Source organism: Catenisphaera adipataccumulans, assembly GCF_014202755.1.
Classification (GTDB): Bacteria; Bacillota_I; Bacilli_A; order Erysipelotrichales; family Erysipelotrichaceae; genus Catenisphaera; species Catenisphaera adipataccumulans.
In genome coordinates, this window is sequence record NZ_JACHHK010000001.1 from 170,814 (window position 1) to 285,555 (window position 114,742).

The 114,742-nt window shown below is 48.2% G+C and carries 125 protein-coding genes, 1 tRNA gene and 1 other annotated feature (1 of these 127 running past the window's edge); of the genes, 56 read left to right on the forward strand and 70 right to left on the reverse strand.

Going from position 1 to position 114,742, the window contains the following annotated elements; all coding sequences use genetic code 11:
* The 27 genes from HNQ47_RS00925 to HNQ47_RS01055 form a co-directional block, all read left to right on the forward strand.
* Window positions 1-329 carry the 3' portion of a P27 family phage terminase small subunit gene (locus HNQ47_RS00925; protein WP_425486186.1) on the forward strand. The gene continues 268 nt to the left of window position 1, outside the view, so the window shows 329 of its 597 coding nt (coding positions 269-597); the start codon falls outside the window, past its left edge; the stop codon is at window positions 327-329.
* On the forward strand, window positions 330-1,595 hold the full coding sequence (locus HNQ47_RS00930) for a site-specific DNA-methyltransferase (protein ID WP_183326645.1): 1,266 nt from the start codon (window positions 330-332) through the stop codon (window positions 1,593-1,595). It abuts the gene before it with no gap.
* 145 nt (window positions 1,596-1,740) lie between these two features.
* Window positions 1,741-2,409, forward strand: coding sequence for a virulence protein (locus HNQ47_RS00935; RefSeq protein ID WP_183326647.1), 669 nt, complete (start codon window positions 1,741-1,743; stop codon window positions 2,407-2,409).
* Entirely contained in the window at window positions 2,400-2,624 is a 225-nt protein-coding gene (locus HNQ47_RS00940; RefSeq protein WP_183326649.1) for a DUF4314 domain-containing protein, read from the forward strand. The genes HNQ47_RS00935 and HNQ47_RS00940 overlap by 10 nt, the downstream gene beginning before the upstream one ends.
* A 1-nt stretch (window position 2,625) precedes the next feature.
* Window positions 2,626-2,802, forward strand: a complete 177-nt coding sequence (locus HNQ47_RS00945) for a DUF5049 domain-containing protein (protein WP_183326651.1) — start codon at window positions 2,626-2,628, stop codon at window positions 2,800-2,802.
* 132 nt (window positions 2,803-2,934) lie between these two features.
* Entirely contained in the window at window positions 2,935-3,300 is a 366-nt protein-coding gene (locus HNQ47_RS00950; protein WP_183326653.1) for a DUF7698 family protein, read from the forward strand.
* A gap of 4 nt (window positions 3,301-3,304) precedes the next feature.
* On the forward strand, window positions 3,305-3,553 hold the full coding sequence (locus tag HNQ47_RS00955) for a DUF7678 domain-containing protein (protein ID WP_183326655.1): 249 nt from the start codon (window positions 3,305-3,307) through the stop codon (window positions 3,551-3,553).
* A 121-nt stretch (window positions 3,554-3,674) separates the two neighbouring features.
* Window positions 3,675-5,276, forward strand: coding sequence for a terminase large subunit (locus HNQ47_RS00960; protein ID WP_183326657.1), 1,602 nt, complete (start codon window positions 3,675-3,677; stop codon window positions 5,274-5,276).
* Window positions 5,248-6,621 carry a phage portal protein gene (locus tag HNQ47_RS00965; protein ID WP_246345986.1) on the forward strand — a complete coding sequence of 458 codons (1,374 nt, stop codon included), beginning with the start codon at window positions 5,248-5,250 and terminating at the stop codon, window positions 6,619-6,621. The genes HNQ47_RS00960 and HNQ47_RS00965 overlap by 29 nt, the downstream gene beginning before the upstream one ends.
* On the forward strand, window positions 6,618-7,346 hold the full coding sequence (locus HNQ47_RS00970; RefSeq protein ID WP_022117865.1) for a head maturation protease, ClpP-related: 729 nt from the start codon (window positions 6,618-6,620) through the stop codon (window positions 7,344-7,346). Before HNQ47_RS00965 ends, HNQ47_RS00970 begins: the two co-directional genes overlap by 4 nt.
* Before the next feature lie 15 nt (window positions 7,347-7,361).
* Window positions 7,362-8,597, forward strand: a complete 1,236-nt coding sequence (locus tag HNQ47_RS00975) for a phage major capsid protein (protein ID WP_183326658.1) — start codon at window positions 7,362-7,364, stop codon at window positions 8,595-8,597.
* Between the two features lie 19 nt (window positions 8,598-8,616).
* Window positions 8,617-8,952: a head-tail connector protein gene (locus HNQ47_RS00980; protein WP_009242872.1), complete on the forward strand. Its 336-nt coding sequence runs from the start codon at window positions 8,617-8,619 to the stop codon at window positions 8,950-8,952.
* Window positions 8,949-9,281, forward strand: coding sequence for a phage head closure protein (locus tag HNQ47_RS00985; protein ID WP_009242873.1), 333 nt, complete (start codon window positions 8,949-8,951; stop codon window positions 9,279-9,281). Before HNQ47_RS00980 ends, HNQ47_RS00985 begins: the two co-directional genes overlap by 4 nt.
* Entirely contained in the window at window positions 9,278-9,664 is a 387-nt protein-coding gene (locus HNQ47_RS00990) for an HK97 gp10 family phage protein (RefSeq protein ID WP_099225001.1), read from the forward strand. Before HNQ47_RS00985 ends, HNQ47_RS00990 begins: the two co-directional genes overlap by 4 nt.
* The gene (locus tag HNQ47_RS00995) at window positions 9,661-9,987 is read left to right on the forward strand and encodes a hypothetical protein (RefSeq protein ID WP_099224999.1); all 327 of its coding nucleotides are present in this window, start codon (window positions 9,661-9,663) and stop codon (window positions 9,985-9,987) included. The genes HNQ47_RS00990 and HNQ47_RS00995 overlap by 4 nt, the downstream gene beginning before the upstream one ends.
* Before the next feature lie 5 nt (window positions 9,988-9,992).
* A complete protein-coding gene (locus HNQ47_RS01000) occupies window positions 9,993-10,577 on the forward strand; it encodes a major tail protein (RefSeq protein WP_009242876.1) in 585 nt (194 codons plus the stop codon).
* A gap of 11 nt (window positions 10,578-10,588) precedes the next feature.
* The gene (locus tag HNQ47_RS01005) at window positions 10,589-10,966 is read left to right on the forward strand and encodes a hypothetical protein (protein WP_099224995.1); all 378 of its coding nucleotides are present in this window, start codon (window positions 10,589-10,591) and stop codon (window positions 10,964-10,966) included.
* Window positions 10,967-11,145: 179 nt separating this feature from the next.
* The gene (locus HNQ47_RS01010) at window positions 11,146-13,866 is read left to right on the forward strand and encodes a phage tail tape measure protein (protein WP_183326660.1); all 2,721 of its coding nucleotides are present in this window, start codon (window positions 11,146-11,148) and stop codon (window positions 13,864-13,866) included.
* Between the two features lies 1 nt (window position 13,867).
* Window positions 13,868-14,647: a distal tail protein Dit gene (locus HNQ47_RS01015; RefSeq protein ID WP_183326662.1), complete on the forward strand. Its 780-nt coding sequence runs from the start codon at window positions 13,868-13,870 to the stop codon at window positions 14,645-14,647.
* Window positions 14,648-14,653: 6 nt separating this feature from the next.
* The gene (locus HNQ47_RS01020) at window positions 14,654-17,176 is read left to right on the forward strand and encodes a phage tail spike protein (protein WP_183326664.1); all 2,523 of its coding nucleotides are present in this window, start codon (window positions 14,654-14,656) and stop codon (window positions 17,174-17,176) included.
* Between the two features lie 13 nt (window positions 17,177-17,189).
* Window positions 17,190-17,381: a hypothetical protein gene (locus HNQ47_RS01025; protein WP_022117855.1), complete on the forward strand. Its 192-nt coding sequence runs from the start codon at window positions 17,190-17,192 to the stop codon at window positions 17,379-17,381.
* Entirely contained in the window at window positions 17,382-17,960 is a 579-nt protein-coding gene (locus HNQ47_RS01030; RefSeq protein WP_183326666.1) for a hypothetical protein, read from the forward strand. It abuts the gene before it with no gap.
* Entirely contained in the window at window positions 17,957-20,428 is a 2,472-nt protein-coding gene (locus HNQ47_RS01035) for a glycosyl hydrolase family 18 protein (protein ID WP_320078924.1), read from the forward strand. The genes HNQ47_RS01030 and HNQ47_RS01035 overlap by 4 nt, the downstream gene beginning before the upstream one ends.
* A 79-nt stretch (window positions 20,429-20,507) precedes the next feature.
* Window positions 20,508-20,921 carry a phage holin family protein gene (locus tag HNQ47_RS01040; RefSeq protein ID WP_118475247.1) on the forward strand — a complete coding sequence of 138 codons (414 nt, stop codon included), beginning with the start codon at window positions 20,508-20,510 and terminating at the stop codon, window positions 20,919-20,921.
* Window position 20,922: 1 nt separating this feature from the next.
* On the forward strand, window positions 20,923-21,894 hold the full coding sequence (locus HNQ47_RS01045) for a GH25 family lysozyme (RefSeq protein ID WP_183326668.1): 972 nt from the start codon (window positions 20,923-20,925) through the stop codon (window positions 21,892-21,894).
* 118 nt (window positions 21,895-22,012) lie between these two features.
* On the forward strand, window positions 22,013-22,219 hold the full coding sequence (locus HNQ47_RS01050) for an SHOCT domain-containing protein (RefSeq protein ID WP_006291492.1): 207 nt from the start codon (window positions 22,013-22,015) through the stop codon (window positions 22,217-22,219).
* A gap of 52 nt (window positions 22,220-22,271) precedes the next feature.
* On the forward strand, window positions 22,272-22,670 hold the full coding sequence (locus HNQ47_RS01055; protein ID WP_221247920.1) for a recombinase family protein: 399 nt from the start codon (window positions 22,272-22,274) through the stop codon (window positions 22,668-22,670).
* A gap of 111 nt (window positions 22,671-22,781) precedes the next feature.
* On the opposite strand, the gene HNQ47_RS01060 is transcribed toward HNQ47_RS01055, so the two are convergent.
* The 14 genes from HNQ47_RS01060 to HNQ47_RS01130 all read right to left on the reverse strand — a co-directional run bounded on the left by HNQ47_RS01060 (window position 22,782) and on the right by HNQ47_RS01130 (window position 34,051).
* Window positions 22,782-23,873, reverse strand: coding sequence for a GmrSD restriction endonuclease domain-containing protein (locus HNQ47_RS01060; RefSeq protein WP_183326670.1), 1,092 nt, complete (start codon window positions 23,871-23,873; stop codon window positions 22,782-22,784).
* Between the two features lie 6 nt (window positions 23,874-23,879).
* Entirely contained in the window at window positions 23,880-24,104 is a 225-nt protein-coding gene (locus HNQ47_RS01065; protein WP_183326672.1) for an adenine-specific methyltransferase EcoRI family protein, read from the reverse strand.
* Window positions 24,105-24,111: 7 nt separating this feature from the next.
* Window positions 24,112-25,476: an adenine-specific methyltransferase EcoRI family protein gene (locus HNQ47_RS01075; protein WP_221247921.1), complete on the reverse strand. Its 1,365-nt coding sequence runs from the start codon at window positions 25,474-25,476 to the stop codon at window positions 24,112-24,114.
* Window positions 25,477-25,478: 2 nt separating this feature from the next.
* The gene (locus tag HNQ47_RS01080; protein WP_183326676.1) at window positions 25,479-25,688 is read right to left on the reverse strand and encodes a helix-turn-helix domain-containing protein; all 210 of its coding nucleotides are present in this window, start codon (window positions 25,686-25,688) and stop codon (window positions 25,479-25,481) included.
* A 100-nt stretch (window positions 25,689-25,788) separates the two neighbouring features.
* On the reverse strand, window positions 25,789-26,100 hold the full coding sequence (locus tag HNQ47_RS01085; RefSeq protein WP_183326677.1) for a phage head closure protein: 312 nt from the start codon (window positions 26,098-26,100) through the stop codon (window positions 25,789-25,791).
* Window positions 26,101-26,121: 21 nt separating this feature from the next.
* Window positions 26,122-27,768 (reverse strand): terminase large subunit, encoded by a 1,647-nt coding sequence (locus tag HNQ47_RS01090; protein ID WP_183326683.1) that lies wholly within the window; start codon window positions 27,766-27,768, stop codon window positions 26,122-26,124.
* Window positions 27,765-28,010 carry a hypothetical protein gene (locus HNQ47_RS01095; RefSeq protein ID WP_183326685.1) on the reverse strand — a complete coding sequence of 82 codons (246 nt, stop codon included), beginning with the start codon at window positions 28,008-28,010 and terminating at the stop codon, window positions 27,765-27,767. Before HNQ47_RS01095 ends, HNQ47_RS01090 begins: the two co-directional genes overlap by 4 nt.
* Complete coding sequence (locus HNQ47_RS01100) at window positions 28,007-28,324, reverse strand: HNH endonuclease (protein WP_183326687.1); 318 nt, start codon at window positions 28,322-28,324, stop codon at window positions 28,007-28,009. The genes HNQ47_RS01095 and HNQ47_RS01100 overlap by 4 nt, the downstream gene beginning before the upstream one ends.
* Window positions 28,314-28,595: a head-tail connector protein gene (locus HNQ47_RS01105; protein ID WP_183326689.1), complete on the reverse strand. Its 282-nt coding sequence runs from the start codon at window positions 28,593-28,595 to the stop codon at window positions 28,314-28,316. The genes HNQ47_RS01100 and HNQ47_RS01105 overlap by 11 nt, the downstream gene beginning before the upstream one ends.
* Window positions 28,596-28,657: 62 nt before the next feature.
* Window positions 28,658-30,139: a phage major capsid protein gene (locus tag HNQ47_RS01110; RefSeq protein ID WP_183326690.1), complete on the reverse strand. Its 1,482-nt coding sequence runs from the start codon at window positions 30,137-30,139 to the stop codon at window positions 28,658-28,660.
* Window positions 30,114-31,256, reverse strand: coding sequence for a phage portal protein (locus HNQ47_RS01115; RefSeq protein WP_183326692.1), 1,143 nt, complete (start codon window positions 31,254-31,256; stop codon window positions 30,114-30,116). Before HNQ47_RS01115 ends, HNQ47_RS01110 begins: the two co-directional genes overlap by 26 nt.
* Window positions 31,257-31,536: 280 nt before the next feature.
* Window positions 31,537-33,636 (reverse strand): VapE domain-containing protein, encoded by a 2,100-nt coding sequence (locus HNQ47_RS01120; RefSeq protein ID WP_183326695.1) that lies wholly within the window; start codon window positions 33,634-33,636, stop codon window positions 31,537-31,539.
* Window positions 33,617-33,811, reverse strand: a complete 195-nt coding sequence (locus tag HNQ47_RS01125) for a helix-turn-helix domain-containing protein (protein WP_183326697.1) — start codon at window positions 33,809-33,811, stop codon at window positions 33,617-33,619. The genes HNQ47_RS01120 and HNQ47_RS01125 overlap by 20 nt, the downstream gene beginning before the upstream one ends.
* Window positions 33,812-33,895: 84 nt before the next feature.
* Window positions 33,896-34,051, reverse strand: coding sequence for a hypothetical protein (locus tag HNQ47_RS01130; RefSeq protein ID WP_183326699.1), 156 nt, complete (start codon window positions 34,049-34,051; stop codon window positions 33,896-33,898).
* 231 nt (window positions 34,052-34,282) lie between these two features.
* Between HNQ47_RS01130 and HNQ47_RS01135 the strand changes: the two genes are divergently transcribed.
* The 13 genes from HNQ47_RS01135 (at window position 34,283) to HNQ47_RS01195 (ending at window position 48,117) form a co-directional block, all read left to right on the forward strand.
* The gene (locus tag HNQ47_RS01135) at window positions 34,283-34,819 is read left to right on the forward strand and encodes a helix-turn-helix domain-containing protein (protein ID WP_183326701.1); all 537 of its coding nucleotides are present in this window, start codon (window positions 34,283-34,285) and stop codon (window positions 34,817-34,819) included.
* 13 nt (window positions 34,820-34,832) lie between these two features.
* Complete coding sequence (locus HNQ47_RS01140; protein ID WP_183326702.1) at window positions 34,833-36,248, forward strand: tyrosine-type recombinase/integrase; 1,416 nt, start codon at window positions 34,833-34,835, stop codon at window positions 36,246-36,248.
* 238 nt (window positions 36,249-36,486) lie between these two features.
* Window positions 36,487-37,611 carry a recombinase family protein gene (locus HNQ47_RS01145; RefSeq protein ID WP_246345987.1) on the forward strand — a complete coding sequence of 375 codons (1,125 nt, stop codon included), beginning with the start codon at window positions 36,487-36,489 and terminating at the stop codon, window positions 37,609-37,611.
* A gap of 4 nt (window positions 37,612-37,615) precedes the next feature.
* A complete protein-coding gene (locus HNQ47_RS01150) occupies window positions 37,616-38,032 on the forward strand; it encodes an integrase (protein WP_118475253.1) in 417 nt (138 codons plus the stop codon).
* Window positions 38,032-39,594: a recombinase family protein gene (locus HNQ47_RS01155; RefSeq protein WP_183326704.1), complete on the forward strand. Its 1,563-nt coding sequence runs from the start codon at window positions 38,032-38,034 to the stop codon at window positions 39,592-39,594. The genes HNQ47_RS01150 and HNQ47_RS01155 overlap by 1 nt, the downstream gene beginning before the upstream one ends.
* Window positions 39,595-40,028: 434 nt before the next feature.
* Complete coding sequence (gene mef(A), locus HNQ47_RS01160; RefSeq protein WP_128123316.1) at window positions 40,029-41,246, forward strand: macrolide efflux MFS transporter Mef(A); 1,218 nt, start codon at window positions 40,029-40,031, stop codon at window positions 41,244-41,246.
* Window positions 41,247-41,366: 120 nt separating this feature from the next.
* Window positions 41,367-42,830, forward strand: a complete 1,464-nt coding sequence (msr(D), locus tag HNQ47_RS01165) for an ABC-F type ribosomal protection protein Msr(D) (RefSeq protein ID WP_183326707.1) — start codon at window positions 41,367-41,369, stop codon at window positions 42,828-42,830.
* 135 nt (window positions 42,831-42,965) lie between these two features.
* A complete protein-coding gene (locus HNQ47_RS01170; protein WP_123779057.1) occupies window positions 42,966-43,412 on the forward strand; it encodes a DUF5946 family protein in 447 nt (148 codons plus the stop codon).
* A 34-nt stretch (window positions 43,413-43,446) separates the two neighbouring features.
* Entirely contained in the window at window positions 43,447-44,085 is a 639-nt protein-coding gene (locus HNQ47_RS01175; RefSeq protein ID WP_024411463.1) for a Vat family streptogramin A O-acetyltransferase, read from the forward strand.
* 198 nt (window positions 44,086-44,283) lie between these two features.
* Window positions 44,284-44,778 (forward strand): nucleotidyltransferase domain-containing protein, encoded by a 495-nt coding sequence (locus HNQ47_RS01180; RefSeq protein WP_024411462.1) that lies wholly within the window; start codon window positions 44,284-44,286, stop codon window positions 44,776-44,778.
* A 259-nt stretch (window positions 44,779-45,037) separates the two neighbouring features.
* Window positions 45,038-46,231, forward strand: a complete 1,194-nt coding sequence (locus HNQ47_RS01185) for an IS110 family RNA-guided transposase (RefSeq protein WP_183326708.1) — start codon at window positions 45,038-45,040, stop codon at window positions 46,229-46,231.
* A 478-nt stretch (window positions 46,232-46,709) separates the two neighbouring features.
* Window positions 46,710-47,588, forward strand: a complete 879-nt coding sequence (locus HNQ47_RS01190) for an AraC family transcriptional regulator (protein WP_024411461.1) — start codon at window positions 46,710-46,712, stop codon at window positions 47,586-47,588.
* Between the two features lie 184 nt (window positions 47,589-47,772).
* Entirely contained in the window at window positions 47,773-48,117 is a 345-nt protein-coding gene (locus HNQ47_RS01195; RefSeq protein WP_221247923.1) for a site-specific recombinase, read from the forward strand.
* 55 nt (window positions 48,118-48,172) lie between these two features.
* On the opposite strand, the gene HNQ47_RS01200 is transcribed toward HNQ47_RS01195, so the two are convergent.
* The 11 genes from HNQ47_RS01200 to HNQ47_RS01250 form a co-directional block, all read right to left on the reverse strand.
* Window positions 48,173-48,400, reverse strand: coding sequence for a thioredoxin family protein (locus HNQ47_RS01200; RefSeq protein ID WP_118475257.1), 228 nt, complete (start codon window positions 48,398-48,400; stop codon window positions 48,173-48,175).
* 57 nt (window positions 48,401-48,457) lie between these two features.
* A complete protein-coding gene (locus tag HNQ47_RS01205) occupies window positions 48,458-48,856 on the reverse strand; it encodes an arsenate reductase ArsC (RefSeq protein ID WP_118475259.1) in 399 nt (132 codons plus the stop codon).
* Window positions 48,857-48,870: 14 nt separating this feature from the next.
* Window positions 48,871-49,869: a permease gene (locus tag HNQ47_RS01210; protein ID WP_118475261.1), complete on the reverse strand. Its 999-nt coding sequence runs from the start codon at window positions 49,867-49,869 to the stop codon at window positions 48,871-48,873.
* On the reverse strand, window positions 49,869-50,909 hold the full coding sequence (arsB, locus tag HNQ47_RS01215; protein WP_118475263.1) for an ACR3 family arsenite efflux transporter: 1,041 nt from the start codon (window positions 50,907-50,909) through the stop codon (window positions 49,869-49,871). The genes HNQ47_RS01210 and arsB overlap by 1 nt, the downstream gene beginning before the upstream one ends.
* 100 nt (window positions 50,910-51,009) lie before the next feature.
* A complete protein-coding gene (locus HNQ47_RS01220) occupies window positions 51,010-51,330 on the reverse strand; it encodes an ArsR/SmtB family transcription factor (protein ID WP_183326711.1) in 321 nt (106 codons plus the stop codon).
* 314 nt (window positions 51,331-51,644) lie between these two features.
* Window positions 51,645-52,952: a 23S rRNA (uracil(1939)-C(5))-methyltransferase RlmD gene (rlmD, locus tag HNQ47_RS01225; RefSeq protein WP_183326713.1), complete on the reverse strand. Its 1,308-nt coding sequence runs from the start codon at window positions 52,950-52,952 to the stop codon at window positions 51,645-51,647.
* A 56-nt stretch (window positions 52,953-53,008) separates the two neighbouring features.
* A complete protein-coding gene (locus tag HNQ47_RS01230) occupies window positions 53,009-53,458 on the reverse strand; it encodes a flavodoxin (RefSeq protein ID WP_221247924.1) in 450 nt (149 codons plus the stop codon).
* Window positions 53,459-53,477: 19 nt separating this feature from the next.
* Entirely contained in the window at window positions 53,478-53,672 is a 195-nt protein-coding gene (locus HNQ47_RS01235; protein WP_183326715.1) for a purine biosynthesis protein PurH, read from the reverse strand.
* A gap of 15 nt (window positions 53,673-53,687) precedes the next feature.
* Entirely contained in the window at window positions 53,688-54,269 is a 582-nt protein-coding gene (locus HNQ47_RS01240; RefSeq protein WP_183326717.1) for a manganese efflux pump MntP, read from the reverse strand.
* Window positions 54,270-54,498: 229 nt separating this feature from the next.
* A complete protein-coding gene (locus tag HNQ47_RS01245; RefSeq protein ID WP_183326719.1) occupies window positions 54,499-54,813 on the reverse strand; it encodes a DMT family transporter in 315 nt (104 codons plus the stop codon).
* On the reverse strand, window positions 54,795-54,950 hold the full coding sequence (locus tag HNQ47_RS01250; RefSeq protein WP_183326721.1) for a hypothetical protein: 156 nt from the start codon (window positions 54,948-54,950) through the stop codon (window positions 54,795-54,797). Before HNQ47_RS01250 ends, HNQ47_RS01245 begins: the two co-directional genes overlap by 19 nt.
* A 119-nt stretch (window positions 54,951-55,069) precedes the next feature.
* Here HNQ47_RS01250 and HNQ47_RS01255 point away from each other — a divergent pair, with 119 nt between their 5' ends.
* From HNQ47_RS01255 to HNQ47_RS01265, 3 genes are read left to right on the forward strand one after another with little or no spacing between them, the layout of a single operon-like run.
* A complete protein-coding gene (locus HNQ47_RS01255) occupies window positions 55,070-55,510 on the forward strand; it encodes a MarR family winged helix-turn-helix transcriptional regulator (RefSeq protein ID WP_183326723.1) in 441 nt (146 codons plus the stop codon).
* On the forward strand, window positions 55,507-57,249 hold the full coding sequence (locus HNQ47_RS01260; protein ID WP_183326725.1) for an ABC transporter ATP-binding protein: 1,743 nt from the start codon (window positions 55,507-55,509) through the stop codon (window positions 57,247-57,249). The genes HNQ47_RS01255 and HNQ47_RS01260 overlap by 4 nt, the downstream gene beginning before the upstream one ends.
* Window positions 57,239-59,086, forward strand: a complete 1,848-nt coding sequence (locus HNQ47_RS01265; protein ID WP_246345989.1) for an ABC transporter ATP-binding protein — start codon at window positions 57,239-57,241, stop codon at window positions 59,084-59,086. The genes HNQ47_RS01260 and HNQ47_RS01265 overlap by 11 nt, the downstream gene beginning before the upstream one ends.
* A 40-nt stretch (window positions 59,087-59,126) precedes the next feature.
* Here HNQ47_RS01265 and HNQ47_RS01270 read toward each other — a convergent pair whose 3' ends face one another.
* The 15 genes from HNQ47_RS01270 to HNQ47_RS01340 all read right to left on the reverse strand — a co-directional run bounded on the left by HNQ47_RS01270 (window position 59,127) and on the right by HNQ47_RS01340 (window position 76,868).
* Window positions 59,127-59,888 carry a DeoR/GlpR family DNA-binding transcription regulator gene (locus tag HNQ47_RS01270; RefSeq protein ID WP_183326729.1) on the reverse strand — a complete coding sequence of 254 codons (762 nt, stop codon included), beginning with the start codon at window positions 59,886-59,888 and terminating at the stop codon, window positions 59,127-59,129.
* Window positions 59,889-59,941: 53 nt separating this feature from the next.
* Window positions 59,942-61,297 (reverse strand): dicarboxylate/amino acid:cation symporter, encoded by a 1,356-nt coding sequence (locus HNQ47_RS01275; RefSeq protein WP_183326731.1) that lies wholly within the window; start codon window positions 61,295-61,297, stop codon window positions 59,942-59,944.
* Window positions 61,298-61,336: 39 nt separating this feature from the next.
* The gene (ydjG, locus tag HNQ47_RS01280) at window positions 61,337-62,323 is read right to left on the reverse strand and encodes an NADH-dependent methylglyoxal reductase (RefSeq protein ID WP_183326733.1); all 987 of its coding nucleotides are present in this window, start codon (window positions 62,321-62,323) and stop codon (window positions 61,337-61,339) included.
* Window positions 62,324-62,338: 15 nt separating this feature from the next.
* Window positions 62,339-63,307, reverse strand: a complete 969-nt coding sequence (locus tag HNQ47_RS01285) for a carbohydrate kinase family protein (protein WP_183326735.1) — start codon at window positions 63,305-63,307, stop codon at window positions 62,339-62,341.
* 1 nt (window position 63,308) lies between these two features.
* A complete protein-coding gene (locus HNQ47_RS01290; protein ID WP_183326737.1) occupies window positions 63,309-64,145 on the reverse strand; it encodes a class II fructose-bisphosphate aldolase in 837 nt (278 codons plus the stop codon).
* A gap of 18 nt (window positions 64,146-64,163) precedes the next feature.
* Entirely contained in the window at window positions 64,164-65,219 is a 1,056-nt protein-coding gene (locus HNQ47_RS01295) for an NAD(P)-dependent alcohol dehydrogenase (RefSeq protein WP_183326739.1), read from the reverse strand.
* Window positions 65,220-65,329: 110 nt separating this feature from the next.
* The gene (locus HNQ47_RS01300; protein WP_183326741.1) at window positions 65,330-66,715 is read right to left on the reverse strand and encodes an MFS transporter; all 1,386 of its coding nucleotides are present in this window, start codon (window positions 66,713-66,715) and stop codon (window positions 65,330-65,332) included.
* 18 nt (window positions 66,716-66,733) lie between these two features.
* Window positions 66,734-67,420: a beta/alpha barrel domain-containing protein gene (locus tag HNQ47_RS01305; RefSeq protein WP_183326742.1), complete on the reverse strand. Its 687-nt coding sequence runs from the start codon at window positions 67,418-67,420 to the stop codon at window positions 66,734-66,736.
* 2 nt (window positions 67,421-67,422) lie between these two features.
* Complete coding sequence (locus HNQ47_RS01310; protein WP_183326744.1) at window positions 67,423-68,583, reverse strand: zinc-binding dehydrogenase; 1,161 nt, start codon at window positions 68,581-68,583, stop codon at window positions 67,423-67,425.
* 279 nt (window positions 68,584-68,862) lie between these two features.
* Window positions 68,863-69,435, reverse strand: coding sequence for a hypothetical protein (locus HNQ47_RS01315; protein WP_183326746.1), 573 nt, complete (start codon window positions 69,433-69,435; stop codon window positions 68,863-68,865).
* A 43-nt stretch (window positions 69,436-69,478) separates the two neighbouring features.
* Complete coding sequence (locus tag HNQ47_RS01320) at window positions 69,479-70,546, reverse strand: CamS family sex pheromone protein (protein ID WP_183326748.1); 1,068 nt, start codon at window positions 70,544-70,546, stop codon at window positions 69,479-69,481.
* Entirely contained in the window at window positions 70,533-72,527 is a 1,995-nt protein-coding gene (ligA, locus tag HNQ47_RS01325) for an NAD-dependent DNA ligase LigA (protein ID WP_183326750.1), read from the reverse strand. The genes HNQ47_RS01320 and ligA overlap by 14 nt, the downstream gene beginning before the upstream one ends.
* Before the next feature lie 30 nt (window positions 72,528-72,557).
* Complete coding sequence (locus HNQ47_RS01330) at window positions 72,558-74,699, reverse strand: ATP-dependent helicase (RefSeq protein ID WP_183326752.1); 2,142 nt, start codon at window positions 74,697-74,699, stop codon at window positions 72,558-72,560.
* A gap of 36 nt (window positions 74,700-74,735) precedes the next feature.
* A complete protein-coding gene (locus HNQ47_RS01335; protein WP_183326754.1) occupies window positions 74,736-75,908 on the reverse strand; it encodes a hypothetical protein in 1,173 nt (390 codons plus the stop codon).
* A gap of 12 nt (window positions 75,909-75,920) precedes the next feature.
* Window positions 75,921-76,868: an AEC family transporter gene (locus HNQ47_RS01340; protein ID WP_183326756.1), complete on the reverse strand. Its 948-nt coding sequence runs from the start codon at window positions 76,866-76,868 to the stop codon at window positions 75,921-75,923.
* Between the two features lie 92 nt (window positions 76,869-76,960).
* Between HNQ47_RS01340 and HNQ47_RS01345 the strand changes: the two genes are divergently transcribed.
* Together HNQ47_RS01345 and HNQ47_RS01350 are read left to right on the forward strand one after the other, a co-directional pair.
* Window positions 76,961-77,110 carry a hypothetical protein gene (locus tag HNQ47_RS01345; RefSeq protein WP_183326758.1) on the forward strand — a complete coding sequence of 50 codons (150 nt, stop codon included), beginning with the start codon at window positions 76,961-76,963 and terminating at the stop codon, window positions 77,108-77,110.
* 47 nt (window positions 77,111-77,157) lie between these two features.
* Complete coding sequence (locus HNQ47_RS01350; protein WP_183326760.1) at window positions 77,158-78,027, forward strand: class I SAM-dependent methyltransferase; 870 nt, start codon at window positions 77,158-77,160, stop codon at window positions 78,025-78,027.
* Window positions 78,028-78,076: 49 nt separating this feature from the next.
* Here HNQ47_RS01350 and HNQ47_RS01355 read toward each other — a convergent pair whose 3' ends face one another.
* From HNQ47_RS01355 to HNQ47_RS01375, 5 genes are all read right to left on the reverse strand, one after another.
* Complete coding sequence (locus tag HNQ47_RS01355) at window positions 78,077-78,265, reverse strand: ferredoxin (RefSeq protein ID WP_183326762.1); 189 nt, start codon at window positions 78,263-78,265, stop codon at window positions 78,077-78,079.
* Window positions 78,262-79,104, reverse strand: coding sequence for a MetQ/NlpA family ABC transporter substrate-binding protein (locus HNQ47_RS01360; protein WP_183326764.1), 843 nt, complete (start codon window positions 79,102-79,104; stop codon window positions 78,262-78,264). Before HNQ47_RS01360 ends, HNQ47_RS01355 begins: the two co-directional genes overlap by 4 nt.
* Before the next feature lie 96 nt (window positions 79,105-79,200).
* A complete protein-coding gene (locus HNQ47_RS01365; RefSeq protein WP_343052864.1) occupies window positions 79,201-79,869 on the reverse strand; it encodes a methionine ABC transporter permease in 669 nt (222 codons plus the stop codon).
* A complete protein-coding gene (locus HNQ47_RS01370; RefSeq protein ID WP_183326766.1) occupies window positions 79,850-80,896 on the reverse strand; it encodes a methionine ABC transporter ATP-binding protein in 1,047 nt (348 codons plus the stop codon). The genes HNQ47_RS01365 and HNQ47_RS01370 overlap by 20 nt, the downstream gene beginning before the upstream one ends.
* 34 nt (window positions 80,897-80,930) lie before the next feature.
* Window positions 80,931-81,164 (reverse strand) — a binding site (T-box leader).
* A 29-nt stretch (window positions 81,165-81,193) separates the two neighbouring features.
* Window positions 81,194-81,919 carry an amidohydrolase family protein gene (locus HNQ47_RS01375; RefSeq protein WP_183326768.1) on the reverse strand — a complete coding sequence of 242 codons (726 nt, stop codon included), beginning with the start codon at window positions 81,917-81,919 and terminating at the stop codon, window positions 81,194-81,196.
* Window positions 81,920-82,055: 136 nt separating this feature from the next.
* Between HNQ47_RS01375 and HNQ47_RS01380 the strand changes: the two genes are divergently transcribed.
* Window positions 82,056-82,739 (forward strand): alpha/beta hydrolase, encoded by a 684-nt coding sequence (locus HNQ47_RS01380; RefSeq protein ID WP_183326770.1) that lies wholly within the window; start codon window positions 82,056-82,058, stop codon window positions 82,737-82,739.
* Window positions 82,740-82,760: 21 nt separating this feature from the next.
* On the opposite strand, the gene HNQ47_RS01385 is transcribed toward HNQ47_RS01380, so the two are convergent.
* From HNQ47_RS01385 to HNQ47_RS01410, 6 genes are all read right to left on the reverse strand, one after another.
* Complete coding sequence (locus tag HNQ47_RS01385) at window positions 82,761-83,366, reverse strand: cysteine hydrolase family protein (RefSeq protein ID WP_183326772.1); 606 nt, start codon at window positions 83,364-83,366, stop codon at window positions 82,761-82,763.
* Window position 83,367: 1 nt separating this feature from the next.
* On the reverse strand, window positions 83,368-84,831 hold the full coding sequence (locus HNQ47_RS01390) for a nicotinate phosphoribosyltransferase (protein WP_183326774.1): 1,464 nt from the start codon (window positions 84,829-84,831) through the stop codon (window positions 83,368-83,370).
* A gap of 80 nt (window positions 84,832-84,911) precedes the next feature.
* Complete coding sequence (gene recA, locus HNQ47_RS01395; protein ID WP_183326777.1) at window positions 84,912-85,919, reverse strand: recombinase RecA; 1,008 nt, start codon at window positions 85,917-85,919, stop codon at window positions 84,912-84,914.
* Window positions 85,912-86,388, reverse strand: a complete 477-nt coding sequence (locus HNQ47_RS01400; RefSeq protein WP_183326779.1) for a CinA family protein — start codon at window positions 86,386-86,388, stop codon at window positions 85,912-85,914. The genes recA and HNQ47_RS01400 overlap by 8 nt, the downstream gene beginning before the upstream one ends.
* Entirely contained in the window at window positions 86,389-86,967 is a 579-nt protein-coding gene (pgsA, locus tag HNQ47_RS01405) for a CDP-diacylglycerol--glycerol-3-phosphate 3-phosphatidyltransferase (protein ID WP_183326781.1), read from the reverse strand.
* 11 nt (window positions 86,968-86,978) lie between these two features.
* Window positions 86,979-88,106 carry a helix-turn-helix domain-containing protein gene (locus tag HNQ47_RS01410; protein WP_183326783.1) on the reverse strand — a complete coding sequence of 376 codons (1,128 nt, stop codon included), beginning with the start codon at window positions 88,104-88,106 and terminating at the stop codon, window positions 86,979-86,981.
* 112 nt (window positions 88,107-88,218) lie between these two features.
* Here HNQ47_RS01410 and HNQ47_RS01415 point away from each other — a divergent pair.
* Window positions 88,219-88,292 (forward strand) — tRNA-Thr (locus tag HNQ47_RS01415).
* A 39-nt stretch (window positions 88,293-88,331) separates the two neighbouring features.
* Here the strand turns inward: HNQ47_RS01415 and HNQ47_RS01420 are convergent.
* The 6 genes from HNQ47_RS01420 to HNQ47_RS01445 all read right to left on the reverse strand — a co-directional run bounded on the left by HNQ47_RS01420 (window position 88,332) and on the right by HNQ47_RS01445 (window position 93,324).
* Complete coding sequence (locus tag HNQ47_RS01420; protein WP_183326784.1) at window positions 88,332-89,120, reverse strand: DeoR/GlpR family DNA-binding transcription regulator; 789 nt, start codon at window positions 89,118-89,120, stop codon at window positions 88,332-88,334.
* Complete coding sequence (locus HNQ47_RS01425; protein WP_183326786.1) at window positions 89,104-89,973, reverse strand: SDR family oxidoreductase; 870 nt, start codon at window positions 89,971-89,973, stop codon at window positions 89,104-89,106. Before HNQ47_RS01425 ends, HNQ47_RS01420 begins: the two co-directional genes overlap by 17 nt.
* Window positions 89,970-90,899, reverse strand: coding sequence for a class I mannose-6-phosphate isomerase (locus HNQ47_RS01430; RefSeq protein WP_183326788.1), 930 nt, complete (start codon window positions 90,897-90,899; stop codon window positions 89,970-89,972). Before HNQ47_RS01430 ends, HNQ47_RS01425 begins: the two co-directional genes overlap by 4 nt.
* On the reverse strand, window positions 90,896-91,570 hold the full coding sequence (gene deoC, locus HNQ47_RS01435; protein ID WP_183326790.1) for a deoxyribose-phosphate aldolase: 675 nt from the start codon (window positions 91,568-91,570) through the stop codon (window positions 90,896-90,898). The genes HNQ47_RS01430 and deoC overlap by 4 nt, the downstream gene beginning before the upstream one ends.
* Before the next feature lie 58 nt (window positions 91,571-91,628).
* On the reverse strand, window positions 91,629-92,084 hold the full coding sequence (locus HNQ47_RS01440) for a hypothetical protein (RefSeq protein WP_183326792.1): 456 nt from the start codon (window positions 92,082-92,084) through the stop codon (window positions 91,629-91,631).
* An 82-nt stretch (window positions 92,085-92,166) separates the two neighbouring features.
* On the reverse strand, window positions 92,167-93,324 hold the full coding sequence (locus HNQ47_RS01445; protein ID WP_183326793.1) for a DUF349 domain-containing protein: 1,158 nt from the start codon (window positions 93,322-93,324) through the stop codon (window positions 92,167-92,169).
* 204 nt (window positions 93,325-93,528) lie between these two features.
* On the opposite strand from HNQ47_RS01445, the gene HNQ47_RS01450 reads away from it, so the two are divergent.
* The 4 genes from HNQ47_RS01450 to HNQ47_RS01465 are packed head-to-tail and all read left to right on the forward strand — an operon-like array spanning window position 93,529 to window position 98,200.
* Entirely contained in the window at window positions 93,529-94,839 is a 1,311-nt protein-coding gene (locus HNQ47_RS01450; protein ID WP_183326796.1) for a TrkH family potassium uptake protein, read from the forward strand.
* A 12-nt stretch (window positions 94,840-94,851) separates the two neighbouring features.
* Window positions 94,852-95,499, forward strand: coding sequence for a potassium channel family protein (locus HNQ47_RS01455; protein ID WP_183326797.1), 648 nt, complete (start codon window positions 94,852-94,854; stop codon window positions 95,497-95,499).
* Window positions 95,500-95,541: 42 nt separating this feature from the next.
* Window positions 95,542-97,695 (forward strand): ATP-dependent helicase, encoded by a 2,154-nt coding sequence (locus HNQ47_RS01460; protein WP_183326799.1) that lies wholly within the window; start codon window positions 95,542-95,544, stop codon window positions 97,693-97,695.
* 19 nt (window positions 97,696-97,714) lie between these two features.
* Entirely contained in the window at window positions 97,715-98,200 is a 486-nt protein-coding gene (locus HNQ47_RS01465; RefSeq protein ID WP_183326801.1) for an ECF transporter S component, read from the forward strand.
* 62 nt (window positions 98,201-98,262) lie between these two features.
* Here the strand turns inward: HNQ47_RS01465 and HNQ47_RS01470 are convergent, their stop codons facing one another.
* From HNQ47_RS01470 to HNQ47_RS01520, 11 genes are all read right to left on the reverse strand, one after another.
* Complete coding sequence (locus HNQ47_RS01470) at window positions 98,263-98,436, reverse strand: 4Fe-4S binding protein (protein ID WP_183326803.1); 174 nt, start codon at window positions 98,434-98,436, stop codon at window positions 98,263-98,265.
* Window positions 98,437-98,527: 91 nt separating this feature from the next.
* Entirely contained in the window at window positions 98,528-99,514 is a 987-nt protein-coding gene (locus tag HNQ47_RS01475; RefSeq protein ID WP_183326805.1) for a thioesterase, FlK family, read from the reverse strand.
* 74 nt (window positions 99,515-99,588) lie between these two features.
* Window positions 99,589-100,167 carry a DUF3793 family protein gene (locus tag HNQ47_RS01480; protein ID WP_281378152.1) on the reverse strand — a complete coding sequence of 193 codons (579 nt, stop codon included), beginning with the start codon at window positions 100,165-100,167 and terminating at the stop codon, window positions 99,589-99,591.
* Entirely contained in the window at window positions 100,158-100,514 is a 357-nt protein-coding gene (gene nrdI / locus HNQ47_RS01485; RefSeq protein WP_183326809.1) for a class Ib ribonucleoside-diphosphate reductase assembly flavoprotein NrdI, read from the reverse strand. Before nrdI ends, HNQ47_RS01480 begins: the two co-directional genes overlap by 10 nt.
* 345 nt (window positions 100,515-100,859) lie before the next feature.
* The gene (locus tag HNQ47_RS01490; protein WP_183326811.1) at window positions 100,860-101,696 is read right to left on the reverse strand and encodes a Cof-type HAD-IIB family hydrolase; all 837 of its coding nucleotides are present in this window, start codon (window positions 101,694-101,696) and stop codon (window positions 100,860-100,862) included.
* A 40-nt stretch (window positions 101,697-101,736) separates the two neighbouring features.
* Complete coding sequence (locus tag HNQ47_RS01495; RefSeq protein ID WP_183326813.1) at window positions 101,737-102,645, reverse strand: immunoglobulin-like domain-containing protein; 909 nt, start codon at window positions 102,643-102,645, stop codon at window positions 101,737-101,739.
* A gap of 223 nt (window positions 102,646-102,868) precedes the next feature.
* The gene (gene rlmD / locus HNQ47_RS01500) at window positions 102,869-104,107 is read right to left on the reverse strand and encodes a 23S rRNA (uracil(1939)-C(5))-methyltransferase RlmD (protein ID WP_183326815.1); all 1,239 of its coding nucleotides are present in this window, start codon (window positions 104,105-104,107) and stop codon (window positions 102,869-102,871) included.
* The gene (locus HNQ47_RS01505; RefSeq protein ID WP_183326817.1) at window positions 104,088-104,693 is read right to left on the reverse strand and encodes an HAD family hydrolase; all 606 of its coding nucleotides are present in this window, start codon (window positions 104,691-104,693) and stop codon (window positions 104,088-104,090) included. Before HNQ47_RS01505 ends, rlmD (HNQ47_RS01500) begins: the two co-directional genes overlap by 20 nt.
* Window positions 104,694-104,764: 71 nt before the next feature.
* Window positions 104,765-106,699 (reverse strand): molecular chaperone HtpG, encoded by a 1,935-nt coding sequence (gene htpG / locus HNQ47_RS01510; protein WP_183326819.1) that lies wholly within the window; start codon window positions 106,697-106,699, stop codon window positions 104,765-104,767.
* Between the two features lie 102 nt (window positions 106,700-106,801).
* Window positions 106,802-107,710, reverse strand: a complete 909-nt coding sequence (locus tag HNQ47_RS01515; RefSeq protein WP_183326821.1) for a ketopantoate reductase family protein — start codon at window positions 107,708-107,710, stop codon at window positions 106,802-106,804.
* Window positions 107,711-107,786: 76 nt separating this feature from the next.
* Complete coding sequence (locus HNQ47_RS01520) at window positions 107,787-108,584, reverse strand: ElyC/SanA/YdcF family protein (RefSeq protein WP_183326823.1); 798 nt, start codon at window positions 108,582-108,584, stop codon at window positions 107,787-107,789.
* 134 nt (window positions 108,585-108,718) lie between these two features.
* Here HNQ47_RS01520 and HNQ47_RS01525 point away from each other — a divergent pair, with 134 nt between their 5' ends.
* The 4 genes from HNQ47_RS01525 (at window position 108,719) to HNQ47_RS01540 (ending at window position 112,552) form a co-directional block, all read left to right on the forward strand.
* Window positions 108,719-109,300 (forward strand): glycerol-3-phosphate responsive antiterminator, encoded by a 582-nt coding sequence (locus tag HNQ47_RS01525; RefSeq protein ID WP_221247925.1) that lies wholly within the window; start codon window positions 108,719-108,721, stop codon window positions 109,298-109,300.
* A gap of 175 nt (window positions 109,301-109,475) precedes the next feature.
* Entirely contained in the window at window positions 109,476-110,915 is a 1,440-nt protein-coding gene (locus HNQ47_RS01530; RefSeq protein WP_183326827.1) for an NAD(P)/FAD-dependent oxidoreductase, read from the forward strand.
* Window positions 110,916-110,927: 12 nt separating this feature from the next.
* Window positions 110,928-112,190 (forward strand): NAD(P)/FAD-dependent oxidoreductase, encoded by a 1,263-nt coding sequence (locus HNQ47_RS01535; RefSeq protein ID WP_183326830.1) that lies wholly within the window; start codon window positions 110,928-110,930, stop codon window positions 112,188-112,190.
* A 2-nt stretch (window positions 112,191-112,192) separates the two neighbouring features.
* On the forward strand, window positions 112,193-112,552 hold the full coding sequence (locus HNQ47_RS01540) for a DUF1667 domain-containing protein (RefSeq protein WP_183326832.1): 360 nt from the start codon (window positions 112,193-112,195) through the stop codon (window positions 112,550-112,552).
* Window positions 112,553-112,623: 71 nt separating this feature from the next.
* Here HNQ47_RS01540 and HNQ47_RS01545 read toward each other — a convergent pair whose 3' ends face one another.
* Both HNQ47_RS01545 and HNQ47_RS01550 read right to left on the reverse strand, forming a co-directional pair.
* Window positions 112,624-113,418: an ABC transporter permease gene (locus HNQ47_RS01545; RefSeq protein WP_183326834.1), complete on the reverse strand. Its 795-nt coding sequence runs from the start codon at window positions 113,416-113,418 to the stop codon at window positions 112,624-112,626.
* Between the two features lie 3 nt (window positions 113,419-113,421).
* On the reverse strand, window positions 113,422-114,201 hold the full coding sequence (locus HNQ47_RS01550) for an ABC transporter ATP-binding protein (RefSeq protein ID WP_183326836.1): 780 nt from the start codon (window positions 114,199-114,201) through the stop codon (window positions 113,422-113,424).
* A 133-nt stretch (window positions 114,202-114,334) separates the two neighbouring features.
* Between HNQ47_RS01550 and HNQ47_RS01555 the strand changes: the two genes are divergently transcribed.
* The gene (locus tag HNQ47_RS01555; RefSeq protein ID WP_183326838.1) at window positions 114,335-114,736 is read left to right on the forward strand and encodes a C-GCAxxG-C-C family protein; all 402 of its coding nucleotides are present in this window, start codon (window positions 114,335-114,337) and stop codon (window positions 114,734-114,736) included.
* The last annotated feature ends 6 nt before the right edge of the window (window positions 114,737-114,742 follow it).

Sequence of the window (114,742 nt, forward strand, 5' to 3'; positions counted from 1 at the left end):
TCTATAAGGAAACATGGCTGTGGCTCAAGGAGCGCGGCTGCGAGAGGCTGGTAAACAAGCGCCTGCTTGAAAGCTACTCTGAGGCCTTTGCCCGGTATATCCAGTGCTCCGAAGCTGTCAGCAAATACGGCATGCTCGGAAAGCACCCGACCACCGGCGCTGCAATTGCGAGCCCATTCACACAGCTTTTGATGAATTTTCAGAAGCAGGCCAACCTGCTCTGGTATGAGATTTACGACATTGTGAAGCAAAACTGCACCGAGCCATTTGAAGGTAGTCCGCAGGACAGCGTGATGGAGCAGCTGCTTCGAAGCAGGAGGAATATGTAAATGAACACACAGAAATTAGAACAGGTACCTATTGATAAACTGGTGCCCTACGCCCGGAATGCCCGGACACATAGCAAGGAGCAGATCGCACAGCTCCGGGCTTCTCTCAGGGAGTTCGGCTTTGTGAGTCCTGCTGTCATTGATGCGGACTATAACATCCTCGTCGGCCACGGTCGCATTACGGCTGCCCGCGAGGAAGGATATGAAACCGTGCCCTGCGTCTTTGCAGAAAACCTGACGGAAGCACAAAAGCGTGCGTATATCCTTGCGGATAATCAGCTGGCGCTCAACGCAGGCTGGGATGAGGAAATGCTGTCGGTCGAATTGTCTGATCTGCAGGATCAGTCCTTTGACCTATCTCTCCTCGGCTTTGATGCCGGTGAGCTGGATAAACTGCTCGGCACCGGAAGCGAAAAGGACATCGCCGATGATGATTTTGACCTCACCGCTGCCCTTGAGAAAGCTTCCTTCGTAGAGCCCGGCGACATCTGGACGGTTGGCAAGCATAGAGTCATGTGTGGAGATGCCACCTCTCCGGAAGATGTGGAAAAGCTCATGGACGGCAAGAATGCAAACCTTGTTCTGACCGATCCGCCCTACGGCGTATCCTTCAAAGCCTCGGATGGTCTTACGATCAAGAACGACTCTCTCAAGGGCGAGGAATTTTACAAGTTCCTGCTGGCAGCGTTTAAGAACATGGCTGACCACCTCGAAAAAGGCGGAGCCGCTTACTGCTTCCACGCGGATACTGAAGGGCTCACTTTCCGAAAGGCATTCATTGACGCAGGTTTCCATCTCGCCGGTGTGTGTATCTGGGTAAAGAACAGCCTCGTGCTCGGTCGATCCGATTATCAATGGCAGCATGAACCTGTGCTCTATGGTTTTTTGCAAAACGGCAAGCACCCGTGGTATTCCGACCGCAAGCAGACCACCATCTGGAACTACGATAAACCAAAGCGCAATAAGGATCACCCGACCAGCAAGCCGCTGGATCTTCTGGGCTATCCCATCCAGAACTCCTCTCAGGAAAATTCTGTAGTTATTGATACCTTCGGCGGCTCCGGTTCCACACTGATGGCCTGCGAGCAGCTGAACCGCGTCTGTTACATGATGGAGCTCGATCCGAAATACGCCTCTGTCATCCTTCGCCGTTACGTGGAGGATACCGGCGATGAGGAAAATGTATATGTAATAAGGAACGGCGAAAAGCTCTTCTATTCCGCTCTGGCAAAGGAAGTCGAGACCTCTCCGACGGCGGGTGTATAATACACAATTTCTGCCCGGATTCTTCGGCGATTTTCTACCTTAGAAAATGTCGAAAAATGCTTGATAAATAAGGCTTTCAGAGTGATGTATATACATGCCGAAAGGCACAGCTTAAAACCTTAATTCACAAAGGAGGAACACACTCATGAAAGCAAATTACAACGTAACCGGAAACGACAGAAAAGCATTGGTCGCAGCCATCGAAAACCTCACCGGCGATAAGGCGATCTACATGCGTATGCCGACCTGCGCTTACGAGATCGGCGACATCACGGTCGACAAAGAAGGCGGCGTAACCTGCGAGGACGCAGACAAGCTGGAACGCATCATCCACAGCCTGATCGCGGATGGCTTCACACCGGAGGATACCGAAGAGGTCGAAAGCTACGATGAAGCCACCGGCCTTACAGTCAGCCTCCCGCTCGACAAGGTGGCAGTCGGAAATCTCACCAACCTCCTCACCGCCAAGGAGAGCCTCATCAAAAAGGCACTCGGCATTGACGACCTTGGCATTGAGGTCACGGAGGATGCGGTCAGCTTCCCTTGGTTTACTGAGATGCCTGAGCCGGACGAGGTCAAGGCCTACACCCACTTCATTGCCGCCCTTGGCAAAATGAGCCGGGATTTGAAGCGTATCAGCGCCACTGAAAAGGAAGTCGACAACGAGAAGTACGCATTCCGCTGCTTCCTCCTGCGGCTTGGCTTCATCGGAAACGAATATAAGGCAGAGCGCAAGATTCTCCTTAAGAATCTCTCCGGCAACTCCAGCTGGAAGAACGGCGCACCGGAAAAGGAGGTGGCAGCATGCGAATGATCACGAAAGAGCAGCTTGAAGCGCTCCGCTCCCGCTACCCGGCAGGCACCCGCGTGGAGCTTCTCCAGATGGACGATGTGCAGGCTCCGCCTATCGGCACCAAGGGAACCGTTACGGGAGTCGACGATACCGGCAGCCTCATGGTGAACTGGGACAACTGCTCCGGCCTGAATGTCATCTACGGCATCGACCGTGTGCGGAAGGTGGTGGACTGATATGGATGAAAAGGTAAAGGAACAGATTCTTGCCATCCGGGACACTGGTCTTACCAATATGGTCGATGTAAACATGGTGCAGCGTCTGGCCTACGAGAGAGACTTCTACGAGCTGGTTTTATACCTTGAGGATCACCGGAAAGAATACGTGAATTTCATTCTGACCGGCGAGGCATAAACTACACAATTTAGGCCTCAAAACTTCCTGCAGGATTGTCACATATATTTCGATAAATAGCTTGCTATTACAGGCGTTCAGAGTGATATATGTACATACCAAAAGGGAAAACAACAACAAGGAGGAACCACCATGAAGTACACAATCGAAGCCATAGAAAACGCGAAACCCGGAATGCGCTGGGAAGAGATCGGATGCCATTGGACGCTGGGACAGGCCTACCTTTACAGCAAGGAAGCCGGAAACGACCTGCCGAACTTCGCCGAAGTCATCTGGGATTACGACATCGAAGCGATCCTTGCAGATTGCCGGAAGCTCGGAGTAAAGGAATTCACCATCAGCTCCACCTTCTCAAGTCTCATCGAGACCATTGCAAAGTTTGAGGAGCTCGGCTGCACGCTGGACGGAATTGTAAAGGTCAAGGAGCGCTACACCCGCTTCGGAAGCGACGAGCACGCCCTCATCCCGGCCTTCAAGATGACGGTAAGGGAGGCGTAAGGAAATGTGGAGCGAAGGAGTTATCGGCATCCCGGATGCCAAGGACAAGGAAAAATATACCAAGTGCCACTACTGGGTAAAGCACTACGATGTGCCAAGCGAAACTTACGGCATCAACGGCGGCAGGATCAGCAAGCTCATGATCAAGATTGACGGCGAGACCGTTTGCAACTACGACAGAGGCTGGGACATTCATCCCACCTGTAAGGAAGCAGAGATGGCGCTTTGCATCCTGCTGGAGAACCACAACTAAGCATTAAACCCGAATATGAATATTCCGGGAGACTGAGCCAGAAGGCTCTTTCTCTCGTACTGATACCAGATCGCTATGGCGGTCTTTTATTTTGCTCTGAAAGGAGGCGGCCACCGTGCCAATGCGAAAACTGAAAAACTATAAGCCGACCCGCTTCATGGCAGAGACTTCTCACTACAGCAAGCAGATGGCGGACTTCGCTGTGATGTTCATCGAGCAGCTCACCCACACCAAAGGCACGTGGGCAGGAAAACCCTTCGAGCTCATCGACTGGCAGGAAAGGATCATCCGCGACCTGTTCGGTGTCCTGAAGCCGAACGGTTACCGTCAGTTCAATACGGCCTATATCGAAATTCCTAAGAAAATGGGAAAGTCAGAGCTGGCCGCTGCTGTCGCCCTGCTCCTTTGCTGCGGTGACGGTGAGGAACGCGCCGAAGTCTACGGCTGCGCTGCCGATAGACAGCAGGCCACCATCGTTTTTGATGTTGCTGCGGATATGGTGAGGATGTGTCCGGCACTTAATCGTCGCGTCAAAATACTGGCCTCCCAGAAACGGATCATCTATGAGCCTACCAACAGCTTCTATCAGGTGCTCTCCGCTGAGGCCTACAGTAAGCACGGCTTTAATATCCACGGCGTGGTATTTGATGAGCTGCACACCCAGCCAAACCGGAAACTCTTTGATGTAATGACAAAGGGCTCCGGTGATGCCAGAATGCAGCCGCTGTATTTCCTGATTACCACTGCAGGGAATGACACAAACACCATCTGCTATGAAGTCCACCAGAAAGCGCAGGACATCCTCGACGGCAGGAAGTTCGATCCAACCTTTTATCCGGTCATTTACGGCGCGGAACCTGATGAGGACTGGACTGATCCGGAGGTGTGGAAAAAGGCAAATCCCTCTCTCGGTATCACGGTCGGCATTGACAAGGTAGAAGCGGCCTGCGAATCGGCAAAGCAAAACCCCGGTGAAGAGAATTCCTTCAGGCAGCTGCGCCTTAATCAATGGGTAAAGCAGGCTGTCCGCTGGATGCCAATGGATAAATGGGACGCCTGCGCCTTTCCGGTCAATGAGGATGACCTCGAAGGACGTGTCTGCTATGGCGGTCTTGACCTGTCCTCCACTACGGATATTACATCCTTTGTGCTGGTGTTCCCGCCACGGGATGAAGACGACAAGTATGTGATCCTCCCGTACTTCTGGGTGCCAGAGGATACGCTGGATCTTCGCGTGAGGCGCGATCATGTACCCTACGACACTTGGGAGAAGGAAGGCGTGCTGCAGACCACCGAGGGCAATGTCATCCATTATGGCTATATCGAGAAATTCATCGAACGCCTCGGCGAGCGCTTCAATATCCGCGAAATCGCATTCGATCGCTGGGGAGCAGTCCAGATGGTTCAGAACTTGGAGAACATGGGCTTTACTGTCGTGCCCTTCGGACAGGGCTTTAAGGATATGAGCCCGCCCACAAAGGGACTCATGAAGCTGACACTTGAGCAAAAGCTCGCTCACGGCGGCCACTCGGTGCTCCGCTGGAATATGGATAACATCTTCATCCGTACTGACCCAGCCGGAAATATCAAGGCTGACAAGGAAAAATCTACAGAGAAGATCGACGGTGCTATCGCCACCATCATGGCGCTTGACCGTGCGATCCGCTGCGGCAATGACAACGGTGCTTCTGTCTATGACGACAGAGGCATTTTATTTATCTGAAAGGCAGGTGATCAATATGAGCATTTTTTCAGGACTGTTTCGTTCAAGAGATAAGCCTACCAATTCAACAACCGGAAGCTCCTACCGCTTCTTCTTCGGCGGCACGACCTCCGGCAAGGCTGTAACGGAGCGCTCCGCCATGCAGATGACGGCGGTCTACTCCTGCGTGAGGATTCTGTCCGAGGCGATTGCAGGACTGCCGATTCACCTCTATCGATACGGCGAAGGCGGCAGCAAGGAAAAAGCGATAAATCACCCGCTATACTTCCTGCTTCACGATGAGCCAAATCCGGAAATGACATCCTTTGTATTCCGGGAAACATTGATGACGCACCTACTCCTGTGGGGAAACGCCTACGCGCAGATCATTCGGAACGGCAAAGGCGAAGTAGTCGCACTCTATCCTCTGATGCCAAATCGTATGACGGTCAACCGCGATGAAAACGGTGAGCTTTATTACGAATACCAAACATCACAGGATGAGGCGCACACGATGAATGGAAGCCGTGTAAGACTTCAGCCGTCCGACGTGCTGCACGTTCCCGGTCTTGGCTTTGACGGCCTTGTGGGCTACAGCCCGATTGCAATGGCTAAAAATGCCATCGGCATGGCAATAGCCTGCGAAGAATACGGCGCTAAGTTTTTTGCAAACGGCGCGACTCCCGGCGGCATCTTGGAACATCCCGGTGTGGTAAAAGATCCGGAGCGTGTAAGAGAAAGCTGGAACTCTGCTTTCGGCGGCAGCTCTAATGCAAACAAGGTGGCTGTGCTGGAGGAAGGCATGAAATATACGCCTATCTCCATCTCACCGGAACAGGCGCAGTTTTTGGAGACGAGGAAATTCCAGATCAATGAAATCGCACGTATCTTCCGCATCCCGCCTCACATGATCGGCGACCTTGAGAAATCGAGCTTCTCAAATATCGAGCAACAGTCGCTGGAATTCGTGAAATACACGCTCGACCCGTGGGTATGCCGCTGGGAACAGTCCATGCAGAGAGCCCTGCTCTCTCCGGATGAAAAGAAAAACTACTTCTTCAAATTCAACGTGGACGGTCTGCTCAGAGGCGACTACCAGAGCCGCATGAACGGCTATGCGGTCGGACGCCAAAATGGCTGGATGTCCGCTAACGATATCAGGGAGCTTGAAAACCTCGACCGTATTCCAGAGGAGGAAGGCGGCGACCTGTACCTGATCAATGGCAATATGACCAAGCTCAAGGACGCAGGTATTTTTGCGGCCTCAGCACAGACGCAGGAGGAAGCTGATGAAACGAAGGAAACACAAACCGAACCGGAACCCGAAGACGGGCGCACCCGGTTCAGAAAGAAGGAGGCACTATGACCAGAAAGTTTTGGAACTGGGTGCGAAACGAGGAGCCAGACAGCTTTGGCTCCGACCGAACGCTCTACCTCGACGGGGAAATTTCCGATGAAACGTGGTTCGGCGACGAAGTAACACCCAAGCTATTTAGTGATGAACTGCATGCAGGCGATGGAAACATCACCCTCTGGATCAACTCTCCGGGCGGTGATGTTTTTGCTGCTGCACAGATCTACAACATGCTGATGGATTACCCACATGATGTGACGGTCAAGATTGATGCTCTTGCTGCTTCGGCAGCATCGGTTATCGCTATGGCCGGAACAAAGGTCTGCATGAGTCCTGTGGCCATGATGATGGTACACAACCCTGCGACCATCGCCATCGGTGATACCGAGGAAATGCAGAAAGCCATCGACATGTTAAACGAAGTCAAGGAATCCATTATGAACGCCTACGAAATCAAATCCGGGCTCTCCCGTCACAAGATTTCACAGCTCATGGATGCCGAGACATGGATGAACGCCAAGGAAGCCGTGAAGCTCGGCTTTGCTGACGAGATTCTGTTCAGGGATGGAGAAAAATCCGTCCCGAAGGATACGGCTGACGCAGAGATGCTTTTCTCCCGCAAGGCCGTCACCGATTCGCTGCTTTCCCGCCTGATTCCAAAGAAAAAGCCGGAAGCAAATAAACACATGGTACCAGTAACCGATCTTGAGAAGCGCCTTTCGCTTCTCGCACACTAAAGGAGGATTTTTATTATGACTCAGATTATGGAACTCATGGACAAGAGAGCGAAGGCATGGGAGGCCGCTAAGGCGTTTCTTAATAGCCACTCTCAGAACGGCGGCATGGTTTCTGCGGAGGATGCCACAACCTACGACAAGATGGAAAAGGAAGTCACCGACCTCACCAAGGATATCGAGCGTCTACAGCGTCAGGAGCAGATCGACAAGATGATGAGCGCACCGACATCTACTCCGCTCACCGGAAAGCCCGGTGTAAAGGATGAACCGGAGGATAAGCCCGGCAGAGCTTCTGCAGCCTATAAAAAGGCCTTCTGGGACAACATCCGTCATCCCGGCAATCCCGCAATCCGCGATGTACTTGAGGAAGGAACCGATGCAAACGGCGGATACCTTGTTCCGATTGAATTCGAGCACACCCTTGTTCAGGCGCTCAATGAAAACAACATCATGCGTACTATCGGCTGCAAGGTCATCACCACACAGAACGAACGCAAGATCCCTGTGGCAAATGGCCACACGCAGGCGGCGTGGACTGCCGAGAACGGTGCCTACACCGAGAGCAATCCGACCTTCGCGCAGACCAGCATTGATGCCTTCAAACTGACTGACCTCATCAAGGTGTCCGACGAGCTGCTTTCCGACAGCTTCTTTGATATCGAAGGCTACATCTCTGAGGAATTCGGTCGCGCCTTCGGTGAAGCTGAAGAAGATGCCTTCATCAACGGTGCTGTGCAGACCGGCCAGACGGCTATCGACAGACCTACTGGCCTGTTCATTCCTTCTGCTGCTGGTGGTGCTCCTTCCGGCGTAACCGCAGCTTCCGCTACGGCAATTACCGCCGATGAGCTGATCAGCCTTGTGTACTCTCTCAAGGCACCGTATCGCAGCAAGGCGAAGTTTCTCATGAATGATGCCACTGTCGCAGCTATCAGAAAGCTCAAGGATCTGAACGGCGTCTATGTATGGCAGCCTGCTCTTACTGCCGGAGAGCCTGATAGACTGCTTGGCTATCCGCTCTACACCTCTCCGAAGGTACCTACAATGGCCGCAGGTGCAAGAGCCATCGCATTCGGCGACTTCTCCTGCTACTGGATCGCTGATAGAGCCGGTCGCACAATCAAGCGCCTCAACGAGCTTTACGCTACCAACGGTCAGGTCGGCTTTACCTGCACGGAACGTGTTGACGGCAAGCTGATCCTTTCCGAAGGCATCAAGATTCTTGACATGAAGGCAACTTCCGGTTCTTAAGGCAAGGAGGTGAACGACCGTGGCTTTGATTTCAACTGAAGATGCGAAGGCCTATCTGCGCGTAGATTCGTCGGATGAGGATGCCACGGTCGGTATCCTCTTGGCCTCCGCAATTCGCTTATGTATTGATATTGCAAGACTTACGGATGATCAGTGGGAAGTGATCGACTCCGATGCTGCTTCTTCTGATGAATATACCGAAGCGGAGCTGTCTGCAATCCGGGAAACCATGAAGGTCGCTATCCTCTATACCTGTGCCTATCTCTTTGAGCACAGGGAGGAAGCCGACCACCATGCTCTTACCATGACACTACGCTCACTTCTTTTTGCAATACGGGAAGGAGCGTTTTCATGAATATAGCAGCTATGAGGGTGCGCGTCACTTTCCAGAAAAATACGGTCATCGTCGACAAATACGGAAACCACAAAACCGGCTGGGCGGATTATTTTTCCTGCTGGGCGACTGTCGGCACGAGCTCCGGTTCCGAATCTTCCGGTGTAGTCATCAATCCGGAGGAATCGCTGGACTTCACCTGCCGCTACTGCTCTGAGCTTGCGGATGTGGAATCGACAAAATACCGGATCATCGCGGAAGGCCGCACCTACAACATCACCTATGTGAATCCGATGGGCTATAAGCATAACAGCCTGAAGTTCAACTGCAAGCTGGAGAAGAACGCATGAGTAGAAATGTATCAATAAACGAGATGGGCGACGCCATTATGGAGGAACTCGAAAAATATTCAAAGCTCGCCACAGATGACATGAAGGCCGCTGTGAAAGAAACTGCTGCTTCCGTCCGTAAGGATATTCAGGCAGGCGCTCCGGTTGATACCGGTAAATACAAGAAAAGCTGGTCAGTCAAGAATATGCATGAGGATTCACAGAGCATTGACCTTGTAGTGCATTCGAGGAACCGCTATCAGCTGGCACACCTTCTGGAGCATGGACATGTGAAACGAGGCGGCGGACGTGTTCCGGCACAGCCTCATATCGCCTCAGCCGAGGAGCGCGGAAACGAAAAGCTCGTCAATACCATCAGGCAGAAGCTGGGAGGTGGATCATGACATACGACGATGTAATCACCATGTTAGAGGAAGCCGGTCTGCCGCTTGCCTACGACCATTTTGCCGAAGGCGAGTCACCAGACCCACCCTTCCTCGTTTTTCTTTATCCGGGCTCTGACAATATGTTCGCGGATGACACCGTGTTCAAAAAAATTGATGAACTGAACATCGAATTATACACGGACGTAAAAGACCCGGAAACAGAAACCCAGATCGAGGACATCTTAATCGCCCACGACCTGCCTTATGAGAAATCTGAGGTATGGATCGAGTCGGAGAAGTTGTACGAGGTCTTATATCAAACACAGATCATAGGAGGTTAAAAACTATGCCTAACACGAGTAACAAGGTCAAGTTCGGCCTTAAAAACTGCCACTACGCCATTGCTACGCTTGCCGCTGACGGCACTGTCACCTTTGGTACACCCGTAGCAATGCCCGGTGCCGTATCCCTTTCGCTGGATGCTGAGGGAGATAATGATCCATTCTATGCGGACGACTCCGTATATTACATGGTTTCAAACAACAACGGCTATTCCGGCGACTTTGAACTGGCGCTGATCCCGGAGAGCTTTCTTACGGATGTCATGCACGAGACTGAGGATGCAAACGGCGTCATTGTTGAGAACAAGGATGTAGAGCCGGAGCATTTTGCGCTGCTCTTTGAGTTTTCCGGCGACCAGAGAAAGATCCGTCACTGCATGTATTACTGCAGCGCGACCCGTCCTTCCGTCACCGGCAGCACCAAGGAGGACTCTACCGAGGTGCAGACTGAGACGCTCTCCATCACAGCTTCTCCGCTCCCTTCCGGCATTGTGAAGGTCAAAACTGGTACGAACACTACAAGTGCTGTTTACGACGCTTGGTACAGCTCTGTATATGAGCCGAGTGCTTCAGTAAGTAGCGGTGAATAAGGAGGCGCGATATGGCAGTAACAAAAACAATCGAAGTTGACGGCAAAGAGGTGCAGTTCCGCGCCTCAGCCGCTATTCCTCGCCTTTACAGAAATAAGTTCCACAGGGATATTTACAAGGATTTAAACGAGCTGCAGAAAGGCATCGATGAAAGCGACGCAGAAAGCTCCAATCTGGACACTTTCAGTCTGGAGCTTTTTGAGAATATCGCATGGCTGATGGCAAAGCATCAGAATCCTGATGTCCCGGATACTCCGGAGGACTGGCTCGACCAGTTCAACACCTTCTCCATTTATGAAATCCTGCCTCAGATCATCGAGCTGTGGGGACTCAATGTGGAACAGCAGGTGGAATCTAAAAAAAACATCATCCGACAGAGCGGGAAATGACAACCCCGCTCTTTTTACTCCGGTGTGTGCAGATCGGGCTTTCCATCTCGGAGCTCGACCTGCTCACTATCGGGACTGTCAATGACATGTATGCAGAAATGAGCAACGACGATTACAACTATCCTGCGCTCGCGACACAGGAGCAGATGGATCGATTTTAACAGGAAGGAGGTCACCGCATGGCCGACAGAATAAAAGGCATAACCGTGGAAATCGGCGGCGATACGACCGGCCTTTCCAAAGCCCTCTCCGGCGTAAACAAAGAAATCAAATCAACTCAGTCGCAGCTAAAAGACGTCAACAAACTCCTGAAGCTCGACCCGACAAATACCGCGCTGCTCGAACAGAAACAGAAGCTCCTACAACAGGCAGTCTCCGAAACGAAGGAAAAGCTCACACAGCTGAAGTCCGTGCAAGACCAGATGGATGCTGGACTCAAAAACGGTACCGTCACCCAGCAGCAATATGATGCATGGCAGCGTGAGATCATAGAGACCGAAAACGAGCTCAAAAACCTCGAACAGCAGTGTCGGGAAACAGATACCTCTATCACGGCAACACTCCGGGCGACCGGCTCTAAACTGCAGGAGGTCGGCGGGAAAATATCTGATGTTGGCACGAGCCTGTCTACGCATGTAACGGCTCCCATTGTCGCCATCGGCGCTGCCTCCATTGCTGCCTTTAACGAGGTGGATGCTGGCCTTGACATCGTTGCACAGAAAACTGGTGCTACCGGCGATGAGCTGGAAGATATGTGCCAGATCGTAAAAGACCTCGCCACGGAGATACCGACGGACTTCGAAACTGCCGGTGCTGCTGTCGGCGAGGTCAACACCCGTTTCGGCCTGACCGGGCAGGCGCTGGATGACCTCTCGGCAAAATTCATCAAGTTTGCCCAGCTCAATGATACCGATGTTTCGACATCTATCGACAATGTATCCTCCGTCATGAACGCCTTCGGCATGGACGCTTCCGAGGCAGATAATCTTCTGGATGCCTTAAATGCTACCGGTCAGGCCACCGGCATTGATATGGATACACTGGCAAACGCCCTCTCCTCCAATGCCGCGCAGCTAAAGGAAATGGGACTCACCGCCCAGCAGGCTGCTGGCTTTATGGGCATGGTGGAAATGTCCGGCCTTGATACCTCTGCCGCTATGATGGGCTTAAAGACCGCCATGAAAAATGCAACGGCAGACGGCAAAACGCTGGATCAGGTGCTTGCGGAATTCTCTACTACTATGCAGGGAAGCGGCAGCGATGCAGAAAAGCTGCAAGCGGCTTATGACCTTTTCGGAAGTAAGGCCGGTGCCTCCATTTATAATGCCGTGCAGACCGGAAAGCTCAACCTGTCGGATTTCTCCAGCTTCCTCGGAGATTTTGAAGGCAGTGTCGAGAACACCTTCAATGAGACTCTCGACCCGATTGACCAGTTTCAGATGACGATGAATTCTCTGAAGGAAACCGGTGCAGAGGTCGGCAACTCCCTGATGTCAGTTCTTGCTCCTGTCCTAAAAGAGCTCTCTGACAAGCTAAAATCCCTCGCCGAATGGTGGAACAACCTCGGAGAGCCTATGCAGCAGATGATCGTAAAAATTGCGCTCGTGGCTGCTGCAATCGGGCCGGTACTTATAATCGTCGGCAAAGTTATATCCGCTGTTGGTACCATTATGACGATTATTCCTACTGTTACCACTGCTATGGCCGGAGTAAAGACGGCGATGGCTGGTCTGAATGCTGTCATGGCGGCAAATCCGATAGGCCTGATCATTACGGCCATCGGTCTACTGGTAGCTGCATTTATCTACCTGTGGAACAACTGCGAGGGCTTCAGAGAATTCTGGATCAACCTCTGGGAAAAGGTCAAGGAGATTGCTATTACTGTATGGACGGCGATCAAGGACTTCTTCGTCAGTGTCTGGGAGGCAATAAAGAACACCTTCACAACTGTGGTAAATGCAATCAGCAGTTTTCTTACCACAGCTTGGAATACGATAAAAAGCACGGTCGAAACCGTGATGAATGCCATAAAGACTGTTATCTCTACGATCTGGAATGGCATCAAGAGCTTTTTTGAAACAATATTCAATGCAATCAAAACTGTGGTAACCACCTATTTCAATATCTATAAGACGATCATCGAAACCGTCCTGAACGTGATAAAGACCGTGGTTACTACTGTTTGGAACGCGATAAAAACAGCTGTTGAAACTGTCGTGAATGCCATAAAGACGGTCATCACCACCGCATGGAATGCCATCAAAACTACGACCTCTACGATTTTCAATGCCGTAAAGAGCGTGGTCACTTCCGTTTGGAACGGCATAAAGAGCGCGGTCATGAATGTAGTTAATACCATGAAGTCCGGCATCAGCAATGGCTTCAATGCGATCAAGAGCACGGTGTCCAATATCATAAACGGGATCAAAAATACGATCTCCAATGTGTTCAATACGATCTGGAGCACGGTATCCGGCATCGTAAACAAGCTAAAGAGCGTGTTCAACTTCAGCTGGAGCCTGCCGAAGATCAAGCTGCCGCACTTCTCCATCACAGGCAGCTTTTCGCTGAACCCGCCATCCATACCGCACTTTTCTGTGGACTGGTATAAGAAGGCGATGCCCGGCGGCATGATCTTAAAGGATGCGACCATCTTCGGCCAGAGCGGCGGCACACTTCTTGGCGGCGGTGAAGCTGGTGATGAAGCTGTGGTCGGTGTGAGCTCGCTGCGCTCCATGATTCAGGATGCAGTAGGCAGCGCTACCCTCAGCGTTTCAGGCGACCAGCCTCTCATCAATATCGAGGAAATGAGTGTCAGAAGCGACGACGATATTCGGAAGATTTCTCAGCAGCTCAACACACTGCTGACTGCAGGACGCAGGGCGAAAGGACTGGTGTAATATGGGATTTTCATTTAACGGAACAACCTCCCAGTCTATGGGACTTGCGACAAGGATTACAAACGAATACAGGATGCCGGAGCTTAGAAACAACACGATCACCATGCCCGGACGGCACGGCGTATTTGATTTCGGAGAAACGGTATCCGAGCGAAAGATACTGATTTCCTGCTTCATTCCTCCGGGAAGTACAGATGCACAGTTTCTTTCAAAGAAGGACGATATTATCGAATGGCTGAATCCGGACAACGGCCTCCGCCAGCTCATTCTGGACAAGGAACCGGGACGAGTGTATGAAGCAAGGCTTACGTCCGGATTCTCCTTTGACCGGGCAGTACGTAATTCCTGCACCTTCGATCTGGAATTTTTCTGCCCAGACCCTTATGGCTATGCCATATCAGATGAAACCTTCGATTTTGCGAAAACCGGAACCTTTACCGCTTCACGCGCTCTTGGAAATATCGAGTCCTACCCGGTCTACTCCTTGAAGGGTGTAATTCCTTCCGGGACGGACTCGTATATCTCCATAACCACAAACGGCAGCGAGCTTCAGATTATTGGACGGCTTGCCTCCGGAGAAACATTGATTATTGACTCCGACCTTATGACAGCAAAAGTAGTTGATTCCAACGGAGAAACACTTCGAAACGGTCTCCCGCTTCTGTCGGAGCTGAACTTCCCGGTCTTAAATACGGGAGATAACACCATCGTGATTGCTGCGGTCGGTACAAATACAACATTTACGGAACTGAACATTCAAGCCAGAAGCCGCTGGAGGTGATTTTGCATGGCTCTTAAAAATATATTGAATACCCAAGATGCCTTCACCGGCGAGTTCCCGGCTGCATGGGCTCCTGACGGTCTCTGGCGCTTTAACGAATCAGAACCGGATGCAGATGATTATCTGGCGGATTCCTCCGGGAAGGATCGCAAGGCTTATATTCATAACTGGAGCGGCACCACCGCAGATATGAAAACAGGCAATTTCGGTCGCTACTTCCAGTTGAACATCAATAATCCTTCTTCGGAGAAAACCTACCTGAAGGTGGAAAACGACGGCAGCATCTTCTCAAACCTCGGTGAAACCATCGTGGTCGGCGGCTGGATGAAGCCTACGACATATTCAGTCGGCAACGCCTATACTCCGATCTTGAATACCCGCTATGGTTCCGGACAGCCGATTTTCTATCTGTCGCTGATCAGAGGAAAACCGAGGATTATGCTGTATAACTCCTCCGGTTCTCTGATCCTCGATACGTCGGTAACGCCATCATTCTCTCTGCTAAACGGCTACTGGTACTTTATTGCCTGCGTGATTAAGCCAAATGCCAAGACAGCGCAGTATGTCCTTGGCGATAAGAGCTCCGGCACGGTTTGGCAGTCAAGTGTGCTGACCTTTAACGGAGAGCTGAACCGTAGCTGTGTGGCTGACCTCATCTGGGGAATGCACGCGGACTCCTACTGGTACGCAGGCGGCTTTGATGATTGGTTCCTCGACTGCGATTCTGATCTAACCGCCGATGACCTTGCAGAATATTTTCTGGAATCGCTCTCCGCAAACGGTGCAGATCTGACCGGTGATGTGGACGCTCTGACGACACCGGATGTCGTTACGCTTCGAGCTACAGACTCTGTCTATCCGTCAAGCGGACAGCTCATTACTGCAGCAAGGGACTGTGGCGTGACTGGTAACGGCAGAGTTTCTGTTAAGGCAGATTACTCTCCGGGAGAGACCTCTATCTCGCTTGTGGAAACAGCCACCTCAGATGACCTCTCCACTTGGACAGAGTGGCAGGCTGTCGGTGCAAACGGCGAGCTGGAATCTCCTGCAAAGAAATACATTAAATACCGCGTCACGCTCTCTACCACAAATACAGCAAGGACGCCTACGCTGACATCTATCAGTCTGTACGATAACCCAAAGCCGCTCTATACCAAACTTGGCTATGCAAGACCGGTCATTCTGGACTCAGACGGGAATGTGGAAGCTGTGCTGGATAACGCCTATGACATCATTGTGACCAGCGAGATCAACGGCGTGGATGAGCTGGAATTTAAGCTGCCGTTTCAGGACAGCAAACGCGCCTATATCGATAACGAAAAGACCGTGCGTATTGTCAGCGACACCTATCGCATCCGCACGATTACGGACGACAAGGAAGAAAGCGGCAAGGCCATCACCACGGTCTATGCGGAAGCGGCATTCTATGATCTTGCCTACTCCGTAAAAAAGGACGAGATTACCTTTAACGCAGACACGGCTGATGTGCCGATGGCTTATGCCCTGCAGGGTACCGACTGGGATGTGGGCACGGTTAATGTCTCCACAAAGCGTACTTGGACTTGCTCTGAGAAAAACGCGCTGGCAATTTTGCGTGCAGTACAGAACATTCACGGCGGCGACCTGATTTTTGATAACGCAAACAGGATCGTGAAGCTCCTAACCTTCTCCGGCGAGGATTCCGGCGTACTGTTCTGCTACAAGAAAAACATGAAATCCATCCAACGCGTCATTGATACGACCAGCCTGATTACAAGACTTTATGCCTACGGCAAGGACGGCATGACCTTTGCTTCGATCAATGGCGGCAACGAGTATGTGCAGGACACGACCTATACTTCCGAAATACGAATTGCTACGCTGGATTGCTCGAACTTCACCAATCCGTATCAGATGCTGGAATATGCCAACATGCGACTTGCAGACTATGCCTCTCCGCGTATCTCCTATGTGCTAAAGGCGATGGATCTGTCAGTATTGACCGGCTATGAACATGAAACATGGGCGCTGGGCGATACGGTCATGGTGAAGGATGATGACCTGAACCTGTCTGTAAAGACCAGAATCGTCCGCAGGGAATACAACCTGCAGGAGCCTTGGAATACGGTGCTGGAGCTTTCCACTACCCTCCGGGAACTGGGCGATTCCTCCTCACGCTGGGATAGCGCAGCCGATACGCTGGAGTCTACCGATCTGATAGACAGTCAGGAAATGAAGGATCTGGTGCCGTTTAATCACCTGCGTAATTCCAGAGCAGATTCCGGTCTTAGCTACTGGCAAAACTCCGGATTTACCGTGGATGCAGATAATGGCGTATCCGGCACGGCTTCCTTCAAATGCGAAGGTGCGCTGAATACCACAAAGAGTCTTTCACAGACCATAACGCCCGCCAACCGGCAGTGCTATACCTTTTCGGCGCAGATTGCCTCTGAGAATCTCTCAAAAGGTACGAATGGACAGGTGGGCATTGAGGTGACCTTTGAATACGAGGACGGAACAACGGAAACACGATTTATAGACCTGATCTGAAGGAGGGATTTCTATGGCTTCATTTACACACGTGGCACAGGATGTCTCTCCTCAGTATGGCCGCGTTACAAAGATCACCATCCGGGTATGCGTGACTGACTGCACCGGTACAGTCTATATCACAGATATGCTCCTGCAGGGCGGCTCCATCGCCACTGGCTGGGTAGGTCATGTATCAGAAATTCAATGGACGGAGGATGGATAAATGCCGGAGTTTACACGCTTTACAGAGACAATTACAAAAAAGCAGGCTAAGCGCGTCGTAAGCATTACGGTAAAGCCCACCATCACAGATTGCACCGGTTCGGTCTGGTTTACCGACCTGATGCTGCAGGAAGGCGATAAAGTCACAGGCTTTGTCATCAATACCGAAAAACTTCTGGAAAAATATGATGGCGATGATGCGAAAGCAGGCAAGAGATTTTATAACGGCATCGTCCGTTCTGCTGCGACCTGCATTATCTACAATCTCGGCTCCACTGCTGCCGGTCTTGACTACAAGGTCTATCCGATTCAGGCGATGGCTGCCGGGAGTATATCGCTTGCGCTGGGTGAAGGTGCTCATAAGGCAACTTTCAAAGCGGCAGCGGCTGCCGGTGATGAATTTGACCTTTTCGCTTCTACGAGGGAGTGCCTGAAGAACGGCGCTGCAACAGCCAAGGACGGCTTTTTCCAATACTCTGCTGCCGGTGACAGCAAGCACCCAATCACAGTCGAGGATAAAAAATCGGCTCGAATCTATGTAGAATTTCAGGAAATGCAGGACGGAGGTGATGCCCTGTGAGCTATGATTATTTGAAAGGCCGCAAGTGCATGGTCTGGACATTCATGGGCAATTCCAGAATGTATCAGGCACTTGCCGCATATGGAGGCCGCCTCTCGCAGGTCGGTCTCTTTTCTTTTAAGGTATCGCACACCGGTATCATCACGGAAAGCGGCGTGGCCATTTCCAATATGCTGACCTACATCAACCGATGGCCGCACATCAAATGGCTCCTGACGATATCCAATGATGGCACGAACAGTATCTTTGCAGCTCTCCGGGATAACACCGACGGTGCTCAGGATACCTTCCTTTCGGAGATCGTCCGCATTATGGAAAAATACCCGTGGTGCGACGGCATCGACATTGACCTTGAGAAAGGCGACGGATATTCCACGCACGCTGCCTCTACGTCGATGTTTCGGAATATCTATAACACAGTAAAAGGTTATGACAGCAGCAAGCTCATGAATATCTGCCTGCCGGGTATGAATTCCATCAACGGCTCGGTCGGAGGTGAAAACTGGTGCGTTTACGGCGACCTCAACGCTTACTGCGATACGGCAGCCATCATGAGCTATGGCATGGCGTGGGCAGGTTCTGCTCCCGGCGCTGTCTCTCCAAGGGACTGGCTGGAGAGCATTTACGACTACGCGGTCACGGTCATGAATCCGGAGAAGATATTCTTCGGCCTTCCCGCATACGGCTGGAACTGGCAGATTTATGATCTTCCTGCAAACCTCGGTAAAACCTATCGCGGCACATCAAATACCTACTATGCGGCAAAGAACTGGATGACCGGGCAGTACAATTTTACAGATGATGCCCCACCGCAGCCCTTCATCCCGATCCTCGCATACTGGGATGATTACGATATGGTACCTTGGGCGCTTCCGCAGGTCTACGACTTCATGGAAGGCAGAGACGCCACAAGCTATGAGTATCCTCTGATGAACGGAACCTATAACAGGCGGCATTATCTGACGGCTTACAGCAAAGAACAACACGCTGAGTTCGGCACCATCTATGTGGATGCGGATGGAACGACAAGCTCCTACTCCGGCATTGTATCCTTTGAAAACGGCGTGGCCACTCTCGGTGATGCTGGCTCTGCCACATATACCTTTTCCGTTTCAAGCGCCGGAACCTACGACATTGCCATCCGGCTCTGCTATCCCTTCTGGGATAAAAACGGCATTTATGTTTCGATTGACGGCAACACGACGCATTTTACGGAAAGCAGGCTCTGGTGGCCATATTGGAGAAGCACCTTCTGGACGACGCTCGCCAGCAGCATTTCACTATCTGCCGGAACGCACACCATCGTGATATCCGTTGATGTAAAAGGCGTACAGTTTTACGGCTACCGTGTTTGCAGCAGCTTTTCGGAGGCTCCCTCTGCAGGCACTGCGACCTTTACGCTCTCTCCACGCCACTTTATCGACGTGGACGGCAACGAGTGTCAGCCGGACAGAGCTTTCAAGCTCACCTGCGAAATGCTGAGGCGAAAGCCAGACTCTGCCCTCATCTGGTATGAGGATTTCCGGGACTACGGTGTGCTGCAAACAAACTACTGGACGACGCTTTCAGGCTCTTGGACTGTATGGCGCGAAGATGAATATTCCGAAAGCCGCGTTTACTCCCAGCTTGACGGCTCCGGAAAGCTCGCATGGCAATACGATGGTTTTTCCGATATTCACCTGCGGGCAAGGCTGGCCTTTCCTGCGACAGGAAGTGCCAAGGCCGGAGTATTCTGCGGGGATCTGTTCTGCTGCCTGAATTATGATTCTCAGGCTGTGGAGCTTTATAACGGCAGCACGCTCCTTGGCAGCTACAGCCAGACCATAGAGCGGACAGCAAACGCCGACCTTCGTACCAATCCATCCATGTACACAGTCGAGATGCGTATCCGTGGAAACAAGGTGCGTGTCTATTCCGGATCTTCCTATACGCTTCGCTTCACTGCTACGGTCAGCGGCTTTTCCGGAGGCTATGCCGGATACCGATCAGATAACCGGACGGTCTGCGAGCTGCTCCGCCTTGGCGATGCGTGGACTTACGAGCCATACGAACGCTTTGATGTTACCTTCCCGGACGGCACAGTTACGCAGTATGGCAGGATCAGCCGGTCGAACGCCACGTGGGATACGGAATTTCAGGCGTTTACGTTGACCTCGGATATCGAGGAGGATGCGACTCGCAGCGAGAGTATTTCGCTGGATTATGAATTCTACCACTCCCATGAGCTTGCCCTGACCTGTGGGAACGATTATACGGTGACCATCACGCCAAAGGATATCGACATCTGGATAGCAAGGCTCTTTCTCGGAGACGCAGACGGCTTTTCCATCCTCTACTATCAGGATGTGGACTCGCTCGTTTACTGGGCAAACGAAGCGGCCTACCGCTGGGGAGTGAGAGGCTTTGCCATGTGGTCGCTGGGGCAGGAAGATATGCGGCTCTGGGAAGCGCTGCCAAAACAGATATAACTTTATACACGGATACAGTTCACGAGGCTGTCTGCAAAATGCAGGCGGCTTTTATTTTGCACAAAGGAGGGATTTTCTCATGAAAGAATTCTGGAACACGATCCAACTGGTATTTGCCGCTGTCGGAGGATGGCTTGGCTATTTCCTTGGCGGCTGTGACGGACTCTTGATTGCTCTGGTGATCTTTGTGACCTGCGACTACCTTACCGGCATCATATGTGCCATCGTAGACAAAAAGCTCTCAAGCGAGGTCGGCTTTAAGGGAATCTGCCGCAAGGTGCTGATCTTCCTGCTGGTAGGCATCGGAAACGTCATTGATGTTCAGGTACTCGGCCATCCGGGAGTGCTCCGCACGGCGATCATCTTCTTCTACCTGTCCAATGAAGGCCTGTCACTGACGGAGAACGCAGCACATCTCGGCCTGCCGGTACCGGAGAAATTAAAGGAGGTCTTGGAGCAGCTCCACGACCGTCACGATGAGGAGGAAAAATAATATGACGAGAAAAGGAATAGACGTCAGTCATTGGCAGGGAACCATTGACTGGAATAAGGTCAAAAAGGCCGCTATCGAGTTTGCCATCATCAAAGCTGGCGGCTCCGATGCCGGTTTTTATACGGACAGCAAATGGGAAGCAAATTACAAAGGCGCGAAGGCTGCCGGTATCCCAATCGGTGCTTATTACTTTGTCGGAAAGGACTGCGTGACTGCTGCCGCCGGAAAAGCAGACGCTGAGCGCTTCCTGCAAATCCTGAAGGGCAAGCAGCTGGAATACCCGGTCTATATGGATAACGAGGCGCAGCCCGCTTCTGCCAAAGCCGGAATCACTGAGGCCACCATTGCTTTCTGTGAAACTATGGAAGATGCCGGTTACTTCGTCGGGATCTATGGCTCCGCTGTTTCCGGTTTCAAGGAGCGCATGGATGACACGAAACTCACGCCCTACGCTCACTGGGTAGCGCAGTATGCCAGCAAATGCTCCTATAAGGGCGACTACGGCATATGGCAGTATTCTTCCAAGGGTTCTGTTGACGGCATCAGTGGTAATGTGGATATGGACTACGCCTATGTGGATTATCCTGCCATTATCCAGAACGGCGGCTTCAACGGCTTTACAAAGGCTGTGTCCGATGACAGCAAGCCTGCCACTCCTGCTCCGGTCACTCCGGCAAAGACCGTAGATGAGCTGGCGCAGGAGGTGCTGGACGGCAAATGGGGAAACGGAACTGACCGCAAAGAACGCCTCACCGCTGCCGGGTATGATTATTCTGCCGTGCAGGCAAAGGTCAATGCTCTGGTGAAAAAGCAGGAATCTACTCCTGTTTATTACACTGTAAAAAGCGGAGATACCCTCTCTGGAATTGCCAAGAAATACGGCACCACGGTTTCGGCGATCCAGAATCTCAACCCGACGCTCATAAAAAACGTCAACCTCATTCTGACCGGCTGGAAGATCAGAGTGAAATAACTGAATATCCAATCTACTATGCCTGCGAGTGTTCTTCGGAATACCCGCAGGCTTTTTTTTATTTTCCTCCGCTCAAAAAGGCAGTTCATCTCCAGTGGAAACTGGAGGTGGATATGTTATGACAGACGAAATCACAAATGTTCAATCTGGATATTTCACGCAAGAGCGGATTCAGGGCGATCTGGACTACCGCAGAGCGCAGACAATCGCAAAGAAGATGCTCGATGACGGCCTCATTTCTGTGGCTGAATTCAACAAATTAACCGCCATCAATCGGGAAACTTTCTCCCCCTTGTTCGCGGAAATAATGCCGAAAATCCCTTGATATGTAGTCGCTTTAGAGTGATGTATAGACGTACGGAAAGGAGGGACTTCCCTTGAAAAAAGTCACGAAAATCGCGGAAACAGCGAGCTCGAAAGTTAAACTCAAGAAGATCAGGGTAGCCGCCTACTGCCGCGTCTCTACGGATTCTGATGCCCAGCTTGAGAGCCTTGATGCACAGAAAACCCACTACGGAAATTACATCACATCCCGTGATGACTGGGAGTTCGCTGGACTCTATTACGACGAAGGCATTACTGGCACCAAGAAGGACAAGCGCCCGGAGCTCCTACGACTCATTGACGACTGCAAGGCCGGTAAAGTGGATTTTGTTATCACAAAATCCATCAGCCGCTTCAGCCGGAACACAACGGACTGCTTAGAACTGGTAAGAAAACTGCTCGCCCTGCACATTCCGATTTATTTCGAGAAGGAGTATATCAAGAACCGCTGAAAGCCTATAAAATCAAGGACTTTCGGCGGTTCTTTCTTTGATTTGTCGCTTATTTGTCGCTTAAATATAACAAAAGTCGCTTACCGATATTACACGATAAGCGACAATCATTTATATGTTACTTTTGCGGCGGTTACATTCCGCGCAGAGCATTTGACAGTTTTCCGGGGTAGTCTTGCCGCCTTTGCTCCACGGGGTTATATGGTCCGCCTGCATTTCTGTGATTTCAAAGTGCTGCCCGCATATAGGGCAGACACCTTTCTGCCGTTCATAAGCTGCCCGCGCCATGCTTTGAGTGAACGCGCGTATGCTTAAATGCTTTTCAGCGCCGTCAAGCAGATATTCATAAATGCCGGATTTCTTTGTTACATCATCGTCCTGCATTAGTTCAACGATTCTGCTTTCAAGGGTTTTCGGGTCATAGTTGTTTTGACTGTACTTGTTATAGTAGACACCCCATTCAAGGCCCTTCATTTCCTTGCGGTACTTTGGAAAAATCACCTTCACCCAATTTATGACGTTCTGAAAATACAGCCACAATTCATTACAATTCGGGTCATGCTGATGTTTCGCCATGTAATCTTCAATTTCTATACCGTCACGGGCGGAAATCCAACTGATAGCCGTTTCAAGATAGTCCTGACGGATTGCAGCGCCTTTCAAATAGTCGCTTGCGATAGCATGAGCAGGGCAGCCGGTTTTACTAAAATATTTCTTTGCTTCTGTCAGCCATTCCCCGGTATAGATCGCGTTTCGTAGTTCCTGCGCGGTAAGCTGTTCGCCCGCAATATTGATAATCTTGAACCAATCAAGTTTTTCCTTGTCGGTTCCTTCACAAATATAGATCATCAATTTATAGTTCAGTATTTGTTCGCGTTCTGTGTCTGTCAGGTTGTCAAAACCCATGTGATTGACGGAAAAGTCCCCGTTCACATACTGCGCAATGCTGATTGTTCTTTGCTGTCCGTCAAGCAGTTCATAACCGCCGTCGTCACTTTTCACCCAATACATGACATTAAGCGGAAAGCCTTTCATAACCGTGTTTATGACTTCATCACGCTGCTTGTCTTTGTAAATGAATTCACGCTGAAAAGCAGGGCGGATATTCAGCTTGCCGCCATAACCTACAACGCCATTTTCTGCGCTGTCTACATATCCGTTCACAACGTCACGGACTGGAATTTCATGTAGCTTGATTTTCATTTCTGGTTACACCTGCTTTCTGCGAATTAAGATACGGGGGTATGTATTTTTTGGTTTTCCGTCCGGTTGGATAATTACCGGAGTAGCGTTAAGGTCACTGTAATTAGGATAATCTTCTTTGGTATACACTTTTGATTTCAAGGCCGGGTCGCCCGCACCACGTTTTGCCATTCCGATAATTTCAAACTGGTCAGGATTGTATTTATCAAGAAAAGTAATCGGTACGCCCATAATACCGTTACACTTTACGTTTGATAAATAGGCGCTTATACTTTCGCTTACCGTCAATGAGTGGCTGTGCAACACCGCTTGATTCGTTCCATATTCCGTTTGAGAATCCCTTTCCCTCGCTTTCGGTTGCTCCGACAAGTTCGAACTGGTCAGGGTTGTATCTGTCAAGGAACGTGATCGGCACACCCATGATTCCGTTACACCTTGCGTCTGATAACGATTCGGCAGTATAGCCGCTGTCTGTCTGTCTGTCTGTCTGTCTGTCTGTCTGTCTGTCTGTCTGTCTGTCTGTCAGAGCGTCGCCGCTATCAATAGACTTGTCAAGCCCCTTTTTCAAATAAAATCTACCTGTCCCACGTTTTCCATATCCTAAATCCACGGGTTCAGCGACCTGATAATCTGCCCCAACTAGTTCAAACTGGTCGGGGTTGTGTTTATCCATATAAGTTACCGGAACCCCCATGTTTTCAAAATAATCGCACGGGATTTCAGATACTTTGTTCACGTTGATTGCGTCGTAATTATCATATTTTGGATATTCATCCGGTGTATAATGCTTATACAGAATCAGATTTTCATGACGCTTCTGAATATCAAGATTCGTATACCAACATATATTACCCATACTGCGCCACTTTTGACCGTTCTTGTCTACCCAATAACGAGTTTTACGCGGTTCATAATCATCCGGGACAGCAAAAGCCATATCACCGGATTTATAGCCCAACCATATTTTATTTTCCATAAAAAGCGGAAATACTTCTTTATAGGTTATTGCGTTCTGATTGCCAATAATAAGAAATTTTTTATTGTACTCAATCAGTTGTGCAACATAATCCCTAAACAATGAAAACGGCGGATTTGTAACCACAATATCAGCCTGTTTCAACAAGGCAACACATTCATCACTTCTAAAATCCCCGTCACCATTTAATAAGGTCATTGAATTGTGATTATCCCGCAGCAAATACTCTACATCAGAGAGATCAACCCTACCGTCCCCGTTATTGTCTTTTACCTCTGTAATTTCGACCTTATACGGTTTTTTGTCCTGTTCGATGGGTATATTATTTTCTTCCTGAACAAAGGACAGTTGCCCGGTTTTATCAATAAAATACTGAAATTCTTTTCCAATAACCGGTGATGTAGCATAGCAGGTTGTAATCAGCTTTTTCAAACCCAATGAATTAAAATTCATTGCAAAATATTTGAAAAAGTTGCTTTCATACGGGTCATCGCAGTTGCAAAATACAACCTTTCCTTTGAAATGCTGCTTGTAGTGTTTTAATTCATTTTCAATGTCAGAAAGCTGTGTATAAAACTCGTCCTGCTTTGCCTTTGCAGCTTTGTTCAGCGCTTTATTTCCCGCCATTGTCATATACCTTCTTTTTCAATTCCAACAATATCGTCAAGCCCGCAATTCAACGCAGTGCATACTTTCGCAAGGCTTTCCATTGACACCGGTTCACACCGGCCCATTTTGGCAAGAACATTCGTGCTGATTCCTGCCTGCTTGCGCATTTCTGTTTTTGTCATGCCTTTATCAATTAACATTTTCCACAAACGGTTATAATTATATTTCATGCGCTTGCCCCTTTGATTGATAAAAGAAATCCATTTAACAGTATAGCATAATCAGGCGGCGAATTAAATAATTTATCACGCTTTCATGATAACAGGGCGGTCATTTCTCCCGCTTGCAATACAGCGTTATATCTCCCTTGTAGCCTTCAAACACATCGACGCGCGTTATATCGTACAAAACGCCCTTGTACCTTATAACGTGCGCCGTTGTTATATCGTCCCGGTATCCGATTTGAAACAGTACGTTTTCCGTCACGTTGACGCGCGCAGCGGCAAAGACTTCATCACCGGATAGCTGCCGGAAATAGGCCCACACCGTAGCAACGGGGACAAGCTGCTTCACATGGTTTCCGATTTTATCAACCGTGACTTTGTTTTCAAGGATTTCAATTTTCTTGTCTTTCAGCTTCATTGCCGTTCCTTCCTGCGCGGGTCATTCAATCGCGCTTGTAAATTCGTTGTAATGCTCATAAAGCCCGACATAGCTATCAAGCAGCGCCGCGGTTCCGTCAATACGCTGTTTCGGGCTTTGGTTCTTGACCGGGACAATATTTCCGTTGCGGTCCGTCTGAACGCCGGTGTTCGTCAAGCACCATTTCAGAACAGGGTTATTGTTATAAATGACACGGTGCGCTTGCAGGTCCGCGCCTAACATTTGCATAGGCAGGGAAAGAGTCTTTGCGCCTTGAATACAGCGCACCATGTTGAAACCTTCCATCTGCATTTCTTCCACAAAATAACGGGCGGAATAGCTGTCATAATAAACCCACGCCGGGAAAAGGCTGTATTCCTGAACAAGTTCCTTGAACCACGCTGTCACATCAGAATAATTGATTGTGTTTCCGCTGCAAAGACGCACAAGGCCCCGTTCAAACCATCTGTCATAAGGAATTTTGTCTTGCTTCACGCGCTCTTGCAGACGGTCCGCGGGCAACCAAAACATTTCAGTCACATATTTCCGATTGTCACCCGGTTTCATGAATAGCAGGCTTGCCGCTGTCAGGTCCGTTGTGATAGACAGATCAACCCCGCCGATACAGTACGCGCCGCGGAAATCATCAAGTGAAAAGACAGATTCATTGTTTATATCATCAAAGGAAAGCCACGCCGTTTTCACGGTTTCCCTGACGTTGAATTCCTTGCAGAGTACGCCCGGCAATTCATTCCGGTTGTGCTTTGCCCGTTCAACCTGCGCGTTCAGATCGTCGAATTTCTTGATTGTGTTCAAGGCCGGGTTTGCTTTCACCCATGCTGCCGGGTCCGTCCATTCCGCGCGGCTGTCAAGTTCGTAAAGAATCGGCAGGAAATGTTCATCAATGACATTCCCGTCTGCAACCTGCGCCGCGTATTCATACATTTCATCAAAAATACATTCCCTGACGGTTCCTGCCGTCGTTATCATCACAAGCAGCGGGGACCGGCGCGCAGACATACTTTGTTTCATGACTTCATAAAGGTTTCTGTCTTTGACGCCGTGCAATTCATCCATAATGACAAAGGACGCGTTCAGGCCGTCAAGCGTGTCGGAATTCCGGGCAAGCGGCTGAAACTTTGACATTGTAGGTTCATAATACAAGTCGTTTTTCCGCTTTCTGAAATGCTTTGACAGGACCGGCGATTGTTTAATCATGTTGTGCGCTTCATCGAATAACAGGCGGGCTTGTGCGTATTTTGTTGCGGTGCTGTAAACCTCTGCGCCGCCTTCACCGTCACTTGTCAGCATATACAGCGCAAGGCCCGCCAAAAGGGTTGATTTGCCGTTCTTGCGGCCCACAAGGAAGAATGATTCACGGTACTGCCTGCAACCCGTCTGCGGGTCAATAAAGCCAAACAGGGCCTGAATGAACGCTTTCTGAAACAGTTCAAGGCGGACAGGCTGACCGGCCCATTCCCCTTTAGAATGACGGCAGAAACGTTCAATGAATTCTATCGGACGGGTCGCGCGGCTTTCATCAAAGACATATTTCCCGCTGCGGTCATTGCAGGCAGCGGCAAGCCGGGAATAAACGGCTTTTATACGCCGTGACGCTGCAATCTTTCCGCTTTGAATCTGTTCATTGTAGGCTGCAATATAGTTCATTCTGTCACCTTGTTAAATGCTTCAAGTTCGTCCGCGTTTTCATCGTCGTTCAGGCGCTTTTCCTGTTCTGCGCAGAGTTTCAAATACTGTTTCTGCAAAGGCAGGAACACACGCATTAAACGCGCATATTCCTCTGTGTCAAAGGCTTCACGCGCTGCCCTTAACTGATTTTCAGTGAATACAAGATCATCAAGCAGCGTGTTAATTTGCAGTTGTAATTCCTCGTCATAACTTCCGTTCATTTGTTGTTCCTCTCTTTCTGTATCAGATCGCCGTTTTCATCAAAGGTCAGGCCCGCCGCCGTTGCCCCGCCCGTTCCGAAATGCTCCCGGTTGTGACAGTCAAGGCAGAGCGCTTCAAGATTGTCCGGGTTCAGGGCAATGTTCGGGTCCGTCACGTTTTCGGCGGTCAGGTATATTTTGTGATGTGCGATTTCAGCGGGTGCGCCGCAGCGTTCACAGATATAGTTCTTTGAAAGCAGGAAAGCCCGTGAAAGGCGTTTCCATGCTTTAGAATGGTAGAACGCTGCCTGCCCCGTGAAACTGTCAGCTTTCATTCACGGCCCTTTCTGCGGGCAGGGCTTTCAAAAGGCAGTCAATGACGCGCTGAACCTTGTCAACGTCGCTGTTTTCGCCGTAATACCATTGCCATAGAATGAAACGCCCGGCTGTCAGGGCAACGGGTGAAAAAACGCCGTCTTTCGCCTTGTAGCCGGTTGTTTCGGTCAGGTAGTCAGGAATAGCGGAAACAAGCGCCGTGATTTGTTCGTCATTGTCGCTGCCGTCCACGCGCAGAATATTCCGCGCCTGTTCGATTGTGTACATCATGGTTGTTCCTTCTTTCGTTTAATAGCAGGGTGCCACGTTTTGTGGCACCCCCTTGAAGATCATCAGGCGGCCTTGACTTCAACCTTTACGAACGCGCCCGGAACAATCGGCTTCCCGTCTGCGATACATAAAGCGCGGTAATCAATCAGGCCGCTTGTGAATCCGCTTTCGCGGCTCATTTCGACCGCGATTCCCTGCGGAATGTTCACGCCGTAATAGTTGAAATTTCCAAACAGAACCGTTCCTGCCGGGATATTATCGTCAATGACGATTTCAAAACCGAACAGACGGCGCACACCGCCGTTTTCAGCGTCCGTGAAAATATAGTCGCCTTCGCTGTTTTTCAGCGGGTAGACGGTCCCGAACAGGGTTGACGTAGACATTGCGAACTTTGCCCCGGCAGCATAACCGGCAGGCATAAGCGCGATTGCAGCAAGCAGGGTGTCCCCGGTCAGGGCGGTTGTTGTGATTGTGTTCGTCTTGTCCCACTTAATGCCGGTCAGAATTCCGGTAGGCTGTCCGCTGCCGGTTCCGTTCACGATTGCTGCGCCGATTGCGTCCGCAATGCAGCTTTTCAGTTCGTCGGTGATGTAGCTTTCAAATGCGGAAAGCGTCATGCGCTTGACTGCCGCGCTCATGGAAAGCATCTTGATAAGTTCAAGGCCGGTGAACGTCACCGCCGTTGTTTCTGCTTTCTGACGCTCCACGGCTGCGCCCTCTGTGTGCCATGCTGCCGCGTCATTCGGTGTTCCGACCGGGACAGAAAGGTTGCTGGGAACGGAAAACAGGCGGACCACATCGAACAGGCCGTTGACGTTCCTTGACTGCTTCACAACCTCGTTCAGCGTTTCGGTAGGAACAACCGCTGCGCTGTTTGACAGGGTATTGAACGCGTCCGCGCGCTTTTCTGCCTGCGCTGCTTCAAACGCCCTTGTTTCCGCGTCGGTCAGGGGCTTGCCTAACATACGTTTGAAAAAGGCGCTGCGATATTCCGGAACCGCGTGTGTGTCGGTGACAATCTGCTTGTTTTCAAGGTTTGCTGTAATAGGGTTGAACATAGTGTTTTCTTCCTTTCCGGCGCTGTTTCGCGCCTGTACGTTGGTTTGTGTATAAGCTGCATAGTTTACGATTGAAATTTCATAAACCTTGCTTATCTGTGTGATGGTCCTTGTCTGTGTCTGTTCGTCAAAGGTGTAATTCCCGACGTCAAAGGCAAAGGACATTTGCGAAAGATCGCCGCGTTTCACGGCTTCATAGACGGAACGGGCGCTTTCTGTGTCAGGCAGTTCCGCGCGCATTTCAAGGCCGCGTTCTGTGACGGTCAGGGCAAGTGTTTTCGGGGACCTTGCAAGCGGAATTCCTGCGCCGTCATGGTTTACAAGCAGCGCGACGTCATTCAGGTCAACCCCGTCAAGGGCTTTCGGGTCAATGCGTTCCGTCACGCCGCCGATTGCTGCGGGCTGATTGAACACAACCGCTGTTCCTTCAAGAATCAGCGGCTTTTCTGCTGCACGGATTTCACTGTTTCTTGTCTGTTTCTTCATTGCTGTTTTCCTCACTTTCGTTTAATTGGTAGCTGTCCGCCTTTTCAGCGGAAACATAATTGAGTGACTGCAAGCGACGTTCCCCGCCGTCAATCGGCGGCAGCGCAAGCAGGTGACGCGCTTCATTGATGGTTATGACGCCCAACGGCGCGGCTTCATGCAGCAGCTTGATTTTTGTATCTGCCGTTGAAAATTCCATGCGTTCCGGTGTGAATACCACATCGGCAGCACATTTCAGGGCGAATTCCCCGGAAAGCTGCATTGCAAAAGGTTCAATCACGCTTTCATAGAACGCACTGAATTCATCTTCTGTATAGCTGCCGTTGATGATTGCAGCGTTCACGCCCAAATAGTCATAAATCTGCCCGTTCACGGCTTCTATCTGTTCCCGCGGGACGTTGTAGGCCGTCACATTTGTCGGGACAAAATCAAATCTTTGGTCCGTTGCTGCAATGCCGCCGCTGTTTTCCGGGTTGAAATAGTCGGCAACAAATTTGTCCTTTTCTGCCTTGACCTGCGCCGGATTCACAAGACTTGTGAATTTCAGAACGCCGCGAATACTTGTTCCGTTCTTCACGCTTGCTGAAATGCCCTGTGTCAGGGTCTGCGCGGTGTCAAGCAGCGGGAAAAGCGGCGCGTTTGTTTCGCCGGACAGGTCATTTGAAAGGAAATGACGGCGCAGGTGAATGACGTCACTGTATGGGAACGTCACCTGCCTGCCGTCCGGGAACAGGCAGTCAAGGAAAATTTCACCGTCTGTTCCGGGCTTGAATTCCACGGACGCCGGGATAATCGGATAAAGTGCTGTGACAAGGCCCTGTTCATCACGGACAAGCAGCAAAAACGCATTGTTGTTTGTAAAATATGCCGCTGCCGTCTTGTAAAGCAGATCATAGGCGGACATATAGCTGTTCGGGGTCTTTTGCAGGACCGTTTCAAGGCGGCTGTCCTTGCAATGCGCTTGCAGCTTTGCCGCGTGTCTTGCGATAGCGTCAACCGCTGACCGGAAAGCCGCGTTTCCGTAGGCTGTCCCGGAAAATGCCGTGAATTCATTGTCGATTTCAAGCACCGCGCGCGGCGGGGCCTTACGTCTGAACAGTTTTGAAAATATGCTCATTTTGAAAATGCTCCTTCCTGAAATTGATTTTTTTCATGCAGAGGAAAAGAAAACTCCAGCGCCGGTGTCCAGCGGTCACGCCGTCACGCGCCTGCCGGGGGCCTTTTCTTCCGTCAAGGTTAGGGTGTTAGGGCAGGTTAGGGTGTTTTCCATAGATCACAGAAAAATATCTATTCTAATCACGTATTATTAGATTCATTTTTTTCTGCTCTATGGAATTTGCCCTAACCTAACCTAACCTTGATGAAATTCTGTTCGCTGCCGCGTCATGCTCTGACGATTAAAGCGGACCTAACAACGGTTCTACATCGGCGCCCGTGCGCGGGAATTCTTCATAAGCAGAAAGCGGCGGCAATAGATATTGCTTGACGTTGTGAACGTTCTTGACCTGAATCCGCTTGTCCTGCGCGGCAAGTTTGGCAAGAACGCGGCCTGCCTGCATACTTGAAACCCCGCGTATTCCTGCATGGTTTAACAGGGCGCTGACCTTCACCCAATGCCATTTATCAAGCGGCGCGTCAAAGTCAAGGTTGTCCGTGATTTCAATTTCACCGGCAAGCGGCTTTGAATACTGTTCGTTTTCAAGCTGCAGGGTTTGCAGTTCTTCTTTCGTCAGTCGGAAACCCTGAACGTCTTTCTTGTAAAGCGTTTCATAAACCTGCGCCCACATCTGTTTCACCCATTCCGCCGACAACCCTTTCACGCGTTCAACGTCAAGGGGTGACGGGTGAATCACCCAAAAACGGCGGCTGCCGGTTTCATCATTCAGGAATTCTTTCGGGTTGACCGTTGCACAGAAACTTGTCCGGCGCGGTCTGCGCGTCTGCGCGTGTGCATACGGCAGGCGGTAGGTGTCTGTTCGTGACGTCAGGAACGCTTTCAAGGCGGACTGTTCTTTTTTCAGGGTGCTGTCAAGTTCTCCAAGTTCTGCAATCCAACAACCCGTTGATTGAATCACCGTGTCTTTCTTGCCTAGATCAATGCTGACACCCTCTGCAAACCAATCGGATTTCACCGCGATCGTTGCAAAGAAAAGTGTTTTGCCTGCGCCTTGATCGCCCTGAATGGTTAGAACGCCGTCTGCGCCATATGGTTCAACATCATCGTTCAGGGCAAGCGAAATAGTCTGATGACACCACTTGTTCAGGTACAACGTTTCACGTTCGTTGTCTGCAATGCCTAAAATTTCCGCAAGGTCTTTCAGGTAGTCATGACCGTCCCACGTTGTAGACTTCAACATTTCTTCAACCGGGTTGAATCTGTTTTCGTCCTCTATCAGCACAAGACAATCATCAAGCGTCGTTCGGCTGCATTTCATGTTGTGTTTCGTGAAATAGTCCATGAGAAGAACCGGCAGCGTGTTTGCCGCGTTTTCCTTTGAATAGGCTTTCGGCAGGCCGTTCACCTCTACCATGCCGGAAATCAGGTTCAGGCGGACCGTGATGTTCATTTCCGCAAGGACCTTTTTCACATCGTCGCTTGTAACCGGCTTTTTCTTCTTTCCGCCGCCGCTTGTGAAATCAGCAAGTTCATAAGCGTCGGGCGGGATATAGTCAGGACTGCTTTCAATTTCTTTGTGAAAGAACCCCTGCGCGCTGTTCCATATTGTTTTCAGTTCGCTTTCTTCAAGCGGCTGTTCACAGCGGTCCGCTGCTTGCTGAAACAGTTCAAACGCCTTGTCCGTGTCACCGTTCCTTTTCAGGATTTTTGCAGCATACTTTGACAGGGTGTTGTTTCTTGTCCCGACCGGTATGACGTCCGGCAGCTTGTCAAGGTTTACAAGGAACGTGTCAACCGGGATATTGCCGGGATAATATTCAACCTGCGGATTTTCCACGCCGTAGAAAAAGTGCGCTCTGTCCATCGCGTCAGAATCGAACTGCGGAAAGTGTTCAAGGGCTTTTAATTTCAGCGCCGCGAAACGGTCAACGTCTGTGACGGTATTCATGATGAAATACACATGAAACCGCGGACGCGCCGGTTTTCCGTTCTTTTCCTTCATGTGATGGCGTGAATAAACCACATAAAACGGAACGCCGGGAAAGGCGGCTGCAACGTCGGCAGGCGTCACCCATTCTTCCGGGGGAATATCCGGTTTCAACGGGTCTTTCTGTTCGTTGTCTACTTCAACCGGCAGGCAATTCGCCTGTTTATACGTTTTCACGCTGCGATAGCCTTTTATCAGCTTGCCGCGGTTATTTTTCCCGTCAGAATGTTGTGCGCCGATATTGTCAAACGCGGCAACCTTTTTCAGATCATCAATAGAATGAATGACCGCGGTGAACGGATAGCTTGTGTTATTCTTTTTCTGTGTGACGCCGCTGTATTGCAGCGTAAATTCCGTTAATGCCGGGGCTGTTTCATTCAAGGTTGCTGTCATACTTTGCACCCCCTGATTTCAGGTAACTTTCAAAGATTTCCGGGTTGATATAGCAGCGGTTCCCGACCTGAATGACGGGAAAAGCGCCGCGTTTCACAAGCGTTCTGATTGCGTATTCCGGGAATTGAAAGGCCCGCGCCGTCTGCTTTATTGTTAATGCTGTTTTCTGTTCCAACGTCCGCACCTTCCTTTCTTTAGGTACTGAAAAACCGCCTTGCAGGTCCTTGTTTCATTGCTTGTCCCTGTTTGGCGGTTTTTGTCATTTAAGTTCAATTTCTGCTTTGCCGTGCGTCCGTATCTGTTCGACGGCATTGAAAACGGTCAGGTCCTTGTTTCCGTAGGCGTTCCGTTTCTCAATCTTTTCTTCATAATGCTTTCTGCGGCGGTTTGCCCGCTGCCTTGTCCGGCCCTTCATAATGCTTCACCCCCTGCGAATAGATAGTCTTTCCCCGTCTGTTCCGCCTGTTCAGGTGGTCCGGGAAACTTTCGACGTCCGGCAATTAAATTCGTTTTTATTGCTTTCATATATTGACAGATACGTTTCCCCTGCCTATAATGACAGTATAGCAGAACGATTCTGCAAGTCAATATTTCTTGAATCCATTAGACAATGTTCAAGAAAACCGAAAGAAAGGAGAAAAAGGCAATGCCAAAAACAAGAAAAGGTTCTGCAATAGACCTTTACAATTCCCACTTTGCCGCGACGCTGCGCGCGTTGATGGAAAAGAACGGAACAACACAAAAAGAGATTGCCACGGCGGTAGGTATTCGCCCGCAGACGCTTTCCCTTTACTGCACCGGGGAAACGCAACCAAACGTTGACAAGCTGCTGAAAATCGCGGAATTCTTCAACGTAACAACCGATTATCTAATCACGGGGACAGTTCTTGAAGATATTCCGGCACGGGAAATGTTCGGACTTTCAGAACGGACGATTGAAAACATGAAACTTGTCAAGGACGGGTATTTTGAAGATTCGCCGTATATGCTGCCGCTGCTTGATCGCCTCCTAGGCGACAAGGATTTCTATGAAACGCTTGACCGGGCGGCAAAGAATAAAAGAATCGCGGCGCACAATGCAGAACAGGCGGATTTCTATGAATGGAAAGCAGCGCAGGGCCTTCAAACCTATCTGCTTGAATTCCTGTCAAAGAACATAGACGTCACAGAGCAGGAACAATGAAAGGGGTGATTCTATGGCAAGTATCAGAAAGCGCGGTGATTCCTTTACCATAACCGCATATATGGGTTATGACGAAAAGGGAAAGCAGATCAAGAAAACAACGACGTATCACCCGCCGGAAAACGTCACGGCAGGCAAGGCGGAAAAACTTGCGCGGCAGTATGCTGACGTATGGGAAAACAAAATCAAAGGCTATGTTGCACTTGATGAAAACAGAACGTTCCGTGAACTTGCTGACTGGTATTATGAAAGCGTCGCGCCTAACCGCCTGAAACCGCACACATTGATTCATTACAGAGAGGGCATAGAAAAACATATCATGCCGGTTCTGGGGCATGAGAAGTTGAAGAACATCACGCCGCCCATGCTTGACAAGCTGTTCACGGACCTGCAAAAGAACGGGAACCTTGAACATAGTTTCCAATTGAAAGACAGGGCAATTTTCGACGGTGTAAAGCGTGACGCTTTTGCAGAAAAAGCAGGGGTCAGCCGTTCAGAAATTTATCATGTTTTACGCGGTGATACTATCCGCCGCGAAAACGCGGAAAAGATTGCGGACGGCTTGAACATGAAGTTTTCCGACGTCTTTAACGATATGACAGAAAGCCCCGGCATGACAGGCGCGTCCGTGAACAAATTGAAACTGAACCTGTCCGCTATATTTACGGCAGCGGTAAAAAAAGAAATCATGCGCCGGAACCCTTGCAAGTTAGCCACACCGCCGCGCGTAGACACAGCGCCCGCAGAATATCTTGATGAAGAACAGGCGCGTGAACTGCTTCAATTAGTTCATGAATATGGTGATTTTCAATTTGAAGTCATTGTGAACGTACTGCTTGCAACGGGTATGCGCGCCGGGGAACTTTCCGCTTTGTACTGGGAAGATATAGACCTTGAAACGGGCCTGCTATATATCCGGCATACATTGATTTCTCTGAACGGTGAATATATCCGGGAAACAACGAAAACAGAGGACAGCACCCGCCGGATAATGCTGCCGGACTATATCATTGAATTGCTGAAAACGCATAAAAAGAAACAGTTGGAAAAGCGGTTCAAAATGGGCGCGGGATGGATGAACCCGGACCTTGTGTTCACGAACCTGCACGGCAATTTCTACATCACCGGAAACATGAACAGAAAATTGAAACAGGTGATAAAAGGGTCAGATTTGCCGCAGGACCTTCACCTTCATTCCCTGCGTCACACTTTCGCTTCACTTCTTATCAATGGGAACGTTTCGGCGCGTGTAATTGCTGACAGGTTAGGACACAGCACAACGAAAACCACGCTTGACACATACAGCCACGTTTACAAGGAAAGTGAAGCGCGGGCAATGCAGGCCGTTGACATTGCACTGTTCAAAGATAAGAAAGCCGCGCCGCAGAAACCGGAACAGGAACCGGACAGCAAACAGGCGCAGGCATGAAAAAAGCCGCTCTGACGGCCTTTTATTTGTCGCTTATTTGTCGCTTAAACCTGCTAAAAGTCGCTTAAAAATATTCAACAATAGCAGAACGACACATTTCTAAAATCGCGGGAAACCGCATAAAATCAACATTTCTTCATCGTTATTCAACGATACTAATTTCAAGATATACTCCGAGAAGGAAAATATCAACACCGGCTCAATGGAGAGCGAGCTGTTTCTGGCAATTCTCTCCAGCATGGCCGAAGGCGAGTCTGTTTCCATATCAGAAAACAGCAAGTGGTCAATCCAGAAACGCTTTGAGAGCGGCACCTATAAAGTCAGCTACCCACCCTACGGCTACGATTGGGATGGCGAGCAGATGGTAATTAATCCGGAGCAGGCGGCTGTGGTAAAAGAAATCTTCGCAGCGCTGCTCTCCGGCAAAGGCACCCACGCCATCGCGGATGACCTGAACCGGCGCGGCATTCCTACCAAGCGAAACGGACGCTGGACAGCCACAACCATTCGTGGGATGCTCTCCAATGAGAAGTATGTCGGCGACTGCCTTTTCCAGAAAACGTACTCGGATTCACGCTTTGTCCGGCACAACAATCACGGCGAGCAGACACAGTACATGGTCAAGGATCATCACGAGGCAATCATCAGCCGGGAGGACTTTGAAGCTGCTCACGCTTTTATTCACCAGCGGGCAACGGAAAAAGGTGTCGTCAAAGGGAGCGACAAATACCAGAATCGCTACACCTTCTCCGGGAAGATCATCTGCGGCGAGTGCGGCGATACCTTTAAGCGCCGGATACACAGCTGCACCGGATACAAATACACCGCATGGTGCTGCAGTACCCACATCAAGGATAAAGATAAATGCCACATGCTTTTTGTAAAAGACGATGATCTGAAGCAGGCTTTCGTCACCATGATGAACAAGCTGGTCTACGCGCACAGGATCATCCTAAAACCATATGTGGACGCATTGAAAAACACTTCGTCTGATGACTCGCTTCGGCGCATTCAGGAAATACAGACCCTGTTGGCGCAAAACACAGAAAAGCGCGAGACGCTGACAAAGCTCATGACACAGGGCATCATCGACCCGATCCTTTTTAACAAGGAAACGAACGAGCTGCTTTCGCAGGCGGACAGTTGCCGGGATGAGATTAACGCCTTGAAAAACGCCGTTTCCGGAGATGTAACAAAGGTTACTGCAGCCACAACGCTTCTGCACTTTACAGAAAAAGGTGGAATACTTCAGGAATTCGATGATGCCCTGTTTAAAGAATATGTGAACCGCATCATTGTGCGCTCCAGAAATGAAGTGTGCTTTGAATTGAAATGCGGTCTGACGCTTCGGGAAAGGATGTGAAAACATGGGACATACACCCTACGGCTACAGCATTGAAAACGGCCGCGCCACGATTAAAGAGGATGAAGCCAATAAAATACGGAAGCTCTATAAGAATTACATCTCCGGGATGGCTCTGGCCAAGGCTGCTGCCGCTGCTGGCATTGAAACCTACCACGGCACAGCAAAGCGTCTGATGGAAAACAGACACTACCTCGGAGACGATTTTTACCCGGCCATCATCGATCAGGAAACCTACGATAAAGCTGCTGCCATCCGTCTGGAACGCGCCGGGAAACTTGGCAGGCTGAACAGGAAAAAGAACTCAAAGCCTGCAGCGTCTCCTACCGGCTTTCGCATGGCAGCGGCAGAGCAACACTATGAAGATCCGAGGCTACAGGCAGAATACCTGTACAGCCTCATTGAGAGCGAGGCGATCTAATGGGAAATGTTATGGTCATCCCGGCCAAAAGGCAGGTCGGGAACACAGTAAAGCAATCTGAACAGAAAAAGCTCCGTGTTGCAGCCTACTGCCGCGTCAGTACGGATTCTGAAGAACAGGAAACAAGCTACGAGGCGCAGGTCACGCACTACACGGAGTACATCCAGAAAAATCCTGACTGGGAGCTGGCAGGCATATTTGCGGACGATGGCATCTCCGGTACCAACACCAAAAAGCGTGATGAATTCAACCGCATGATTGAAGAGTGTATGGCGGGCAATATTGATATGATTATCACAAAATCCATCAGCCGATTCGCTAGAAACACGTTGGACTGCCTTAAATACATCCGTCAATTAAAGGATAAAAACGTTGCTGTGTTCTTCGAGAAAGAGAATATCAACACCATGGATTCCAAGGGGGAAATCTTGCTGACCATTATGGCATCCCTTGCCCAACAAGAAAGCCAATCCTTAAGCCAGAACGTTAAGCTAGGTATTCAGTATCGCTATCAACAAGGTGAAGTACAGGTCAACCACAAGCGTTTCCTTGGATACACCAAGGATGAAAATAAGCAGCTAGTGATTGAACCAAAGGGTGCTGAGGTTGTTAAACGGATTTACAGAGAGTCCCTTGAGGGAGCAAGCCTTTTACAGATAGCAAGAGGGCTGGAAACAGACGGTATTCTTACAGCGGCAGGCAAAGCCAAATGGAGACCAGAAACACTGAAAAAGATATTGCAGAATGAAAAGTACATCGGTGATGCCCTTCTACAAAAAACATATACGGTTGATTTCCTTTCTAAAAAACGAGTCAAGAATAACGGCATTGTTCCCCAGTATTATGTGGAAAACAGCCATGAGCCTATCATTCCACGTGAGCTTTTTATGCAGGTTCAAGAAGAGATGGTTCGGAGAGCGAATCTTCGTGGCGGGAAAGGCGGTAAAAAGAGAGTTTATAGCAGCAAGTATGCTTTATCGAGTATTGTTTATTGCGGTCATTGCGGCGATATTTACCGACGGGTACATTGGAATAACCGAGGCTATAAGTCTATTGTCTGGAGATGCGTTAGCCGATTGGAGGAAAAAGGGTCTGAATGCACTGCCCCTACCATAAACGAGGAAACATTACAGACAGCAGTGGTCAGGGCTATTAACGAACTTTTGGCTAACAAAGAACCTTTCCTTTCAACATTACAGAAAAATATCGACACTATATTTAATGAAGAAAGTGATAATGATACGGATGAGCTTGATAGCAAGTTGGAAGAATTGCAGATAGAGCTTCTTAAACAGGCAAAGTCAAAAAATGACTACGATAATGTTGCTGATGAGATATACCGCCTTCGGGAGATGAAGCAAAATTCACTTGTAGAAAATGCCGAGCGTGAAGGAAAAAGGCAACGAATCGCTGAAATGACTGCTTTCTTAAATGAACAGTCTCACGAGTTAGAGGAGTATGATGAGCAGTTGGTAAGGCGGCTTATTGAAAAAGTTACGATCCGCGATGACAGGATTGAGGTGGAGTTTAAGTCAGGTGTGAAGATTGAAGAAATGATATAGATTATTGAGTCAACCGCAATTAAGGAAACTATCGCCTTTGGCGGTATTTCCTTCCTTTATATTTTTTGTGTTGAATATAGAACCTTATTGTGATAAAATATACGCTGATACAAATAAGAATTCAGGAGGAACCGAAACTATGACAGCCTCAATGCGTTTAAGATAAGCTGGCAATAAAAAAGGCAGAATCTATCCCCGATGATAGGCTTTTTTGTTGTGCTTATTTATACGATATTGAGCATTCATTAGTTGCGGTCAGAATATAGGTTATTTAACTATACCTTTATTTAACTGTGTCTTTAATATGAATGTTTCCAAATTGTATGTATGCAGACCAAAAGCCACATTGTGGATTTAGGCCTGCATTTTTTATTGCCTAGAATGCTATTCAAAATAGAAATTCAAGCAAAATAATTATGCAGGAGAAAATATAAATGGAAAAATACAACAATTGGAAACTTAAGTTTATTACAATATGGGCAGGGCAGGCAGTTTCTTTAATCACTAGTGCTATCCTGCAAATGGCGATTATTTTTTACCTTACAGAAAAAACAGGATCTGCGATGGTCTTGTCTATGGCTTCACTAGTAGGTTTTTTACCCTATGCGGTCTTTGGACCTGCCATAGGTGTATTAGTGGATCGTCATGATAGGAAGAAGATAATGATTGGTGCTGATTTAATTATCGCAGCAGCTGGGGCAGTGCTGGCTATTGTTGCTTTGTATATGGAGTTACCTGTCTGGATGGTTATGGTAGTATTGTTTATCCGCAGCGTTGGAACAGCTTTTCATACCCCAGCACTCAATGCAGTTACGCCACTTTTAGTACCAGAAGAGCAGCTTACGAAATGCGCAGGCTATAGTCAGTCTTTGCAGTCTATAAGCTATATTGTTAGTCCGGCGGTTGCAGCATTGTTATATTCTGTTTGGGAATTAAATGCTATTATTGCCATCGATGTATTAGGTGCTGTGATTGCGTCTATTACGGTGGCAATTGTACGGATTCCTAAGCTGGGCGATCAAGTGCAAAGCTTGAAACCAAATTTCATAAGAGAAATGAAAGAAGGAATTGTCGTACTGAGACAAAACAAAGGATTATTTGCCTTATTACTCTTAGGAACAATATATACTTTTGTTTATATGCCAATTAATGCACTATTTCCTTTAATAAGCATGGAATACTTTAATGGAACACCTGTGCATATTTCTATTACCGAAATCGCTTTTGCATCTGGAATGCTAGTAGGAGGCTTACTATTGGGGAGATTAGGAAGTTTCAAAAAGCGTGTACTACTAATAACAGGTTCGTTTTTTATAATGGGGGCCAGTTTAGCCGTTTCAGGAATACTTCCTCCAAGTGGATTTGTTATATTTGTAGTTTGCTGTGCAATAATGGGGCTTTCGGTGCCGTTTTATAGCGGTGTGCAAACAGCTCTTTTTCAGGAGAAAATTAAGCCTGAATATTTAGGACGTGTATTTTCTTTGACCGGAAGTATCATGTCACTTGCAATGCCAATTGGGTTAATTCTTTCTGGGTTCTTTGCTGATAGGATCGGTGTAAATCATTGGTTTTTACTATCAGGTATTTTAATTATTGGCATTGCTATAGTTTGCCCCATGATAACTGAGGTTAGAAAATTAGATTTAAAATAAACAATATTGGAGGGATATTTATGTATCTTATTTTCATGTAATTCTTCCTGCTTAAATCGCAGGGTTTTCCCTGCGTACAAGCAAATGAAAACATGCGATTATAGACAGGAGGATAATGTTATGGAATTGATATTAAAAGCAAAAGACATTCGTGTGGAATTCAAAGGACGCGATGTTTTAGATATAGATGAATTAGAAGTATATGATTATGACCGTATTGGTTTAGTGGGAGCAAATGGTGCAGGGAAAAGCACTCTACTCAAGGTACTTTTAGGAGAATTAACTCCCCCAGGATGTAAATTAAATCGTCTGGGTGAACTTGCCTATATCCCTCAGTTGGACGAAGTAACTTTGCAGAAAGAAAAAGATTTTGCACTTGTAGGAAAGCTTGGTGTTGAACAATTAGATATACAGACCATGAGCGGTGGTGAAGAAACAAGGCTTAAAATAGCACAGGCTTTATCAGCACAGGTTCATGGTATTTTAGCGGATGAACCTACGAGTCATTTAGACCGTGAAGGAATTGATTTTCTAATTGGACAGTTAAAATATTTTACAGGTGCACTGTTAGTTATTAGCCATGACCGTTATTTTCTTGATGAGGTAGTAGATAAAATATGGGAACTGAAAGATGGCAAAATCACTGAGTATTGGGGAAACTATTCTGATTATCTTCGCCAGAAAGAAGAAGAACGCAAGAGCCAAGCTGCAGAATACGAACAATTTGTTGCGGAACGTGCCCGATTGGAAAGGGCTGCAGAGGAAAAGCGAAAACAGGCTCGTAAAATAGGACAGAAGGCAAAAGGTGCTTCAAAGAAAAAAAGTACTGAAGGCGGAGGGCGTTTAGCTCATCAAAAATCAATAGGAAGTAAGGAAAAAAAGATGCATAATGCCGCTAAATCCCTAGAACATAGGATTGCGGCCTTAGGAAGTGTAGAAGCTCCAGAAGATATTCGTAGGATTCGTTTCAGGCAAAGTAAAGCATTGGAGCTCCACAATCCATATCCTATTGTCGGTAAGGAAATTAATAAAATATTTGGAGATAAAGTATTGTTTGAAAATGTATCTTTTCAAATTCCGCTTGGCGCAAAAGTGGCATTAACTGGTGGTAATGGAACAGGAAAAACAACTTTAATCAAAATGATCTTAAACCATGAAGATGGAATTTCTATTTCACCTAAGGCAAAAATAGGCTACTTTGCACAAAATGGTTACAAGTACGACAGTAATAAGAAAGTATTGGAGTTTATGCAGGAAGATAGTGATTACAATGTTTCAGAAATTCGTTCAGTGCTAGCATCGATGGGGTTTAAACAAAACGATATTGGGAAAAGTTTATCTGTTTTAAGCGGCGGAGAAATTATAAAATTGTTGCTAGCTAAAATGCTTATGGGCAGATATAACATCCTACTAATGGATGAACCAAGCAACTTCCTTGACATACCAAGCTTAGAGGCTTTGGAAATTTTAATGAAGGAGTATGCTGGAACTATAGTGTTTATCACCCATGACAAACGGTTGCTTGATAATGTGGCTGATGTGATTTATGAAATTAGTGATAAGAAAATAAATCTGAAACATTAAACTTAAGGTAGTCGCTGGTCAGAATAGTCTTCTCTGGCTGGCGGCTTCGTTGTTAAAGTAAAAAGACTTTTTTTCTTTGGCAAACATTACATTAATGAATATTAAAATAATTTAAATAAGGGAGGTTGGTTATAGGTGGTTGATAATAACACAGTCATGAAATCTGGGAGATGTATAGAATGTGGAGCTAAAGAGACCGATGGTTTTTCATGCCATGAGCTATTCGGGTTCCCTCTTGTATGGGAGCATAATGATCCAAAGCTATATGAGTTACATTTTTGGCTTGTTTCGTGCTATATGATCCAGCATCCTTCGAATTTTACTGAAGAAGGATATACAAATTTAGTAAATCTTTTTATTAACGCTTTTGATAATGATTGGGATACACCATATATTCTTAAGAAAAATCGAGAAATAGTAAAGTCATTAAGCAAAATAACAAACCCTTTACCAAGCAACGCAAGAAAGCGTGAACTAAGACTTTGGCCTATGACAATTGAAGATATATATTTAGGTCGGGAGCAAAATGCAATCGTTAATATTAATAAATGGAAAGAGCAAATAAGAAACGAATTAAGGTAATGAAGTAATTAAAGATTAAAGGAGCTAATATTTTATGATAGGACCAGATAAGAAAAAACTTTATCCAAATGAAAATATAAAGACGGTTTGTTTTATAAGCAATCTACCTAAAAGACCCAATGTGGAGATTGGGGAATATACCTATTATAGCGATAATAAAAAAACACCGGAGAAATTTTATGATAATATAGAGCACCATTACGAATTTCTAGGGGATAAACTTATAATAGGAAAGTTCTGTGCAATTGCAGAGGGTGTTAAGTTTATTATGAATGGTGCAAATCATAGAATGGATGGAATTACAACCTATCCCTTTAATATCTTTGGCCATGGATGGGAAAAGGTGACTCCTACAATTGAACAACTTCCTTTTAAGGGAGATACAGTGATTGGCAATGATGTATGGATAGGTCAAAATGTTACCATTATGCCGGGTATTAAAATTGGTGATGGTGCGATTATTGCCGCTAATTCAACAGTAGTGAAAAGTGTTGAGCCATATACAATATATGGTGGGAATCCAGCTAAGTTTATCAAAAAACGCTTTAGTGACGAAAAGATTGAATTCTTGCTAAAGCTACAATGGTGGAACTGGAGCGAAGAGGAAATATTTAATAATCTTGAAATGTTAACATCCAAAGCAGGGTTAGAGCAATTCATGAAAAATTCCTAGACTTGGGGCCTTTCTACCACGGCACAAAAGGGAACTTAAATCTAGGGGGTGCTGGAATCTCGATTTAGCTCTAATTATTGCGAGCTAAAGAAGGCAAGCTTCATCTTTAGCTTTGATTGGAACAATAGACATTATATTATTAGGAGAAATAGCTTTGAGATTTATCACTTATAGATTTAATTTGAACGGAGGGATTACATGGTAAGTAAAACTGATGCCATTGAGATAATAACATATGCTGAAGAAAATGATATTAACATTTGGATAGATGGTGGTTGGGGAGTAGATGCTCTATTAGAAGAAGAAACAAGAGTACACAACGATATTGATTTATTTGTGGAAGAAAGTAATGGTAAAAAGTTTATTGAAATATTAAAAGAATATGGCTTTGCTGAAGTTATCGAAGCATATACCACCACATCTCATACGGTTTATAAGGATAGTAAAGGTAGGATAATTGATCTTCATATATTTAAATTCAACGAACAAGGATACATTGTTTTTGAGGGAGAAGCATATCCTCCAGAAGTCTTTAGCGGCATTGGGAAAATAGGCGATAAAACGGTAAGATGTATCGATGCTGAAAATCAAGTGTTATTTCATCTGGGCTATGAGCATGATGAAAATGATATGCATGATGTAAAACTATTGTGCGAGAGATTTAATATTCCTGTACCGAGTGAATACAAGTAACTGACAAATTCCGATTCTTAATATATGAGTAGAGGCTTTCATAGTCTCTGCTCTTTCTTTATGATGAAGGTGATTGGTCTGACGTAATTTCCGATTGGGACACCACGCCCGAAGTTAAATGTGTCAGCCCGCCTTCATCGTTCTACATTCGATTCAGCAAGTTGGGAAAGAATGCTTCTCCCGTTTAACGAAAGAATATGAGTGAACCTTGAAGAGCTGGATCCAATCATAAACCACTTACGAAAGGAGCGTCTTTCTCATGATTGCTGTTGGTATTGATGTATCAAAATCCAAGAGTACAGTCGCCATTCTCAATGGGGATGGCAGCATCCGTGCCAAACCTTTTGATGTCCACCATGTCGCTGATGAGCTGCAGGCATTAGTAGATTACATCAAGAGGACTTCCGAACCTCCAACCATTCTTATGGAGCCTACCAGCCACTATCATTATCCACTTCTGAAAGCCTTTCAGGAAGCGGAACTCCCAGTCTGTCTGATCAATCCATACCAGATGAAGAAGTATGGCGATACCGAACTCAGAAAGGCGAAAACGGACAAACGTGATTCTCTGCGAATCGCTCAGTATGCCCTTGAGAAGTCCTATTCGCTGATTCCTTACACTCCTCAGGACCAGAAGTATGAAGATCTCCGTTTTCTGTCCAGGCAATACAGTCAGAGGATATCAACCCTAACTGTTGCCAAAGTTCAGCTGCTCAGCCTTCTGGATGAAACAATGCCCGGCATTACGACCATTCTCCCTCTTAAAAGCAGGGATCCCGACAACTGTGTGCTTCTGCGTTTCATTAAGCGTTTCAAGTCTTTCGATGTAATCCGTAAGATGGGCAAGGCACGTTTCCTGGACAGCTATCAGGTCCTCGTCAAGAAGACAAAGGATCGTTTTGCCGGTTCTAAGGGACTTGCTATCTATGAGTTGGTCCTTAACAGTGTTACCACCCGTGGAGAAAATCCCTTATCCGCAATGACTCAGGATCAATGTGTTGATCTCGTATCCACATCTCAGAAAGCTGCCGATGAGATCAATCTTCAAATGCGGATCATAGCAGAGACCATGCCGGAGTACAAAGTGCTTCGTTCTATGGCCGGCGTGGGGGGCCGACTGGGACCGATCATTCTTGGAGAAATCGGTGACATTCGCCGTTTTCACAGTGGCAAAGCACTCAATGCTTATGTCGGCAATGATGCTCCGCCATATCAGTCCGGACAATTCGAGAGCCGGAATCGTCACATCTCCAAACGTGGCAACCCGGCTCTAAGAAAAGCTTGTTTTGAGGTAATGCAGGCTCTCAAACTGACAAAACCTCAGGACGATCCTGTTTACCTTTTTCTGCTCAAAAAGGAACAGGAAGGGAAACCATACAACGTAGCCAAAATGGCTGCCGTCAATAAGTTTCTGCGGATCTACTACGCTCGTGTAATGGAGTTGTACAAGTAAATCCGTCCGCTTTCATTATAGCCGTTAACTGCCGGCCTGCAACAGCAGGTCTTATTAAGGTTACTCTCTTTTTTGTTCTCAAGGTTCTCGAAATCTTCAAAAATCTGCTTGACAAACATTAGCAAGATTTAATTAGAATTTAGAGGAGGAAAAGATACGGCACGTTCTATTAAAGATTCCCTTTCTGGATTTGGAAGTGAACTGTTGGAACGAATAAGAGAAGATAGCAATGCAAGGCTAGATGAAGCTGACTTTGAAGAAAGAGTCATTGGGATTTATGCCTTAGCGAAGCAAAGGAATTTTTGCAGCAAGAAAGATACACTGAAGAAAAGTAAAGGATTCCTGTTGTAAACATCCCAAAGATAAATTTAGTTTAACGATACTAATTACATGTAAGGGAATCGACAATACTGTGCACAGATTGTCGGATGGATAAATGCATCCTCTGATAATATTGATGATGAAAGGAGGTTGTTTGATGGATTCTTTAAGAAGTATGAATAATGCATTGGAGTATATTGAAGAGCACTTAACAGAGGAAATTGATTATATTGAAGTATCTAAAATCGCATATTGTTCAGAGTATCATTTCAAGCGGATGTTTTCTTTTTTAGCAGGCATAAGTTTATCAGAATATATTCGGAGAAGAAGACTGACGTTGGCTGCACTTGATTTGAAAGATAGGGATTTGAGAATAATTGATGTAGCCGTCAAATATGGCTATAATTCGGCTGATTCATTTTCCCGTGCTTTTCATTCTCTGCATGGCATTCTCCCTTCTGAGGCAAGGAGTGAGAATACACAATTAAAAGCTTATCCTCGAATGACCTTTCAATTATCAATTAAAGGAGGATGCGAAATGAACTATCGTATTGTTGAGAAAGGACCTTTTAAGTTAGTAGGATTTAAGAAGAGAGTTCCAATTATTTTTGAAGGTGTCAATCCAGAGATTGCAAAAATGACTGAACTTTTAACCATGGATGTTATTAATCAATTAAAAGCAATTTCAAATGTAGAACCTACAGGTATTATTAGTGCTTCCACTAATTTTTCAGAAGGTAGAATGGAAGAGAAAGGAGAATTAGATCATTACATCGGGGTAGCAACATCAAGTAATGAAACTGCAGATTTTGATGTATTAAAAATTGATGCTAGTACCTGGGCTGTATTTGAATCGATTGGACCATTTCCGGAAACACTTCAAAATGTGTGGGGTAGGATATACTCAGAGTGGTTTCCATCTTCAGGATACGAGGCGGTTGAAGGTCCTGAAATTTTATGGAATGAGAGTCCAGACACTGGAAATCCAAAGTATCGAAGCGAAATCTGGATTCCAGTAAAGAAAAAAGACTATTGATTACATTAATGTTTATTATTGAGGGCGCTCCTAGTAAGAGTGCCCTTTTCGTAAACGGTACGATTGGTGGATATGTTCCCGTCTACCGATAGTGCCAAAAACGCAGTGGATATGTTTCCGAGAACGGACACACTTATATGACATTCATTCTGTCCTCTCGAGCCAGCAGAACATCGCCAAGGCTGTGGTCAACGCTGACACCCTCTCACCGGACGGCATTCAGAGCAGGCTCTTGGAACTGCAAAAGGAGCTCATCAAGAAGGCAAACAATAAACAGGACTACGATGCCATCGCTGATGAGATTTTCCGGCTCCGTGACCAGAAAGAACAATCAGAGCTTGACAGCCACCACCGGGAAGAAGCCATGAACCGGATCAAGGAGCTGCAGGACTTCATCTCCGAGCAGGAAACCGACATAACAGAGTTTGATGAGGCTCTGGTCAAAAAACTCATCGAGAAGATTACCGTCTTCAACGACCACTTCACCGTGGAATTCAAGTCAGGGATTGCAATCGAAATCGAAGCATAAAAAGGCTCCTCGCCACTGAACCCAATCAGTAGTGAGGAGCCTTATCCTTTTTTGCTTACAATAGTTTCTCTACATCCTTTGCCTTCAGCACTTTTCCTGCAGAAACAATTTTGTCATCAATCATAAGAGCGGGCATGCTCATCACCCCATATCCCATGATTTTTTCCATATCGGTGATGTACTCGATTTCAGCATGAATCCCCTTGTTTGCTACCGCCTCTTTTACTGACTTCAAAAGTGCCTCACAACTTTTGCAGCCACCGCCTAAAACCTTAATATTCATTTTACTTATCCTCCTGTTCGAAAAAGTTATAAAAACTCTTTTAATTATAACCGTAAATCACTGTGCTATATACTCTTTCAGCTCTACAATTTTCGTATGGATCTTCCGAATCGTTTCGATAAAAACTTCATCACTTGCTCCCGTTGGATCATCCAAGCCCCAATCAAATCTCTCCCTGCAAGGGAGAAATGGGCATTTAACATTGCATCCCATCGTAATAACAAAATCTACGGGTGGGATATCTGACAGAACCTTGCTGTGCTGCGTTTTTTCCATGTCAATGCCATAGATTTGCTTCATCAGGCGTACTGCATCCTGATTGATCTGAGGTTTTGTTTCTGTTCCGGCAGAGTAGCTCTCAAATACATCAGACGCAAGATATTTTCCTAATGCTTCGGCTATCTGGCTGCGACACGAGTTATGAACACAGATAAATGCTACTTTCGGTTTGTTCATTGAATTTTTCCCCTCTACACCAATAAGTACGCTATGGCATTGAAGCCGTATCCGACGATGATGATACCGGCCGTACAGATGGCAATAAACGTTCCAAGCAATTTTGGTTTAATCGCTTTCTTAAGCATGATAAGAGACGGAAGGCTGAGCGTGGTAACCGCCATCATAAAGCTGAGAATCGTACCGAGCAATGCTCCCTTTGCCAAAAGTGCCTCGGCAATCGGAATCGTGCCGAAAATGTCTGCGTACATGGGTATGCCGACAAGCGTGGCGAGTATCACACCGAACGGATTATTGTCGCCGAGAACGGTTTCCACCCAGCCTTCGGGAATCCAGTTATGGATCACCGCGCCGATAGCCACGCCGATAAGGATATAAGGGAACACTTTCTTAAAGGTGGATGCAACCTGATCTCTGGAATAAATCAGCCGGTCTTTGACAGTGAGATTCGGAGACTCGATATCTACCTTGCTGTTGTTATTGCGGATAAAATCAGCAATCTGATCTTCCATGTGAAGGTTTTCTATTAGTGTCCCGCCAAGAACCGCAATGACAAGACCCAGCACCACATAGGTCACGGCAATCTTCACGCCAAAGATACTGGTGAGAAGCACAAGACTCCCCAAATCCACCATTGGCGATGAAATGAGAAATGAAAATGTCACCCCAAGCGGAAGCCCTGCGCTCGTAAAGCCCATGAAGATTGGAATGGATGAACAGGAACAGAACGGTGTAACCGTTCCAAGCAGTGCGCCTATTATATTTGCTCCTATTCCATGAAATCTTCCCATGATCTTCCTGCTCCGCTCCGGAGGAAAGAAACTCTGAATGTAAGAAATCAGAAAGATCAACACACAGAGCAATACCGTGATTTTCATTGTGTCATAAATGAAGAACTGTATACTGCCGCCAATCCGACTATCTACATTAAGTCCGACCATCAGCAGCAACTGCTCAATCAGGGCATTCAGCCACTTCATCCCAAGGATCTGATCCTGAATAAAAGTCCACATTATGCAAACCTCGCTTTCGTTTTATTTGCTATCCGCACAAGCATCAGCATGACCGGAACCTCCGTCAGAACGCCTACTGTAGTGGCGAGAGCCGCGGGACTTGTCGTGCCAAAGAGTGCAATCGCCACAGCCACCGCAAGTTCAAAGAAGTTCGATGCACCGACCATCCCGGCAGGAGCCGCAATATCATGCGGTAATTTCAGCAGCTTGCTTGCCCCATAAGCGATAAAGAAGATCAAAAATGTCTGAATGGTCAGCGGCACCGCGATCAGCACAATATGAAGCGGATTAGACAGAATCACCTCAGCCTGTGAACTGAAAATAATAACCAGCGTCAGCAGCAGACCTATTGTTGTGGCATTGTCGAACTTGTGGACAAACGTGGTCTCAAAGTAATCCGCGCCTCTTTGCTTCGTGACTGTTATCCTCGTGAGGATGCCGCCCACAAGCGGAATCACTACAAACAGAAAGATGCTGACGAACAGGGTGCTATAGGGAACAGCCACATTGGAAACGCCTAAAAGGAATTTTACAATCGGAACAAATGCCACCAGAATAATAAGGTCATTGGTGGCCACCTGCACAACCGTATAAGCAGGGTTCCCTTTTGTAAGTGTACTCCACACAAACACCATCGCTGTACATGGAGCAGCTCCTAAAAGCACAGCTCCGGCGAGGTATTCTGTTGCCAGTCCCGGTGATATGAAGGTTTTGAATATGACAAACAAAAACAGGTAAGCAATTCCATACATAGTGAAAGGCTTGATCAGCCAGTTCGTCACCCATGTGACCAGAAGTCCCTTTGGATTCTTTCCAATCTGTTTTACGCTCTGAAAATCTACTTTCATCATCATAGGGTAGATCATGACCCAGATGAGAACAGCGATAGGAATCGAAATGCCGGAAATCTGAAATTTGCCGAGTGTGGCAGGAATAGCCGGGATAAAATGCCCAATCAGTACTCCAATGGCCATGCAGAGCAGTACCCACACAGAAAGATAACGCTGAAATGTATTTATGCCTTTGCTTTGATTGCTCATGACTTCGCCTCCATTAGTTTTATATATTGAAATGCATCTATGTTTATGGCCTTTATATAGGCAATCCCAAGGGACTGCCTATGTTAATGAAAGATATTGATTATTCCTTTTTCTTGCATCCGCAGGATACGCTCTCGTCCGTTTCGCAGTCACATCTTGCGTAGGAACCGATCATGTCCCGGAACTCCCTGACCCCGTCTGCGGAGATGGAGTAATGCATCCATTTTCCCTCTTTGTAGTAATCTACAAGTCCGCTGCCCGCAAGGATCTTCATGTGATGCGAAAGAGTCGGCTGTGTGATATTCAGTTCCTCCAGCAGATCACATCCGCACTTCTCCCCATGCTGGAGAGCAAGCATGATCGCAAGGCGGTTCTCATCTGTGAGTGCCTTTATTTTTTTGACGTCTTCTCTGAATCCCATGATTTTCACCTCCGAGAGATATACATATTATATCACACACATTTACAGTTGTCAATGTATGAATATAATATTATTTCAAAAAACTCCCCGACTCTGATGGCAGTGTGGGAGCCTTTTTCCGACATCTATCTCACAGCCACAACTACCCAACATCTAACTCGGCAACTCAACATAGTGACATCTATCGTGGCAACTCAACTCTAACACTTTTTGACCCAGATTGCCCTTCGATAAGTTACCGAGAAGCGTTTTGGCTGCCCAATGCCAAATTTGCCCGAGTGTCCGAAAACCGCAGTATTAGCGGGCTTTCGCGGCTATTTGCCGTCGACCCTTGACATCAATACTACCGTCTCCACGTGCAGCGTCATCGGGAACATATCCACCGGCTGGATCACTTTGCATTCATAGCCTTCCTGCTCATAAAGCTTGATATCCCGAGCCAATGTCTGCGGATTGCAGGAAATATAGACGATCTGCTCCGGCTGTAAGGTCACGATATCCCGAATGCCCTGCGCGGTCATGCCCTTGCGCGGCGGATCAACAAAGACGGCATCGACTCGTTTCTTCTTGGCGGCCATGCGCTTGGCAAATACCGATGCATCCTCGCAAACATAGGTACAATTCTCAATATGATTCAATGAACAGTTCTGCCGGGCATTCTCCACTGCTTCCGGAACAATCTCCACACCGGTCACATGATGCACATGGCTGGAAACCGCCATACCGATGGTACCGGTGCCCGCATACAGTTCCGCCACATCCATCGTTGGTTCCAGCTTCGCCATCCGGATCGCTGTCTGATACAAAACATCCATCTGTTCCGGATTGACTTGGTAGAACGATTTAAAATGCAGCTTCACCTGATTGCCGAGGCATTGATCTATTACGGAATCGGAGCCATACAAGACCTCATACTCACTGCCTAGGATCACATTATCCCTGCGTGTATTCCGATTGAAAACAATGCTTTGAATGGCAGGAAAACGCCGGATCAAAGTGCGGATCAGCGGTTTCCAATGATTCTTGTGTTCCCCGATGAATACGATCTGTGCCTGATGGGTCCGCGTGGTCCGGATCAGAATATGACGCAGACCTTCTGCCATCTCCGGCGTCAGCCGTTCCTGCAGGACTTGAAAAATCGCATTGATTTCTTCGGACTGGATCATACACTGATCACACGGGACAATATCGTTGGAATGCGAACGATAAAAACCCATGATGACCTGCCGGTTGCGGATCTGGACCGGGAACTGTGCCTTGTTCCGGTAATACGAAAAGGACGGTGCCGCCAGGATCGGCTGGACATTCTGCTCCGGAAACAGTGCTTCAATATGACGTTGTTTCCAAGCCAGCTGCGCCGGATAACGTAAGTGCTGCAGCTGACAGCCGCCGCATGTTTTCGCATAGGCACAAAGCGGCTCGATCCGATCCGGACTTGCCTGGATCAAATGTTCGATACGCCCGAAAGCGTATTTCTTCAGCACCTTGACAATGCGGATCTCGGCCTTCTCCCCCGGCAGCAGCTTCGGCACAAAAACCGCCCGGCCTTCGACCTTGACCACACCGGCCGCCAAGTTGGTATCATCGATACATGTCACTTCATACAATTCGTTCTTCTTCATTCTGCAGACCTTCCTGTTTGAAAAAAGCCCGGCGCAGTGCAGGCGCCGGACTTGTCTTATAAAATATCTTCCGTGACCGGACCGGACAGACGTTTACCGCCGACAAAATGCAGTTCCGGATACGTTTTCTTCATATGATCCAGTGCATAGCCGATCGGACTGCCGCCGGACGTTGCGAAGATCATGATGTCCTTTCCAGCTAAGTCATTCATTTCCATATACGTATTCACGACACGCGGTGCTACGCCCCACCAAATGGGAAAACCAATATAAATCGTATCGTACGCCGACAGATCCCGCTTTTGATTCAAGATCTCCGGACGTGAAGACTCATTCGTCATTTCCAAAGAACTGCGGCTCTGTTTATTCCGCCAGTCCAAGTCTTCCGGTGTGTACGATACAGCCGGTTTGATTTCCTCCAGATCTGCATGCACAGCAGCCGCTAATTCCTCTGCCCGCTGACGGGTTATACCGCTCGCGGAAAAATACACAACCAATTTTTTCATGATGCCTCTCCTTTATGTTTTATTTTGACAAACGCGATTCATCAAATGTGCGATTGATCTCGCTCAGTTCTTTTTTGCCTTCAATGTACTCATCATACATCTTTATGATACCGCAGGCACAGCTGTCACACAATCCATCTATATTGCCCAGTGACCGTCGGACAATTTCTTCCCTTTCGGCTCGTGTGGTATCTTTGATCCGTACGCTTTTCATACTTCCATTCTACACCTAAAGCAGCCCGGTGATAAATATTTCCAAACCGATGCCGATCAGGATCAGACCGCCTACCAGATTGGCACGTCCCGCCAGCATCGTTCCAAACTTCCTGCCGATCCGGATCCCGATCAAAGAAATGATCCATGTCACGATGCCGATCAACAGAGAGGAAAGCAAAGCCGCCGGAAAGGAATACTCCGCCAGCGTAAAGCCTACAGATAACGCATCGATCGAAGTTGCGATGCCCTGCATGATCAGCTCCCGCACGCCCAGCTTTGATTGTTCTTCGGTTTCTTCCGTTTTTTTGAAACTTTCCACCAACATCGATCCCCCGATATAACACAACAAGATCAGTGCAATCCACGGGATCATCTGCCGGAACAGATCAAAATATTCAGCGATCGTCAGCACACAGATCCAGCCGATCATCGGCATCAGAAACTGAAAGCCTGCATAGGTTCCGGCAATGGCCATCATGCGTCCTTTTGACATCTTGGGCTCATGCAGACCATTGGTCATCGACACACAGAATGCATCCATTGCCAATCCGATGCCCAACATGATACTGTTAAAAATAAATAAAACCGGATTCATCGTGTTTCACCTCTCCGCATAAAAAATACCTGCGGCAGATGCCGCAGGGCTGATGCATACATACAGGCTCCATGCAGGCAATGCGTCAAGACGCTATCTGCCGTACATGAGTCTCGCAATTTCAGAACAAGCCAGATCCCTCGATCAGTGTGTTGACTTGCCGCTCACTTGAGCCTGCTACTCCCTCATGAGACGAAAACAGTATACCTTAAAAGACCATTGCCGTCAATCACGCGAACAATTTCAATCCAACGATCCCGGCCCCGATCATCACGATGCAGAAAATCTGCACCGGGCTCAAAGTTTCCTGAAACAGGACCCATCCAAGAATGCTGGTGCCGATCATACCGAATCCGGTCCACATCGCATAGGTCGTATTCAACGGCAGTTTTTTCAGCGCCAGCGATAAAAATACTGCACTGGCTATATAACCGACCGCTGTCAATATCGAGGGCAGCAACTTAGAAAACCCGCAGGACATTTTCATTGTCGTCGCCCATGTCACTTCCAGCACGCCTGCACAAATCAGATAAAACCATTCCATCGTTCTGCCTCCTTAACAAAAAAACGATATTCGTTTTCTGTATCTTCTAAGGCCTGACGACACAGAAACAAATATCGTTCAATGAATTGCTTCATTTGACCGATGGCTGCCCGGCGGCAGCCGATTCGATTATCCATATTCTACCCAATATAAAAATATTTTTCAAGAACATGTATTTTGGTTGACATTTGTGCGGTTCTGTCTTAATATATAGCAGGCTATATAGTTAGCTATGTATTTTGAACGGAGGGATTCCATGGAACATGAATTTGGCTACGGCTACTATATCAAACGGATCCAGCTGGCTTTGCAGAAGAATGCCGACGATGCGCTGCGCAAATATGAACTGACACGCAGCCAAGTCGAGATCCTGCACTTTCTCAAAACCAATCAAGATCGAAACATCTCGCAAAAAGATGTTCAGGATTTCCTGCACATCTCGAATCCAAGTGTGACTGGATTGGTCAATCGTCTGGAAGCGAAAGGATTCATTTATCGCAGCACCGACGAACGGGACCGGCGCGTGCGTTACCTACATCTGGATCAAAAAGCCAAACAAATGAACCGGGACTTGATCCGAAGTTTTCATAACTATGAAGCCAAATTGGTAGAAAACATGACCGAAGAAGAGCAGGAAACGCTCTATCGGCTGTTAAAATTAATGCTTCATAATATCGAAAAGGAGGAATCCGAATGATACGAACCATACTCAATCAGGTCAAAGAATATAAAAAAGCTTCCTGGCTGGCACCAGCCTGGGTCGCCCTGGAAGTCATCTTGGAAGTATTTATTCCGTATATGCTTTCGATCATGATCGATCAAGGCATCAACCAAGGCAACGTCAACGTCGTGATCCGCTGTGCCGTGATCATGTTGATCGCATCGTTTATTTCCTTGTTTGCCGGCTTCCAAAGCGGTAAATACGCCGCCATCGCTTCCAGCGGTCTGGCGAAGAATCTGCGGAAAGCCGAATACAAAAACATTCAGAACTTTTCCTTCAAGGAAATCGATTCCTATTCGAACAGTTCTCTGATCACCCGTATGACGACGGATATCACCAATGTCCAGAATGCCTACATGATGGTCATCCGTACTTGTGTCCGGGCGCCATTGATGTTGGTGGCATCGTTGTTCATGACCTTCCGCATCAGTCCGGCGATCGGCCGATGGTTCTTATGGGCCGTGATCTTTCTGGGCATCGTGCTGTTTTCGGTCACCATCATCGTTCATCCGATCTTCAATCGTTTATTCCGTGAATATGACCAGTTAAACAAAAGCATCCAGGAAAACGTCAACGGCATCCGGGTCGTGAAAGCTTATGTACGGGAACCGTATGAAAACGAACGCTTTGCCCGCGAAAGCTCGATCATTTTCAAGATCCAGCGCCGCGCCGAGCGCATCCTGACCATCAACTCCCCGGCCATGCAGCTGACGGCCTACTTCCTGATCATTGCGATCTCCTGGTTCGGTGCGCATATGATCGTTTCGAACACGTTTACCACCGGCGGTCTGGTTACCTTATTTACCTATATCATGAACATCCTGATGTCCTTGATGATGCTTTCGATGGTCATGGTCATGATCGTCATGTCGATTGCTTCCGGCGAGCGTATTGCGGAAATCATCAATCAGAAAAGCTCACTGGTTTCTCCGGAAAACGGTTTGACCGAAGTAGCGGACGGTTCGATCGACTTTCAGAATGTTTATTTCAATTACGGCAAGAACGACCAAGCCGATGAATATGTGCTGTCCAATATCAATCTGCACATTCCATCGGGCAGCACCATCGGTATATTAGGCCCGACCGGCAGTTCCAAATCCAGCCTGGTCCAGTTGATCCCAAGACTGTACGATGTCACAGCCGGTGAAGTAAAAGTGGCCGGACGCAACGTCAAAGAATACGATCTGGATACTCTGCGCAACAACGTTGCGATGGTCCTGCAGAAAAACGTTCTGTTTTCCGGAACGATCAAAGAAAATATGCGCTGGGGCAACGCCCAGGCAACCGATGAGCAAATCGAAGCCGCCTGCAAGCTGGCCCAGGCCGATGAATTCATTCAGAAAATGCCGGATAAATACGACACCTATATTGAACGAGGCGGCGCCAACGTTTCCGGCGGACAGCGCCAGCGCCTCTGCATCGCACGCGCCCTGCTGAAAGAACCGAAGATCCTGATCCTCGATGATTCCACATCCGCGGTCGATACGAAGACCGATGCCCTGATCCGGCAGGCTTTCCGCGATCAGATCCCGAATACGACCAAGCTCATCATCGCGCAGCGGATCAGCTCCGTGCAGGATGCGGATCAAATCGTGATGCTGGATAACGGAAAGATCCAGGCTGTCGGTACACACGATGAATTGATGCAGACCAACGCAACCTACCGTGAAATTTATGAAACTCAGCAGAAAGGCGGTGACTTTGATGAAAACTAACAGCTTGAAACGACTGCTGAAAGACACCTTCAGCAATAACAAAGCCCGCTGTCTGGCCGTGCTGGCCTTGATCATCGTTTCTGCCTATGCCAATGTGCGCGGCAGCATGTTCATGCAGAACCTGGTCGACGACTACATCACACCGATGCTGCAAAGCAATCATCCGGACTTTGGTCCTTTGACCGCAGCAATCCTGAAAATGGTAGCTATCTACGCCGTCGGCGTGCTGGCCACCTGGCTGTACAACTGGATCAGCGTATCCATTTCCATGCGTACCTTAAAGGGTGTGCGTGATGATTTGTTCCAGCACATGGAAGCCCTGCCGATTTCGTATTTCGACACCCACGCGCACGGCGACATCATGTCTGTCTATACGAATGATACGGATACATTGCGGCAGATCCTTTCTCAAAGTATCCCAATGGCTGTCAACTCCCTGGTGACGATCATTTCCGTGACCATCACGATGTTGATCTTAAATGTGCCGATGGCCTGCTTTACGCTGGGCATGGGCGTGATCATGATCATCGCCTCCCGAAATGTCTCCAGAAAGTCCTCCCACTATTTCCGCGGTCAGCAGAAAAGCCTGGGCAAAGTGGATGGATTTATCGAAGAGATGATGGAAGGCAGCAAGGTCATCAAAGTCTTTACGCATGAGCAGCAAAGCATCGAAGACTTCAATAAGATCAATGACCAGCTCTTTGAAGATGCATCCAATGCCAATAAATACGCCAACGTGTTGATGCCGATCTTAGGCAACCTGGGCTATATTTCCCTGGTCATCAACGCCTTAGGCGGTTCGCTGCTGGCCATCCATGGCATGGCCGGACTGACATTAGGAACGATCGCTGCCTTTGTACAGCTGAACCGTTCTTTCAACGGCCCGATCGGACAGATCTCTACACAGCTGAACGCGATTGTCATGGCCGGTGCCGGTGCAGAACGGATCTATGAGTTATTGGATGCGCCGGTGGAAGTCGATGAAGGCCGGGTCACATTGGTCAACGGCAAAAAGGTCAACGGCCAGTGGGTCGAATGCAACGAACATACGAATCATTGGTTCTGGCGGCATCCGCATGACAACGGCATTGAATATGTCGAACTGAAAGGTGATGTCCGTTTCCATGATGTCTACTTCAGCTACACGCCGGATAAAGAGATCCTCCACGATATCAATCTGTTTGCCAAACCAGGCCAGAAGATTGCCTTCGTCGGCGCGACCGGTGCCGGCAAGACGACCATCACCAATTTGATCAACCGCTTCTATGACATCCAGAAAGGCTCGATCACCTACGACGGTATCGATGTCAAACTGATCAAAAAGGCTGATTTACGCCGCAGCTTAGGCATCGTCCTGCAGGATGTGAACCTGTTCAGCGGCACGATCATGGACAACATCCGCTACGGCAACCTGAATGCGACCGATGACGAATGCATCGCAGCGGCCAAACTGGCCAATGCCCATGATTTCATCAAGCATCTGGAACATGGCTATCAGACACAGATCGACGGCACGGGTGAAAATCTGTCGCAAGGACAGCGGCAGCTGATTTCCATTGCCCGAGCGGCAGTAGCCGATCCGCCGGTCTTGATCCTCGATGAAGCGACCAGTTCCATCGATACTCATACGGAAAAAATCGTACAGGACGGCATGGATAAACTGATGGCCGGACGGACCGTCTTTGTGATCGCGCATCGTCTGTCGACGATCCAGAACTCCAATGCGATCATGGTCCTGGACAACGGACGCATCATTGAACGCGGCGATCACGATGATCTGCTTCGTCAAAAAGGCGTCTACTACCAGCTGTATACCGGCAAGAAAGCCAACGCATAAAAAAGATCCCTCCGATCAAAGGATCGGAGGGATCATTGTTTTATTCAGGATAGATCAGTTGTACATGTTCCGCTTCCAGGATATCGACCCATTCATCCGACGGCCGGCAGTCGGTCACCAGATAATCGATCTGCGCAAAGCTGCTCAGCTTGATAAAAGCCGTCTGATCAAACTTTGTATGATCCGCCATCAGCATCACACGGTCAGCGTGCTTCAGCATTTCTTTCTTGATTTCGGTTTCTCCCTCATACGAATCCAGAACTCCTTGGCTACGGATCAGGCCTTTGCATCCGATCACGGCCAATTTCGCATTGAAATTACGGATCGCATTCTTGGTTACTTCCCCTTGAAAGGACATCGAATTGTTATTGAAGATCCCGCCGGTCGAGATCACATGCATCTTGATATTCGCCGGATCAAGAAACAGCTCCGCTGAATTCGTCACCACGATCATATCCGGATCATCCTGTATCAGCCGCATCGCTTCCAGCACCGTACTGCTCGCATCCGCAAAGAGGATCGTATACGGCCGGATCACTTCCGCCGCAGATACTGCCAGCTTGCGCTTGGCTTCCAGATTCCGTTTCTGCCGATGATAAAAGTACACGCCTTCAAAACGGATGGACTCGTTCCAAATGGCTCCGCCATGGACCCGTGTGACCATACCGACAGCTTCCAGTTTATCCAGATCGCGGCGCACTGTTTCCTGCGTGATGTTCCACTTCTGACTCAATTCCGATACAGTAACTTTCCCTTGGTCATGAATGTATTGCTGCATTTCGTCAATTCGATGATTTGCCATTTTCTAACCTCTTGGGATTATTGTACCGCTTTCCTGTATTTCCTGTCAAAAACCTATTTACTTGGCTCTTTATAGTAAATTTCTTTGTTTAATACACCTTCTTTGACACAAACGATCACATTGGTTGCCGCATCGCCGATCACATTCAGCGTAATAACAGCCATGCCCGGTAAATAATTCATCGCCAAGACCAGTGAATAGCCGATCATGCACAATTCCGAGTTCAAACCTAAGCCCATCATGATAATATACACCATCGTCGTACCGGCAACCGGAATGGCCGGTGTACCCATGGCTGTACAAATCGACAGGAACGCAGCTGTCACCAACATTGACGGCGTCACATCAATTCCCGCCGCGGTCGCAATAAACGTGATCGCGATCATGTGCATCGCTGTGGTACCGTTCATATTGACAGTCATACCGGTCGGCAGGATAAAGCTGGAAATTTCTTCCGAACAGCCTAATTCATCCACACAAGTCTTTGTATTTAATGGCAGCGTTGCAGCCGATGAATTGGTAGCCGCTGCGAACATACCCACTTTGAATACCTTCTTCATGAATGGAATCGGGTTTAATCGGGTGGTTAAGAAGATACCAATTGGGTAGATCGTGCTCACCAGGATCAGACTGACGACGATCGTCGTTGCCATCCATACAAATGTCGGTCCGATGTATTCCGTACCATAAACGGCCAAAGCGCGCGTGATCATGCAGAAGATCGCATACGGTCCGATGCGATTGATCAAAAAATTCAGATACATCTGGATCACATCATTTAAATTCTGGATCACGTTCTTCAGCGGATCACATTTCTCGCCCATGTGCGACATGCACAATCCTAAGATCAAGGCGACGACCACCACCGCTAAGATCGAGCTATTGGATGTAAAAGCTTCAAAAATATTGCTCGGGACGGCATTGATCAAAGTCACCAGCGGATTGTAGCTGTCCATCGTGGAAATTTCCGTTGCCTGGTTTGCCGGCAGATCCACAGAAAACCAGCCCATTGTCTTGACAAAATAGGCGGCCGTTCCTGCCAGTGCGGCAGCAACGACATAGAAACAAATGTAGGTTAAGAAAGTCTTTCCGGCAATGCGGCTCAGCTTTTTTGGATCGCCCAATGAGCAGATCGCCAACGACAGCGAAGTCAGCACCAACGGTACGATCGCCATCTGCAGTCCGCGCATAAACAGCTGACTGACAATATAGAACAGGCCGATGCCTTCAAATCCTTTGGTTTCGGAAATGTCCTGGAACAAAACGGCATCCAGGACGCGCCATACGGAACTGGACGAGCCGCCCAGGGCATTGCGCAAGGCGATCATTAAAAATCCGCATACAAAACCCAGGCCGACTGCCCACATCATACGCCGTACGATTGAGGTCTTTTTTCGTTTCTCTTTCATTTACTGCTCCTTTTTCGCACGACATCCTTCCTTTTTATTCTATCGATCCAATGCTTCCGCCATTGCGCGCATCTTCTTGTTGTCTTCTTCCGACAATACGATGTCTGCCGCTACGGCGTTCATCTTTACCTCATCCGGTGTCGTAGCTCCGGTCAGTAGGTTGATGGAGGATCCTTGGTTCATGATCCAAGCCAGGCATAATGCCGGAATCGATGCGTTGTATTTTTCTGCCAGCGGCTTCCATGCATCCAACATATCGATGACTCGTTCCATGTTGCCCGGCTGCCACCATTTCTTATTGGCACGCGCATTACCTGGTTCCGGACGATAATCTTTTGAAATGGTTCCAGTCAGCAGACCTTGTTCCAGTGGGGAATACGCCTGCATCGTGATCTTGTTTTCCACGCATAACGGAATCAATTCTTTTTCAACTGCACGATCCAATACACTGTATTTGCCTTGTACCAGATCCAGCTCACAGTATTTCAGATATTCCTTGATCTGATCAATGCTGACGTTCGCTGCACCGATGGCACGGATCTTGCCTTCTTTTTTCAGCTCGTTCAAGGTTTCGACCGTATCTTTGATCGGTGTTTCGAACGGCGGCACGGACGGCCAGTGTGTCATATACAAATCGATGTGGTCTGTCTGCAGACGTTCCAATGACTCCTCTACTTCCAGACGGATCGATTCCGGTGTCAGCAGTTTATACAGCTGACGGTCGCCGACTTTGTTCCAAGGCGTTCCCTTCCGGGTCCAGACGACCCCGCATTTGGTGACCAATACGACCTTGTCACGATCAACCTTTTTCAATGCTTTCCCGACGATGCGTTCACTGTTGCCGAAATTGTATCCCGGTGCCGTATCGATCAAGTTGATGCCCTGATTGACCGCTTCTACGATCGTATCAATGCAGCGCTGTTCATCTAAGTCGCCGCTCCATGCCGGTCCGCCGCCGATGGCCCACGTACCTAATCCCATCTTGGACACTTGAATGCCCGAACTTCCTAACTCTTCGTATCTCATCTTGATTCCTTCCTTCTATTTCGTAATGTTGTACTGACGGCGATATTCTGCCAGACGTTCGTCAAACATGGCACGGTTTTTCAAACCGGCCGTTGCCCCGATGCTTTGAATAGCGATCGAAGCTGCAACATTGCCGTACTGGCCGCATTCTTCTACGCTCTTTCCCTCCAACAAGCCGGTAATAAAACCGGATGCGAAGTTGTCTCCGGCACCGATGGTGTCCAGTGCAGTGATGCCTTTGACAGCCGGCACGATCAGATTGGTGCCGTCACTGCCGTAAATAAAGACACCGCGTTTGCCAATTTTAATGACGGCATGTTTTACACCGTAGGAAATGATCTTTTTGGCCACTTTTTCTAAATCGGTTTCACCGGTCATCAGCTGTGCTTCATCCACATTTGGGAAGAAGTAATCTACATAACTCAGCGCTTCCTTGAAACCATCAAAGGTTTCCTGCAGCCGCGGTTTGATCATATCTGCGACAATGATCATGCCGGCTTCTTTTGCCTTACGGAAGATCTTGACCAAAGCATCGTTATCCAGCAGCGGATTGTTGAAAAAGCTTGCCAAGGAAAGGATCTTTGCCTGCGGGATCAGATCGAGATCAACATCATCGATATTCATCTTCCACAAACTGCCGTTTAAATTCGTGATGAACGTCCGTTCACCGTTGGCTGTGACCAAGCCAATATTGATGGATGTGTCCACGCCGGGACGCAGCACGACCCCTGTATGATCGATGCCTTCTTTTTCACAATGTTCCACGATGTATTTACCGACCGCATCATCACCGGCCATACTGATGAGGCCGACCTTATGACCGAGCCGGGAAATGATCGTGCTTTCGTTGATGGCATCGCCGCCGATGGTCATCGAGATCTGCTCCAGCGGATACGACTCAATATCGAAGACATTCTTACTGACGGGTGTCAGCGGAATGTCTACAATTGCCGCACCGACACAAATGACGTCGAGCGATTTCATATTAGTTTGCCTTGCCGTCGTCTCCAAATAAGCGAATCTTATACAGAGCGCGCTCTTTAATGGCAGCCCGTACCGCACGTTCCAGTTCCAGGAATGGCTTGTCGGTATTTTTATTGATGGCTTCCATCGCTGCCTGGCACAATTCTGTATGAATATTGATCTTGGCGATTCCCAATGAAATGCACTTTCGGATATCTTCATCTCCGATACCGCTGGCACCGTGCAGGACCAACGGCACGTCGACTGCATCGCGGCAGGCCTTGACGACATCGAAGTTCAGTTTCGGTTCTGAACTATAGACACCGTGCACATTGCCGATCGCAACAGCCAAAGAATCACAGCCCGTACGTTCAACAAATTCTGCCGCCTGGCTCGGGTCTGTGTACTTATAACCGCTCAATGCTTCTTCATAAACTGTTTCATTGCCGACATGGCCCAGTTCTGCTTCTACCGGGATACCCAGCGGATGGAAATAATCCACAGCTGTTTTGATTTCTTTGATGTTTTCTTCAAACGGCAGGGCCGAAGCATCCCGCATCACGGAGTTCATGCCGTGATTATAGGCATTCTGGATGATTTCCATGCTGCGGCCATGATCCCAGTGACAAATCACCGGTACGCTGGCTGCTTTGGCCATCGATACCATCATGTTGGAGAAATCCTCAAACGATGTGTTGCCGACAAAACCGGTTCCGAATGAAATGATGATCGGTGCTTTTGCTTCTTCCGCTGCATCGATTACGCCCATCAGCATTTCTGCATTCCATACATTAAAATGCGGAATGGCATATTTACCTTCTTTTGCTTTGTTTTCCCAATAACGAATATCCGCTAACATATCTATGTTCCACCCTTTCTATTCATCGCCGGCGATCTTGATGACCCCTTTGACCATATTTGCTTTCTTTTCCGGATCGATGGCTTCGCTGAATGCTTTCTGTACATCTTCAAACGGATAGACATTCGTCACCATGTCCTTGACATTGAATTTACCCGTTGCGATGGCTTCGATCGTCTGCGGGTAGTTGTTGCAGTAACGGAACGAAGTCTGGATCGTGACTTCACGGTTGATCTTCAGGAAATCGATCGGTACCGGTTTGGACTGCGTGCCGACCATCATGATCTTGCCGCCGCGGGCAACCACCTGAACGGCCTGATTGGCTGTAAAGGCAGAACCAGCACATTCAAAGACCAGATCTACACCGTGATCTCCAAAGTTTTCTTCACTGCGTAAAACTTCCACCGCATTTTCATCCTTGCCGTTGATGACTGCTTTCGCACCAAGTTTCAATGCCAGATCCAGGCGTTTCTGCAGAACATCGACAACGGTAATATCCGTCGCGCCCAACGAACGGCAGGCCTGCAAAGTCATCAGACCGATCGTTCCGCCGCCGAAGATCACGATGTGGCTGCCTAATGTTGCACCGCCTAAGATGGCCGCATGCATACCGACGGAAGCTGGTTCCACCAAAGCGCCTTCCATCAGGCTCATGCCTTCCGGCAGCGGGTAGCACCATTCTTCCGGATGTGTCATATATTCTGTCAGCGCACCGCGGTAATTCGGCTGCGTGGCCATGAAATCAACATCCGGGCAGATATTATAGCGTCCGGTCCGGCAGTATTCACACGTATCATCCGGTACACCCGGTTCAACGATGACCTGATCACCGACTTTGAATTTCTTGACATCTTTGCCGACTTTGACAACGGTGCCGGCCAGTTCATGGCCCAGACCAATTTCCTGGTTCGGATCTTTCGGAGGAATAAAAGGACCGAACTCAAAGCCGTGAATGTCGCTGCCGCACATACCGACGTAAGCGACTTTAATTAATACTTCATGGTCATTTGGTTCCGGGATCGGAGCTTCTTTGATGACCATTTTTTTAGGATGTTCTAAGATTGCTTTTTTCATATTATTTTCTTCTTTCTATCTATGAAAACCATCGGATACAGGCGGTAAATACATGGATTCTAAATACTGGAAAGGAATTGAACTTGCCTGTATCGATGGATTTCGGTTTATTAATCGACGTTTCCGATATCTTCAACGGATTCACCGCGGGTCTCGACGCCTAAGAATGCAACACCGATCGCGATGATCGCAGCGACGATGGCCAGCAGAACGAAGACATAACTGGAACTCTGGGCTGCCAGCGCTGTTACTAAGAATGGGAAGAAAACGTTGCTGACACGTCCCATCGCATTACAGAAACCTGAACCGGACATCTTTGCCGAGGTCGGCCACATTTCCGGTACATATACAGCACTCGCGTAGCAGACATACATATAGATGATCGTGTTCATCAGGAACATCAAGACGATCAATCCGGTCATTCCGACCCAGCCGTTCATGGTCGCCATACCGATGATGATACCGAAGCCGGCCATGCCGATCAGTAAGAGGATTCCCATTTTCTTCCGCGGTACTTTATCCATGATCAAGGAAGCGATAAAGATGCCGAACGGTGCACCGAATAAGCCGAATACTGTCATGAACTGCGACTGTGAAGTATCATAGCCAAGTCCGGAAAGCAGCGACGGCATCCAGTTCATCAAGGTATACTGAATAGTGTTCATACCGATCAGAACCAACGAACCGACAATGGTGCGGCGCAGCAGTTTGCCATGGAACAAAGCACGATACGGCAGACGTTTTACCGGTGCCGGTTCGGCTTCGATCGGCGGCAGCGGCTTGCCAGTTTCGGCTTCGATTTCTTTTTCAACTGCTGTAACGATCGCATCGGCTTCTTCCACACGACCCTGGCTTTCCAGCCAACGCGGACTTTCTGGGAATTTTTTCCAGATCAGGATCGTTGCGATGATCGATAAGATCGACGGGATCATAAATTCCACACGCCAGTTCAAATCATAATCCATGCCGGACATGATCAGCAGCAGTGCGATCAAGTTGCAGATTGGATGCGCCCAGTTGCCGATAAAGGAGGTACGGCTTGACCAAGTTCCGCGGTTGCGGCCCGGAACATATTCCGTAAATCCGGCAAACAAGACAACCAACAATGCACCCAGCGCAAATCCTTGCAGCAGACGGAATACGTATAATACGTAGACATTCGGTGACAAGGCAGCACCGATCATCACGATGATGTGCATGATCTCATAGACGATGATCGAACGTTTCCGGCCGATCTTATCGCCGATCGGACCGCCGATCAGTGCGCCGAACAATTGGCCCACCGTATAGGTCGTTCCCCATAAAGCCAGCAGCGTCGTGCCTGGTTTCAGCCAGTGCAGTTCATTCAGCAGAATATTTTGTACGGCTCCGCCGATACCGTTTGACCAGCATACCAACAAGGCAAATGCGGTTACCAGCCACATTTTTGTATGCCAGCGTGAATTCGGCAGGCGGTCCAGCCGCGCGCCGATATTCGCTCCCTTTGTTTCGTTCATTCTGTAAATTCTCCTTCTTTAATGATTTAATGCTTGATCCACTTCGTGCTCCATGATGTCCCAGGCCTTTTCAATATCCGGATCTTTATTCCATAATGCCGGCGGACCTAAAACAACAACGTCGGCACCCGCTTCATATAGCGGCCGATAGATATCTTTATTCATGGAACCGTCCGCTTCGATCAGGAAATCCAGTCCCTGTTCTTTGCGCCAGCGTGCCAACGTGCGGATCTTGTCATACATTGGTTCGATGACCTTCTGACCGGCATAGCCGGCATCCACGATCATGATGGTCACTTTTGACAACAGCGGCAGATAATAACGGATGGCATCCAGGGAAGAAGCCGGGTTCAGTGCAACACCGGCTTTGCATCCCAGGCTGCGGATCTTATTGAAGGTGACAAATGCATCGCTTTCAATGCAGTCGGTATGCGGCGTGATGTAAGCCGCACCGGCTTTGGCGCATTCTTCAAGGATCCACTGCGGATGTTTGACCATCAGATGCGCATCCATCGGTGTGGATACATGTGGTTTTAATGCCTGCATGAAATCCGGACCGATGCTGTAGGTTTTTACATAATTGCCGTCTTTGATGTCAATGTGCAGAAAGTCCGCCCGCTGATCGATGTATTCGACTTGATGCGCAAAATCAAACAAGTCGCAGCATCCCATCGACGGGGCTAACAGTAGTTTCTTTTCCGCCATGATCAGAATTCGTAATCGTTCGGTGTTGCTTCTTCACCGTATTCTGCAACGTCTTTATCGTCTTCGTCATAATGGAAGATGACCTTGACAGCAGATTTGTCAGCCATGGCTTTGAAGCCTTCTTTCCATTGCGACAGACCCAAACGATGTGTGATCATCGGCTGTACCTGGACAGCGCCGCTCTTCAGCAGACGGATGCATTCACGCCATGAAGTAGAATCATATGCCTGATGGCCGATGATGCTTTTATTCATTTCCGTAATATTATTGATCGAGAATTCCAACGGTTTGAAGCCCATGCCGACACGGACCACTTCGCCGTTCGGGCGTAACATTTCCAGTGCCTGCTTCATCGCAATATTGGCACCGGAACATTCAATGACCAGGCCTAAGTTATCGCGTCCGCAGATCTCCAGGCAGCGTTTCACAACATCTTCTTTGGAGCCATTGACACAATGAGTTGCACCGACCTGACGGGCAATCGGGAAACGCGTTTCCACATCTTCCTGCAAACCGACCATCACGATGTTGACGGCACCCATGATGCGGGCAATCTGAACGGAGAATAATCCCAGCGGACCGGTACCGAAGACAACAACATCCTGACCTGGCAGCAGGCTGGACTGCTGAGCAACTGCTTTATAAGCATTGGCAATCGGATCCAATACAGCTGCTTCTTCGTATTTCACACCTTCCGGAATTTCCCAGATCGCATGCGGATGCAGTTTCAAGATACCGCCCGGGATCTTTGCATATTTTGTGAATCCGCCGGAACCGCCGAATACTTTGTAATTATGATCCAGTCCCAGTCCGCTGCGATGTTCACATAACATGAAGTCGCCGCGTTCGCAGGCCGGACATTTGCCGCACGCCTGACCGCTGTTATCCGAAACAACACGCTGACCGACTTTCCAGTCTTTGACGTTTTCACCGACTTTGACGATGACGCCGGAGAATTCATGGCCGCGGATCGAATCCAATTCTTGAGAATGATTTTCATTGTTCAGATCTGCGTACCAGTGTTTCATATCAGCACCGCAGATCGCGGCTGCCTTTAATTTGATAATGATGTCATCCGGACCGCATACCGGAGCTTCCAGATCAATGTAATGGTATCCACCAAATTCACCTTGATCACTGCAATAACGAGTTAATGCTTTCATGATTTCCTCCTTTTTGGTTCTGTCTTTGATTCAGAAACCGTTTTCATTCTTTGCAATTTCATAGTACACCACAATTCCTTTGAAATCAACATTTATTTATTTATTTCAAAGATTTATTACAAATTATTTTTCTATATCGCTTACTTTATATGTAATATTCTTTGCAATCAAACATTGTTTTTGCCCGTTTCAAACATTAAAAAGCGGATATTCCTTTTGAATATCCGCTTTATTTCAAAAAAAACAGCCTGCCGCATCGCGGCAGGACTGTCCTGCTTGTTATCGTTGGATTTCGTTCACCAGTTCTTCATCTTTGGCGGTGGTCATGTTGTCGGTCTGTTTCTTACCGGCACCGGTCTTAGTAATTTCAATAAAGATCTGTCCATCCGATGTGTGTGTATCATCCACAAGATAATTAAAGCAATTGATTTCCAGATCATACATCTTGCCGTCATCGGAATTGGTAAAATACGTATTGATCGGACAGATGTCATCGACTTTATTGTATGCCTCATCAGCAGCACTTTTAATGGTTGCTTCATCCGCGTCATCGCTCATGTTCATATTGATTCGCAGCGTCGCACTTTTCAAATTCACCGTGACCGAATCAACATTGTCGATCGATGAGACCGCATCCTTGATCTGGGAAATTTGATCATCGGAAATTTCCGGATTCAGGTCATTCGAACCGAAACGGCTGCCGACGACCGGCGTGCTCTGTGTCAGCACGCTGCCTTGAATAACGAAGAAGATCAGCAAAAACGGAACCGCTATCAGGATCAACGTGATCCAGACCAGCTTATGCCCTTGTTTCGGTGCCGATCCTTTATTTTTCCTATTATTTCTGGCCATAAAATGCCTCCTGCTTCACATTATAGCATATGTTAAAAACTTTCTACAATATCGAAACCGAGGAGACATTCTTGGAGCTCTTCTCCCGCTTCAAGATACAATAGGTCGTATCGTCGTTGACGATCGAGACCGTATATTCGCATTTCGTATCTTTGAATACCGACATGCTTTCTTTCGCAGTAGAAATCACGCCCTGGATCTCGCCTGCCGTACGGCCGTGCGTGGTCACGGTGATATTCATCTTCGAAAGGCTGCCGTCGACATATTCGGCTTCTCCGATCACATAAGATGTATCATCCAGTACATCGTAAACATCATCGTGGAACGTTGTAAAGCGATCATATGTGGTTTCGTCCATGCTTTGCAGCGTTGTGCTCGGCACCCGGATCCACTCATCATTGATCTTCTTGTACTTGCTTGAATTGCCGTCAAAATAACCGCTGTAAATATAACCGCCCAAGGAATCACTGCTCGAATCACTGTTGATCTCATAAGCGGCGACATAGATCGGGATATCCGAAGTCACTTCATTGAACCGGTCATGCATATAATTCACCAGTTTATTGGCCGTCACCTCGACGTAGTCATACATCTTTTGTTTTTTGATCTTGGTATTGTTATCGCCGACTTCACTGTTGACTACTAAAGCGAGCGAAATTCCCTTCAGGCTTTTATTCTTATAGAAATCCAGCTCATAGATATCCGCCAGAACAGTTGCGTTTGTGACCTTGCCGTTGCCAGTATCAAATTCCTCATCACTGGCTGGGTTCAGACCGTTCGGATTCTTATCACGCAAGGTGCCCAATAAGCCGCGGCTGCCGTCGGTCGCATCCAATTCATCATAATCCAGAAACTCCTGGCTCTTATATTTATAATCGACCGGCGAGAAATGATCTTTCGATAGATCGGCCAGACCGGATTCGATCTGCACCTGTGTTTTTGTGTCGCTGATGACACCGGCATGTTTGATGCGGGAATCGCTGTCATCATACGGCAGCACGGGCTCGTAATCCTGGCTGGCAACGCTTTCGGTCTGATTTTGTGTGGCAGAACATGCGCTCAATAAAACACTTAGACTGACAATTCCTGCGATCCATTTATTCTTCCGCATTTTCTACCTCCTGTATAAATTCTTCCTCCGGCATCGTTTCAACGTTCAGCTGCTGCGCTTTGGTCAATTTCGAACCAGCTGCCGTGCCGTAAATCACAAGATCGGTTTTTTTGGAAACCGAACTGGTCACATTCGCACCGAGCTCTTCAAGGACTTTCTTCGCTTCATTGCGCGTATAGCGTTCCAGGGAACCGGTCAGAACGACCGTCTTTCCAGTAAACCGAGATCGTTTTGTTTCGGTCTTTTCCTGGATCATATTCAGACCGTCCGCTTTGAGTACATCGATCAGACGGCGATTGTGTTCGTCACTGAAGAAAGCCGTTACGCTTTCTGCTGTAATATCGCCGATATCCCGGATCGATGTCAGATCTTCCTTCTTCGCTGCCATCAAAGCATCCATCGAACCATAGTGCTGTGCCAGCGTCATCGCGGCCTTCTTGCCGACCTGACGAATGCCCAGCCCAAATAAGAGAATGCCCAGCGGCTGTTTTTTGCTTGCCTCGATCGAATCAAACAACTTGTCGATCGACTTCGTTTGATAGCCAGGCAGCTGACTGATTTCTTCCCGGTGGTCTTTCAACTCGTAGATATCCTCAATGGAATCCAGCAGGCCGGCTTCATGAAGCTGTTCGATCTTTTTATCGCCCAGCGAATCAATATCCATCGCATCGCGGGAAGCAAAATGGATCATGCTTTCCACGACCCGTGCCTGACAGTCCGGATTGATACAATAATGGGCCGCTTCCCCCGGCAGACGGACCAGCTTCCGGCCGCAGACCGGACAATGATCCGGGAACACATACGGGACCTGGGAGCCGTCGCGCCGTTCCGGAACACTGCGCACGACTTCCGGAATGATATCTCCGGCCTTGTGGATGACCACAATATCGTGAATGCGCAAATCTTTCTGCGCAATTTGATCCTCATTGTGCAGGGTAGCCGCCTGCACCATCGTACCGGCGACCCGCACCGGTTCAAGCACCGCATTGGGCGTGATCTTGCCGGTCCGGCCGACCGTCAGATTGATATCCAATAATCGGGTCTGCACTTCCTCGGCCGGAAACTTGTAGGCGATCGCATACCTTGGGACCTTGACCGTCGTTCCCAACCGCCGAGAATCCGCCAGAGAATTCAGCTTGATGACCATCCCATCAATTTCGTATGGCAGCTGTTCCCGTTGGGCGGCAATTTCCTGAATGAACGCCCAGATCTCGTCCGCATTTTTGCAGACGCGGCGGATCGGATTGACTTTAAAGTGCAGCTTCGACATGGTTTCCAGCGCCTCTTCCTGCGTCAGCACCCCAAATGCTTCTGCACTTTGAAAATAGTACCAGTAAGCATCCAGCTTGCGCTTGGCACAGATGCCGGAATCCAGCTGTCGGATACTGCCGGCAGCCGCATTCCGCGGATTGGCAAACGCCGGTTTGCCTTCCGCTTTCTGACGTTCATTTAATTCTTCAAAACTTTTCTTCGGCATGAAGACTTCCCCGCGCACTTCGACCGGACGATTATCCGGAATGTGCATCGGGATCGAAGCGATGGTACGGACATTATTGCTGACATCCTCGCCCACGGTGCCGTCCCCGCGGGTCACAGCTCGGACAAACTGTCCGTTTTCGTAGGTCAGCGACATGGCTAATCCGTCGTATTTGCATTCCACCACATACTCGGGATCATCGACCGATTGTTCCATCCGCTCGCAGAACTGACGGATCTCATCCAAATTGAAAATATCCGCCAGAGAAAGCATCAACGATGTATGCGTGACTTTCTCAAACCCGTCCAGCACTTTGCCGATGATGCGCTGGGTCGGTGAATTGGCATCATACAGTTCAGGATGTTTCGCTTCCAGGTGCTGGAGTTCTTCCAGCAGCCGGTCGTATTCCTGATCCGGAACCGATGGATCATCATATACGTAATATTCAACGGAGTATTGTTCCAGTATTTTTCGTAATTCAAAAATACGTTCTTGTTCATTCATAACGTTCACCTGCGCCTATTATAACACGTATTACGAAGAGACTTTCTTTAACGACGGATGAAAGGCATTTAATTTTTTGATACCGACGGTATGATCGAAAGCAACGGTTGCGACCCCGCCTTCCAACCGGATCACGACTCCCTGACCATAGACTGTATGTTCCACTAAATCGCCCTTATGAAACGGAACCCGGCGATGGCCGGCGGCACGCAGCAACATCTGCGGCTGCGGTTTCGGTTTTTCCTGCGGCGCATTGGTCCATTTTTTCGGGATCTCAAGCAAGAACCGGCTCGGTGTCTTGTTTTGTTCCAGCATATAACTGTAGCCGCCGTTCCATGAAATACACAGCGACTCTTTTGCCCGGGTCATGGCGACATAACACAGGCGCCGTTCTTCTTCCAACGCCGCATTGCCGCCTTCCTGGACCGAACGGGCGCTTGGGAAAATGCCTTCGTTAAAATTCACCAGATAGACCGAATGAAATTCGAGCCCTTTGGCGGCATGCACCGTCATTAAATTCACGCACTCCCCGGCCTGATCGTCTTCCCGGTCGGTAAACAACGCAATATCCTGCAGATAGGTCTCCAGCGTCATATCCGGATCTTCCCGTAAATTCTGGGCAATATCCTGCTGCAGTTCTTTGATATTGTCGATGCGGTCTTCTTCATTGTTTTCCTTTAACATCCGATAATAACCGGACTCATCCATGATATAGTCCAGATAATCTTCCAAAGAATAATCCGCACGATGCGCACGCAGCTCCTCGATCAATTCCACGAATCCGCGGCATTTGTTCACGACCGCATTGCCCAGTCCCTGCGGATCTTTCATGACTTCATATAAGTTGATATGACGCTTTGCAGCTTGATCCTGCAGCTTTTCGATCGTCTTGGCCCCGATCGCGCGGCGCGGCTGATTGATGACGCGCAAAACGGCCAGATCCAAAGAAAATTGATCCGGATCGGCTTCATCTTTATGCGCACACAGCCGCAGATAGCACAGCGCATCTTTGATTTCCTGACGGTCGTAGAAACGAAGCCCGCCGTAGATCCGGTACGGAATGCCCGTCTTGCGCAGGATGCGTTCAAATGCCCGGGAACTGAAATTCGAACGGTAAAGGATCGCTATATCGTGATACGGCAGGCCGGCGGCATGGGCATCATGGATCTTGCGGGCGATGGTCAATGGTTCTTCGTTATCATCGGCGCACTCCTGCAGATCGATCTTCCGGTCGCCGGGCAGCTCGGTGAACAACTCTTTCTCAATGCGGTCTTTATTGTGGCGGATCACGGCATTGCTGGCATTGAGGATCGGCTGCGTGCTGCGGTAATTCTGATTCAGGACAATGGTCTTACAGTCCGGGAAATCTTTATCAAAACGCAGGATGATTTCCACACTGGCGCCCCGCCATGTATAAATAGTCTGATCCGGATCGCCGACGACGCATAATTTAGCATCCGGTCCGGTCAGCAGCCGTACAATATGATACTGCACCGGATCCACGTCTTGGAATTCATCGACATGAATATAATCCAGGCGCTTCTGCCATTTTTCCCGTACATCTTTTTCCTTTTCCAACAGACGACGAGCTTCCAGAAGCAAATCATCAAAGTCCATTGCTTTCATTTCTTTGCGCTTGGCTTCGTATTCCCGATAAAATTTCGCAAACAGCTCCTGCGTCGGTCCCATGGCCAGTTTCATGGCTTCATCCGGATCGACACCGGCAGTCTTGCAGTCGGAAATATAGCCGATCGCACGGGCATACGGATACATTTTCCGGTCAATATTCCATTCTTTATAAAAAGGCCGCAGGATCTGACGCTGGTCATCATTATCCATGATCACAAAGGCTTTCGGGTAACCCAAACGGTCCCCATCTTCACGCAGGATCCGTACACAGAGCGAATGGATCGTCGAGATCCGCACGATCCGCGCATCATCGCCGATCAAGTCGGTCAGACGATTCTTCATTTCGTTGGTTGCTTTATTGGTAAAAGTAATGGCAAGGATCCGGCTGGGATAGATGCCGATTTCTTCAATTAAATAAGCAATGCGCGCCATCAAAACACGGGTCTTGCCGCTGCCGGCACCGGCAATGATACGGACATGCCGGTCAATCGTGGTCGCTGCTTCCCGCTGCGGCGCATTCAAAGTTGCTAATACACTGTTCATATTCTCACCGCAAACAATCATAACATAAAAAAGAGCCTAGAGCTCTTTCTGAAATTCACTTTCTTTGACACATTGCTTTAAGTACGGAAGTTTCGAGGCATCGGATGCCACATCATGAAAATACAGGACACGGTCTCCCTGACGCAGGATCGCTTCCAGATGCGTGATGCCGTCTTCTTTCCAGTCGTACATTTGAATGGTCTTATCGTGATATTGAATGGGTTCTTGTTTCTGCACCTCGTTCAGCTTGGTACAGATGACAGACTGTTTGCCGGCCTGGATCAGCCAGTTCCATTCACCCAGGTCCGTATACGGCCCCATCAAGCAGATCGACTGCGTGACTGGGTCATAATTGCGTTCGCAGGCGCCGTCTGCTACGATGCGGGCATCTTCAAATAAATGGTACACATCCTTGCGGCGATATTGGCTGACATCCCGTTCCGCTGAAATACCGGTGATTTTTGGTTTTCTTCCCAGCTGCTGGCACAATTCATTGTATTCCGGCACCGGCAGCGGCAGCCGGTCATCCATCTTATGCGCAATTTCCAAGTAATCGCAGATCGTATCGGCATACTTGCGGGTATGATCGTTCATCATCGTATACGGTCCGACGCCTTCTTTGGCCAATAAAACCAACGCGGCATTTTTATAGAACTGCGCATCCTTATCCCATGTATTCCAGACATAGAACGAATCCAGCAGCTCTTCATCCGTCATCTGGCGGAATTCATCGATATCGAATGCCCGCGCCGCCGTATAGATCCGATCCTCCCTTTCAATGGGCAGAAAATATGTTTCATCATACATATAGTTCTGCTTTCGGAATTCTGGATTTTTGAGCAGCAGATCTTTGATATAAGCAATCTCATCTTCATAAATACGGTGCAGACGATGGAAGTTTTCATCCTGATCAAAATCCAGATCGTCGATCAGTTCATATTCACCAGGCAATTCCGTCTGGACATCTTTACAGAATTCCACCGCAAACGCATGGAAGCCCGGGCCGGCATGGCGCGTATTGGCTGTGATCCAGATGGAATCGTCTTCCTCCCGGATATGAATCGTTCCCTGCGGGCAGGCATAAATGACGACTTCATCCGCTTTTTCCTCGATCTGCATCTTTTCCCGGTTGGCCAGTGCCCCAAAGACCTGATACAGTTCATTTTTTTCTTTTTCATTGCGATTTTTACAGATACATTGTACGAACATATGGAATTCCCCCTATACGAAATCAGACATTTTCAAGATCCACAGCCAGAACGTAAACGAGAACGCAGAGAACATCGTCGTCAACATCACGACGGTGCTTGTCAGCGTACCTTCATGGTTCATATTCTTGGCCATGACATAACCGGCGACGGTCGTTGCGCTGCCTAACATCACCAGGATCGCGACCAGTTCACTGTTCCGGAACCCGAGCGCGATCGCTGCAGGCAGAAACAGCGACGTAAAACCAAAGAGTTTAATGATTGTAGCACAGATGGCTGGTTTCATCACTTTGGACGCACTCTGCCATTCAAACATGCCGCCCATGGCCATCAAACCAAGCGGTGAAGCCAGCCGGCCAATATAGTCGGTCGTCTTTTCAACGATCGGAACCATCGGGATATGCAAAAGTGAATAGAGACAGCCTGCTGCGATGCCGAGAATGATCGGATTGGTCACGATGCCGACCAATGTTTTCCGCATCGTTTGAGCGGTCACTTTTTCCGTGCCCGGCGCGGTCAAAGTCAGGACCAATACCGCAAAAATATTATAAAGCGGCACCGAACCGATGATCATCAGTCCGGCCATGGCACTGTCGCCATAGATGTTCGAAATAAAGGCACTGCCGACCAAGGCGGCACTGCTGCGATAGGCGGCCTGAATGAATTCACCGCGCTGCGCCCGGCCCTTGACCACGAACCGGCTGATCACGGCCGCTAACAGAATGGAAAGCAAGGTCGCTATAAAGCAGAACAGTACGAACCGACCGTTCCAAAGTTTGACAAAATCCTTTGCGGCCAGATCCGCAAACAACGATACCGGCAGTGCTATTTTAAAGACAAATCGATTGATTTCTGATAAGGTCTTTTCGCTGAATATACCGACTTTCTTAAAGAAATAACCGAACACCATCATCAGAAAGACAGGCACGGTCGCATTCAGACTGAACATCAAATTTTCCATAACGCTATCATACCACTTTTCTGACCGGTTCTTCCACTTCCTTGGACGGAATCTGAAATGGTGCTACTGTTGAGTTGAAAAGAGGGATCCATATGGAGAAAGAAGTGAAAATGGCCGATAAGGCGACCATAAAAAAACAAATTGAGGAAGAAAAAGAAGTCGGCTACCAATGGCTGACGTTAGCCGGCGGCACAGCCATCTTATCGTTGGGTGTTTATTTTATCATGAGATTCCTCATCTAAACGGTCAAGCAATTGACCGTTTTTTTATAAGCCCTTATAATAAGGTCATGAATCAAACTGCGAATGAATGGAAAGACTATGAGATCCTGGATACCGGCCATAAAGAAAAACTCGAACGCTGGAATCACATCATCCTGCGCCGGCCGGATCCAGTGTGTATCTGGCCGATCGAAAATGAAAAATTATGGGATCGCGCCGATGCGGTTTACCATCGCTCTAAATCCGGCGGAGGTCACTGGGAAACCCGGCACCCGATCAAAGAATTCTGGACCATCAATTACAAAGATCTGAAATTTAAGATCAGTCCGACCGGCTTTAAACACACCGGTCTGTTCCCGGAACAGGCATCGAATTGGGATTTTATGATGGATGCCATCCGCTCTTCCGGACGCGATGATATAAAAATATTGAACTTGTTTGCGTATACCGGCGGGGCAACCATGGCCTGTGCCAAGGCCGGTGCCGCCGAAGTCGTGCACGTCGATGCCGCCAAAGGCATGATCCAATGGGCCAAAGACAACATGAAACTGAATCATCTGGAAGACCATAAGATTCGGTTTCTGGTGGATGACTGTCTGAAGTTCGTTCGGCGGGAACAGCGCCGCGGCAGAAAGTACGACGGGATCATCATGGATCCGCCCAGCTACGGACGCGGCCCGAAACAGGAACTTTGGAAATTGGAAGACTCGTTGTATGAACTGGCCGATGAGTGCCAGAAACTGCTGAGCGACGACGCTTTATTTATGATCATCAATTGTTATACGACCGGCTTTTCCTGCCGGACATTAGCAGAAACGATGAACCGTGCCGTGCAGAAAAACCATGGCGGAACCATCGAAACTGGTGAAAACCTGCTGCCGGTCACTTCCGGCGGTGTGCTGCCCTGCGGTATTTTCGGACGATGGACAAGAGATTAAACCCGCATCTGCGGGTTTTTTATTTATTTATTTCACAAAAAGAAGCAGGTCATTTTACCTGCTTCTTGATATGGATCGCATGCATCGGGCAGCTGAGCACAGCTTCTTGGGCCCGCGGCAAATCGGTATCGATGTCCTTGGCTTCGGCTTTGCCTTTCGGACTGAGCACGAAGATCTCCGGACAGATCCCGGCACACATGCCGCACATCACACATGCATCACTTACTTCATATTTCATTCTTCAACCGGCAAGACCGCTCCTTTAAAATGCTTCTTGATCCATTTCTGGGTCTTTTCCGATTTCAAGATCTTGACCAGATCTTGCACGGCCTGACTGTCTTTATCTTTTTCCTGCACCGCAATGACATTGCCGTAGGTCTGTGCCACTTCACCGTCTGTCGATTCGGAAGCCAGCAGCTTATCCGTCACATCGGCATCCAATGCATAATTACCGTTGACGACCCCATAATCAACATCATTCAGCTTTGATGCGATCTGCGCACCATCCATTTCTACCAAGTCCAGATCATGTGGATTTTTCTTTACTTGTTTCAGCGTCACGCTTGTCGATGTTACTTTGACTTTCTTATCTAAGGTGATCAGTCCTTCATCCTGCAGCAGCAACAATGCCCTGGCTTCGTTGGAGGCATCGTTGGGAATGGCGATCTGTGCGCCGTCAGAAATATTTTTCAGATCATCGCTTTTGCCGGCATAGATACCCATTGGTTCAAAGTGGATCTTTCCGGCAGAAACCAAATAGCCGTCATCTCCCTTTTTTAAGCCTTCATCTTTATTATAAGCAGTCAAATACGGCTGATGCTGAAAATAGTTGGCATCCAGACTGCCGTCGGATGTCGACGGATCAATTTCCGGATAATCCGAAAATTCTTTGATGACCAGCTTATACCCTTTGGCTTCATACTCTTTCTTCACATGTTTCAAAATGATCGCGTGCGGCGATGTCGTTGCACCGATCGTCAATGTTTTTGTTTCTTTGGCATCAACAGTAGCTGGTACGGCCAGACTGACGGCAACCAGCGCGCTCAATGCCGCTTTTAAAATTCTTGTTCTCTTCATACTGTTACCTCTCTGTTTCTGTGCATTCATCATACTGAATCATCCGTTGGAACGGAATGATAAATCTTTGATAATCGTTATAAATATTATTTATAACTAATGTGTTGCCTTTGTGACCAGAAAATCGCCGAGCAGCTGGATGATCGAGATGATCACCAGGATCAAAACAATGATCACAAATGTAATGTCCCCCATCGACCGGTACAAGCCATAACGGATCGCCATATCTCCCAGACCGCCGGCGCCGATCGTTCCGACAATGGCGATCTGTCCGACCAAGGCGATCATCGAAATCGTGATGCCGCGGATCATGCCTGGGACATTTTCCCGCAGCAGGACCTTGCCGATAATTTCCCATGGGCTCAGTCCCATCGCCTGACTGGCTTCCAAAATGCCAGGATCGATTTCCAGGATCGCCGTTTCCATCTGACGGGCAATAAACGGCGCCGTGCCGATCACCAGCGGCACCAAGGCCGCTTCCCGGCCGATCGTCGAACCAGCGATCCAACGTGTCAGAACGGCAACTGTCGGTACTAAGATAATAAATGGGATCGATCGGAATAAATTCACGATCTTATCCAGGATCCAGAAGACGACCCGGTTTTCCATGATGCCGCCTCGGCGGGTCACGACCAAGATCACACCGATCAGCAGTCCTAAAATAGTCGAAAGGATGCCGCTGATCACCAACATATATATGGTATCCCATATTGCCTGCGGAAACTCATCCGCATACATGATCACATTAGGAAAGTAGGCTGCCACGTTTGATCACCTCCACTCTGACACCGCTGTTCCTAAAATGGTCCAGCGCTTTCTGTACATCTGCCTCCTTGCCGGTAAAGATGGCTTCAATTTGTCCGATCGGTGTATCATGGACAATTTCCACGTTGGCAAAGATCAGATTGATATCCACGTCAAATTTCCTTGATACCGTCGATATGATCGGATCGGCAGTATTGGCGCTTTTATACTGCAGACGCACCAGCACCTGATCGGCCTGCAGCCGTGTGATCGGATGATCCTGTTCGATGAGTTCATCGATCTTTCGGGCGTTGTTCGTGGTATTGATGAAATTCTTCGTGATTTCCTGCTGCGGATTCGTAAACACGGATACGATATCGCCCTGTTCCACAATTTTTCCTTCTTCCATGACGGCCACATGATTGCAGACCTCTTTGACCACCGCCATCTCATGGGTAATGATGACAACGGTCAAATGCATCGATTGATTGACCTTGCGGATCAATGCCAAAATATTCTGGGTCGTCTGCGGATCCAGCGCACTGGTTGCCTCATCACAAAGCAGCACTTTCGGATCATTGGCCAGCGCCCGGGCAATTGCCACCCGCTGTTTCTGACCGCCGGACAACTGGCTCGGATAAGAATCGCCGCGGTCGGCCAGATCGATCAGCTCCAGCAGTTCATTGACCCGCGCCGTGATTTTCGCTTTGTCCCAGTGTAAATGCACCAGCGGCATCGCGATGTTGTCGAAGACCGTGCGGGACTCCATCAAGTTAAAATGCTGAAAGATCATGCCCATCTTCTGACGCTCCCGGCGCAGCTGCTTATCGTTCAGCTTCAGCAGATCCTGTCCTTCCAAATAAACCGCACCGGTATCGGGTTTTTCCAGCAGATTCATGCAGCGTACCAATGTACTTTTACCGGCGCCGGAAAATCCGATGATGCCGAAGATATCCCCCTCCGGAATATCTAAACTGACATCCTGGACCGCATGCACTTTGCCGGCCTTGGTTTGGAACGTCTTTGATACATGTTCCAATCGTATCATTTGTTTCTCTCCCTTCATAAAAAAATCCCGTCCTGCATAGGACGAGATGTTACTCACGTGTTACCACCTATCTTCACGAAACAATTGCTTGTTCCGCCTCTTCAGGTACTTACATACCCTATCGCTGTAACGGGCGAACCCGTCATGACTTACCTATCAGCCACGCGGCTCGAAGACCATCTTCACTGCTTCTTCCTTGTCCGCTTCCACCGGCCGCGGACTCTCTGCAAAGGCTTCATCCAGCTACTCTTCTTCTTCCGTCGATTTACCTAAATTATATCGAAATCTGGTTGAATGTCAACAAATCAGCCAGTATGGATAGAACATGATGCCGTTTTTGATCATCCGCCGGATCAACGGCCGTCCCAAGGTCTGAAAATAATGTTCCAGGGTCGGCACCTGCAGCACCAGCAGATCCCCGCGTTTGCCGATCATCAACGATCCTCGGTCATCGAGATGGAAGGCTTCTGCCGGCCAGGAAGTGGCCGCCTGAAGCAGTTTGTCGCATGATACGCCGCAGGTGTTGAACAGCACGAAGGAAACCGGATGCATCGAATAAATATATGAATTCGGCGTTCCGAAATTACAGGACAATAAAAACCGTTCGTTTTCCGCTTTCTGATAGTCTTCCAGGCAGCTCACGATCGGCAGCGGACAATGACGGCTGCGATAGAACACGTCCTGGGTCAGTTCCTGCCGCTGCAGCGAACTGTGGGTCGAAAGCAAGGTCAGAATGCCATTTTGTTTCATCGCATACAGCGCCGCTCCGGTATAACGCAGCTGATCGCCCAGGCGGACATGACGAAAGCCAATGTAGTTGCAGTCGATCAAAGCCGGCACGACGATCTCGCCTTTCGCATCGATCACCCGGGTCGCATCATCGACCCATGATTTATAACTATGTTCACCGATGTCGATAATTTTTTCATGATACATCGCGACAAATGCATGATCGTAGATCGTAAACTGTTCATCGCATGTATATAAATGTTCAATATTTTTTATGATCAAGGTTGCTTTCATATTGTCTTCTCATTCTATTATACCCGAAATCATACGCTCCTGCCTATAGGCTTGCGATTTTATCAAAATCCGCAATGCCGGTGGAGAACTGGTTCAATTTGTGATACAATCGGTCCAACCGAAAGGAGGAATCGGTATGTTTTTCTTTCGCTCAAAACCAAAGCCTGTCATCGTAACGATCCACGGATTCGGCAAACGGCTGCACCATGAATTTGATCCGCTGGCTGACTACTTCCGGCAGCGGAAATACGAAGTCATTCAATTTGATATTTACGACGTTGACAATGCACAGGACGCCGATCCGGATGTCTGGATCAAACGCTGCACGCAGCAGATGAAGAAAGTCTGTGCCCAGCACGACAACGTTGTCCTGATCGGCTTTTCGATGGGCGGTGTGATTGCCTCCTATCTGGCGACGATTTTTCCGGTCAAACGACTGATCCTTGCGGCGCCGGCTTTTCAATATCTCGACACGCGGAAGATCGTCGAATATGGCGTCAAGGCCGTCAACAAGTGGCGGAAATCAGAACCGGAGACACCGGAAAAACCAAGTCCGGAACAAACCAACGCCTTTACATCCATTGTCAGTCAATACAAAGACAGTATTGAGAACGTCTACTGTCCGGTGCTCATGATCCACGGCACGGACGATGAAGTCATCCCGCCGGCTAGTTCTCGCAATGCCTATAAAAAGATCCCTGGCAAGAAATTGCTATTGTTTATAGAAGGCGGACATCATCGCATGCTTTATGATCATACACTGCAGGATGAGATCTTTCCGATCCTTGAACTGATGACGGAAGGAAAATTGATCGCATAAAAAAAACGGGCCAATGCCCGTTTATTTTATGCTTGAAACAACACAGATCCCGTTGGCTGCCATATTCTGCAGCGCCGCATCATTCCAGAACATCGCTGAATGCTCCGGACTGTCAAATGTATCCACACAATCGACCGGCACGATCACTCGCATGCCGGATTTATTATGTTCGTTCAGCCACGCCTGCAGGCTCAGCGCAAACTGCAGAATACACAAATCTGTGCAGCATCCCATGATGATCACATCCTGGTATGCATCCAGACCGCCGTCAAGATATTCCTCAAACGCCGGTGCAGTAAATGTATTGGTGCTGTTCTTACGCAGCACATACTTGATCAGCGGCTGCAGCTCATCCACGACCTCAGCTTCCTTGGTCCCGATCATGCAGTGCGGCGGATAGCTTTCGAACTCCCGTGTCCGGGGCGGGTGACTGTCGCACACGAACACATTTCGGCAGGCCAGCGTTTTCAGTACCGCTTGCTGGGCGGGAATCAGACGCGCAATTTCCTGATCATGCAGAGCGCCTTCTTTCACAAAACCGTTGACCATATCGACCACGAAAATGATCGGATCCTTTATCTCATCGATTGCCAGCGGCTGCCACGTATCCTGTTTCAGTCTGGCCATCTCAGTCCTCGTTCTTCTGTGATTTATACAGTAAATCCATCTTCATTTCATAATAAGAAGGACTCATGTCTAAATAGTGAACGTGCGGGTTGTCAAAACGCAGTTCAGATACCCAGATCTCGTTATCCAATTGATCTTTGACATACTGACGAAGATCATCCAGATTTTCGGTCGGCATGATCCGCTTGCCGTCTTTGATGACCTGCTGCTGAAGCTCTTTGACCGTGTAATTTTCATAATGCATATTTTTCCACGGTTTCTTGGAATCAATGTAACGATACCGGCGGCTCGTATCAACGGTTTCATCATATTTCGTCAGCAGATCCGAGATTGCCCGGCCTTCTTCGTCATACACACGATAGACTTTTTTCCGTCCCGGATTCGTGATCTTCTCTACGGTCTCGCTGACCTTGATCTTCGGGATACGTTCGCCGTTTTTCTCCACTTCGACGATCTTATACACCGCGCCGAAAACCGGATCGCTCTTTGAAGTGATCAGACGTTCGCCGACTCCGAAACTGTCGATCTGTCCGCCCTGCTCGATGATCGAATTGATGCTGTATTCATCCAGGCTGTTCGAAGCGACGATCATGCAGTCATTTAAGCCCGCTTCATCCAACGCCTTGCGCACTTTGATCGTCAAATAAGCCAGGTCGCCGGAATCCAGACGCACGCCCTTCAGACGTTTGCCCATCGGCTCCAATACTTCCTTGGCACAGCGGATCGCATTCGGCAGACCCGATTCCAGTACATCATAGGTATCGATCAACAAGATCGAATTGTCCGGATACATTTCACAGAACTTCTTAAAAGCTGTATATTCATCATCCTGATACATGACCCAGGAATGCGCCATCGTTCCGCTCAACGGAATGTTGAACAGCTGACCGGCCAGCACGGTTGCGGTGCCGACCGCACCGCCGATGTATGCCGCACGGGCTCCGTAAACAGCCGCATCCATATTATGTGCGCGGCGGGCACCGAAATCCGATACGGCCCTGCCTTTGGCCGCCCGGACAATGCGGCTGGCTTTGGTGGCGATCAGTGACTGATGGTTGATTTCAGCCAAAATAGCCGTTTCCACCAGCTGCGCATCGATCAGCGACGCATGTACCGTTAAGATCGGTTCATTCGGATACATGATCGTTCCTTCGCGGAATGCAAAAATATCGCCTTTAAAATGATAATTGCGCAAGTACTCCAGGAATTCATCACAGAAAATATTCAGCGACCGCAGATATTCGATATCCTCTTCACTAAAGTGCATATTTTCAATGTATTCGATGACTTGTTCCAATCCGGCAAAAATGGCATAGCCGCCGTTATCCGGATTTTTGCGGTAGAAGACATCAAACGTAACATAGTTATCTGCATGATCTTCGAAATAACCATTGGCCATTGTCAGCTCATACAAATCCATCATCATGGTAAGATTTCGTTTGTCGAAAATTTTTTGTGCTGCCATATGTTTTCTCCTTGGTTTCCGTTTCATTATACCGCAATTTTTATGACTTTGTGAAAAAATCCGCAAAGAAAAACAGAAGATCATTCCGCATCTTCTGTTTCGTTTTCTTTTTCTTTTAATTTCTGTTCCAATTCTGCCTGAAATTCCGGATTTTCCTGGATATAGGCTTTAGCGACCTCACGGCCCTGGCCGATTTTCTCGCCTTCATAGCTGAACCAGGAACCGGCCTTATGAATGATGTCCGCATCCACACACAGATCCAGCAATTCCGAAATATAAGAAATGCCTTTGCCGTACATGATCTCGATCATCGCCTGCTTGAACGGCGGCGCCACTTTGTTTTTTACGACCTTGACACGCACCTTATTGCCGATGATCTCCGATCCGTTTTTGATGACGTCTGCCTTGCGGATATCCAGACGCACCGAAGAATAGAACTTCAAAGCGCGGCCGCCCGGCGTTGTCTCCGGATTGCCGTACATCACGCCGACCTTCTCACGCAGCTGGTTGATGAAGATCGCCGTACATTCATTATGATTCATCATGCCGGCCAGCTTACGCATGGCTTTGGACATCATACGCGCTTGTGCACCGACCTGCAGATCGCTCATTTCCCCATCCAGTTCGGCCTGCGGGACCAATGCCGCCACCGAATCGACAACGACCAGATCCACGGCACCGCTGTCAATCAGCATCAACATGATATTCAGTCCCTGCTCGCCGGAATCCGGCTGCGATAAGATCAATTCATCAATATTCACGCCTAAGTTCCGCGCATAAACCGGATCGATCGCATTTTCGGCATCGATGAAAGCGGCACGGCCGCCCATCTTCTGCACCTGCGCGATCGCATGCAGCGCCAGCGTTGTTTTACCGCTGGACTCCGGACCGAAGATCTCGATGATCCGGCCCTTCGGATAACCGCCGATCCCTAAAGCACGGTCCAGCAGCAGACTGCCCGAAGGAATTGGTTCCACATCCACGGCAGCCCGGTCACCTAGTTTCATAACGGAACCTTTTCCATATTCGCGTTCAATTTTCTTGACGACATCATTCAGCAATTTATCTTTATTGTCTTTTTCATCCATTTTCTTTCACCTCTTTCAGCAGTTCTTCTGCCATCCGATCAACGACATACTGACGCACTTCATTGCGCGTCATCGCATCACATTGAAACATGAACGGCTTCACGCCGCGTTTGGAAGCAATGGCACAATATACACGTCCTGCCGGTTTGCCTTCCATTGTATCAGGTCCGGCATTTCCGGTAAAGGAAACACAGTAATCCGAATCGGTCAGTTCCCGAGTGTTGCGCGCCATCGCAGCGGCACACTCCTCACTGACGGCTCCATATGTATGTACGAGCTCCGCCGGCACATGCACCAACTTTTCTTTTAATTCTGTAAAGTAAGTGACCACACCGCCTTTCAGCACTGCACTGGCACCCGGAACGGATGCGACCGCACTCGTAAATAAACCAGCTGTAAGGCTTTCACAGCTGGAAATCGTGCAGTGTTTTGCGGTGCAGATCGTGATCAGTTCCTTGATCGTATCCATCTACATCGACTCCAAAACATATTTTCTCAATTTCATAAAATAAACATAGCCGCTGTACGCAGACATCACGGTCGCTGCCCAAAGCAGGATCTGATCGACCGGCAGGCCAAGATACGCAAACGGCCAGTTGCGCAGGATCAAGAAGATCAATGCGCACATCTGCAGGACCGTCTTCATTTTGCCGTAAATGCCCGCACTGACGACACGGCCGTGCTGGCTGGCCACCATCCGCAGACCGTCGACGACCAGATCACGTGAGATCATGATCCAGGCTGCTACAACATTGACCTGGTGCGTATAGACCATCAAGATCAGCATGGTATTCACCAGCATCTTATCCGCGATCGGATCAGCAAACTTTCCAAAGGTGGTGATCAAATTGCGGCTGCGCGCGATCTTGCCGTCCAGCAGATCGGTCAGTGAAGCAATGCCGAACAGTAAGAAGACGATCACATCACGCCGGCACAGACCGCTGACCGGTTCGATCACATTCTGCGTCGGATCCATTGCCAGGAACACGATGACGATCACCGGGACCAAGCAAATGCGCATTACAGTTAATTTATTCGGTAAATTCATCCAATCACTCCTTAATAAACAGTGCCGGAACCATCATCATAAGTTGCCGTACTGTCATAATACGTACTATCATCCGTATAATACGTTGTATCTGCAGCCGACGTATCCGTCGTTGTAGTATCTGTAGTCGTTGTATCTGTGCTTGTGGTATCCGTCGTGGAATCCGACGAAGTATCATCTGATGAACTGTCGGACGTATCAGACAGTGTCTTCACGATATCAAAATACAGAACTGCCGGTTCTCCCTTCTGCCAATTGGTCTTATTAAAAGTCACGGATTTGCCGTTGATCTTGATCTTATTATTGCTGTAGGTGCCGATCTCCACCTGAATCGTGCACTTCGAGGATACAGAAATCGACTGCGTATATGTATCCGAATAAACGGTTTCGGTATCGCTGTCAGAAACCAATGTATCGTCTTTATACACAACGACCGTACTGTCTTCCGGCATCGTGATGGTCAGATCCACCGATTTTGAACCGGTCAGGATACCGGCGACCTCATAAACGTTGTTTTCTTTATCGGTTGCCTGCATTTCGATCGTATCGGTCGATGTGGTGCTGCTTTGCCGCTGTTCTGCCAGTTTCTTGGTTTCCTGTTCTTTCTTTGCCAGTTCTGCCTGCCGTTCGGCTTCTGCAGTCTGAGCCGATTTATTGGCCGAATAGGAAATGCCCCAGTTGATCAGTGCCAGCACCAGCACAACACAAAGCACCAATACACCGATCCGATAATAACGGGCATTCTTTGATTTATTGAACGCATAATTCAGACGTTTGCGGATCGGATGATCTTTTTTCTTCTTTTTCTTTGGTTTGGATTTTTTCGCGGAAGCCCGCTTCTTGGTCTTCGTAATTTTATTTTCAGCGGTGCCGTCGGATATTTTTGTCGTGCGGTTGGAAGCATACGCCGCAATATTGGCATCGACTTCCGGCTGGATCGCATTCCAGTTAACACCGATGGCTTCGCAGTAATAACGAATAACGTAACGAATAAAGTTGAAATCATCATTGAATACCGCTAAATTGTTTTCTTCAACGGCTTGTATATATTGAGGCGCCAGCCGCGTCTGACTGGAAATATCCTGGATCGAAAGACGCAGCGATAAACGCCGTTGTTTCAAGAGTTGATAATAAGGCATTTTTGTTCCCCCTTGCGTTTCATATTATAACAAAAATTCCTTCATTCTCATAGACACATCAGAAAATAAATACTTGACGAATATATACTTTTCTGTAGAATTAAATATACAGGCCCGTATAGTATAATGGTAATACACATCCATGGTAAGGATGAACTGGTGGTTCAATTCCGCCTACGGGCACCATGCGAAAAAACAGGAGCGAATGCATCGCTCCTTTTTTGTTTATTCTCCTTTGCGGATCCGGATCCCCTGCTGCTGATACTGCGCAAGCAGCTGTTCTGAGGCTTCCGGATCGGTCAAGATCTCATCCACATCATGAATGTCCGCAAATTTCGTTGCGGTCACCTTTTCCAGTTTCGTATGATCCACGACCACGATCGAACGTTTTGCCTGTTTGAGGGCTGCGCGTTTTGCCTGCGCCGTCTCGGGATGAGGTGTCGAAATACCATATTCTGCCGATACACCGTTCGCGGCAATCAGTGCGGTATCAAAATAATACCGCTCCATCTCTTCGATCATGCCGGCGCCTAACGTGCATTCATATGCATTTCGCAGCGTGCCTCCAAGCATAACGACCTGCAGAACATTGCTTTTCTGCAAGGTCAGTGCCACACGCACATCATTGGTGACCGCCGTCATCGGTATTTTTCGATACAACAACTCTTCCGCGATCTGTACACACGTCGTCCCGGTATCTAAGAAAATGGTCTCCTTGGCATTCAGTTCTTGTACAGCCAGACGCGCAATGGCTTGTTTCTGCGGCAAATCTTTGCCCTGGCGGGCATCCATGGTTTCTTCTGTTCCGTATCCAGCATCGATCCACATAGCGCCGCCGTGCGTCCGCAATAACTTGTGCTGCTGTTCCAGCTCGGTTAAATACGCCCGTACCGTCGTACCGCTGACCTGCAATAAATCGGTCAGTTCGGCAATGGTCACACGTTTCTTCTGCTGCAGTGTTTCCAGGATCAGATTCTTCCGTTCCTGCGCAAACATATTACTTGTCCCAGCCAAAATCTTTCAGGATCTCCTGTACATTTTCTTCAAAGGTGCCGAATGTGATTCCTTTGGCCGCCAGTTTTCCGGCATCCAGACGGAAATCACGGAACCGGTCGGCATATCGCTCATGATTCGGCAGGATAAATTGCTTGATGGCTTCCGGTGAAGCGCCCAGCTGCTGAGCGATATAAACCGCACATTCATACGTTGTCCGTTCATTGGATGCGGCCACATGGTAAATGCCCGGCTCCAATTCGATCAGCTGCGGAAACGCTTCTGCCAGATGTTTCGCATATGTCATGCACCGTTTTTCGTTGCATGTAAATAAGGTCGGCTGCTGATGAAGCAAAGCGGTCATGACATTTTTCATCAAATTCGGACTTGCCTTGATGCCCGGCATCGAAAGTCCCATCTGCCAGGAATACCGCAGCAGCACAGCCTGCGGATAGGTATCCTGGATATATTGTTCACATTCGATCTTGTTTTGGCCGTACATCGTGACCGACTTGGTCGTTTCCGATTCCGTATGCGGGCCGGCCGCATCGACCCCATTAAATTCCTGCTCCGATCCGGAAAAGATCAGCTTCGCTCCTTTTTCTTTGCAGACATTGACGATGCGCTTGGTCGATTCAACATTGATGGCCTTGGCTAAGTCCGGATGTTCATCACAGAATTTTGTGTTCGCATTGGCGGCCGCATGAAAACACACATCAAAATCTTGTGTTCGGAGATATGCTTCTACCGCATCCGGATCCGTCAAGTCTGCATTCTTGCGCGTCATACGGATCCAGTGATATGGATCCCGGTTCGTCTGATAGATCAGTGACGCCAGATATCCGTTTGATCCAGTGGTTAAAATTGTTTTCATCCCTGCTCCTTCCTAGGACGGCTCACTAATACATGGCTGCCTGCCGGTACGATCACGGACCCTGCCGCATACGGCACCAACATCGCTGACCAGCCGTCCAGTTCGATTCCTTCTTCCTGCCATTTCACCGTGATCGGATCCTTCTCCACATTGGTGATCATGGCATAGGTCTTACCGCAGACCAGCTCACGGTCTGCATCGACATACCATTCTTCAATTTCATAAAACGGGCTGTTTGATAAAGAACGACTTTTATGTTCCGCCGGCACAAAATGTGCCTGATTGGAGAAGTCAGCCACATTGAAACTGTCCTTCAGGTGCAGCTGGCGCTTTTTGCCGTCCGGTCCCAAACGATCGTAATCATAAAAACGATACGTAACATTACTGTTGGAACCAATTTCATAGGCCAGGATCCCCTTGCGCAGCTGATGCAGCGTGCCGCACGGAATATCGATAAAATCGCCTTTCTTGACCGGATAGGTCTTCAAATATTGATCCAGTGTACCATCCTGCAAGGCTCTGCGGATCGTTTCGGCATCCGCTGTGGTCGTACCGGCAACCAGATCGGCTCCCGGCATCGCATCGATGATATACCAACTTTCATATTTTCCATTATCGTGCGAATGTGCCTGGGCATACGCATCATCCGGGTGCACCTGCACGCTTAAGTTGACCCCGGCAGCCAGCAGGGCGCCGCGCTGCAGTTCATGTTCCGTCAGTCCCGGACCGAGGATCTCGTCTTCACGTCCTTTTAGATAGTCGATAAACAAAGGCTGTCCGTCTCTGTTTTTGACTTTCGCCGAACCTTCCGGATGGGCCGACATTTCAAATGACGTACCGATCCGGGAACAATGCCGCGCTTTGGCAATCTGATCGCCTGCCCAGATCGTATCGTACGTAAAGGGAATAAATGTCAATGGTTTCATTGTTGGTCGAATCCTTCCAGGATCTTCAGGGAGGACGACGTACCGATGCGCTGTGCGCCTGCCTCGATCATCGCTTTGCATGCTTCCCACGTACGGATGCCGCCGGCAGCTTTGACCTTGACTTCTCCCTCAACGGTGTCGACCATCAGTTTAACGTCCTCGACCTTGGCACCGCCGGTTCCGAAGCCCGTGCTGGTTTTGATGAAATCTGGTTTTACATCCTTTGCGATCAGCGCCAGCTGACGAATCTCGTCTTTTTCCAAATAACAGTTCTCAAAAATAACTTTGATGATCTTACCGTTGTCATGGCAAAGCTTGGTCAGCTGTTCCATCTCATTGCGGATCCAGTCCCAGTCATGCATCTTTGCCCGGCCGACATTGATCACATAATCAATTTCATCGGCACCGGCTTCGATACAGTTGCGGCATTCGTCCAGTTTGTTTTTCAAGCCCGTCTGTCCTAACGGAAAAGATACAGCACCTCCGACATGGACATCCGTGCCGGCCAGTTCCTTTTTGCAGAATTCGATCCATTCCGGATTGATTGCCACCATGGCTGCGCCGATTTCCTTGGCTTCATTGCATAATTTACGCAGATCATCTTCCGTTGCATATGCTTTTAAAAATGTGTGATCAAAATATTTTGCGAGTGTTTTTCTTGTGAGTTCCATAGTTTTATCTCCTTTTATTTAGTTTCATTTTAACACTATATAAAAGAAAAAGCCAGAATTAATCTGACTTCTTTTTTGTTTTCTCGCTTTGAAAAAACCACTGCCCTGTCTCATCGAACTCACCATAGGCCAGCCACTGATGGCGCAGCGCGTATGTCAAGTCCTGTCGTATTGTTTCCGGATCGTCGCCCAATGCGGACAGCGGACAGGGATCCTGCTTTGCCAGCACCGGCAGATAGTCTCGGCAGCGTTTTTCCCGCTTAGCAGCCTCTGCTGATTTCCGGCGTAATCGATTTTTCCGATCTTCACAAATCAGGGCAATAAACAACCATGGCAGCATCACGATCAGCGCTTTGGCCGGCTGCGTTCTTTGAATGATCCCCGCAATGACGGCGATCACCAACAATAAACAGGCCAGAAGCCTGAACGTATCCGACGCTTTCTTCAGATCCTGTGAATCTGCATGAATGCGCATTCCCGATGCTCCCTGTTTTTCTCGGGTTTGATGGTCCATACTGTCTTCCTCTCACCCTCATGTTACGGAATTTCAGCGCGTAAATCAAGATGACAGGGCAAAGAAAAAGCGCATTCTGCGCTTATTCTTCACTAATTTTGCTTTCGATATCGGCAATTTCATCTTCCAGCTGATGGATCTCTTCTTCCGCCTCATCGATTTCATCTTCAATTTCATCCATGCGGCTCTGGCTGTTCAGTCCGCGCAGGTCTTCCTCCAGGCGGCTGATCCGGCGCTTTTCGTTTTCGATATCGTATTTTTTGCGGTCGATGGTATTGGCCATCCGCTCTTTCCATTCTTCATGTTTCTTGGCGTTCAGTTCTTTCAGACCGTCAAAGTAATCATCCATGACACTGCGGAACGAGTTCCAAATTTCGTTCTCACGTGCCCGGCCGCACGAACCGATTTCCTTCCACTGCACACCAAAATCTTTCATGGTCTGAGTGTTTTCACGGGAATAATCTTTCGTTGCTTCAATGGCTTTTGCTTTTTCGATCAGTTCCTGTTTTGCCTGATAGTTGGCATCCTGCGTTTTATGCAGTTCTTCATAGAAGGCATTGCGGCGCTGATAGAAGTGCTGGCGGGCGCCGTTGAAACGCTCCCACAGATCATCTTCGTATTCGCGTCCGGCATTGCCGGCTTCCTTCCAGCGTGTCATCAAATCTTTGAACTGGTTGCCGGCCTTCTGCCATTCTTCCGAATCCTTCAGCGCTTCGGCTTCCACGATCAGCTTTTCTTTTGCTTCCCGGGCATCTTCGAAATGTTCTTTCATATCTTCCCAGTGCTCGTGTTTGCGCGTATAGAATGTCTGACGGGCGGCGTTGAAACGGTTCCACAATTCGTCGTCTTTCCGGCGTCCCAAACGCGGAGCTGCTTTCCACTGCGTCATCAGATCTTTCATCTGCTGCGTCGCATTTTTCCAGTCTTCCGACTGAGACACTTCTTCGGCCTTTTTGATCAGATCTTCCTTGATCTGTTCTCCGGCCTGATCTGCTTCCCGTTTTTTATCGTAGAACGTATCCATGATCGCATCGAACTTTTCTTTCAGTTCGTCTTCATAACCGGATTCCCAATAATGGATCCGGCGCCATGCCCGCTGCAGATCATTGACACGCGGTGCTAACTCATTCCAGTCATCGATATCTTTTAATTTTTCCGCTTCTTCGATCAAAGCTTCTTTTTCTTTGATATCCGCATCCTGGTCTTCAAATTCTTCGTACAGTTCTTCATTATCATTCATACAAGGTCCCTCAATTGCTTTCAATTCGTATAGTATTATTATAAACTGAAAATCCAAAATGTCACCCCAAATCGAAATTTTTCATGGAATCTTGTAAAATTCTGTGATTTTTTTCATGATTCCGGATAAAAGATAGTTATACTTTATCTTTTCATCCTTGAATGATAAAATAGCCAAGTGTAAAATTAATGAGAAGGGTCAATTATGAATCATAGAAGATATTCTTCGTCTTTCCGTTTGATCGTGTTGAGCTTTTTCCTGATGATCCTAGCCGGCGGAATCCTGCTGTCGCTGCCAATCTCTTCCCGGCAGCACGTATGGACGCCGTTTATTGATTCGATCTTCACCGCCACTTCTGCAACGTGCGTGACCGGACTGATCGTCCGCGATACAGCAACGTACTGGTCGTGGTTCGGACAGCTGGTCATCCTTTGTCTGATCCAGGTCGGCGGCATGGGCGTCATTACGATGGCCGTATTGATCGTATCGCGCATCGGGAAAAATGCCGGCCTGGTCCAACGTAAGACCATGCAGGATGCAATTTCCAGCCCGCGCCTGGACAATATCGTCCAGCTGACGCGGTTTATTTTCCACGGCGCCATTACATTGGAAGTATTAGGAGCCGTGCTGATGGCTCCGATTTATATCTCCGAGCGCGGCATTTTACAAGGCATTTGGATGAGCATTTTCCATTCCATTTCCGCTTTCTGTAATGCCGGCTTTGACGTTTACGGCCATTATGAGTCACTGACGGCCTATGCGGGCAATCCCATCATCAACATCGTGATCATGGCATTGATCGTCTTAGGCGGTTTGGGTTTCGTCGTCTGGAAAGATGTCCTGGATAAAAAACAGCACATTTCCAAATACAACCTGCAGACGAAAATCGTCCTGCTGACGACGTTCTTCCTGATCGTAGGGCCGGCTGTTTATTTTTATTTCGGAGAATACAGTGATTTGTCAGGCGGCACGCGGGTGCTTGTTTCCTTTTTCCAGTCCGTGACGCTGCGTACGGCCGGATTCAATACAACGGATCTGAGCACGCTGACCGGCACCGGAAAAATGACGATGATCTCGATGATGCTGATCGGCGGCAGTCCGGGATCGACTGCCGGCGGTATGAAAACAACGACATTTGTGGTCATTCTCGCCTGTGTCTATGCGGCCTTCCATCAGGATCATCCGCATATTTTCCGCCGCCGTATTTCGAACGAATCCATTCAGAATGCGATCTGCATCTTTACTTTATATATTGTTTTGTTCCTGGTCTGCGGCATGCTGATCAGCCGGATCGAAAATATCGATATTGTCAGCTGTCTCTTTGAAACCGCCTCAGCCATCGGAACAGTCGGGTTGACATTGGGCATCACCACCAAGATCGGTGCCGCTTCAAAGATCATCTTGATCTTATTGATGTATTTCGGACGGGTCGGCGGTCTGACGCTGGCATATGCGCTGACATTCCGCAGCCGCTACACCAAAGCGCTGCCGGTAGAGAATGTCAATGTCGGTTAGGAGGATAGAGATATGAAATCATTTTTATTGATCGGGATCGGACGCTTCGGCTTCCATCTGGCGACAAAATTAAATGAACTGGACCATCAGATCATGGCCATTGATATTGAAGAAGAAAACATTGAAAAAGTACTTCCTTATGTCACCAACGCTTTGATCGGCGACAGTACCGACGAAGAGTTTTTGAGCACCTTAGGTGTGGACACATTCGATGTCTGCATCGTCACGATCTCCAATAACTTTGAAAGCTCGCTGATCACGACATTGATCTTAAAGGAATTGGGCGCCAAGAAGATCATTGCCAGAGCGTGCCGGGACGTACAGGAGAAACTGCTTTACCGCAACGGGGCTGATGTCGTCATCTACCCGGAAAAACAAGTGGCCAACTGGACAGCGCTGCGCTACAGTTCGGATTCTGTGTTTGATTCCTTCAACATCGCCAACGGTTTTGCGATCTTCGAAGTATCTGTCCCGGAAGCCTGGAACGGCAAAACGGTCGGTACCTTGAATATCCGTCATAAATACCAGATGAATATTCTGGCCGTCAAAACCAACAACGAACTGAATATGTACGTCACTCCTGATACGATTCTCCGGAAAGGACAGTCGCTCTATGTGCTGGGCAAGTCCAAAGACGTACTGAAATGCTTTAAATCGTAACAGGGATGTTTCCCTGTTTTTTTTTATAGAAAGGAGACTTTCATGGAAGAAACTCTCAATGCCGCACAGACCCAGGCCGTAATGACCACCGAAGGCTACGTACGCGTCATTGCCGGTGCCGGATCCGGCAAGACCCGGGCCTTGTCGCATCGTTTTGCCTATCTGGTCAACGATCTAGGCATCCTGCCCGGCCGCATTCTCTGTGTTACGTTCACCAACAAGGCCGCCAACGAAATGCGCCGGCGCATTCACCAATTGACCGGCGATAACGATACCGGCTATGTGAGCACGTTCCACGGCTTCTGCGTCTCGGTCCTTCAGGAAGATGCCCATGCCGTTTCTTATCCAAAACAATTCATGGTCCTGGACAACGGCGACATTGATCAGATGCTTGGCATCATTTACGAAGAACGCGGTCTGACGCTGCAGGATATGACCTTTGCGCAGGCCAGGGATCGGATCGAAATCGAGAAAATCTTCAACCGGCCGCAGTATTACATCGATATGATCAACATGGATCTGGAAACCCTTCACCAAAAATATTTGGCAGCCGAAGAGCCGATGGATATCATTTTCTATGGCTATCTCTATCAGGAAAAGAAATGCTTCGGCCTGGATTACAATGATTTGATCAAATTCACGTTGTATATTTTTGAACAAAATGATGCCATTCGTCTGAAATGGCAGGAGCGGCTGGAATATATCATGATCGACGAATTCCAGGACATCGATCAGCTGCAGTACGATTTGATGCGGGTCCTGGCCGGTTATCATAAGAATTTATTTGTGGTCGGCGATCCGGACCAGACGATCTATACCTGGCGCGGGGCCAATGTCAAATTTCTGCTGGATTTTGACAAGGATTTCCCCGGCACCAAGACGATCCTGATGACACAGAACTATCGTTCTACCCCGCAGATCTTGAATGTATGCAACGATTTGATCCGGCACAACCGCACCCGCATCGAAAAGAATCTGGAGTCAATGGTCGGTCCCGGAGCACCGGTGCTGGCACACCACGCCGCTTCGGAAGAAAAACAAGCCCAATGGATCGTCAGTCAGATCCGGCGGCGTCTGGAACATGGCATGCATTATCGCGATATAGCGATCCTTTATCGGGCACATTATGTGACGCGCAGTCTGGAAGAAGTGCTGATCAAGGAAAAAATCCCGTATATGATCTACAGCGGCATGCCGTTTTTCGAACGCCGCGAAATCAAAGATGCGCTCAGCTATCTGCGGGCAGCCGTCTATCTGGATGATCTTTCCATCGCGCGTATTCTTAACGTACCGAAGCGCAACATCGGCAAGACCCGCATGGAAACCTTGCGCACCTATGCCGACACCCATTCGATCTCCTTGTATGAGGCTCTGAAACAGCTGGCGGGCACCGATTCCTTCCGGCGCACCAAGGCCCATGAATTCATCGAACTGATGGATGCTTTCCATGCCGAATATGACCGGCGCCCAGTTTCCGAGGTGCTGGCCGATTTGATGAACCGCTCCGGTTACGAACGCATGCTGAGGACCGAAGGCAGTCAGGACCGGCTGGATAATTTAGCGGAGCTCAAACAGTCGGTGTTCGAATATGAAACAACGATCGGCGAGGAAACTTCTGCCGAACATTATCTGCGGCATGCGGCGCTCTTTTCGAATTCGGATTTGGATGACCGGCAGGACCGCATCAAACTGATGACCGTGCACACGGCCAAAGGTCTGGAATTTCCTGTGGTCTTCCTCTGCTCCCTGAATGAAGGCATCTTCCCTTCCAAGAAGACTCGTACCCTGCAGGCAATGGAAGAAGAACGCCGGCTGGCTTTTGTCGCCATGACAAGAGCGCAGCAGTATTTACTGCTCAGCGAAGCCGAAGGAAAAAATCTGGATCACTCGTTCCGGTATCCGTCGCGTTTCCTGCTGGAGATCGATCCGCAGCTCATGGAATATACTCGGCGGCCTTCTGAAAAACTGCTGAAAGAAGCCAATGCCTACATCGGCCGGCAGGAACAGCGCCTGCTGGAAGATGCCCAGCGTGTTATTTATGCCAAGGGGACGCGGATCGTGCATCCGGTCTTCGGCGAAGGCACGATCCTGGAAACGGATGAAGACACGAAAGCGTATTTGATCCAGTTCGATACGATGGCCACGCCGCGCAAGATCACGTTCCGGGCAAAACTGAAAACTTTACAAACGAAATAAATGTGACTATGATTAAATTATGACAGAAACAAGAAAAATTACCCTCACAGCTTTGGGGATCGCGCTTGTCGCTGCAGCGACTCTAGTGATCCGAATTCCGAACAGCGTCAATGGATACGTAAATGTCGGCGATACGATGATCTTTGTGTTTGCGGCGATCGTCGATCCATTTGCGGCCTTTTTGATCGGCGGCATCGGCTCGGCAATGGCGGATGTGATCGGCGGCTACTCTTATTATGCGATCTTTACTTTATTGGTCAAAGGCATCGAAGGGCTGCTGGCCTGTGTGCTGTTTCAAAAGCTGAAAAAAGCTTGGGCCGCTTACATCATTGCCGGCGGCTGGATGATCGTAGGATATTTCTTTGCGGACTGGATGGTCAATCAGTCGGCAGCCATGGCGTTGGTTGCGGTGCCTGGCAATTTTGTACAGGCCGCTGCCAGTATTATATTAGGCTGTCTGCTGACACCGTTGTTTATCCGATTAAAACAAGAACATCACATTTAAGTGCCAAGCGGCACTTTTTCTTTGCCAAAAAAAAAAGGAACGCCGCAGCGTTCCATACGTTATTATTGAGTAATAGCGCTGACCGGGCAAGTTCCTACGCAAGAACCGCAGTCAATGCAAGTTCCTTCATCGCACTGGGATTTGCCTTCGTCATCCATAGACAATGCTCCAACCGGGCATCCTCCTACACAAGCACCGCATCCGATGCAAGTATCTTTATCGATTTTTACAGCCATGTGACTTCCTCCTTTAATTTTCTATATTACAAGTATATCGATTTAAAATGGGCGATTCAACCCGTTTTGGTTAGCCTTGGCTTATCATCATTCAGTCTTCGGCTTTGGTGCCCGTTACACAAATCCAGTTGTGGTATGTATCGATCCGACAGGACAATCCTGCATCATGAAAAATCTTTTTATATTCTTCTTTCGTTGGATTAAACAAATGATATTTTTCCACATTTGCTTTCTCTTCTTCACTTAAAGAAGCATCGCCATAGATTTCTGCCGCGATCATCAACGTACCGCTCGGTTTCAGCACACGCACGGCTTCATGCAGATTTTGTGCCGGGTCCGGCCAGAAATAGAAACTTTCGACCGTCACGATCTTATCGAACGTATCATTTTCAAACGGCAGCTTTTCGACCGATGCCTGTTCGATCTGGATATCTGGATGATCCGCATTCAATGCACGGGCCGTATCCACCGATGTTTTCGAATAATCAATGCCGTACAGGGCTGCATCAGGCATCGCTTCTTTCAAGCGTTTCAAAGTCATACCGCCGCCGCAGCCAATATCCAGCACCTTATCTTTTGGATTCCATTCCATATGATCCAGTGCCCAGCCGGTCATTTCATAATGGCTCCGGTTCATGCGCTCCAGCATTTCTTCCCCCGCTTTGCCCTGCGGTTTTGCCGGATTGCCGCTTTCGGTCATTTTTATTTGTGCCTTATGATTGAATTTTTCACGGTCGACAATGCAGCGCAGATGGGTCGCTTTGCCGATTTGTTCTTTATCATCGTATGCTTCGATCGTAAAGGTCAGCACGCGGCCTTTGACTTTGGCCAATACAGCCGTGCAGGTCACATGCATGCCGACTGGTGTAGCCGCAATGTGGTCAAGTTCCATCCGCATGCCGACCGTGGTCTGATTTGATTCAAGATCTTCAGCAACCATGGTCCAGGCTGCTTCTTCCATCCAAGCCGATAAAATCGGGGTCGACAGCACATCGGCATCGCCGCTGCGCATCGCCGCTGCAGTCATATCCGGCAGGACGATGTGTTCAATTTTATTTTCTTTTCCTTCCTTGATCATATTTTCTTCTCCTTTGTTTTCCATTATACATGTTCGCAGGGAAAAAGACACGAAAAGAGCCGCGGTGACACGGCTTATCTTGGGTTCATACTTTCCAATATTGATTCCATGGAGGCACCGGCGGCGGCTTTTCGCTGCATGGTTCGATTCAGACAATCATAACGGTAAAATTTTTTCTGATTCGATCGAAGCCGGCTGTAGACTTTCCAATATCCGACCAACAGATATTTTTGATTTCTTTCAGGTGATAAAAATGCGCGGACATCCTGGAGCGGATATCCTAAAAAGATGCCGACTTCATGCGGAAATTCTTCTTCCTGCATGCTCCGTTTCAGATGGTGCAAGGCCCCGGGAACCGTAAAATCTTCATATCCAAACGTCGATAAAAAATTCTGAATGGCCGCATTCGAAAGCATATGTTCAAGTTTCATGCGGTCATAAACATAAATTAAACAAAACGCATTTGTTTCTTTCAGTATCATGATGCGATAACCAAATGGAGTACATAGATCACAGAAATATCGCATGCATTCCTCATAGTTTGGTATTTCAGACTTTAATATCCGAAAGAGACTTCCGGTTTTCATATGCCCCAATGTGCAGGCGCTGTATTGAATCAGATGCTCTTGAAATAGAAGGCCATTTATTGGCATTTACTCAGGATATCACGGATCGCATCGACATCTTCCTGTGTGCCGTCATTTTCGACTTTATACAGGCATGGAACATCGTATGTTTCCGCAATGACATCCCCGGCTTTACAATACGCTTCGCCATAATCCTGGCTGCCGCTGACGATCACGCCGCGCAGATTCATACTATTGGCCATCAAAAACGTTTCGACCTCAGCCGGCACTTCACCAAAACCGTCGGTGTACGTAAACAAGATATAATCATCCGAAACCTGTTCACTGCCGTCCTCAATGCGCAGCGCATCCAAACCCAGCTTGCCGATCAACGTCTCTACATTGCCAGTGCGTGATGCATAAACATATTTCATTTCTTTTCCCTCCTGGTTAGTTTATTCTAACTACCTATAAGTTAGCATTGTCTAACTTGTATGTCAATGTTTTTTTATACGAAAAGAGCCACGGTTATTCCATGGCTGTAAAGGGTATTTCTGATCAAAATTTAAGGATGGATCCCGGTCTCTTTTCGCCTGTACATCCGAAGAGTAAATGGTGAAAAATGCGCGGATATACAGCTTTATACAATGAACACAATAGGGAGATGTCCTAAGACACGTTTAAAGGAGAACATAAACAATCATGTCAAAGTCAATGTGTTCAATGAGTTAGTTTTATCTAACCACTATTAAATTAGCATACTCTTCCTTCTTTGTCAATCAAGCAAAGTAGTCTTTCAAAGTTTCATAAACGCCTTCTTCATCATTGGAAAGCGTGATCCGGTCAGCTGCTGCCTTAACTGCCGCATTCGCATTGCCCATTGCGACCCCGAGATCCGCCATCTCGATCATGGAGATGTCATTCTGCGAATCGCCGAATGCCGCAACAGTCAGCTTTTTCTGACTGATCTTCTGTAAAGCAGCCCGGATCGCCGCTGCTTTATCGACACCTTTGGCAGTAAATTCAAAATAAAAATCCGCCGTAAACATACAGCTCAAAGAATCCACAAACGGTGCCTGCATTTCCTGGTAATGTGCAAGCAAATAATCCGGTTCCCCGGCCGTCAGGATCTTGCGGATCGGAAAATCCGCAAAGGCAGCCAGATCTTTGACTTCACAAAGCAGGAAATTCCCGCCGCGTGCTTCATATTCGACCACATTGAATTCGGTGCCGTCGACATGGATCGGCGGCGCATAAACATTGTTGACGTACATATAATCGCCCCGGTCGATCATCGGGTAAACATTGAACTTTTTCATATGTTCCAGGACAGACTTGCTTTGGGATCGCTGCAGCGGCCGGTCAAACAATACTTCCCCCGTCTGCACATCCACGGCCATGCCGCCGTTATAAGCAACAAGGATCCCATGGTGTTCATCCAGATGCAGATCTTCCGCAAAACGGCGCAGGGCCGGGATCGTCCGGCCGGAAGCAAGCACGATCCGGCAGCCTTCTTTCTGGGCTTTCATTAAAATATGGCGCGTTTTCGGCGGAATTTGCTTCGCGGAATCCGTCAGCGTACCGTCAATATCCAGCGCAATGATATTTGGTTTCATATATTCATTATACATAAAAAAAGCGGTGCCTGTGCATCGCTTAAGCTTTTCGTACGTGAACATATCCGATCAACGTGTTGGAACATTCCACGCTGGATACGACCGTTGTGGTTCCGTTCCAGCCGCCGTGGACCGCTTGTCCGTTGCCGATATAGACGGCGACATGACCTTGATAAACAACGATATCGCCCGGCACTGGATCTGTCGTAAGATCGCCCAATGACAGGTAATCTTCCGGCCAGCCGTGGAATTCAATACCGACGGCCTTCAAAGAATTGGTCACCAACATCGTACAGTCCTGATTGACCCCGACCTGCGCCAGAGCAGCCTGCGCAATCGATTCATAATACGAATCATTGTTTACGTTGACCGTAATTTTTTCACTGGTTTCGTTACCAGCCTTATCCTTTGCCGTGGCAGTTACTTGATAAGAACCAAGCTTGTTATAGTCGACATCGCCGGAGAAGGAAACCGAAACTTTTCCGTCTTTATTGTCCTCTGCCTTTACGGCATCCTCCAAATTGACTGTTGTTCCCTTGACGGTATCGATCGTCGTTTTACCAGAAAAGGTAGGTGCCGTTTGATCTTTGACATTTACCGTTGCTGTCTTCGCATTCACGGTCGAGCCGGCTTTGGAAATCTTATTTGTATTCTTGTTTTCCAGTTCCATCTTGATGGTCTGGGTGCCTTCTTTGTTCAGATCCAGTCCCTTGACCGTGATCTGATATGCATCCGATTCATACTTCATCCCTTGGGAGGAAGTTGTGATATATTTCATATTACCGATTTCTGAACTATATACTTTTTTGAAGGCATTGTTCAAATCGTTTTTGTCTTTGTATGCCACTGAATAGACGTTTTCATTCGGCGTTGTTTCCGATGCCATGACAGGTGTTGTGACGCTCATCATCATAGCTGCCGAGAACATTGTTTTTGTGATTCGATTCATGTAAAGCCCCCTTTTTCTCTCACATGGTCGTTAGGTTACACTATTTTTGGGATGAAGGTCAAATTTTTTGACAATTTCACATATTTATCAGCCATTTTTTCGATAAAAAAGGCCGATTTTGTGGGGCAAAACGAAATTTGCCAAATTCTGATGAATTGTAACCGTTTTCGGCTGACCGTGCTTATATACGAAAATTTCACTGTTTTGGCGAAAAAAAAGACGGTCATTTTGACCGTCTGCGCTGTTTGCGCTCCTTGATTTTCTTTGCTTCAAACGACTTGCGCGCCTCAGCTTTTTTCCGGCTTGCCGCTTGATTATAATACTTCTTTTCCAGCACGCAGATTCCTTCCACGTGTTCCGAATATGGGAACAAATCATACAGCTCGATCTTCCGGGTTTCATACCCGCTTTTCTTAAACCGCTTCAGATCCCGCATCAATGTTTCCAGATTGCAGGAGATGTAAACGATCCGGCGCGGCTTGAGCGAAACGGCTGCCTGAATAAAATCACGGGTCGTGCCCGCCCGCGGCGGATCCAGCACGATCACATTGAAGTGCTGCTGATACTTGGCTGCCTCTTTCATAAATGCAGTGGCATCCATCGGCACAAATTCAATATTTTCAATGCCGTTGCTTTGGGCGTTGTAGGCCGCATCTTTCAACGCTCTGGCATTTTGTTCCACACCGACCACATGACCGCATGAAGAAGCCAATGTCAGTCCGATCGACCCGATGCCGCAGTATGTATCCAACAAAGTGTCGCGCGGATGCAGATCGGCCATTTTGCGCGCCATGTCATACAATGCTTCACATTGTTCCGAATGAATTTGGTAGAACGCGGTCGCCGAATAGCGCAGCTTCAGACCGCACAACAAATCCGTGATCGTGCCGTTTCCGTACAGGACCATCGGCTCCCGTTCCATGACGACGCTGGTATTTCGGCCGTTGACTTCCTGCAGAATGGTCTTGATCTGCGGAAACTGCTTTGTCAATGCCCGAACCATATTTTTACGTGATGGGAACATCGACGAACCCGTGACGAATACGACCATGATCTCACCGGTCGCATGCGCCCAGCGGATCATCACATGACGCAGTACGCCGGTGCCGGTTTTCTCATTGTATAGCTCGATCTTCATCGACTGCACCATTTTAGTAATGGCCGCGATAATTTCGTTGACGATCTCCGGCTGCAGGACACATTGATCATACGGAACGACGCGATGGGAATGTTTCGCATACAGACCGGAAACAATGGTTCCTTTCTGCTTCGCAAAACCGACGATGACTTTATTGCGATAATGCAGCGGATGGGCTGCCATATGCACATCGCCGATCCGGGCTTTGATATGGTACTGGGCAGCGAGCTGCTCGACCTGTTCCTGTTTGATCTGTGCCTGCTGCTTTTCCGGCATATTTAAATAGGTGCAGCCGCCGCATTGTTTACTGACTTTGCATTTCATGTAGTTTCTCCCTGACTTGATCCGGCATCCGGCGCACATCGGTGCAATGTATCGTTTCAAAACCGAGCGCAGCCGCAGCCGCAATATTCTCTTTACGATCGTCGATGAACAGACAGGACGACGGTTTCAGATCATATCGATCCAATAAGATCTGATAAATCTTCCGCTCCGGTTTGATCACTTTTTCCTGATAGGAAAACACACCGCCTTTGATTCGTTTCATATAGGCCCGATGATGCAGCGCATAAAGATACTGATCCTCGGGAATATTGGAAAGAATATACATTGGTATGCCCTGCTTCTGAAGATCCTCCATCAATGCCATGCTTGTGGGGATCGGGATCACATATTCCACCCAATGCCGGACCAGCGTGCGGATCTGCTGCTCATACTGCGGATATTCTTTGCATCCCATCCTTATTAAGTCGGATGGTTGGATATACCCGCGGTCATATTCTTTCCAGAGGCCGCGGAAATAAAATTTTTTCAGCGCCTGGATACAGTCGGGATCTTTGATCAACTGCGGTAAAAATGTATCCGGATCAAATGTGCACAGCACATTTCCGATATCAAAAACGACATTCATAGTACCATTATAGGCAATTCCGATCAACCCGACAACGAAAAAAATCCCCCGCGGCCTGCGAGGGAAATTCATTACTGATTTTGGTTGACCAACAGTTCACAGATCTTGCGGCTGTAAGCGATCGGATCCTCAATTTCAAATCCTTCGATCAACAGTGCCTGATCATACAATACATCAGCCACTTCTTTGACCTTATCCTTATCGGTGTCATACAGTTTTTTCAACGTTTCGAAAATCGGATGATTCGGGTTGATCTCTAAAATACGCTGTGCTTTCATCGGGAATGGATTGCTGCCCTGCGGCATGTTCGCAAAGACTTTCTCCATCTCAAAGGAAACGCCTTCCCCGGCACTCAGATCCACCGGATCGTCACTCAGCTTATTGGTCAGTTTGACATCGGCCACCTTATCGCCTAACGACTCCTTGATGAAGTCGATCAGATCTTTATTGGCTTCGCTGGTATTCTTCAGCTCTTCTTTTTCTTCATCGCTGTCCAGATCCAGCTCGCCCTGACCGGCATTCTTGAATGTTTTCTCTTTATAAGTGCCCAATGTGCTCATGACAAATTCATCGACATTTTCCGTCAAGTACAGAACTTCATAGTCTTTTTTCTTCAGCGTCTGTACGATCGGCAGTTTATCGATCTGCGCAATATCCTGACCGGAAATGTAGTAGATTTCTTTCTGGTCTTCTTTCATCCGGCTGACATATTCATCCAGCGTTGACAGTTTCTGTTCATTGGATGTATAGAACAGCAGCAGATCCTGCAGTTTTTCTTTGTCCATACCATAGTTGTTATAGACGCCGAATTTAATATCTAAACCGAAATTACGATAGAATTTCTCATATTCTTCCCGTTCGTCTTTCAGCATCGACTCCAGTTCCGAAAGGACCTTCTTCTCGATCCGGGACGCGATCAGCTTCAGCTGATGATCGTGCTGGAGCATTTCACGAGAAATGTTCAACGACAGATCCTGCGAATCGACGAGACCTTTCACAAAGCGTAAATAGTCCGGCAGCAGATCTTCGGCATGGTCCATGATGAAGACGCCGCGGCTGTACAGCTGCAGGCCTTTCTTATAGTCCTGGTTATAGAATCCCTGCGGTACGCGGGCCGGGATATAAAGCAAAGCCGTGAAGCTGACATTGCCTTCCACAGAAAAATGAATGACGCGCTGCGGATCTTCATAATCAAAGAAATGATCCTTATAAAATTGATTGTATTCTTCCTGGGTGATCTTTGACTTCTGACGTTTCCACAATGGCACCATCGAGTTCAATGTTTTATCCTCGACCACGGTTTCATATTCCGGTGCTTTGTCCTTACCGTCTTCGTCTTTATCCGTACCTGGGATCGGCTTTTGTGTCTCAACTTCCATCTTGATCGGGTAACGGATGTAATCGGAGTATTTCTTGATCAGATTCTCCAACGTATAAGTTTCCAGATACTCAGAATATTGATCCTGATCCGTATCGTCTTTCAACGTCAGGATGATCTTCGTGCCGCGTTCGGTACTTGGGTCTTCAGAAATCGTGTAGCCGTCATCTCCCTTGCTTTCCCAACGATGCGCAGTTTCTTCCGCATCGGACTTGGAAATGACCGTGACATCTTTGGCAACCATAAAGGCCGAATAAAAACCGACACCGAACTGACCGATGATATCTACATCGCTGTTTTCGCCTTTGTCTTTTTTATCCATTTCCTCTTTGAATGCCAGTGAACCGGACTTGGCAATCGTACCAAGGTTTTCTTCCAGTTCCTTTTCGGTCATACCGATACCATTATCGGTGATCGTCAGGGCCCGGTCGTCTTTATTCGGCGTCAAACGAATCTGCAGCGACGTCGTATCGACATGACCGGCATTTTCAAAATAATATTTATCGATCGCATCACTGGCATTGGAAACCAGCTCGCGTAAAAAGATCTCTTTATGTGTGTAAATTGAATTGACCATTAAATCCAACAAACGTTTGGATTCCGATTTAAACTGTTTTTTTCTACCCATATTTAGCACTCCTTTACTTACCTTGCTAATATACAACAATTCTTTAGCACAGTCAACATCAGAGTGCTACATTCTTCTTCTTTTTGCTCGCTTGATCGGTCCCTATTGGCCTTTCAGCGCAATGCGGTCAGCAATCTTTTGATAAGTCGGCAGCGTAATGCCGAACTTTTCTGCCAGACGGACTGGTTCATATACCAGGCCTTCGATTTCGGAACGGCGGCCCTGTGCGATATCCCGCTGCATTGATGTCGAGGCTTCCGGTGCCAGAGAATCAAGAATGGCCAGATTCTTCTGGACCATGTCGTGATCCAGAGCGATGCCCATGGCAGCAGCCAGTTGTTCCGTTTCCTTCACCAAGGTCTTGAACGTCTCACGAATTTCTCCGTCTTTCTGCATCATGCCAGCTGTCGCATGATAAAATAAACCGCATGTTGCTGCCGGAGAAATATAGGTATATTTCTCATACGTATCTTTCTGAACCTGTGTGGATAAGACCGCATGAATACCGCTGTCTTCTAAATCATCGGCAATCGTCTGTAAAGCCGCATTGACCGTATGGTCGCGATGTCCGAAGACCACCGTAAAGATGTCGCCTTTCATCAACAGCCGGCCTGGTGCCGTCCGTTCGCCCGCAATATAGACACAGCCGTCCAGCACATCGGCTGCCAGTTCTTTCTGCAGCCGGCCGCCCGTACCGTAAATATTCAAGATCGGGATCACAATGGTCTTTGCCGTGCTGATGCGCTGCAGATCCGGCAGGACTTCGGCCAGAGAGTATCCTTTCACGCAGACAAAGATCACATCGGGATTTGTCGTTTCCTCGCCGACAGGGATCGCGTGCACCTGGGCCGTAAAAGATGGCTTCGTGCTTTGTTCCACATAAAGACCGCTGCGGCGGATGACTTCCAAATGCGCACCGCGCGCATACAGCGTGACTTCCTTTCCGGCCTGTTGTAAATAAGCTGCCAGGCAGCCGCCGACGCCGCCTGCCCCAAGAATCGCATACTTCATATTTTTCCTCCTTTCGATTAATCTGTTTATGATTATTATAAGGAAAAAGTGCTGCATTTTCATATGCAGCACAATTTTATTTTTTAGAGGCAAAGGCTGGATCGGCTTCCCGGATCCAATCGACATGTTCCGTTTTCAATGCTTCGAATGCATTCCATACATTTTCTGGAATATCGATATGAGCGATGAAATTCTTGCCGTGCGGACCATAGCCGTTTTCATCATCACGCAGACGAACGATCTCCCCCAACAGCAGACTGACATACCGTTTCATGTCCCACATGCCCCAGATCGGCTTCGCGTACGTCAGTTTTCCTTGATCCGCGATCACTTCAGCCTGATAGGCTGCGTAGTTGATGACCTGAATTTCCTTGCGGTACCGGTGCAGGGTCGCTGCCATCCGGCGCTGCATGGTCGCATCCTGCATAAAGATGACAGAGCGGCACGGAATGTGCTTTTCATCGATGAGGCGCAGGAAATACGTAATATTATTGCCGCAGTTGGTCGACTCTGTTTCCAATGCATCGGCCTTTACTTGATAACGCGCTTCCAGATAGGCTTCGAAGATCTCGGCTTCCGACCGGCCGTCGGTTTCAATGTCCGGGCATTCAGCGTGCATGCGACGGCGCAGGGTCTCGGTCGTATGGCCGGCCCCGCCGACCAGAATATATTTCTTGGCTCCCTGTCGTTGGATGGCTTGTGCCAATACATCACCGCCGCATAAGATCGAGCCCCCAAACAAGACCATGACATCCGCCTGATGAAAGCCATATTTCTGCTGCAGTGCACTTTGGGACAGTTCATCCACATCACGCACACCGCAGAAGGCACCCAATGTATTGATATATTGTGCAGTAAGCGATAAATTGTTCATTCTTCCGACTCCTTCTGCCATCAATATAACGGATTTAATCCCGCTTGTCGCCTGCTTTTTTCTTTTTTATACGCTGCTTTCTGACGATCCGCATCGGGTGAAACAAAAAAGGTGATATGTTACAATACAGACAGGTGAGAAATGTGAAAAATGCGTTTATTGAAAGAATCGAAGAGAACCCGATCATCGCATCAGTCAAAAACGATGAGGGTCTGAAACTTTGTCTGACAACAGATGTCGGTGTGGTCTTTATATTATATGGGGATTTATGTTCCCTGCCGACGATCGTACGTCAGGTCCGTGAAAGCGGACGGCTAGCCATCGTCCATGTGGATCTGATCGCGGGACTGAGCAGCGATGAAGCCGCGATCGACTACATCAAGAATGTGGCCCATGCCGACGGCATCATCACGACCAAACACAATTTGATCGTTTACGGCAAAAAGGTCTGCTTATACACCATTCATCGTTATTTTGTGCTGGACAGTCTGGCACTGAAGAACATCGAAAAACAGACAAAAACCAAAGTGCATCCGGATCTGATCGAGGTCCTGCCCGGCGTCATCGTCCCAAAACTCTTCCGGAAGATCACGTCCATTTCCGAAGTGCCGGTCATGGCCGGCGGCCTGATCACAGAAAAGGAAGATGTGATCAATGCGCTGAAAAACGGTGTGATCGCCGTCTCGACGACCAATCAATCGATTTGGTTCATGTAGGAATAAATTTCATATAAATGGGACATTTCCTCTTGACTTTTCTGGGACAGCTGATTATGATAAGGGTGTAAAAATTAAATAGAATGCTTGAGACAAGAGAATATGCATTCGTAGTTCAAACCAAGGCTATGAGTGTATATTCTCTTTTTTTCGGGCATCAAGGAGGAAGAACACAATGTATGATGTTGTGATTATCGGCGCCGGAGTTTCCGGATGTGCTGCAGCCAGAGAGTTATCCCGCTATAATGTATCCGCCTGCGTGGTTGAACGCGCTGACGATGTATGTGAGGGAACATCCAAAGCTAACAGTGCCATTATTCATGCCGGATACGATGCCAAAGAAGGATCGTTGATGGCGAAGCTGAATGTCGAAGGCAATCAGATGATGACAAAATTATCAGAGGATCTGGACATCCCGTTCAAACGAATTGGTTCGTTTGTCGTCTGCACTGATGAAAAAGAACGCGGCGGTCTGGAAATGCTGCTGGAACGCGGCAAGAAAAACGGTGTCCCGGATCTACGGATCGTGGAACAAGATGAATTAAGAAAAATGGAACCGAACATTTCCGATGATGCAGTGGCAGCTTTATATGCCCCGACAGCCGGCATCGTCTGCCCGTTTGAACTGACCATCGCTTTGGCAGAAAACGCCGTCGAAAACGGTGTGGAATTCAAACTGGAAACAACGGTTGAAAACATTGAAAAAACCGAAAACGGCTATCTCGTCAAGACCGATCGCGGCGACATTGAAACAAAATGCGTTGTCAATGCAGCCGGTGTATATGCAGACCGTTTCCACAATATGGTCAGCGAAAAGAAAATGACGATCATACCGCGTAAAGGAGAATACTACTTATTAGATAAAAGTGCCGGACAGCACGTTTCCCATACGATCTTCGCACAGCCGACCAAGATGGGAAAAGGCGTTCTGGTCACTCCGACGGTCCACGGCAACTTATTGGTCGGCCCGACCGCACTGGACATCGAAAACAAAGAAGGCGTCAACACCACCTACGATGGTCTGCAGGAAGTCGGACAAAAATCCGGCCGCACAGTTAAAAATCTGCCGCTGCGTGACGTGATCACTTCATTTGCCGGTCTGCGGGCACATGAAGAACACGGTGATTTCATCATTGAAGAAGTCAAGGATGCACCAGGATTCTTCGACTGCGCCGGCATGGCTTCGCCGGGATTATCTGCCAGCCCGGCCGTTGGTAAAATGATTGCCGATATGCTGAGAGACAAGCTGAACTTAAGTGAAAAAGCCAACTTTAAAGCAACACGTAAAGGCATCGTCAAAGCTTCGACGCTGTCGATCGAAGAAAGAAATGAATTGATCAAGAAAGATCCGAAATACGGCAATATCATCTGCCGCTGTGAAATGGTTTCGGAAGGCGAGATCGTCGATGCGATCCATCGTCCGATCCCGGCACGCAGTCTGGATGCGATCAAGCGTCGTACCCGTGCAGGAATGGGCCGCTGTCAGGCAGGATTCTGCTCGCCGCGTGTCATGGAAATTCTGAGCCGTGAAGTAGCAGATATCAATATGGAAAACGTGACGAAAGCCGGCGGAAAGAGCCGCTTCATCGTAGGCACCAATAAGGATCGTTGGTAGGAGGAAAGAACAATGGAAAACTATAATCTTGTGATCATCGGCGGAGGCCCGGCCGGATTAGCCGCTGCCGCAGCTGCCAAAGAAGCCGGCGAAGATTCCATCTTGATTTTGGAACGTGATAATCAACTGGGCGGAATCCTGAACCAGTGCATCCATAATGGATTTGGTCTGCATACGTTCAACGAAGAGCTGACCGGTCCGGAATACGCCAATCGTTTTATTGAAAAAGTCAAAGATTTAAACATTGAATATCGTCTGCATACCATGGTCATGGATATTTCTGAACAGAAAGTCGTGACTGCTATGAATCGTAACGACGGAATGTTCCAGATCCAGGCCAAAGCGATCATCCTGGCGATGGGATGCCGGGAACGTCCGCGCGGTGCCTTAAATATTCCAGGCTATCGTCCGGCAGGTATTTATTCCGCTGGTACCGCACAGCGCCTGGTCAATATTGAAGGATTCATGCCAGGCCGTGAAGTCGTGATCTTAGGTTCCGGTGATATCGGATTGATCATGGCACGCCGTATGACTTTGGAAGGTGCCAAGGTCAAAGTCGTAGCTGAGTTGATGCCGTATTCAGGCGGTTTGAAACGAAACATCGTTCAGTGTCTGGATGATTTCGGTATTCCTTTGAAATTAAGCCATACCGTTGTGGATATCGAAGGCAAAGAGCGTGTCGAAGGTGTCACAATTGCCGAAGTGGATAACCATGGCAAACCAATTCCAGGCACCGAAGAGCATTACAGCTGCGATACCCTGCTGCTGTCCGTTGGTTTGATCCCGGAAAACGAACTGTCCAAGGATGCCGGTGTTGAAATGAACCCGATCACCCGCGGTCCGAAAGTCAACGAAAGTCTGGAAACCAACATTGACGGTGTCTTTGCCTGCGGCAACGTCCTGCATGTGCATGATCTGGTCGACTTCGTTTCTCAGGAAGCCACAACAGCCGGCAAGAATGCGGTGAAATACATTCATAATCAGGAAAATAAAAATGCGAAAGTTGTTCCGGTCGAAGCCAAAGACGGTGTTCGTTACACGGTTCCTGTTACGATTCGTCCAGAATGCATGGATGACTTGCTGACGGTTCGATTCCGTGTCGGCGGTGTCTATAAGAATCATTTCATTTCGGTTTATTTGAATGATGAACGCATCCAGCATCGTCCGCGTCAGATCATGGCGCCGGGTGAAATGGAACAGGTCATTTTACAAAAGAAACAATTGTTGGCAAAATATGATTTGCAGAAAATTACGATTTGTCTGGAGGAGAAATAATCATGGAAACAAAACATTTAACATGTATCGGCTGTCCGATGGGATGCTCCATCACTGTAGAAATGGAAGGCAGCGAGATCCTCAGCGTAACGGGCAACACGTGCAAGCGCGGTGATATCTACGCACGCAAAGAAGTGACCAACCCGACCCGGATCGTCACCAGTACGGTGCGTGTCACGGGCAGTGATTTAACGAATATGGTTTCGTGCAAGACCGAGCACGATATCCCGAAAGATAAGATCTTTGATTGTGTCAAAGCACTCAAAGGTGTTACGGTCAAAGCACCGATCAAGATTGGTGATGTTTTAGTGGAAAACGTTGCCGGTACCGGTGTCAATATCATAGCCACCAAGAATGCATAATTCTTCTTCCTGCGGTTCCGAAAGGGACCGTTTTTTTTAAAAAAAAGCTTCGCAGATGCGAAGCGGTAAAATTACTTGTTGTAGACCATCCGGTCAAAACGTTTTAAGGCAATGATGCCCATGACAACGATCCAGACGATGATACCGATCATCGTAAGCGAAAGCGGCAGACTGGTGATCTGCGGAGTCATCACAGCACGGATGGCTTCATTGATCCAAGTCAGCGGATCGATCAAAATAATTCCCTGCATCACCGGCAGCGGCGACATCTGATGCCAAGTATAGAAGATCGCTCCCAGGAAGACCACGGGCATCAAAAAGCCCGGGAACATGGCAGCCACCTGCGAAGGCTTGATGATCGTACCCACCAGCAGACCGAGCGCGGCCGAAGCCATAGCGGTCAGGATCAGCACCAGGATCAGCACGGGGATCATAGAAGCATCCATCTGAATGGAAATTTTCGAACCCATAAGGATCAGTGAGATCGGCAGAACGATCAGTCCGCCGATAAACGATTCAAGAATACCGACAAACATTTTGACATATGCAACGGTGCGTGAGGAAACCGGTGCCAGCAGTCGGTCTTCGATTTCTCTCAGGTTGTGGAAATCCATCGAAACAGGAACGGCCGTTCCGTGGATCCCCGTGATCAACATGGACATGCCGATCATACCGCAGAACATATGTGTCGGGAAATCCGCCGGCAGGATACCGACCGTCGGAAGCATATATCCATATACAAGAATTAAGATAAACGGAAGCATGGCCACACGGAACACGAATTCCCATTTATCCCGCCATTGTACGAGCAGATCACGCTGTACCATCGCCCAAAAGGCTTTTCTTGTCAGTTTCTTTTCATCCATAATCTATTCCTCCTCGTTTGCGCTTTGTCGATCGTCCACACCATCGCGGTTGGTCAGCGCCAAGAATACATCATTCAGTGAATGGGTATTCGTCTTCTTTTCTAGTTCATCAACTGTGCCGTACGCGAGCATCTCGCCCTTTTTCATGATGGCAACATGTTCGCAGAAGTTTTCGACTTCTTCCATGTAATGGGTGGTCAGAAAAATCGTCGTTCCTTCTTTGTTCATTTTCAGCATCTGATCCCAAAGGATATTCCGGTAATTCGGATCCAGTCCGGTCGTCGGTTCATCAAGAAACAGGATTTCCGGCTGATGCAGCATCGCACGTGCGATCTTCAGACGCTGTGCCATCCCGCCGGAATAACTTTTCACAAAGTCTTTCCGACGATCCCACAAGCCGAATTTTTTCAGCAGTTCTTCCGAACGTTCACGGATCAATTTCTTATCCATGCCGAAGTACAACCCGTGAAAGTATAAATTTTCTTCCGCTGTCAGGCTGCGCTCTAGATTGTTGTGCTGGGCAACCACGCCGATCTTGCGGCGGATGGCAGCCACATCGTTGGTCAGGTCCTCGCCATCATAAATGATCTGTCCGCCATTTGGCAGCAGCTGGGTCGTGACCATATTGATCGTGGTCGATTTACCGGCACCGTTAGCACCGAGAAAACCGAATATTTCACCACGGTGTACTTGAAAGGATATACCTTTGACTGCATCCACGATGCCGTTTTTCGTCTGGTATTGTTTTTTCAGATTTTTTACTTCTAAAATTGCATCATTCATCATTTCTCCTCCTTATACCCCTTGGGGGTATTTAGATCACGAAAACAATATATACCCCTATTGGGTATATTGCAAGTACTTTTTTCATTTTTATAGTGGGTATGCTATGATACTGAAAGTGGAGGTGGAGAACATGGAAACATTAAAAGACTACGTAACACATTATTATACGAGCGATTATAACTGTGCCGAGACGCTGCTGCGGGCAGCGAACGATTACTATCAATTGGGAATGACAGATGACGATATGAAAACCATGGGCGGTTTTGGAGCCGGCATGTATTCAGGCATGGTCTGCGGTGCTCTGGTCGGCAGTGTGGCGGCCATTTCAAAAAAAGTGGTAAAACAGCGTGCCCATGCAACGCCGAACATGAACCGGATCGTGCAGTCCTGTGTACAGGATTTCAAAAATCGCCTCGGCGCAGTGGATTGTAAAGATGTACGGCCGATGCATCACACAACAGAAGAAAAATGTCTGCCGACTTGTCTGCTGGCAGCCGAAACGTTGGAACAAGTCATGGCGTCGATCGAATAATATCCA

Bases quoted from the DNA above. Each gene is read 5' to 3' on its own strand.
- HNQ47_RS01540 (WP_183326832.1), top strand. From the start codon at position 112,193: ATGGAAACAAAACATTTAACATGTATCGGCTGTCCGATGGGATGCTCC.
- HNQ47_RS01450 (WP_183326796.1), top strand. From the start codon at position 93,529: ATGAATCATAGAAGATATTCTTCGTCTTTCCGTTTGATCGTGTTGAGC.
- HNQ47_RS01095 (WP_183326685.1), bottom strand. From the start codon at position 28,010: ATGAACGGAAGTTATGACGAGGAATTACAACTGCAAATTAACACGCTG.
- HNQ47_RS00995 (WP_099224999.1), top strand. From the start codon at position 9,661: ATGACATACGACGATGTAATCACCATGTTAGAGGAAGCCGGTCTGCCG.
- HNQ47_RS01340 (WP_183326756.1), bottom strand. From the start codon at position 76,868: ATGGAAAATTTGATGTTCAGTCTGAATGCGACCGTGCCTGTCTTTCTG.
- HNQ47_RS01535 (WP_183326830.1), top strand. From the start codon at position 110,928: ATGGAAAACTATAATCTTGTGATCATCGGCGGAGGCCCGGCCGGATTA.
- HNQ47_RS01505 (WP_183326817.1), bottom strand. From the start codon at position 104,693: ATGAATGTCGTTTTTGATATCGGAAATGTGCTGTGCACATTTGATCCG.
- HNQ47_RS01175 (WP_024411463.1), top strand. From the start codon at position 43,447: ATGATAGGACCAGATAAGAAAAAACTTTATCCAAATGAAAATATAAAG.
- HNQ47_RS01400 (WP_183326779.1), bottom strand. From the start codon at position 86,388: ATGGATACGATCAAGGAACTGATCACGATCTGCACCGCAAAACACTGC.
- HNQ47_RS01110 (WP_183326690.1), bottom strand. From the start codon at position 30,139: ATGAAGAAACAGACAAGAAACAGTGAAATCCGTGCAGCAGAAAAGCCG.
- HNQ47_RS01220 (WP_183326711.1), bottom strand. From the start codon at position 51,330: ATGGGATTCAGAGAAGACGTCAAAAAAATAAAGGCACTCACAGATGAG.
- HNQ47_RS00960 (WP_183326657.1), top strand. From the start codon at position 3,675: ATGCGAAAACTGAAAAACTATAAGCCGACCCGCTTCATGGCAGAGACT.
- HNQ47_RS00985 (WP_009242873.1), top strand. From the start codon at position 8,949: ATGAATATAGCAGCTATGAGGGTGCGCGTCACTTTCCAGAAAAATACG.
- HNQ47_RS01490 (WP_183326811.1), bottom strand. From the start codon at position 101,696: ATGAAACCAAATATCATTGCGCTGGATATTGACGGTACGCTGACGGAT.
- HNQ47_RS01020 (WP_183326664.1), top strand. From the start codon at position 14,654: ATGGCTCTTAAAAATATATTGAATACCCAAGATGCCTTCACCGGCGAG.
- HNQ47_RS01105 (WP_183326689.1), bottom strand. From the start codon at position 28,595: ATGATGTACACAATCGAACAGGCGCGGAATATTCTGCGCGTGGACGGC.
- rlmD (WP_183326713.1), bottom strand. From the start codon at position 52,952: ATGAAGAAGAACGAATTGTATGAAGTGACATGTATCGATGATACCAAC.
- HNQ47_RS01010 (WP_183326660.1), top strand. From the start codon at position 11,146: ATGGCCGACAGAATAAAAGGCATAACCGTGGAAATCGGCGGCGATACG.
- HNQ47_RS01130 (WP_183326699.1), bottom strand. From the start codon at position 34,051: ATGAAGGGCCGGACAAGGCAGCGGGCAAACCGCCGCAGAAAGCATTAT.
- HNQ47_RS01285 (WP_183326735.1), bottom strand. From the start codon at position 63,307: ATGAAATCGCTCGACGTCATTTGTGTCGGTGCGGCAATTGTAGACATT.
- HNQ47_RS01520 (WP_183326823.1), bottom strand. From the start codon at position 108,584: ATGAACAATTTATCGCTTACTGCACAATATATCAATACATTGGGTGCC.
- HNQ47_RS01550 (WP_183326836.1), bottom strand. From the start codon at position 114,201: ATGAATGATGCAATTTTAGAAGTAAAAAATCTGAAAAAACAATACCAG.
- HNQ47_RS01310 (WP_183326744.1), bottom strand. From the start codon at position 68,583: ATGAAAGCATTAACTCGTTATTGCAGTGATCAAGGTGAATTTGGTGGA.
- HNQ47_RS01360 (WP_183326764.1), bottom strand. From the start codon at position 79,104: ATGAAGAGAACAAGAATTTTAAAAGCGGCATTGAGCGCGCTGGTTGCC.
- HNQ47_RS01015 (WP_183326662.1), top strand. From the start codon at position 13,868: ATGGGATTTTCATTTAACGGAACAACCTCCCAGTCTATGGGACTTGCG.
- HNQ47_RS01085 (WP_183326677.1), bottom strand. From the start codon at position 26,100: ATGAAGCTGAAAGACAAGAAAATTGAAATCCTTGAAAACAAAGTCACG.
- HNQ47_RS00940 (WP_183326649.1), top strand. From the start codon at position 2,400: ATGCGAATGATCACGAAAGAGCAGCTTGAAGCGCTCCGCTCCCGCTAC.
- HNQ47_RS01380 (WP_183326770.1), top strand. From the start codon at position 82,056: ATGTTTTTCTTTCGCTCAAAACCAAAGCCTGTCATCGTAACGATCCAC.
- HNQ47_RS01150 (WP_118475253.1), top strand. From the start codon at position 37,616: ATGGGACATACACCCTACGGCTACAGCATTGAAAACGGCCGCGCCACG.
- HNQ47_RS01040 (WP_118475247.1), top strand. From the start codon at position 20,508: ATGAAAGAATTCTGGAACACGATCCAACTGGTATTTGCCGCTGTCGGA.
- ydjG (WP_183326733.1), bottom strand. From the start codon at position 62,323: ATGAGATACGAAGAGTTAGGAAGTTCGGGCATTCAAGTGTCCAAGATG.
- HNQ47_RS01495 (WP_183326813.1), bottom strand. From the start codon at position 102,645: ATGAATCGAATCACAAAAACAATGTTCTCGGCAGCTATGATGATGAGC.
- HNQ47_RS01330 (WP_183326752.1), bottom strand. From the start codon at position 74,699: ATGAACAGTGTATTAGCAACTTTGAATGCGCCGCAGCGGGAAGCAGCG.
- HNQ47_RS01120 (WP_183326695.1), bottom strand. From the start codon at position 33,636: ATGACAGCAACCTTGAATGAAACAGCCCCGGCATTAACGGAATTTACG.
- ligA (WP_183326750.1), bottom strand. From the start codon at position 72,527: ATGAATGAACAAGAACGTATTTTTGAATTACGAAAAATACTGGAACAA.
- HNQ47_RS01100 (WP_183326687.1), bottom strand. From the start codon at position 28,324: ATGAAAGCTGACAGTTTCACGGGGCAGGCAGCGTTCTACCATTCTAAA.
- HNQ47_RS01555 (WP_183326838.1), top strand. From the start codon at position 114,335: ATGGAAACATTAAAAGACTACGTAACACATTATTATACGAGCGATTAT.
- HNQ47_RS00930 (WP_183326645.1), top strand. From the start codon at position 330: ATGAACACACAGAAATTAGAACAGGTACCTATTGATAAACTGGTGCCC.
- HNQ47_RS00945 (WP_183326651.1), top strand. From the start codon at position 2,626: ATGGATGAAAAGGTAAAGGAACAGATTCTTGCCATCCGGGACACTGGT.
- HNQ47_RS01470 (WP_183326803.1), bottom strand. From the start codon at position 98,436: ATGGCTGTAAAAATCGATAAAGATACTTGCATCGGATGCGGTGCTTGT.
- HNQ47_RS01115 (WP_183326692.1), bottom strand. From the start codon at position 31,256: ATGAGCATATTTTCAAAACTGTTCAGACGTAAGGCCCCGCCGCGCGCG.
- arsB (WP_118475263.1), bottom strand. From the start codon at position 50,909: ATGAGCAATCAAAGCAAAGGCATAAATACATTTCAGCGTTATCTTTCT.
- HNQ47_RS01000 (WP_009242876.1), top strand. From the start codon at position 9,993: ATGCCTAACACGAGTAACAAGGTCAAGTTCGGCCTTAAAAACTGCCAC.
- HNQ47_RS01475 (WP_183326805.1), bottom strand. From the start codon at position 99,514: ATGATCAAGGAAGGAAAAGAAAATAAAATTGAACACATCGTCCTGCCG.
- HNQ47_RS01250 (WP_183326721.1), bottom strand. From the start codon at position 54,950: ATGGATAATCGAATCGGCTGCCGCCGGGCAGCCATCGGTCAAATGAAG.
- HNQ47_RS01030 (WP_183326666.1), top strand. From the start codon at position 17,382: ATGCCGGAGTTTACACGCTTTACAGAGACAATTACAAAAAAGCAGGCT.
- HNQ47_RS01290 (WP_183326737.1), bottom strand. From the start codon at position 64,145: ATGTTAGCGGATATTCGTTATTGGGAAAACAAAGCAAAAGAAGGTAAA.
- recA (WP_183326777.1), bottom strand. From the start codon at position 85,919: ATGGATGAAAAAGACAATAAAGATAAATTGCTGAATGATGTCGTCAAG.
- HNQ47_RS01305 (WP_183326742.1), bottom strand. From the start codon at position 67,420: ATGGCGGAAAAGAAACTACTGTTAGCCCCGTCGATGGGATGCTGCGAC.
- HNQ47_RS01235 (WP_183326715.1), bottom strand. From the start codon at position 53,672: ATGAAAAGCGTACGGATCAAAGATACCACACGAGCCGAAAGGGAAGAA.
- HNQ47_RS01385 (WP_183326772.1), bottom strand. From the start codon at position 83,366: ATGGCCAGACTGAAACAGGATACGTGGCAGCCGCTGGCAATCGATGAG.
- HNQ47_RS00990 (WP_099225001.1), top strand. From the start codon at position 9,278: ATGAGTAGAAATGTATCAATAAACGAGATGGGCGACGCCATTATGGAG.
- HNQ47_RS00970 (WP_022117865.1), top strand. From the start codon at position 6,618: ATGACCAGAAAGTTTTGGAACTGGGTGCGAAACGAGGAGCCAGACAGC.
- HNQ47_RS01060 (WP_183326670.1), bottom strand. From the start codon at position 23,873: ATGAAAATCAAGCTACATGAAATTCCAGTCCGTGACGTTGTGAACGGA.
- HNQ47_RS01275 (WP_183326731.1), bottom strand. From the start codon at position 61,297: ATGAAAGAGAAACGAAAAAAGACCTCAATCGTACGGCGTATGATGTGG.
- nrdI (WP_183326809.1), bottom strand. From the start codon at position 100,514: ATGAAATATGTTTATGCATCACGCACTGGCAATGTAGAGACGTTGATC.
- HNQ47_RS01390 (WP_183326774.1), bottom strand. From the start codon at position 84,831: ATGGCAGCACAAAAAATTTTCGACAAACGAAATCTTACCATGATGATG.
- HNQ47_RS00955 (WP_183326655.1), top strand. From the start codon at position 3,305: ATGTGGAGCGAAGGAGTTATCGGCATCCCGGATGCCAAGGACAAGGAA.
- HNQ47_RS01300 (WP_183326741.1), bottom strand. From the start codon at position 66,715: ATGAACGAAACAAAGGGAGCGAATATCGGCGCGCGGCTGGACCGCCTG.
- HNQ47_RS01145 (WP_246345987.1), top strand. From the start codon at position 36,487: ATGGCCGAAGGCGAGTCTGTTTCCATATCAGAAAACAGCAAGTGGTCA.
- HNQ47_RS01345 (WP_183326758.1), top strand. From the start codon at position 76,961: ATGGAGAAAGAAGTGAAAATGGCCGATAAGGCGACCATAAAAAAACAA.
- HNQ47_RS01065 (WP_183326672.1), bottom strand. From the start codon at position 24,104: ATGGGCGTACCGATTACTTTTCTTGATAAATACAATCCTGACCAGTTT.
- HNQ47_RS01025 (WP_022117855.1), top strand. From the start codon at position 17,190: ATGGCTTCATTTACACACGTGGCACAGGATGTCTCTCCTCAGTATGGC.
- HNQ47_RS01455 (WP_183326797.1), top strand. From the start codon at position 94,852: ATGAAATCATTTTTATTGATCGGGATCGGACGCTTCGGCTTCCATCTG.
- HNQ47_RS01045 (WP_183326668.1), top strand. From the start codon at position 20,923: ATGACGAGAAAAGGAATAGACGTCAGTCATTGGCAGGGAACCATTGAC.
- HNQ47_RS01410 (WP_183326783.1), bottom strand. From the start codon at position 88,106: ATGCCTTATTATCAACTCTTGAAACAACGGCGTTTATCGCTGCGTCTT.
- HNQ47_RS01460 (WP_183326799.1), top strand. From the start codon at position 95,542: ATGGAAGAAACTCTCAATGCCGCACAGACCCAGGCCGTAATGACCACC.
- HNQ47_RS01135 (WP_183326701.1), top strand. From the start codon at position 34,283: ATGCCAAAAACAAGAAAAGGTTCTGCAATAGACCTTTACAATTCCCAC.
- HNQ47_RS01445 (WP_183326793.1), bottom strand. From the start codon at position 93,324: ATGAATGATAATGAAGAACTGTACGAAGAATTTGAAGACCAGGATGCG.
- HNQ47_RS01295 (WP_183326739.1), bottom strand. From the start codon at position 65,219: ATGAAAAAAGCAATCTTAGAACATCCTAAAAAAATGGTCATCAAAGAA.
- HNQ47_RS01355 (WP_183326762.1), bottom strand. From the start codon at position 78,265: ATGAAATATGAAGTAAGTGATGCATGTGTGATGTGCGGCATGTGTGCC.
- HNQ47_RS01155 (WP_183326704.1), top strand. From the start codon at position 38,032: ATGGGAAATGTTATGGTCATCCCGGCCAAAAGGCAGGTCGGGAACACA.
- HNQ47_RS00965 (WP_246345986.1), top strand. From the start codon at position 5,248: ATGACGACAGAGGCATTTTATTTATCTGAAAGGCAGGTGATCAATATG.
- HNQ47_RS01180 (WP_024411462.1), top strand. From the start codon at position 44,284: ATGGTAAGTAAAACTGATGCCATTGAGATAATAACATATGCTGAAGAA.
- HNQ47_RS01210 (WP_118475261.1), bottom strand. From the start codon at position 49,869: ATGTGGACTTTTATTCAGGATCAGATCCTTGGGATGAAGTGGCTGAAT.
- rlmD (WP_183326815.1), bottom strand. From the start codon at position 104,107: ATGAAATGCAAAGTCAGTAAACAATGCGGCGGCTGCACCTATTTAAAT.
- HNQ47_RS01185 (WP_183326708.1), top strand. From the start codon at position 45,038: ATGATTGCTGTTGGTATTGATGTATCAAAATCCAAGAGTACAGTCGCC.
- HNQ47_RS01050 (WP_006291492.1), top strand. From the start codon at position 22,013: ATGACAGACGAAATCACAAATGTTCAATCTGGATATTTCACGCAAGAG.
- HNQ47_RS01270 (WP_183326729.1), bottom strand. From the start codon at position 59,888: ATGGCAAATCATCGAATTGACGAAATGCAGCAATACATTCATGACCAA.
- HNQ47_RS01240 (WP_183326717.1), bottom strand. From the start codon at position 54,269: ATGAATCCGGTTTTATTTATTTTTAACAGTATCATGTTGGGCATCGGA.
- HNQ47_RS01480 (WP_281378152.1), bottom strand. From the start codon at position 100,167: ATGCCAATAAATGGCCTTCTATTTCAAGAGCATCTGATTCAATACAGC.
- HNQ47_RS01190 (WP_024411461.1), top strand. From the start codon at position 46,710: ATGGATTCTTTAAGAAGTATGAATAATGCATTGGAGTATATTGAAGAG.
- HNQ47_RS01230 (WP_221247924.1), bottom strand. From the start codon at position 53,458: ATGAAAAAATTGGTTGTGTATTTTTCCGCGAGCGGTATAACCCGTCAG.
- HNQ47_RS01005 (WP_099224995.1), top strand. From the start codon at position 10,589: ATGGCAGTAACAAAAACAATCGAAGTTGACGGCAAAGAGGTGCAGTTC.
- HNQ47_RS01545 (WP_183326834.1), bottom strand. From the start codon at position 113,418: ATGGATGAAAAGAAACTGACAAGAAAAGCCTTTTGGGCGATGGTACAG.
- htpG (WP_183326819.1), bottom strand. From the start codon at position 106,699: ATGGGTAGAAAAAAACAGTTTAAATCGGAATCCAAACGTTTGTTGGAT.
- HNQ47_RS01530 (WP_183326827.1), top strand. From the start codon at position 109,476: ATGTATGATGTTGTGATTATCGGCGCCGGAGTTTCCGGATGTGCTGCA.
- HNQ47_RS01465 (WP_183326801.1), top strand. From the start codon at position 97,715: ATGACAGAAACAAGAAAAATTACCCTCACAGCTTTGGGGATCGCGCTT.
- HNQ47_RS01265 (WP_246345989.1), top strand. From the start codon at position 57,239: ATGAAAACTAACAGCTTGAAACGACTGCTGAAAGACACCTTCAGCAAT.
- HNQ47_RS01090 (WP_183326683.1), bottom strand. From the start codon at position 27,768: ATGAACTATATTGCAGCCTACAATGAACAGATTCAAAGCGGAAAGATT.
- HNQ47_RS00975 (WP_183326658.1), top strand. From the start codon at position 7,362: ATGACTCAGATTATGGAACTCATGGACAAGAGAGCGAAGGCATGGGAG.
- pgsA (WP_183326781.1), bottom strand. From the start codon at position 86,967: ATGAATTTACCGAATAAATTAACTGTAATGCGCATTTGCTTGGTCCCG.
- HNQ47_RS01430 (WP_183326788.1), bottom strand. From the start codon at position 90,899: ATGAAACCATTGACATTTATTCCCTTTACGTACGATACGATCTGGGCA.
- HNQ47_RS01515 (WP_183326821.1), bottom strand. From the start codon at position 107,710: ATGAAGTATGCGATTCTTGGGGCAGGCGGCGTCGGCGGCTGCCTGGCA.
- HNQ47_RS01140 (WP_183326702.1), top strand. From the start codon at position 34,833: ATGGCAAGTATCAGAAAGCGCGGTGATTCCTTTACCATAACCGCATAT.
- HNQ47_RS01335 (WP_183326754.1), bottom strand. From the start codon at position 75,908: ATGTTCGTACAATGTATCTGTAAAAATCGCAATGAAAAAGAAAAAAAT.
- HNQ47_RS01200 (WP_118475257.1), bottom strand. From the start codon at position 48,400: ATGAATATTAAGGTTTTAGGCGGTGGCTGCAAAAGTTGTGAGGCACTT.
- HNQ47_RS01080 (WP_183326676.1), bottom strand. From the start codon at position 25,688: ATGAAATATAATTATAACCGTTTGTGGAAAATGTTAATTGATAAAGGC.
- HNQ47_RS00935 (WP_183326647.1), top strand. From the start codon at position 1,741: ATGAAAGCAAATTACAACGTAACCGGAAACGACAGAAAAGCATTGGTC.
- deoC (WP_183326790.1), bottom strand. From the start codon at position 91,570: ATGGAACTCACAAGAAAAACACTCGCAAAATATTTTGATCACACATTT.
- HNQ47_RS01255 (WP_183326723.1), top strand. From the start codon at position 55,070: ATGGAACATGAATTTGGCTACGGCTACTATATCAAACGGATCCAGCTG.
- HNQ47_RS01350 (WP_183326760.1), top strand. From the start codon at position 77,158: ATGAATCAAACTGCGAATGAATGGAAAGACTATGAGATCCTGGATACC.
- HNQ47_RS01370 (WP_183326766.1), bottom strand. From the start codon at position 80,896: ATGATACGATTGGAACATGTATCAAAGACGTTCCAAACCAAGGCCGGC.
- HNQ47_RS00950 (WP_183326653.1), top strand. From the start codon at position 2,935: ATGAAGTACACAATCGAAGCCATAGAAAACGCGAAACCCGGAATGCGC.
- HNQ47_RS01205 (WP_118475259.1), bottom strand. From the start codon at position 48,856: ATGAACAAACCGAAAGTAGCATTTATCTGTGTTCATAACTCGTGTCGC.
- HNQ47_RS01425 (WP_183326786.1), bottom strand. From the start codon at position 89,973: ATGAAAACAATTTTAACCACTGGATCAAACGGATATCTGGCGTCACTG.
- HNQ47_RS01245 (WP_183326719.1), bottom strand. From the start codon at position 54,813: ATGGAATGGTTTTATCTGATTTGTGCAGGCGTGCTGGAAGTGACATGG.
- HNQ47_RS01315 (WP_183326746.1), bottom strand. From the start codon at position 69,435: ATGGCCAGAAATAATAGGAAAAATAAAGGATCGGCACCGAAACAAGGG.
- HNQ47_RS01375 (WP_183326768.1), bottom strand. From the start codon at position 81,919: ATGAAAGCAACCTTGATCATAAAAAATATTGAACATTTATATACATGC.
- HNQ47_RS01260 (WP_183326725.1), top strand. From the start codon at position 55,507: ATGATACGAACCATACTCAATCAGGTCAAAGAATATAAAAAAGCTTCC.
- HNQ47_RS01440 (WP_183326792.1), bottom strand. From the start codon at position 92,084: ATGGACCATCAAACCCGAGAAAAACAGGGAGCATCGGGAATGCGCATT.
- HNQ47_RS01320 (WP_183326748.1), bottom strand. From the start codon at position 70,546: ATGCGGAAGAATAAATGGATCGCAGGAATTGTCAGTCTAAGTGTTTTA.
- HNQ47_RS01075 (WP_221247921.1), bottom strand. From the start codon at position 25,476: ATGGCGGGAAATAAAGCGCTGAACAAAGCTGCAAAGGCAAAGCAGGAC.